Origin of the sequence: Pseudoclavibacter sp. RFBB5 (genome assembly GCF_002931555.1) — a bacterium.
Lineage (GTDB): Bacteria > Actinomycetota > Actinomycetes > Actinomycetales > Microbacteriaceae > Pseudoclavibacter.
Map to the genome: position 1 here is coordinate 55,399 of NZ_PSTZ01000003.1, position 115,343 is coordinate 170,741.

Consider the following 115,343-nt stretch of genomic DNA (forward strand, 5'->3'; position numbering starts at 1 on the left):
ACGCCGGGTTGTCCCTGCGACGCTCCTGGCGTCGCTGCTGGCGCTCGGGGTCGCCGGGGGCGCGTCAGCAGCACCCACGAGCCAGCCCGCAGCGGCCACGACGAGCGTCGCCACCGTCGGAAATGCGGTGGTCGGGACGGCCGCGGTCGAGCCGCGGGCGATCGCCGATGCCCCGGACGACCAGGTATCGATCTATGCCGCGCCCGCTGACGGCGGACTCGTGCAGCCGGGCGGACCGCTGGTCGTCGAGCTGGTCGTCGTCAACAAGACCGACGCGGAGCTCGCACCGGCCCAGCTCGAGCTGTCCGTCGGCTCCTCCACGATCGACACGAGGTTCGCCCTGGATGCGTGGAACGAGTCGAGCAGTGAGGCTGAGCTCGACCGTCTTGACCTCGTCGCAAGCCTCGGCTCCGGTCCGATCGCCGCAGGTGAGACCACCACCGTGAGCGTCTCGGTTCCCGCTGATGGGCTCCCCTTCGAGGCAGCTGACGACTTCGGCCCGCGACCCATGGCGGCGACGCTCGCGAGCGGCGACTCGAAGCTCGCGCAGGCTCGTTCGACGATCGTGCTCAACGGGACTGCGGCCGTGGAACCGACCCTCGTCTCAACCGTTGTCCCCATCACCTCCGGGCTGCTCGCCGACGCCGACGAACCGCTGCTCGGCGTCGACACCCTCCTCGAGCAGACGGCGCCAGGGGGGCGCCTCGACGAGATCCTGAGCGCCGTCGAGGCCAGCCCGAACGCGACCGTCGCCATCGATCCGCGCCTCCTCGCATCCATCCGCGTCCTCGGCTCGGCCGCGCCAGAGTCGGCGATCAGCTGGCTGGACCGCCTGACCGCGCTGAAGAATCAGACGTTCGAGCTGCCGTTCGCTGACGCGAGCCTCACGCTCCAGTCGCAGTGGGGAGCCCAGCAGCCGCTCGAGGTCACGAACTTCGACTTCGCCATCGACCCCGCGAACTTCGCCGACCCGGCAGACACCGCGACGCCGACGCCGACCCCCACGGCGACGGAGACGACCGACACGGGCACCACCACCCCCTCGGAGGACAGCGACGCCGACACGTCGAACGGCGTCGATGCATCCGCCACCCCGGAGGCCACGGACGCGGAGTCGCCCACCGCATCCCCCACTGAGGAACCCGAGCCCCTCGCGCCTCCGCTCCCCACCGCCGAGAGCCTCGTGAGCTTCCCCTACTCCATGAGCGGAGTCGTCTGGCCGCAGGCGGGTACGGTCCAGTCGACCGACCTCGACAAGTTCCGCGGCTGGGGTGGCGAGTCGATCATCCTGGACGACACCAACGCGGGGGTGAGCGCCGACGCGGACTTCACGGAGAGTGCCCAGGCCACCGTCGCGGGGTGGAACGCGGTCGTCGCCGAGAAGATCCTCGACGACGCGTTCGACGACGCAGTGCACGCGACGACCGACGAGGAGTGGAACGAGGCGGCGACCCGCATCGCGACGCTGCTCGCCGTCGTCACGCGCGAGCTGCCCTACGAGCCTCGGACATTGGTCGGCACGGTCACGCGCGACGAGTTCGACGGCGAGCGCCTCGCGCAGACGCTGCAGTTCGTGGATGGACTCAGCTGGGCCGCCACGACACCCCTGACGTTCCCCGGAGACGACGACACCGATCGCCGCGAGGCCTCGCTCATCGACGGAAGCGTGGGCGAGACCGCGTTCAACCGGATGACCGGCGTCATGCAGACCATCGAGCGCGCCCAGGTCATCTCGACGATCTTCGACGACCCGCTCGACTACAGCGACCCGGTCCGGACGGCGGGTGTCGGTGCCCTGTCCACAGGGTGGGCGAATGACCCGCCCGGGGCCCAGACGGCAGTGAGCGGCCTCCGCGACCACGTGACCTACACGGAGTCGAACGTGCAGCTCGGCGACACGACCGAGGCGCTCATCGTCGGCCGCGACACCGAGCTGCCGCTCTTCGTCTCCAATGCGGTCAAGGACCGGAAGGTCACCGTGCTCGTCGAACTCAGGCCAACCACAGGTGCGGTCGAGACCGGTGACGCCGTGGCCCTGTCCATCGAGCCGAACTCCATGTCCCGCGTCGGCATCCCGATCACCGCCATCGCCAACGGCACCACCTACGTCACCGTCAACGTCATGACGCCCGAGGGCGAGCCACTCGCCTCGACGAAGCAGATCCGACTGGATGTGCGAGCCGAGTGGGAGAGCATCGCCATCCTCATCGCGAGCATCGGCCTCGCCGTCCTCTTCATCGCCGGCCTCGTGCGCACCATCCGACGGCGGCGCGCGGCGGTGGCCGGGGACTCCTCGGACGACGACACCGGGGCAGGACCGGACGCTGGCGTCGAAACGGATACCGTCGACGCGACCGAGAGCACCAAGGAGTAAGCATGGCTCAGGGCATCGCTCGGGCGAGCGCGCTCCTGGCATCCGGCACCATGGTGTCGCGCGTGCTGGGCTTCGTGAAGGCCATCGTCATCGCGCAGACCATCGGCGTCATCGGCGTCTCCGCCGACGCGTTCGCCGGTGCGAACCAGCTGCCGAGCAACATCTACTCGATCATCTCGGTCGGCCTTCTCAACGCCGTCATCGTGCCGCAGGTCGTGAAGGCGGCCAGGCACGAGGATGGCGGCCAGCTGTACGTCAATCGACTCGTCACGCTGGCCATGGTGCTGCTCGGCGGGCTGACCATCCTCGCGACCGTGGGCGCCCCCATCATCGGCGCGCTCTACGGCGCGAGCCTCAGCTCGGAGCAGCTCGGCCTCCTCGTGGCCTTCGCCTACTGGTGCATGCCGCAGATCTTCTTCTACGGCATGTACGCGGTGCTCGGCGAGATCCTCAACGCCCGCGGCCTCTTCGGGCCGTTCGCGTGGGCACCCGTCATCAACAACGTGGTCGGCATCGCGGGCCTGCTGCTCTTCAGCTCCATCTTCGGCGCAGACCCGACCGGTACCGGGCGCAACATCGACTCGTGGGATCCGACGATGATCGCCATGCTCGGCGGCACCGCGACGCTCGGCGTCGCCATGCAGACCATCGTGCTCCTGTTCTTCTGGCGTCGCGCGGGGCTCCGATTCGGCCTCGACTTCCAGTTCCGGGGCACGGGGCTCGGCCAGGTCGGCAAGCTCGCCGGGTGGACCCTCGGGATGCTGCTGGTCATGCAGCTCGCGGGGCTCGTCGAGACGATCGTCGCGTACCTCGCATCCGGTGAGAACGCGTCGATCGCAGCCATGCAGAACGCGTTCCTCATCTTCGCGCTCCCACACGCCGTCGTCGCCGTCTCGATCGCCACGGCCTTCTTCACCCGCATGAGCGCTGCGATCAGCGACGGACGACCGAAGGACTTCATCCGCGACCTCTCTGAAGGTTCGCGCCTCATCGGCATGTTCCTGCTGTTCTCCGGGTTCGGCCTCGCCCTCGTCGCCGTGCCCTTCGCGCGGATCTTCGCGACGACGGATGCCGGCATCAACTCGATCGCGGCGATCCTCATCGCCTTCCTGGTCGGCCTCATCCCGTTCAGCGGGCTGTTCATCGTGCAGCGTGCGTTCTACGCGCTCGAGGACACCAAGACGGTGTTCTTCGTGTTCCTGTTCACGGTTCCGCTGCACATCTTCGGCATGGCGCTCGCCGCCATCGGCCCTGTCGAGTTCATCGTCGTCGGGCTCGCCCTCATGCAGTCGATCATGTCGACGCTGCGACTCGCGATCCTCCTCGTCATCCTCAGGAAGCGGATGGGGCAGCTCGACTTCGCGAACATCACCCGCTCCTACGTGCGCTTCACGGTCGCGGCCATCGCCGCCTCCATCCCGGCGCTGATCGTCATGGTCCTGCTCGGCACGTTCCAGGAGGACGGCTTCCCTCGCTCCGGAATCTTCCAGGCCCTGATCTCCTGCGCCATCGGCGCCGGCACCATGGCCCTCTTCTACTTCCCGCTGCTCTGGGTCCTCAAGTCGCCGGAGTTCCGCGGCTTCGCCGGACCACTGCTGGCCCGCTTCGGCGTCAAGACCGGTGGCCCCTCGAGTGCCGCACGCCGCGACGACGAGGACGGCGAGCTCGACGCGGACATCCTCGCAACGTTCCCCGACACGGTGGCCGTCTCAGGCAACGACGCTGCACCGACGCCGTGGAACCTCGCGTCTGAAGACGTGGAACCGGACATCGCCGAGGAGCGCCGTCAGGCCGAGGAGCAGGAAGAGCGCGAAGAGCGCGTCAACGCCGCCTCGTGGGCGTTCGGCGGCGCGACCGAGGACCTCTCGACCGCGGGCATCATCCTGCCCATGCACTCGCGCACGACCGAGATCCCGAAGGTCGGTCGCACGGAGCCGCCGCGCACGCGTCGCGAACGCCGTGAGGAGGAGCGCCGCGCGGTGATCGAGCTGGCAGCCCGCCGTGAAGAGGAAGCCCGGCTCGCCCGCGAAGCGCGGAACAGCGCCGATGACGACGATGGGCGCGGTTCACCACCTCGTCCGAAGGAATAGTCGCTAGTCTCAACGCGTTTGCCTGTATGTCGAGCCGCGATTCCCGCGGTTCGAAGAAGCGTGGAGGACTCATGCGGAACGTCATCATCATCGGCTCCGGCCCCGCGGGCTACACCGCCGCCATCTACGCGGCGCGCGCAGGCCTGAAGCCGGTTGTCATCACCTCGAGCGTCGAGGTCGGCGGCGAGCTCATGAACACGACCGACGTCGAGAACTTCCCCGGCTTCCCCGAGGGCATCATGGGGCCCGAGCTCATGGAGCGCATGCAGGCGCAGGCCGAGCGCTTCGGCGCCGAGCTCGTCTACGACGACGTCACGTCCGTCGAGCTCGACGGCGACGTCAAGCGTGTCTCCACGTCGTACAGCGGGGACTTCGAAGCGCGCACCATCATCATCTCCACTGGATCCGCGTACCGGAAGCTCGGCCTCGATGCCGAAGCTCGCCTCTCCGGCCGCGGCGTCTCCTGGTGCGCGACCTGCGATGGCGCGTTCTTCAAGGACCAGCACATCGCCGTCGTCGGCGGCGGTGACTCGGCCATGGAGGAGGCGACGTTCCTGACGCGCTTCGCGAGCAAGGTCACGATCATCCACCGCTCCGAGAACCTGCGCGCGTCGGTCATCATGCGCGAGCGCGCGGAGCACAACCCGAAGATCGACTGGATGCTCAACTCCCGCATCGAAGACATCGCCGGTGAGGCCAGCGTCGAGGGTGCGAGCGTGCTCAACACCGCGACCAACGAACGCACCGAGCTGCCGGTGACCGGCGTGTTCGTCGCCATCGGCAACGACCCGCGCATCGACCTGTTCAGGAACATCCTCGACATCACCGACGAGGGCACCATCTGGGTCGACGGCCGCTCCTCGCGCACCAGCATCCCCGGCGTCTTCGCGGCCGGCGACGTCATCGACCCGCACTACCGCCAGGCCATCACTGCCGCGGGGTCCGGCACGGTCGCAGCGTTGGACGCCGAGGCGTACCTCGCGGCGCAGCCCGAGCCCATCGCGGAAGAGTCCGAGGAGCAGGCTGCAGCAGCGGTCACCGAGAACGAGACCGTCATCGTCTGACCCGCCTGGTGCCGCATCCGCTCAATCCGAGCAGGCACTCCGCGCCGAACAGCATCCACCACGAAGCACGACAACTCCCACGGAGGTACCAATGTCAGAACCGATCGTCGCCACCACGGCGAACTTCGACCAGATCGTGGCAGACGCCCCAGGTCCCGTCATCGTCGACTTCTGGGCGCCCTGGTGCGGCCCGTGCCGTCAGGTCGCGCCGGTGCTCGACCAGATGAGCGAAGCCCACGAGAACCTCTCCATCGTCAAGGTGAACGTCGATGACGAGCCCGACCTGGCCATGAAGTTCCGCATCACGAGCATCCCCGCCCTCAAGCTGTTCTCGAACGGCGAGGTCGTCAAGGAGGTCGTCGGCGCGTACCCGCGCGCGGCCCTCGAGAAGCAGTTCGCCGACTACCTGGGCTAAGCCTCAGAGCTAGGTCACGCAGACATGGCGCGAGCGCCCATCACCCCCGCGACGAAGGCGCTCGACGCAGCCGGGGTCGAGCACGTGGTTCACAGCTACGTGCACGACCCCGGCGTCTCTGCGTTCGGGGCGGAGGCCGCCGAGAAGCTCGGCGTCGACGAGTCACGCGTCTTCAAGACACTCGTCGTGCAGCTGGATGACAAGCAGCTCGCGGTTGCCGTCGTCCCCGTCAGCGGCTCCCTCGACGTGCGCGCTCTGGCGCAGGCGGCCGGATGCAAGCGCGCGGCCCTCGCCGACACGGCGCTCGCCGAGAAGCGCACCGGGTACGTGCGGGGCGGTATCAGCCCGTTCGGGCAACGGATGCGCCTGGCCACCTACCTCGACGACTCCGCCTTGGCGTACCCGACGATCTTCGTGTCCGGCGGTCGACGCGGCCTCGACATCGAGGTCGCCCCCAGCGCCCTCCTGCACGTGTTGGACGGGCAGCGCGCGCCGATCGCTCGCGACTGACCCCGGACACGGGAGGGCCGTGCAGTCCACTTCCTGCATGCGGTTCGCGAAGGAACTCTCCACTCGGGCGTATCCTGGGATTTCGACTCTCGCGAAGGAACCCCGTGACGCATCCAGGAGACGTCGGCCCGCAGACAGGCCGCAACCTTGACCCGTGGTACACCAGCTACGCCGACCGCACCGCCGGTCTGGCCGCCAGCGAGGTCCGAGCCCTCTTCGCCGTCGCCTCCCGCCCCGAGGTCGTCTCTCTCGCAGGCGGCATGCCGTTCGTGCAGGCGCTCCCCGAGGAGCTCATCCACTCCGCCTTCACCACGATGATGCGGGAGCACGGCTCCGAGGCCCTGCAGTACGGCGGCGGACAGGGCATCCCCGAGGTGCGAGAGCAGATCCTGCAGGTCATGAGCCTCGAGGGCATCAACGACGCTTCCGCGGATGACGTCGTCACGACGACCGGCTCGCAGCACGCACTCGACCTCGTGTCGAAGCTCTTCCTCAACCCGGGCGACGTCGTCCTCACGGAGGCGCCCAGCTACGTCGGCGCGCTCGGAACGTTCAAGTCGTATCAGGCAGACGTGGCGCAGGTCACGATCGACGAAGACGGGCTCATCCCCGAGGCCCTCGAGGAGAACATCGCGCGTCTTCGAGCCGACGGCAGAACCATCAAGTTCCTCTACACCGTCGCGAACTACAACAACCCGGCCGGCGTGACCATGAGCCTCGAGCGGCGTATCCGCGTGCTCGAGATCTGCAAGCGCGAGCACATCCTGATCCTCGAGGACAACCCGTACGGGCTCCTGTACTTCGACAAGCCCGGCCTTCCCGCGCTGCGCTCGATGGACGCCGAGAACGTCATCTACCTCGGCTCGTTCTCGAAGATCCTCTCGCCCGGCCTGCGCGTCGGCTGGGCCCTCGCGCCACACGCCATCCGCGAGAAGCTGATCCTGGCGGTCGAGGCTTCGATCCTCTCCCCGTCGACCTTCAACCAGTGGGTCGTCACGGAGTACCTGCGGCAGAGCGACTGGCAACAGCAGATCGAGGGCTACCGCGCTGTCTACCGCGAACGCCGCGACGTGATGGACCGGGCTCTGCACGAGCACCTGCCCCAGCTCAGCTGGACGAAGCCGGACGGTGGCTTCTTCGTCTGGGTGCGCCTTCCCGAGCAGCTCGACTCGAAGCAGATGCTGCCCCGCGCCGTCAAAGAGCTCGTCGCCTACACGCCCGGAACCGCGTCCTACGCCGACGGCCGCGGCCGCCACGAGATGCGCCTCTCGTTCTGCTACCCCACGCCCGAACGCATCAAGGTAGGCGTGCGGCGTCTCGCCAACGTGATCAACGGCGAGCTCGACCTCGTCGAGACGTTCGGCACGTCGGCGCGACGCGGGCCGGACGAGGACCGCGTCAACATGCCCCCGCCGAACATCTCCTGACCGCGGCACCTGACTCTCCTACGAAGGGAACCCCATTGAGCATCGAGGGCCTGCACGTCGTCATCCTCTCCGGCGGCATCTCGCACGAGCGAGACGTGTCGCTGCGCTCCGGCAGGCGAGTCGCGGATGCGCTCAGTCGAGCGGGTGCGGACGTCACCATCCGCGAGCCCGACGCGTCGCTGCTGGGTTTTCTCGAGGAGACGAAGCCTGATGTCGTGTGGCCGCTGCTGCACGGCTCCAGCGGTGAGAACGGCGCGCTCTACTCCCTGCTCCGCGCTGGCCGCTTCCCGTACGTCGGGTCGCGTCCGACGTCCGCGCGTCTCGCCTGGAACAAGGCGACCGCGAAGGCGATCGCGAAGCGCGCTGGCCTGGCCACGCCGCCTTCGATCGTGCTCGAGAACAGCACGTTCCGGGAACTCGGTGCCGAGGCCGTGATGCGCCTCATCGCCCGCGGTATCGAGCTGCCGGCAGTCGTGAAGCCCGTCGAGGGCGGCTCCGCACAGGGGGTCACCTCGGTGGCCTCGTTCGAGGAGCTCCCGCAGGCGCTCGTCACCGCGTTCACCTACGACGACACCGTCATCATCGAGAAGCGCATCGAGGGCCGTGAGGTGATGGTCGGCGTGCTCGACCTGGATGGCGAGCCGCTCGCACTCCCCGCGGTCGAGGTCGTCGCCAACAACGGCGTGTACGACTACGAGGCGCGCTACAACGCCGGCGAGACGACCTACTACGCGCCGGCCAGGCTCTCCGACGACGAGGCCGCGCGCGTCAGTGACGCCGCGCTCCTCGCGATCGCGAGCATCGGGCTGTCGGACATCGCCCGTGCAGACTTCATCGTCGACGAAGCCGGTGTTGTGTGGTTCCTCGAGGCCGACCCCATTCCTGGCCTCACTGAGACCTCGATCGTGCCGCTCGGCATCGAAGCGGACGACTCGGAGTTGAGCGCCATCTACGCCCAGCTGGCTGCCGCAGCTGCCGGGCGCGGGCCGCTCGAGTAGCTCCACACCAAGCCTCGGATGACGAAGCGGGTGGATGCGCCTTCCGGCCCATCCACCCGCTTCGTCGCGCGGTGCGGAGTTCTCAGCGCTTCATGCGGCTCGGCTACTTTCCGGGTGCCGATTCGCCGAGTTCTTCGAGGATGCGGTTGAGATCGGCGATCGAGGCGAAGTCGACGACGATCTGACCCTTGGTGCGGCGGAGCGTGACCTTGACGCGGGTGTTGAGCCGGTCGCCGAGCTGCTCGCCGATCTCGTCGAGGTACCCCGTGAGACCGCTGCGTGGCTCCTTGTGGATGGGTGCCTGCGTGTCGGCCTTGGCGCTGCTGGACTTCGCTGCGGCTGCCTCGGCGGATCGAACGCTGAGGTCTTCGTTGACGATCTTGTCGGCGAGCTGCTGCATCGCCGCGGGTTCCCCGGCGCTGAGGATCGCGCGTGCGTGACCGGCAGAGAGGACTCCGGCCGCGACACGACGCTGCACTTCCAGCGGGAGGCGCAGGAGGCGCAGCGTGTTGCTGATCTGTGGACGCGAACGGCCGATGCGTTCGGCGAGCACCTCTTGGGTGATCCCGAAGTCGTTGAGGAGCTGCTGGTACGCGGATGCTTCTTCGAGCGGGTTGAGCTGACTGCGGTGCAGGTTCTCGAGAAGCGCGTCACGCAGCATGACGTCGTCTTCAGTGTTCCGGATGACGGCGGGGATGCTCTCCAGGCCTGCCGCCTTCGTCGCGCGCAGGCGACGCTCGCCCATGATGAGCTCGTAATCGGCCTCATCGCGCAGCGGATGGTCGGCAGGGATGGGACGCACGACGATCGGCTGGAGCACACCGAACTCCCGAACCGACGTGATGAGCTCCTGGAGGGCATCTTCGTCGAACTCCGTGCGGGGCTGGTGCGCGTTCGGAACGATGCGGTTCGGATCCAGAGCGCGCAGGGTGGCGCCCGGGATCTCAACCAGACCGTCGGAGTCCTCGTCTCCGGTTGAGTCTTCCGAGCCCTGGCTCTCGCCACTCGCAGCTGTCGCCGCTGTAGCGGCGGTTTCGGTTGTTCCGGCCTCAAGCCCGGCTGAATCGTTGTTCGTCGATTCAGTGGTCTCCGCTCGTGTGGTTGTCTCGTTCGTTTCTGCAGCTACGGCCGCCTCGTTGGCATCTGGCTTCGCGGTGGTGCGTGCTTTCGACGATGCTGCTGTCGTCCTTCTTGCCGGCGCCTTATCTGCCGATGCCTTCTTCGCGGTGCCACTCTTCACCGTCGCGGCGTCCACTGCGGGCACCTTTGCTCGGCTCGCGCGTGCAGGTGCCGCCCGCTTGGGTGAGTTGGCCGTGGACTTCTCCGACGCGGGGGCCGCCTTCGAGGTGTCTTCCGAGGCTCCGTCTGCCTTCGGTGAAGACTCTGCTGGATTGGTGCGTGACGATGCAGTCGTCGGGTACGCCGGTGTCTCGCTGTCGAAGAACACGTCTGAAGGGCGCGAGGCGCCTCTATCGGAGGTCGGGATGAGAGCGCCGATGCCTCGTCCCAGTCCGGTGCGTTTCTTGGTTGCCATGGTGGTTATGCTCCTCGCTGGGCGATTTCGACGGCCGCTTCGAGATACGCGATCGCGCCGGTCGAGGTTGGTTCGTGGGAAATGATGGTCTTGCCGAAGCTCGGGGCCTCGGAGATTCGCACAGTGCGCGGGATCGCGACCTTGAGCGTTTCTTGTGGGAAGTGCTCGCGAACGTCGGCGGCGACCTCCTGGGAGAGGTTGGTTCGCCCGTCGTACATCGTCAGCAGGATCGTCGTGAGCCGCAGCTGCGGGTTGAGGTCCTGCGAGAGGAGGTTGAGGTTCGAGATCAGCTGCCCGAGCCCCTCGAGGGCGTAGTACTCGCACTGGATGGGGATGAGTACCTCCCGAGCGGCGACGAATGCGTTGATCGTCAGCAACCCGAGGGAGGGAGGGCAGTCGATGAAGATGTAGTGGAACTCTTCCTCGGTACCGGTGGTCTCGTCGAGGAGGGCGGCGATGGCCTGTCGGAGGCGGTAGTCGCGCTTGTCGAGGTTGACGAGCTCGATCTCTGCGCCCGCGAGATCGAGTGTGGCCGGGACGCACCACAGCGTGTCGATGTCAGGGCACTGCTGCATCAGCTCACGCAGTGGCTCACCGTCGAGGAGCGCTTCGTACGTGCCAGCGGTCTCTCCACGATGTTCGATGCCAAGGGCGGTGGAAGCGTTGCCCTGGGGGTCCAGGTCGATCACCAAGACCCGGGCACCGAGGGTAGCGAGAGCTGCGGCCAGATTGACGGCGGTCGTCGTCTTGCCCACGCCGCCTTTCTGGTTGGAGATTGTGAAGATCCGCGTGTGGTTGGGGAGGGGAACTTCCTTCTTGACCAGGCTTTTCCTCCGCTGGTTCAGCTCAGACAATGCTGTCGCGAGCGGCGAATCGTCGAGCCCCGACGCTGATGGCGTCACAGCGTCGCCGGCAGATGAAGCTTTCAAGAATGCTCTCCCTCAAGTAGACGTCTCAATTGTGCCTCACATCCGCAATGGAAACGCGGCGACGCTCAGAGTTGTGGAATCGCCGAGGCTGGTGGCGCGGCGCAAGTTTCACGTGAAACACGGCCCATACTTCAACTTCAGCCACAGGGTTGACTTGTTGGGCTGTCCGTCCTGGGCAGCAGGGTGGCGTTCCCGCGCAGAGACATGAAGATTGGGGCCGGACCCGCCGAACCGAGCTGACTACTCACTGGAGGTCGTTGATCTGCAGAGACAGTCTTTCCCGTGGGCCTTCGACGCACTTGATCCCTGCCGCGTGCACATGCATCGCCGGTCTTGCAGGATTCCACGCAAGGCGCACGACTCTCATTGGACCAAGGACTGCAGCCGACGGCAGCAAGAATTGAAGCGCTGGGCCCGTGATCTCGTGCTCGTTTCACGTGAAACGTGGGGTATCCCGTGCGAGTGGCTGAAGCACACTTCTCCGCTTGTAGCGACGCGAAGTCCTATGGGGAGATTGTTTTGCGGGTACGAGTGCGTCTGCACCCATTGATCGATCCAACGAGGTCTCACGACTGTCACGAAAGACAACCTCCGAGCTGAACTGAACAGGTCGGGTACTCTCTCTTTCCGCGAGAGGGACGCCTCACTCGACGCAGGCCAATGAGGACTCGGACTGTGGAGCCGGGGCGGGGTTGCGGCTCTCCGGACCGCCATCCCCAGCCTGGGCAGGTGGGGCGCCTCGGATCACGGTGTACCTCGGCGCCCTGGCGCACGCTCCGGAGTTTCACGTGAAACACGCGTGCGACTGCGTGCTGACTGAGGGGGTCTAATCCCTACGACTCAATCCGCCGGGGTTGCGTGATCGGGGGCAGGGCCCTGCGCTCTCCATACGCAAACCCTCTGCCCTATCCGCGCTTCGCCTCTATTCAAGTCGGAGGCAGAAACCTCGGTACGCCACGGCTCCACCGTTGTCCCGCCTGTGCTGAATGATCCGTACAGTCCAGCGTTCCACGTGAAACCTCTGGTTGTAGGTCCCCGCGGTTCGCGGTTCGCCGACTCTCTACGAATGGCCACACGTGCAATACAGGCCGGCTCAAACATGATCCCGACCAAATCGATGACACGGCGAGAGACGACAACAGCCGACCCGACGACAGGCTGTGACTGTGCCCCGGCACCTTGACGGACCCGGTGAGCTGACCGAGGCCCCGGGCCCCGGCCTGCCCGACCCAGGGCATGCCCTGATCAACCAAAACGCTTCCTGAGCTAGATTCACGTTTGGTCCTCCCACATGTGGCGACCGTCAGACGACGAGTCGTGCGCCGGTTGTTGCACCACGGCCGCGCCAACTCAAGCCCTCTGTGCTTGTTGAGGAGAATCGACGACCCTACTGGCCGCAGCACTCTGAGCACAGAATACGTCCCGGGTCTCTCTGCTGTTCCGCTGCCGGACGTTGGCGTGAGCCACCTGGTGAGCCACCTAGAGCTCATTCAGGACTGGGGTGGAATGGGTCGCAGGTTCTAAGCTGGCCCGCCAAGCTCGTACCCAGATGAGAACGACGAAGCCTAGGTGTGAGTGTGACTACTCAAAGAGCACTGTCTCGCTTCGCCAACAAAGGGACCAGCGCGACTCAGTTCCACGTGAAACATGTCGAGCTTCCCCCTATGGAGTCCTGCGTTGGATGATGCTCGTGGTCAGTCGCCGACGAGGCCCGGTCCATGTCTCCGAATAGCGCGCGTAGATATTTCGCGTGCCCGGCCGCTAGCTCCCGGGTCTGCGTACCGCAAAGCCGAACCTCCGCGCTGTGGCACGAACAAAGCTGTCGACCGCAATCACGCGCAGCCTTCCGGGCTCATCCCATCAGTGCTCTTGTAGGACTGCGGTGCTTTTGCGGGTCCCTTTCGTGTTCCAGTTTCACTCTCTCACTGACGCATACGTAACGTCGTCGTCTTCTCAGTGAGCGAGCCGCATGCGCACGATATCCGTCCGCAAGATCTGACCGGCGGCGGGTATGGTCATTCGGCGATTGGAGCCTCGAGGGCAACAGTCGATCAAGTCGGCATTCCCCCTTCCCACCCCCTCCTAGATGTAGGCCCGTAGCGTAGCCCGTGGACACGATCTCGGCCTCGTCGGGCCCTTGAATGAGCCGGGAACCAGGAGACACGGCGCGAGCTTGCGGTGCTGCCCGGTTGCCGTGCTGCCCGGTTGCCGCGAGCCGAGCCATGCCGCTAGTTCCGAGGCCTGAACCAAGCGCCGGGAGCGGCGCACGACGCCAGTCTCCTGGCGCGCCAGGGTCGCCACAGGGAGCCACGTGGGGGCCGTCTGTCTGTTGCTGCGTGATACCTGACGGGTGAGGCGTCGCGGCGAGTGGAGGGTGCCGTGAGGCAGGAAGAACGAGGCGAGGTGGGGGCGGACCGGCCTTTCAGAGCCACAGGGTGAGGGGTGAGCCCTCTTCCCACGAACTGCCCACCGCTGCGGGCTGCCTCGGTTCGGGAGGAAGTCCCGTACCAATCACCCATCTCGCCACTGTCACCAGTGTCCCGGGATATGCAGGCCCCGCAGGCCAGCAGGGTAGGCAGACCAAGCACAGGAGGCCCGACAAGGTGGTTAGACACCGACAGGCCTGTCGGTGTTCGATCTCGGCCCGCGTCGATACTGGATCTGTTTCACGTGGAACCCGGTGCTTGTTCCCACACTTCGGGACTGCACGCCAAGGCAGTGCCCCGTCCATAACTAGAGCCTCGGGTGCAGCATGCTGAGCCCGAGTCTTGTTCTACGCAATACGTGATCCGACCGACCGACACGAGGCTGGTCTGGGCTGCCGTTTCACGTGAAACGAACACATGGGACGCGGGCCCCGGACATGGCCATGCGTGTGAGCCCCGCTGCTTCAGACTAAACGGGACCAGAATGTCCATCCTCGCCGTGGCTGTAACTGGTCGTTCCACGTGAAACAGAATCGCACATCGTTTCCGCGATGAGCGTGCGAGATCTTTGTTCCTAGAGAGGCGAGACCACCTCATCTCCTCCGCACGCAAGCAACCTCGTCGTTCCACGTGAAACGAACAGTGTTTTTGCTGTTTGGCAGGTTCCCAAGCTAGTCGTTCCACGTGAAACGGAACCATGCATTGTCTCTGTAGTGAGTGTAGGAGCTCGTCGTTCCACGTGAAACCGGAACTGGCCTACTGATTGGCAGGGGCCGGAGCTGATCGCCCTACCTGAAACGGAAGCGCGGCACAGGCCTCGGACGTGACAGCCTTTCGCGCGAAGCGAGTCGTTCCACGTGAAACTAGGCATGCCTGTTCTCTCGGTATCCACTCGAGCTGGTCGTTCCGCGTGAACAGAACTGAAGCGATCCTCGGCGTTGAACTCGTCATCCCGCACGAAGCGAGTCGTTCCACGTGAAACGAAAGTTGCTGGCTGGCGAGGAATTGGGCCGCGGAGACTGGCTCGGTGTCTGTCTTCGATCAGCCCGACTGCGCCGCGCTACAGCGCCGTAGATGAGATGCTCGTCATCGCTCACGAGCCTTCGCGAGCAGATTCGGTTGGATGAGGGCACCGTGCTCATCTGTTTACGGGCCGCGACGCGCAGGACGTATATCGCCCGTGGAGATCGCTCCCCTGGGAATGCGGTGGTGATGGAGACCTGTCCAACGAGCAGTCGGCTCGGGCCCAACGCCACACACTTCGGACCGCACGGCGCGCAGCTCGCACCAAATGCCTCACAGCGCACAGCAGCGCTACAACGCCACAGTCTTACCGCTCACCGGCGACCAGTTTCGTCTCGCAGCTCTCGGCCTGGCGCCTCGAGACACTCGGCATAGGGGCACGGGCACGGGCTGTGGAGATGAGGTCAGGGATGGCGGTGGGGCAGTGACCGCAGTGTTGCTCGCCGCACACACTACGCCGGCCAGGACGGTTAGAACACGGAGGGAGCCGGAGTGGGCGCCTGGAGGATCTTGCAGCGCTCTGTCCGCTGTTTGACCCTGGGACTGCACGTTGTGCCTTCCGTCAAGCCGTCGCAACATTGCAGATCGCCCAGATCACTCTGCTCGAGACACGCGATTTGGCAATCCACTGTCTGGCCAGCACCAAGGACGGACGCCGGCGCTCATCCCAGCGGCACCGAGCACCGAGGCTCACGTGGTTCCACCACTCCAACACAGGAAGCAGGCCAGACCGAGATTCAGTAGCCTCATAAGGCGACCATGCCTTCGTAGTCATGCCGTGTCTCGATCTGTCTAACCCGGCCGGTGCGTAGTCCAGCCCTGGCCAGGGCAGGCCCAGCGCCGGATCCGTCTAGCCTTTGAGACCCAAGGGGTGCCGCTGGGATGAGACCTAACCCCTAGCGCTCGATGACCTGTAGGTTCCAGGCGAGAGTTGCACTCACCCCGTCACTGCCCCCTCGATCGAATGTTCGTCGACTCCGTACTCCGTTCCCATCCTCCGGCCGTTAGGTCAGTTCGGGAATCCACGAACAGCTCGCGCAATTTGAGTCCCCACTCGCGGGCTCCGTTTCGTCAGCGGACTACATCGACGGTGGCATTCAACCGGTAGAGACGGTTTCGACATCCCTGTAATCGGTCTCACCGCTTGAACTGTGTAGTCGGACGGGCGGGCTGCACGAGCACCAGCCCCTAACGACGGTGTTGTCTTCCGGGACCAGACAGGTTTCCCAGTGTGAACCAGGTCACTGAACTGGATCGGCCTGGGAGCCCGTTGCGAGATCCAGAGGTGGGCACCTCGTTTCACGTGAAACAGTTTGGCTCGGCAGCGCACGCCGTTGGTGGTTTGCGTTGTAAATCGCACAGCGGCCCAGATGCGCCGCGCGGGAGTCCGTCCGATCAACCCCTGGAGAGCCTGTAGATCGGGGCGGGAAGCTAGCAATGACCAAGCCGCCGGACTCTCGGTGAGACGAGTGCGGCTGACCTCATCCACGACCGATCCATACGATCGACTTCGCACTTCGCACTTCGCACTTCGCACGGGAGAGTAGACCCTGGTGGGGGTGCGCCCAATCCACTCTCTTTATTATGAGTGCGAACACTCCCCAAGGGAGCATGTTTCACGTGGAACAACGCACGTGGCACAGCACAGCTCACGTACGAGATTCAGCCCAGTACTCCGCTAGTCGCCGGGATTGCCTGTTCATACCCCGTTCCACGTGAAACCCTTCGAGTCCAGCCAGTCTTCGACACGATCGACTCACACATACGCGAGCTGTTGCATATCCCGGGCACGACAAGAGGCTTGCATAGGCCATTTCCTGCACGGCTCGTGCAGGACCCGGCTCGCGCATGACCGGGCCTTGTTAGCTACACGACCGTGCGGCCAATAGGCACACGGTTCCACGTGAAACAACCTCGTGCGGAGAACCGGGCCCAGCGCGAACGCGACGGCCAAAAAGAGACCCTCGGGCCTCGGGCCTTTGCACGCAGCAAAACACCCGCGCTCATGATGGCCCGAGCCGCCGGCTCGATAGGGTGTCTGCTTATGCACCACGTGCCGCCTCTGTCGGCCATCCATCCATCCCACCGCGAACGAGCACGTCCCTGACCCTCACGAGAGGCGTCGTGGATTAGTACCTCTCGAAGGTAACTACCTCCCGAAAGTCCCGCGCAGACGGCCGTCCCGCACCTAGGTAGACAGACGGACGTTCACGTGCACGCCCGCGAGAGGCTGGCTGGAGTCAAAACCAAGAGCGGGCTCGTTTCAGATCCCTACTGACGTCACGCCTTGTGAGTTTGGACATGAGATGGGCCCCTCTGCGCGACTGGGGAACGCTCAGTGTCCGACGCTGTTGCGCAGCGAGAACCTAGTGCGAGTATCGGCAAGCCAAGCCTGCTGCGTTCTCCACCCGACCTCGGGTTTTCTGGACCGAAACGTCGAGACCATCGATCGACACAGCCGAAGGCCACCGACGCGTGAGAGCGAGGTTCTCTTCTGCCCTTTCCTGAGGCAAGCTGCCGAGAAATCGAGGCGCAAGGCCCACTCTGGCGGTACGCACTTCGGAAACGAATCAAACCAGCCTGTTTCACGTGAAACGAGTGCAGAAGCCACCGAGCTCGTCTCAAACCGGCGTCAGGAAACGAAGGAAGCATGTCTTGCTGGCGAAAACGCGGTCGTTGTCTGCGTTCGAGCACGACTCTCTTCAGAACGCCCGCCGATCATCCACATATCAGTAGATCTGGGTGCATTCAAACTCCTGAGCTGCATCGAAGGAGTGGCGCGAACCCACGAGGCAGCATCCTTGAATCGAGAATAATCGATACAGGCTCTGATTTCAGACGAACGCGTAGCGATAGTCCTAGTCGACCGTTGCGCGGATGACCCGTGTGGCCTCAGTGTCGAGGTTCTCGCCGAGCTCTTCAACGCGAACATCTGTCAGACCGAACTTTCGGATGGCCTTGCTGGCCTTCTCGATCTCAGCTTCAGCCGATCGCCCCTTGAGGAACACGAGCTCCCCGCCGGAGCGAACAAGAGGCACCGTGATCGGGATGAGTTTGCTCAGCGCAGATACGGCCCGCGCGGTCAGCTGATCGAAGGTGAACTCATCGTGCACTTCCTCAGCTCGCGCTCGACGCACCTGGACGTTCGTGAGAGTGAGGGCATCCACCTCACGCTGCAACCACTCCGTGCGCCGCTCCATGGGTTCGATCAACACGAAATTGACGTCAGGACGCGCGATGGCCAGCACGAGACCAGGGAGGCCGGCACCTGAACCGATGTCGCCGACGAGCCCGGGACGCAGCAAGGGAGCCATGAGAACCGAATTGATGATGTGCCGAGTCCAGAGGCGGGGGTACTCGAGCGGACCGACGAGGCCGAGCTGCTCCCCGTATTTCGCGAGGTCAGACGTGAACGCGCGAGCGAGTTCGATCCGGTCCTCAAACAGCACCTTCGCGATAGCCGGCTCGACCTCGAGTTCATTCGGGTGGTCAGTCATGGCGCGTGCCCCTCTCGCAACGTGGATGTCTCAAAGCACCGTAGATCGCGGCGCGCTCAGCTCGTGCCAGTTTGACACGATCCGATTCTTCACAGACCAACCGAAACGCAACCCGCGGCTTGCCTGTGGATAACTCTGTGCATAACATCGCATCCACAGCGCTCGAACCGAAAATCCGTAGGAAAGAGTAGCTGACCTGGCCTTTTACCCCGAGAGGCAATTCCAGTCCAATTCCCCAGACAATGGCCTGTGGAAACTACTGTGGATAACTCCGCGCGTCAGACCGAAGGTGCCGGGCGGATGACCGTGTGACGCTCGCGCGCTTCGCCTTCAGACTCAGACACATAGCCGCGCTCGGAGACGATGTCGTGAACGATCTTTCGTTCGTACGAGGACATCGGGGGCAGGGCCGCGGACGAGGCGCCCTCCTCGATGCGGGTGATCGCGCGGTCGACGAGCCCGGCCAGCTCGCCCCGTCGCGCATCGCGGGAACCGCCGATGTCGAGGATGAGTCTCGAGAATTCACCCGTCTCCGCCTGCACGGCGAGGCGAGTCAGGTGCTGCAGCGCATCCACCGTCTCCCCATCAGCCAGCTTCGACAGGTTCGACTCCCCGTCGGAGTTCACCGAGATGTAGGTGCGCGACTCACGAACCTCGATGTCGAGGTCACCATCTACATCACTGATGTCGAGCAGCTCTTCGAGGTAGTCGGCGGCGATGTCACCGTCGTCACGGGCATCCGACGTCTCTGCGTCAGCGGGGATGGCCTCGGAGGTTGCTTCAGTCATTCGGGTTCCTTAACACAGAGGGGACGAGGCGAGGCGAGGGGAGGGGAAGCTACTTCTTCGCGGGTGGGCTGCTCTTGCCAGAGGCTCCACCTGCGCCGGGCTTCCCGCCCGTTGCTTTCTTCTTGGCACGGTTCTTTGACACGGGCTGAGCGCGCTGTGCCGGCTGCTGCACGGGGGCTTCCACGATGACGTTGCCCTTGGAGTCCTTGCGCTCGGGCTCAACCCACTTGCCGCGAGCCTTCAGGCGCTCCTCACGAGCCTTCGCTGCCTCGGATCCGGGAGTAGGCATGTTGCGGATGATGATGTACTGCTGGCCCATGGTCCAGAAGTTCGAGATGAGCCAGTAGGTCATGACACCCAGCGGGAACATGACTCCGGACACGAGGAACGTGAGGGGCAGGATGTAGAGCAGCATCTGCTGCTGGCGGTACATCGGCGACTCCTTGGTCGCCTGCGACACGTTCTTCGAAGTGATCTGCTTCTGCGTGATGAACTGCGAGACCGTCATGACGACGACCATGACACCGGCGAGGATCTGGACGCCGACGTTGCCGTCGTTGTTGAGGAACGTCGCGCTCAGTGGAGCGCCCCAGATGTCCGCCTGCGAGAAGGACGTCGCGAGCTCCTGGTTCAGCGCACCGACACCCACCGTGTTGTGCTGCGCGCCGTTGAGCACCGAGAAGAGACCGAAGAAGATCGGCATCTGCACGAGCAGTGGCCAGCATCCCGCCATCGGGTTCGAGCCGGTTCGCTGGTAGACAGCCATGGTCTCGCGACGCATGGCCTCCATGGAGAACTGGTCACGCTTGCCCTTGTACTTGTCCTGGATCTTCTTGATCTCAGGAGCGACATCCATCATCGCGCGCTGGGACTTCACCTGCTTCACCATGAGCGGGATCATGGCGGAGCGGACGACGAGCACCAGGCCGAGGATGGCGAGGATCCACGTCCAACCATCAGTGCCGTTGAGACCGAGCGTCGTCCACAGCGTGTGGAAACCGACCAAGATGAGCTCGATGACCCATTTGATCGGCCACAAGATGGTTCCGAGGATATCCATGAGTGCGGTGACGTCTTTCTCTTAAGTCCCGCTAGTGCCCTGGACGACAAATCCGCGAGCAGTAGTGGTGGTGGTTCGGTGTTCTGGCTCGGGCACGTCGTCAATGCCTCCAGCAGCCCAGGGGTGGCAGCGAACGAGTCGTCGCCCGGTGAGGAAGCCGCCCCGGAGGACGCCATGAACCTGCACAGCCCTTAAAGAGTACGCGGAGCAGCTGGGGTGATACCGGCAGACGTCACCGTAGAGCGGTGAGATCACCAAGCGGTACGCGTTCAACAGTGCGATGACCACGTTCCTGGGAACGAGCGCGGCTCGTCGAAGGGCGCGCACGGTCACCTCCCGGACTTGGACGCACGAGCATCCGCGTCGCTGGGTGCAGCGATACGACGCACGCCTCGCAACGACCCGAATCTCGCGCGCTCGCGCAGATCATCGAACCCGAGTTCGGCCGCTTCCGGATGAACCCGATACACGATGTCGAAGCCAGAACCGACCTCAGGGAGCAGCTCTCTGGAGACCGCCTTGAGGCGCCGACGAATGCGATTGCGCACGACAGCCACACCTACCCGCTTCGAGACAATGAAGCCGAAGCGGGTAGGTGTGTCATCGTGTTCGCGCTCGCGCACGCTGACCGTGATTCCTCGAGCACCCACGCGAACGCCGCGTCGAACGATGGCTTGATAGTCATCGCCCTTCGTGACGCGGTTCGCGTAGGGAAGCAAGAAGCTACGCGGAAAGCTCGGTGCGACCCTTGCGGCGACGAGCCGAGAGGATGGCGCGACCCGCACGGGTGCGCATACGCAGGCGGAAGCCGTGGGTCTTCGCGCGACGGCGGTTGTTTGGCTGGAAAGTACGCTTCGACATGAGAACTCCGGAAGATACGACCCGATCGGCGGACGCCGTACGGATTTTTCACAAGTGCCCTACCGAAGGGCACAACTGCCTTAACCTACGTGACCCGCGCCCGGCAGTCAACTGACGCCAGAGGGCCAGCATTATGCTCACACCGGTGCCCGGCAAGTGCGCGACATGCCGAATCCTCGCAAAGCGATTGGCGCGCGTGGCGATCCAGCGTAGGCTGGCCCCCTACCTCCGCGAGTTATGCACAGGCTCCCGCCTGTTTGTCCACAGAAGTTGTGGATATCTCGCCGGGTAGATCACAATGACTTGCGCACCAGTGCCACACAGCCGGTGCGTTGACCATGCTGCGAGCGCGCAGCCAAGAAGACGCGGTCCGCAGAGATGCGGTCTCGTGAAGTACAGAGGGACGGGGGGAGTGCTTCGGTGACCGACCCCGTTTCAGAGACGTGGCACACGCTGCTCTCCACACTTCGCGAAGATGATCGAGTCCCTGCTTCCCTGCTCGGGTTCCTCGGACTGGTCGAAGCCAAGGGCGTCATGAGCGGCGCGCTGCTGCTCGAGGTCCCCAACGACATGACCCGCACGATGATCGAGACTCGTGCGCGCGTGCCCATGCTCGCTGCGATCGCGGAACTCGGCGAGCCGGAGATCAAGACCTTCGCGGTTCTCGTCAACCCGGATGCGGCTCCGCGAGCTTCGGTCAGTGACCCGCTCGCCTCGCACGATTACATCGAGGTCGCTCCGCCGCGGGCCGCGCCCACCCCGACCAGCTCGGTGAACGTCGTCGAAGCAGAATCCGTCGGTCATCATTCGTCCTCAGATCAAGGCGCGCGCACGCAGCCGGACCCTGAATCGCGGCTCAACCCGCGGTACACGTTCGACAACTACATCATCGGTGGGTCGAACCGATTCGCGCACGCGGCTGCCGTCGCCGTCGCTGAAGCGCCGGCACGTTCGTACAACCCGCTGTTCGTGTACGGCGGCTCTGGGCTCGGCAAGACGCACATGCTCCACGCCATCGGCAACTACGCCGAATCGATCTACCCGGGCATCCAGGTCAGGTACGTCTCGAGCGAAGAGTTCACCAACGACTTCATCAACTCGATCGCGAACAACCGGACGCAGTCGTTCCAGGCGCGCTACCGCGACAACGACATCCTGCTGATCGACGACATCCAGTTCCTCCAGGGCAAGGATTCGACGCAGGAAGCGTTCTTCCACACGTTCAACACCCTGCACGAGCACAACAAGCAGGTCGTCATCACGAGCGACCTCCCACCGAAGCAGCTGACAGGGTTCGAAGACCGGATGCGCTCCCGATTCGAGTGGGGCCTCATCACCGATGTGCAGTCGCCCGACCTCGAGACGCGCATCGCGATCCTCCGGAAGAAGTCGCAGGTCGACAACCTGCTGATCCCGGACGATGCGCTCGAGTTCATCGCGGCACGGGTCTCCTCGAGCATCCGTGAGTTGGAGGGCACGCTCATCAGAGTCACCGCCTACGCCAACCTCAATGGCGAGAAGGTCGACCTGGCGCTGGTCTCCACAGTGCTGAAGGACCTGGTGTCCGATCAGGACACGGGCATCGTTTCTCCCGTGGACATCATCAATCGGACGGCTGCGTACTTCCAGCTGACGGTGGACGACCTCTACGGATCCTCCCGATCGCAGGCGATCGCCACGAGCCGGCAGATCGCCATGTACATCTGCAGGGAGATGACGAACCTGTCTCTCCCCAAGATCGGGCAGCTGTTCGGGGGGCGCGACCACACGACGGTGATGTACGCGCACCGCAAGATCACGAAGCTCATGACCGAGCGCCGCGACGTCTACAACCAGGTCACGGAGCTCACCGCGCGCATCCGCCAGAACGGAAACGGACGCTCCTGAGCGCCCTCCAGCTCCGCATCACGGGCCCTCGGGCACGGATGCGGAGTTTTTCTTGCCCTCAGGGCCTGTGGATAACTTGTGGACTGTGGAATCGACACGCGAGCACGAACTGTGGAAAACACGCTCGGCGCTGTGGAGTCCGAGAAGTTGTGCACCCCAGTGCTCGTCAGCGTGCACAGGGCGTCCACCGCTCCGCCACAACTTACATTTTTGTAGTTCCCAGGCAGCCGCTGGGGAGTACGGAGTTATCCACAGTGTGCACAGCTGTTAATACGATGATGACAAGAAATCTATTGATATTGGGCGAGTCGATGACATTGGTGAACGGTGGTCGGCCGGCCCTCGCGGGACTGGTATTTTCGCGTGCGCGACGACGGGCTCGTGCCGTGGCAGGCAGCACAGGATGCTCTGACGCTCGGGCACAACACACCGAATCTGGGCGGCTACCATTGGGGCATTCCAACGAGAGGAACGCCTAGTGAAGTTTGTGGTCAACCGTGACGTCTTCAGCGATGCGGTGTCGTTTGTCGTCAAGCTTCTGCCTCAGCGCCCGACCCTCCCCATCCTCAGCGGTGTCGTCGTCGAGGTCGGCGAAGCAGGGGTCACGCTCTCGTCATTCGACTACGAGGTCTCCAGCCGCACCAGCATCGACGCTGATGTGCAGGAACCGGGAGCCGTCCTCGTGCAGGGACGCCTCCTCGCTGACATCGCGAATCGACTTCCTCAGGCTCCCGTCGAGCTGAGCCGCGACGACTCCGGAGTCGTCATCCGCTGCGGCAGCGCGTCGTTCCATCTGCCGACGATGCCGATCGAGGAGTTCCCGAGCCTGCCCGTCGTCGAAGGCGCGAGCGGTTCCATCGCCGGCGACGTGTTCTCGGAAGCCATCTCCCAGGTCGCGGTCGCAGCCTCTCGCGAAGACGTCGCCCCCGTGATCACGGGTGTGAACCTCTCGCTGCAGGCCGATTCGATGAGCCTCGTCGCCACCGACCGCTACCGCGTCGCAGTGCGGACCATCGAGTGGCAGAGCTCCCTCACCGAGATCGAGACAGCTCTCGTGCCGGCCAAGACACTCGCCGAGGTCGGCAAGTCGCTCGGCAGCTCCGGTGAGATCACGATCACGCTCGTCAAGGACGACATCCGTGAGCTCATCGCCTTCTCCGCTGGCAACAAGACCGTCACCTCGCTCCTCATCAAGGGCAACTTCCCCGCAGTGGAGCGGCTCTTCCCCGCTGAGACGCCGCACTACGCAGTGCTGACGGTCAGCGACATCGTCGACGCGGTTCGTCGCGTGCAGCTCGTGCTCGAGCGCGAGGCAGCCCTGCGCTTCACGTTCACGACCGAGGGCCTCCACCTCGAAGCGCTCGGCAGCGAGCAGGCGCAGGCCAGCGAGAACCTCGACGCAGTCCTGCACGGCAACGACATGGTCGTCTCGCTCAAGCCGCAGTTCCTGCTGGATGGCGTCGGCGCCATCCACTCGCCGTTCGTGCGCATCGCGTTCACGAACTCCGAGAACCCCAACAAGCCGGGCCCCGTGCTGCTCACGAGCCAGACCTCGCGCGACGAGGGCGAGTCGACGAACTACCGCTACCTGCTGCAGCCGAATCTGCTCATGCGGTAACCAGTGCACGTCACCCGTCTGCAGCTGCACGACTTCAGGAACTACGAGTCCGCCGACCTGTCGCTGGGGCCCGGCGCCCACCTGTTCGTCGGCTCCAACGGCCAGGGCAAGACCAACCTCGTCGAGGCGATCGGCTACCTGGCCACGCTCGGCTCGCACCGAGTCTCCAGTGACCAGGCGCTTGTGCGCTTCGGCCAGGAGTTCGCCGTGGTCAAGATGGAACTGGCTCACGAGACTCGCTCGCTGCACCTGGATGTGCAGATTGCGAGTTCCGGTGCGAACAAGGCGAGGGTCGGCGGCCAGAATGTCAGGTCCCGCGACCTGGCTCGGTACTTCGCAAGCGTGCTGTTCGCTCCGGAGGATCTCACGCTCGTGCGTGGTGAGCCTGGCGCTCGGCGACGGTTCCTCGATTCCCTGCTCGTGACCCATTCGCCGAAGCTCGGCGGCGTGATCGCCGACTACGAGCGGGTCTTGCGACAGCGGAACTCGTTGCTCCGATCGATGCGGGGCCCGCGATCGTCGGAAGCGATGATCGCGACACTGGATGTGTGGGACGAGCGGATGCTGGAGCTCGGCTCCCAGATCATCGCCGAGCGGCTGCTGCTCTGCGATCGGCTGCTTCCGCACCTCGCCGGTTCGTACCAGCGTCTGGTCGGCGCGGACCATCGGCCGACGCTGTCGATGCGCGTCTCCGCCTTCGGCCACGCTGCCTCTGTCATGGGTGACGCCGATGGCGAGGGCGCGGAAGTCGAAGGCGGCGAGGTCACGACCGCGGAGATCCGTGACCGATTCACCGCGCAGCTCGCCGAGATGCGTCCTCGCGAGCTCGAACGAGGCGTGAGCCTCGTCGGCCCCCACCGCGATGACGCCGTGTTCTGGCTCAACGGTCTGCCGGCGCGAGTCACGGCGAGTCACGGTGAATCCTGGTCGTTTGCGCTTGCCCTCAAGCTCGCGGCCGCCGAATTGGTGCGCAGCGAGTCACGCGCGGGCGATCCGGTGCTCATCCTCGACGACGTGTTCGCGGAGCTGGACGCCTCGCGCCGGTCCCGCCTCGCGGAGGCGATCGGTGATTTCGAGCAGGTCCTCATCACGGCCGCGGTCCTCGAGGACGTTCCTGAGGGGCTGCGCTCGCAGATCATCCGGATCAGTGCCGGCACGATCCAGACGGGGGCCGCCGATGAGTGAGGGTGCAGAGGTCTACGCGCGGTTCAAGGAGGTCTTCGGCGGGAAGACGACGTCGCTTCGCCGACGCCTTGCGGCGAAGGCCAAGGATGCGGAGGGCACCGAGCTGTCCGAGCCGTTCGGCTTCGGACGTGATCCTGTCGCCGCTGGATCGGCCCTTGCGGCCCTGACCAGGCAATTCGGTTGGAACGGACCGCTCAAGCAGGCCGAGCTGATGGACGCGTGGCCCGAGATCGTGGGCAAGGAGACGGCGGCGCATTCCACTCCGCTGCACATCGAGGACGGCGTGCTGCTGGTGCAGTGCGATTCGACTGCGTGGGCGACGCAGCTCCGAGGGATGCAGACGATGCTGCTCACGAACCTCACCGAGAGGTACGCGGAAGCGAAGGTCGAGCGCATCCGCTTTCTGAACCCGGGTGCCCCCTCGTGGAAACGCGGTCCCAGATCGGTTCCAGGGCGTGGTCCACGCGATACCTACGGTTGACAAGGCAAATACGGTACGTCCCCTTGTTTTCGTCGCTTCACGCTCCATTTTCGGGCCTCGAGTCGTGTTCCTTGGTAGACTGAACAGTCGCTAGATCCGCGTCGCGCGAGTTTGCTCGCAACGCGGATCTTGCATGTCGCCACACAGCAAGGAGACGCCCGAGTTATGGCATCAGAAACTTCCGACCCCGAGAACACGACTGAGACGCCAGACGACGCTCTGCAGTCGGACGGTCCAGGAACGTCGGAAGGCCAGGAGGGGGCTCCCGCCGAGGTGGTCGAGGCCCGCTCGCAGAACGATCGGGTTGAGAACGACTACGGCGCAGGCCAGATTCAGGTGCTCGAGGGGCTCGAAGCCGTTCGCAAGCGCCCTGGCATGTACATCGGATCCACCGGTCCCGAGGGGCTCCACCACCTCGTGTACGAGATTGTGGATAACTCTGTGGATGAATCGCTCGCGGGGTACTGCGACGACATCCAGGTGACGCTGCAGGACGATGGAGCCGTGCGCGTTCGGGACAACGGTCGAGGCATCCCGGTCGAGCTGCACCCCGTCGAGGGCATCTCCACCCTCGAGGTTGTCCTCACCAAGCTGCACGCCGGCGGAAAATTCGGCGGCGGCGGATACGCGGTCTCTGGTGGTCTCCACGGCGTTGGCTCCTCCGTCGTGAACGCCCTGTCGTACCGCCTCATCGCGCAGGTCAAGCGCGACGGCTTCGAGTGGGAGATGGACTTCGAGAACGGCGTGCCGACCGGGAACATCCGGAAGGGCGAGCCGACCGAAGACACGGGAACGACCATCACGTTCTACGCGAACTCCGAGATCTTCGAGACCGTCGAGTACGACTTCGAGGTGCTCCGCGCCCGCTTCCAGCAGATGGCGTTCCTCAACAAGGGCCTGCGCATCTCGCTCGCAGACGACCGCGACCAGTCGACCCTCACGGGCGATGGACTCGCCGCGCAGATCACTGAGCTGCAGGACGAGACCGCCGCTGACATCGACGACGCCGAGCGCACGGAGACCGGCGAGCCGAAGGCCGTCACCGAATCCATCGAGATCCCGCAGAAGCGCGCGCAGACGTACCTGTTCGAGCGCGGACTCGTCGACTACGTGCAGCACCTCGTCAGCCGTCGCAAGAAGCAGCCGGTGCACGAGGAGATCATCGAGGTCAACGCCGAGGACACCGAGCGCAAGATCTCGCTCGAGCTGGCGATGCAGTGGATCGACTCCTACTCGGAGTCCATCCACTCGTTCGCGAACACGATCAACACGAAAGAAGGCGGCACGCACCTCGAGGGGTTCCGCGCCGCCCTCACGACGGTCGTCAACCGGTACGCGCGCGAGAAGAACCTCATCAAGGAGAAGGACGAGAACTTCTCGGGTGAGGACGTCCGCGAAGGGCTCGCCGCCGTCATCTCCATCAAGCTCGGCGAACCTCAGTTCGAAGGTCAGACGAAGACGAAGCTCGGCAACACCGAGGCGAAGTCGTATGTGCAGCGCATCGTCGGCCAGGCGCTCCAGGACTGGTTCGACCGCAACCCCTCGCAGGCCAGGGACATCATCCGCAAGGCCGGCCAGGCATCCGCTGCCCGCCTCGCCGCCCGTCGTGCACGCGAGCAGACCCGACGCAAGGGCCTCCTCGAGACCGGCGGCATGCCGGGCAAGCTCAAGGACTGCCAGTCGAAGGACCCGACACGCTCCGAGGTCTTCATCGTCGAGGGTGACTCGGCCGGTGGCTCGGCAGTTCAGGGGCGCGACCCTGAGACGCAGGCGATCCTCCCGCTGCGCGGGAAGATCCTGAACGTCGAGAAGGCCCGCCTCGACCGCGCCCTGCAGAACAACGAAGTGCAGTCGATGATCACAGCGTTCGGCGCCGGGCTCGGCGACGACTTCGACCCTGACAAGGTCAGGTACCACAAGATCATCCTCATGGCAGACGCCGATGTCGACGGCCAGCACATCACGACGCTGCTGCTCACGCTGCTCTTCCGCTACATGCGTCCGCTCGTGGAGCTCGGCTACGTGTTCCTCGCGCAGCCCCCGCTCTACCGCATCAAGTGGTCCAACGCGGCGCACGACTTCGCCTACTCCGACCGTGAGCGCGACGCGATGCTCGCAGACGGCAAGGCGGCCGGTCGCCGCATTCCCAAGGACAACGCCATCCAGCGCTACAAGGGACTCGGCGAGATGAGCTACCAGGAGCTCTGGGAGACGACGATGGACCCCGCCGTGCGCACGCTCCTGCAGGTCAAGGTGAGCGACGCGGAAGCGGCTGACGCCGTGTTCAGCACGCTCATGGGCGAGGACGTCGAATCGCGCCGGACCTTCATTCAGCAGAACGCGCACGACGTGCGCTTCCTCGATATCTAAGGCACACAGGCACATCTATGGCTGAAGAACGCGTCACAACCACCAACGCCGACGGCGAAGACCGCATCGGGCAGGTCGACCTGCAGCTCGAGATGCAGCGCTCGTACCTCGACTACGCGATGAGCGTCATCGTCGGTCGAGCGCTCCCCGAGGTGCGCGACGGGCTCAAGCCCGTGCACCGCCGTGTCATCTACGCGATGTACGACGGCGGCTACCGCCCAGACAAGGCGTTCTCGAAGTGCGCCCGCGTCGTCGGAGACGTCATGGGGCAGTTCCACCCGCACGGCGACTCGGCGATCTACGACGCCCTCGTCCGCCTCGTCCAGCCGTGGTCGCTGCGGTACCCGCTTGCCCTCGGCCAGGGGAACTTCGGCTCCGCCGGCAACGACGGCGCCGCCGCCCCGCGATACACCGAGACCAAGATGGCGCCACTCGCGCTTGAGATGGTCAGGGACATCGACGAGGACACCGTCGACTTCCAGGACAACTACGACGGCCGCACGCGCGAGCCCGCCGTGCTGCCCGCCCGCTTCCCGAACCTCCTGGTCAACGGCTCCGTGGGCATCGCCGTCGGTATGGCCACGAACATCCCGCCGCACAACCTCCGTGAGGTCGCGGCTGGTGCGCTGTGGCACCTCGAGCACCCGGATGCGACCCGCGAGGAGCTCATGGACGCGCTCATGGAGCGCATCCACGGCCCTGACTTCCCGACCGGTGCCCAGATCCTCGGCATCAAGGGGATCCAGGAGGCGTACCGCACCGGTCGCGGCTCCATCACGATGCGCGCTGTCGTCGCGATCGAGGAGATCCACGGGCGCACGTGCCTGGTCATCACGGAGCTGCCGTACCAGGTCAACCCAGACAATCTCGCACTGAAGGTCGCCGAGCTCGTCAAGGACCAGCGCCTCACCGGCATCGCCGACATCCGCGACGAGTCCTCCGGTCGAACCGGTCAGCGCCTCGTCATCGTGCTCAAGCGCGACGCCGTCGCCAAGGTCGTGCTCAACAACCTCTACAAGCACACGCAGCTGCAGGAGAACTTCGGCGCGAACATGCTCGCGATCGTCGACGGCGTGCCCCGCACGCTCGCGATCGACGGCTTCATCACGGCGTGGGTGCAGCACCAGGTAGAGGTCATCGTGCGCCGCACCAAGTTCCGCCTCAAGAAGGCGGAAGACGAGGTTCACATCCTCCGCGGCTACCTCAAAGCGCTCGACATGCTCGATGAGGTCATCGCGCTCATCCGCCGGTCGCCGACCGTCGAAGAGGCCCGCACGGGACTCATGGAGCTACTCGACGTCGACGAGCTGCAGGCCAGCGCCATCCTGAACCTCCAGCTGCGCCGCCTCGCCGCGCTCGAGCGCCAGAAGATCATGGAAGACGCAGCGCGTCTCGAAGCGATGATCGCCGAGTACAAGGAGATCCTCGCCGACCCGGTGCGTCAGCGCACCATCATCGCGGATGAGCTGCAGGAAGTCGTCGACAAGTTCGGCGACGATCGACGCACCGAGATCCTGCGAGGCTCCGGCGGCGACATGACCGACGAGGACCTCATCCCGGAAGAGGAGATGGTCGTCACCGTCACGCGCGGCGGCTACATCAAGCGCACGCGCAGCGACAACTACCGTTCACAGCACAGGGGCGGCAAGGGCATCAAGGGCGCCCAGCTCCGCGCGGACGATGTGGTCGAGCAGTTCTTCGTGACGACGACGCACCACTGGCTGCTCTTCTTCACGAACCTCGGCCGGGTGTACCGGGCCAAGGCGTATGAGCTCATCGAGGCCGGCCGGGATGCGAAGGGGCAGCACATCGCGAACCTGCTGCCGCTGCAGCCCGACGAGAAGGTCGCGCAGATCCTCGACATCAGCGACTACCGCCAGGCGCAGTACCTCGTGCTCGCCACCCGCGAGGGGCTCGTCAAGAAGACGGCGCTCACCGAGTACGACACGAACCGCCAGGCCGGCATCATCGCCGTCAACCTGCGCGAGGGCGACGAGCTCGTCTCGGCGATGCTCGCCGACGAGTCCGACCACGTGTTCTGCGTCTCCCACCTCGGAATGTCGCTTCGCTTCGAGGCGAACGACGAGGCGCTCCGGCCCATGGGCCGCTCCACGTCCGGCGTCAAGGGCATGTCGTTCCGCGACGGCGACTACCTGCTCACTGCAGCGGTCACCTCGAGTGATGACGCCTACGTGTTCATCGTCACGGAGGGCGGATACGCGAAGCGGACGTCGGTGTCGCAGTACCGCATCCAGAAGCGCGGCGGCCTCGGCATCAAGGTCGCGAAGCTGAACGAGGAACGCGGCGGGCTCGCCGGCGCGCTGCTCGTCCACGACGCCGAAGAGGTGCTGGTCATCCTCGCCTCCGGCAAGGTCGTGCGCTCCAACGTCGCCGAGGTCTCCGTGACCGGACGCGACTCCATGGGCGTGACATTCGCGAGGCTCGACAACAGCGACTACGTGATCGCGATCGCGCAGAACGCCGACCGTGAGCTCGAGAAGGAAGACGAGGCGGGCGAGGACGGCGAATCCGCCGGCGCCACCGCCTCGGACGACACCGAGTCGGAGACCGAGGCGACCCCTGATGCCTCCAGCGATGGGGAGAGCACGACTGCCGAGAGTGACGAGAGTGAGACTGTGGCAGACTCGGTCACGTCGTTCGAGCAGGACGAGACCGAAGACTGAGGTACTGATCTATGACGAGCGTTGCTGACAAGCTGGCCCAGAAGTCCAGCAAGAAGACTGCGAGCAAGCAGGTGCGCCTCCGTTTGGTGCACATCGACTTCTGGTCTGTCGTGAAGTTCTCCTTCCTGCTGTCGATCTGCTTTGGCATCATCACCATCGTTGCGACGTTCCTCATGTGGACGGTCATCGAGAACACGGGTGTGCTGGGGAGCGTCAACAACCTCCTCAACGACGTCTCCGGTTCGGCAGGCGTTGGAGTCGATGACTTCGTCACGCTGCCGCAGCTCATGCTCTTCTCGCTGGTCGTGGCGCTCCTCAACCTCGTCGCGGGCACTGCCCTCGGCGCGGTCGCGGCGTTCCTCTACAACCTCGCGGTGAAGGTCACGGGAGGCCTCGTGTTCGGTTTCACGAACAGCTAGCGGCTCGATTTCCCCTGCGGTGCACTTTTCGTGTATGTTGGGGCAGTCGCTTCGGGGGCTATAGCTCAGGCGGTTAGAGCGCTTCGCTGATAACGAAGAGGTCCCAGGTTCAAGTCCTGGTAGCCCCACGGTTCGACACTGAAGGTTGGTGTCGTTTCCACCCCGAACGGGGCCTTAGCTCAGTTGGTAGAGCGCCTGCTTTGCAAGCAGGATGTCAGGAGTTCGAATCTCCTAGGCTCCACGGTGACACAGAACCCCGGTCAGAGAAATCTGACCGGGGTTCTTCTGTGTGAGTCGGCCCATCCGGGGCGGACTTGCGGCCGCTTCAGGCGAGTCTGGACGACCACAACCCCGCCCTCGGCATCCGGCCTTCCCGTACGGGTGCTCGTACAGGGCGAGCGGTTCGTCCGGGAGATCGCCGAGCGCTGTCGTCATGCGCCCAGGAGGCGTTGCCAGTCCGAGGGAACACGTTCCTTCGGCCCCGGAACCGTCTGCGACCGTGGGTGGCTGTGCGGCGCGTGCAGCGTCGGCCCGTCGAACATCGTCTCCGTCGCGTAGTCCCAGAACCACACCTCGTCAGGCTCGTAGCTGCAGATGACCTGATGACCCGTTGCGTGAACGTGCTTCGTCGCATGCGTGTTCAGGGAGTCGTCGCAGCAGCCGATGTGGCCGCAGAACGTGCAGCGACGCAGGTGCAGCCACCAGTTGCCCGACTCCTCGCACTCCACACAACCCGGACCGGACGGTGGGACGTCCGGTTTGATGTACTGATCAACACCCGTCATCGCCGCGCTCCCTCGTTGGACTGCCGAACGGAGGGTCGGCCGGGGATGTGCCCGAACCGCCCATCTGGGACTCACACTAGGCCGTTGGTCTCGAGACACCCTCCGACGTCCGTCGCGCACCCGTTCGACGCCCGTCGAAGGTCGACCGGTCGGCAGCGGTGCTCCCGGACGGCACGCCAGCGCACGTCGCTCATGCGGTCAGTCGACGAAGGCATCGGGAAACAGCTCGGCGGCATCCACACCGGGTGAGTAGGCGGCCAGATCGCTCACGCCCGCATCCGCGAGCACGTCTTCGCACAGCAGCGTCTCGCCCTGGTACCGGCCGCGCTGCGCCGTGAGGACGACGTGCGCGGCATCCGCGTACAGCTCTGGAGTCCGACTGCGCCGCATGAGCTCCTCGCCGCCGATGATGTTGGCGACGGCGGCGGTCTGGATGGTCGTGCGCGGCCAGAGGGTGTTCGCCTCGACTCCCTTCTCGGCGAGCTCGGCACCGATGCCGAGCGTCGCGAGCGTCATGCCGTACTTCGCGGTCATATACGCAGGGTAGGCGCCGAGCCACCTCGCCGACAGGTTCAGGGGAGGTGAGAGCGACAGGATGCGAGCATCCGCCGACCCCAGCAGGTGCGGCAGCGCGGCACGCGACAGCATGAACGTGCCCCGCTGGTTGATCTGATGCATCAGGTCGTAGCGCTTCTCGTCGATGTCGAGCGTCGACCGCAGGTCGATGGCGCTCGCGTTGTTGACGACGATGTCGATGCCGCCGAACTCGACGACCGCCGTATCGACCGCCCGCTGCAGGTCGGAGTCGTCACGGACGTCGCCCACGACCGGCAGAGCGCGCCCACCGGCCTCGCGTACCTCCTCAGCGGCCGTGTAGACCGTGCCGGGCAGCTTCGGGTGGGACTCACCGGTCTTCGCCAGGAGCACGACGTTCGCTCCATCGCGTGCCGCGCGCTTCGCGATCGCGAGTCCGATGCCGCGGCTCCCGCCGGACATGATGATGGTCTTCCCAGCGAGGGAACCTGTCTGCGCTGACTGGGTCAAATCCGCACCTCCGTGTGCATCGTGGACACGCTTACGCTACCCACGCGCATCCCGAACCTCATGTGCGTTGTGGCACCGAGACAACGAGAGCGCCGAAATGGTCGCCCCGACCGGGTCGGAGCGACCATTTCTACGAACTCGAGCAGTCCGTGGCGTGCTCAGACGAGGGAGTGCCTAGTGCTCGACGGCCTCCTCGGCCCCGTACCCCGTGAGCGAGCGCACATCCATCTCGGCGGCGACGCGCGGATCCTCCTTCTTCTGCGGCACGACGGACCCGAGCCAGCCCAGCAGGAAGCCGACGGGGATCGAGACGATGCCCGGGTTGTTGAGCGGGAACCAGGCGAAGTCGATCTCCGCGCCGAGCATCGCCGTCTCGGCACCCGAGACGACCTTCGAGAAGAGAATCAGGACGATGGCCGTCGTGAGACCCCCGTACATGCTCCACAGCGCGCCGCGAGTGGTGAACTTGCGCCAGTACAGCGAGTAGAGGATCGTCGGCAGGTTCGCGCTGGCGGCAACCGCGAAGGCGAGCGCCACCAGGAACGCGATGTTCTGGCCCTGCACGCCGATGCCACCGACGATGGCGACGACGCCGAGCACGACAACCGTGTACTTGCCGACCTTCACCTCCTGCTCGGGGGTTGCCGTGCCTCGCTTCACGACGCTGTTGTAGATGTCGTGGGCGAAGGATGCGGCAGCCGTGATGGCGAGGCCGGCGACCACGGCGAGGATGGTCGCGAACGCCACGGCGGAGATGAAGCCCATCAGGATGGGCCCGCCGAGCTCGAGGGCCAGCAGCGGGGCCGCCGAGTTCACGCCTCCCGGCGCATCCTTGATGGCGGGAGCTCCGACCAGCGCCGCCGCCCCGTAGCCGAGGACCAGCGTGAACACGTAGAAGCCGCCGATGAGCCAGATGGCCCAGACCACGGACTTTCGGGCCTCCTTGGCGGTGGGCACCGTGTAGAAGCGCATCAGGACGTGCGGGAGGCCCGCCGTACCCAGGACGAGGGCGAGGCCGAGCGACACGAAGTCGATGGGGTTCTTGCCGTATTGGAGCCCCGGAGCGAGGATCGCGGCCGGGTCTTCAGCACCGTCGAGCGCCGCCTTGTCGACGGCCGCCTGCAGGAGCGCGGACAGGTCGAAGCCGTTGATGACCAGCACCCAGATCGTCATCGCCCCGGCGCCGCCGATGAGCAGGAAGGCCTTGATGATCTGCACCCAGGTCGTGCCCTTCATCCCGCCGATGAGGACGTAGATGATCATGAGCACGCCGACGACGGCGACGACGATCGCGACGCCGATGTCGTCCGTGATGCCGAGCAGGAGCGCGACGAGACCGCCGGCCCCGGCCATCTGGGCGAGGAGGTAGAAGAAGCAGACCGCGAGCGTCGTGAGGGCCGCCGCGACGCGCACGGGCCGTTGCTTGAGGCGGAACGACAGCACGTCGGCCATCGTGAACTTGCCCGTGTTGCGCATGAGCTCGGCGACCAGCAGCAGCGCCACCAGCCAGGCGACGAGGAACCCGATCGAATAGAGGAAGCCGTCATAGCCATTGACGGCGATGGCACCGACGATGCCTAGGAAGGACGCTGCGGAGAGATAGTCGCCGGAGATGGCGAATCCATTCTGCGTCCCCGAGAAAGAGCGACCGCCCGCATAGTAATCGGCGGCGGTCTTGCTGTTTCGGCTCGCCCTGATGACGATGAAGAGCGTCACCGCGACGAACGCCGCGAAGATCGCGATATTCAGGACGGGGTCGTTGTCTGCCACCGCGCTCGCCCGCGGGGCGATGAGCTGAACGCTCATGCCTGGTCCTCCTTCGTGAGCTGGACGCGCAGATCATTCGCGAGCGGGTCGAGTCTCCGGTTGGCGTAGGAGACGTACCACATGGTGATCGCGAAGGTCGTGACGAACTGGCCGATGCCCAGCAGCAGACCCACGTTGATGTTCCCGAAGACGGGCGTGGCCATGAAGTCGTGCGCGTATGCGGCGACGATGATGTAGGCGCCGTACCAGACGAGGAAGAAGATGGAGAGTGGGAAGACGAAGGAGCGCTGGCGTTTCTTCAGTTCCTTGAAATCGGCCGATTCCTCGAATTCGACATAGTCGATTCCGCCGGTCGGCGGTGGTGACGTTTCATTCTGCATGGGGCCTCCTTGCCTCAGTGCATTGCTGCGTTCGTCAGGGATGGACGTGTATTCCGGAGCGGCTGACAGCGGCATTTCTTCGCATCATTGCGAACACGAAAGCCTCATCGCCTGCGTGATAGCATCCACGCTACGCATACGACGAAGTATCGAACTACCCCCGGAAGTTGGTAGTGACGCACATGATGTTTCCAGAGGCAGCAACCGAAGCTGACGTCTTCGCTCAGGCTGTAGCGCGCCTGCGGGACTCCACGGGGTGCCCTCTCTCGTTCGGCGGTCCGACGTACCGCGACACGACGGACGTGCATACGATCTGCGGCAACCAGGGTCGCGGCCTCGTGGGGCTCAGGGTGCAGCTGGGGCGCGGTCTCGGAGGTCGGGCAATGCTCGAGCGTCGCGCCAAGGTCACCACGAACTACCGCGGCAGCAGTCGCATCACGCACGACTACGACGTGCAGGTGCTGTCCGAGCACGTCCAGAGCCTGATGGCTGTGCCGGTCATCGTCGACAAGCACGTGCGGGGTGTCCTCTATGGCGGGTTCCGGGCGGCCCCTGACTCTCAGTCGATGTCGCTCGGTCAGGCGGTCGCGCTCGGGAAGAACGTTGAAGACGAGCTGCGGCTGCGGGATGAGCTCAGGCGTCGGATGCGGGTGGGGTCCGCGAGCGTCTCGGAGCTGGGAGGCGGTGGCCTCACCGCGACGCAGCTCGAGGAGCTGAGGGGCACGTTCTCCGAGCTGCGCGAGGTGGCATCCCTCCTCGGGGATGCTGAGGTGCGGGCCCGGTTACGGGGCATCGAGGAACGCCTCGTGAGGTTCGCCGGCGACCACGGGGATCCGCGCAGCAGAGAGGCTGCCGCCACCGCAGATCTCCCTGAGGCTCCGGTCAGGCTCTCGCCGCGGGAGCTGGATGTGCTCGGTCAGATCGCGCTCGGGCTGACGAACAAGGACATCGCCAGGAAGCTGATTCTGACCGAGAGCACGGTCAAGAGCTACCTCGGGACCGCAATGACGAAGCTGGATGCGGGCTCTCGCTACCAGGCTCTTGCGAAGGCCAGGCACTTGGGCCTTCTGCCCTGAGTTGCTTGGCGATTCCTGCGCAACATTGTTGCGTCGGTGACGCCGTCAGTGGACTGTTACGCAACGTGTCAGGATGTATCGGCGCGGCGACGCGCTGTTCTCTTATTCTTGCGAGGCCCTCTAGACCCTTAGAGGATTGCCGGCGTTCGCGCGCCGCATTGAAAGGACCCTCCTCCATGTCACGTTTCACCAAGATCGCCGCAGCAGTCGGCGCGATCGCCCTCGTTGGAGGCCTCTCCGCGTGCTCCACCGGCGCCTCCGATGAGAACACCATCAGGCTCGGTGTCGTCGGCGCATCCGACCCGTACTGGGACGTCCTCGTCGAGGAAGCGGCAGCTGAGGACCTCACGGTCGAGCTCGTCGACTTCTCCGACTACAACCAGCCCAACCCCGCCACGAGCGAGGGTGAGCTCGACGTCAACGCGTTCCAGCACATCATCTACCTCGCGCAGCACAACGCCGCGAGTGGCGACGACCTCGTGCCGATCGGCTCGACGGCCATCTACCCCCTCGGCTTCTACTCGTCGCAGTACGACTCGGTCGACGCGATTCCGGACGGCGCAGAGGTCGCAGTCCCGAACGACGCTTCCAACCGCGCCCGCGGCCTCCTCGTGCTCCAGGAAGCTGGCCTCATCGAGCTCAAGGACGGCGGCTCGCCGTTCTCCACCCTCGACGATGTGCTCCCCGAGTCGCGTGTCACGGTGACCGAGCTCGAGGCATCGCTCACGGCGACCTCGCTGCCCGACCTCGCTGGCGCGGTCATCAACAACGACTTCGTCGAGAACGCTGGCCTCACCACGGAAGACGCACTCACTCGGGATGACCCGCAGAACGAGTCCGCGTTCCCGTACATCAACATCTTCGTGACGACTGCCGAGAACGCTGACAACGAGAACTACCTCAAGCTCGTCGAGATCTACCAGAACTCTGAGGGCGTCGCGGCAGCGGTCAAGGAGACGTTCGGCGAGACCGCCGTGCTCACCAAGACGCCCGTCGACGAACTGCAGACCACGCTCGACGAGCTCGTCGCAGAGATCGAAGCCCAGGGCTAGGACTCACCCCTAGCGCGCTCGCCGCCCGAGACCCGATGATGATCATCAGGCCTCGGGCGGCGATCTCGCTTGCATCAACGAATGGCGTCACGGCGCCGCTCACCAGCACCACCACACGGTTCCACCGTGAAGAAGGCGAGAGCGAACACATGGCCCTCATCACACTCACCGACGTCGTCAAGGAGTATCCGTCGCCGAAGCGGCGCGCCCCCGCCATCAGAGCGGTCGACGGCGTCTCCCTCAGCATCGAAAAGGGTGACATCTACGGGGTCATCGGCTACTCGGGTGCAGGGAAATCGACCATGGTTCGTCTCATCAACGCGCTCGAGCCGACCACGTCCGGCAGCATCCACGTGGATGGGGTCGACATCACGAAGCTGCCCGAGACGAAGCTGCGCTCTGTGCGCGCGGGAATCGGGATGATCTTCCAGCAGTTCAACCTCTTCAACTCACGCAACGTCGCCGGAAACGTGGCGTATCCGCTGCGCGTCGCCAAGACGCCGAAGGCAGAGCGCGAGAAGCGCATCGCCGAGCTGCTCGAGTTCGTCGGCCTCTCCGAGAAGGCCCGCGCCTTCCCCGACCAGCTCTCCGGCGGGCAGAAGCAGCGCGTCGGCATCGCGCGCGCCCTCGCGACGAACCCCAGCATCCTCCTCGCCGACGAATCGACGAGCGCGCTCGACCCGCAGACGACGGCAGATGTGCTGCAGCTGCTGAAGAAAGCCAACGAGGAGCTCGGGGTCACGATCATCGTCATCACACACGAGATGGACGTCGTGAAGGAGATCGCGAGCCACGTCGCCGTCATGGAGCACGGCAAGGTCGTCGAACAGGGCGAGGTGTTCGACATCTTCGCGAACCCGGAGGCACCTGCGACGCAGCGCTTCGTCTCGACGGTCGTGCAGGGCATCCCGGATGCCGAGCTGCGGGCAGACTTGAGCGCGCGCCACCCTGGCACGCTCGTGACGCTGAGCTTCCGCGACGGGCGGACCAACCAGGGTCAGGCGCTGCGCATCCTGCACGAAGCAGGCATCACCGTCGAGCTCGTGTACGGCGGAATGAACGAGATCCGCGGGAAGTCGTTCGGCGACCTGACCTTCGCACTGCAGGGTGACGCGGATGCACGACGCCGGGCCCTCGACGAGATCGGTGGCCTCGCGGTCGTCACGGAATTCGACACGATCACGCCGGGAGGTGCCGCATGAATGAGGTCATCGAACTCATCCCGAAGCTGATCGAGGCGACGGGCGACACGCTCTACATGGTGTCGCTCAGCCTCATCATCGGTGGTATCGGCGGTCTCCTCGTCGGCCTGGTGCTCTACCTGACCCGCAAGGGCAACTTGTACGAGCAGCCAGTCGTGAGCGCCGTGGTCAACGTCATCGTCAACTTCTTCCGGCCCATTCCGTTCATCATCTTCATCGCGGCCGTGCAGCCCTTCTCCCGCTTCGTCGTGGGTGTGGGCATCGGGCCAGAAGCCGCGATCGTCGCACTGTCGCTCGCAGCGACGTTCGGGATCTCGCGTCTCGTGGAGCAGAACCTGCTGACCGTCTCACCCGGTGTCGTCGAGGCGGCCCGCTCCGCGGGTGCGGGCCGTTTCCAGATCGTCTGGTCGGTCATCGTTCCGGAGGCTCTCGGACCGCTGATCCTCGGCTACACGTTCGCAGTGGTGTCGCTCGTCGACATGTCGGCGGTCGCCGGTGCCATCGGCGCGGGTGGTCTCGGTGACTTCGCGATCCAGTACGGCTACCGGCAGTTCAACCCGGCGGTCACGTGGGCAGCTGTCATCGTGATCGTCGTCATCGTGCAGGGGCTCCAGTTCCTCGGCAACTGGGCCGCGCGCAAGACGCTGCGTCGCTGATCCCGCTCGCTACGCACCATCCGGCGCGCGTCGGGGCCTCCCTGTGCGGGAGCGCGGCGCGCGTCGGCGTACGATAGCGTGCGCCCGTGGTTCGGGTCGGCCAGGCACCGGGCCGCTGACCTCGAGACCCCGGCAGAGATCTTTGGGGGTTCCGTGCATCGACGACTCGCTTCCTACGGTGTCATCGTGCGCGACGGGCAGATCCTCCTCGCGCACTGGCATGACCGTGGTCGCTCAGGCTGGACCCTGCCCGGCGGCGGAACGGACCCAGGCGAGGACCCCATCGACGGCGTCGTCCGCGAGATCTGGGAAGAGACCGGCTACCACGCCTCCATCGACCACCTCCTCGGCATCGACTCGCACATCATCGCGGGCCGTGACCGGCTCGAGCCGGGCAAGACGCCGATGCAGTCGGTCCGGATCGTCTACGAGGCGAGCATCGTGAGCGGCGAGCTGCGCAACGAACGCGGCGGCTCAACGGATGAGGCTCGCTGGTTCGACCTCGCGGAGGTGGCCGCGCTTCGCACCGTGTCGCTCGTGGATGTGGGGCTCAGGCTCCACGCGGAACGCCCCGCCAACGGGCACCTGCGTTCTCTCCGCGCCGCTCACTGAGCTCCTCCGGCGTCTCTCCGCGTCTCCTCGGTGCTACGGCCCCCGCGGAGGCCGCGTGACACGGCGACAGCGTTGACGCCGACGATCATGGCCATGCCGACCCACTCGTGCGTGACGGGCACCTGTCCGAGCACGACAACTCCGGCGAGCGCCGCGAACATAGGGTTGATGCTCATGAACACCCCGAAGAACCTCGTGGTCACCCAGCGGAGCGCGATGATGTCGATCGAGTAGGGGATGACGGAGCACAGCAGGCCGGAGAGCGCCGCGAGCAGCAGGGGCCAGCCCAGGAACTTCCCGTCGGCGATCAGCTGCACGGTGATGGGCAGCGTCAGCAGGCTCGAGACCAGCGTGGCCGTGGCAGGCGCCTGGAGGCCGGTCAGGCGGCCTCCGAGCATCCGATTGAGCAGGATGTAGCTGGCCCAGCAGCAGGCAGCGAGCAGGCCGAACGCGTAGCCGAGGAGATCGCTGGACCCGTCGGGCAGCAGCAGCACGTACACGCCGACGGCGGCGCCCGCCGCGAGCAGCAGATCCGCCCGCGTGCGCGACGAGGACAGCGCGACGGCAAGTGGGCCGAGGAACTCGAGGGTGACGGCCAGTCCCAGCCCGATGCGATCGACCGCCGCGTAGAGGGAAAGGTTCATGGTCGCCAGGACGAGTCCGAGCAGCAGCGCGGGCCACCACTGCGTCCAGGTGAAGCTCCGCAGCCGTGGCCGGGCGACCGGGAGCAGGATGGCGGCCGACACGAGTTGGCGGACGGCGATGACTCCCGCGGTGCCAAGGGAATCGAAGGCAAGTGCTCCGATTGCGGCACCGAGCTGATTGGAGAGCCCGCTGCCGGTGAGCATCGCAGACCCGGCGAGGACGCCGCGCGGCGCGGCAGCGTTCGGCATCGTCGTGTCCACGGTCCCAGTCATGCGCCAATCGTGTCCCTGGTGGGTCGCGCGCAGAAATGCATGACACGCGGGAGTTATACGCTGGGCGCATGAGTCTTGAGCTCCGCCACCTCCGCGCCCTCGCCGCGGTCGTCGACGCGGGCACCTTCACCGATGCGGCCATCGAGCTGCATTGCTCGCAGGCGGCCGTGTCGCGAGCCATCCTCGCGCTCGAGACCCAGCTCGGTGCGCAGCTCCTCTCCCGCTCCACACGCCACGTGGCACTCACACCCCTCGGTGAGCGGATCCTCGCCCGCGCACGCCGCGTCCTGCTCGAAGTGACCCTCATCGGCGACGAAGCGAATGCGGCGACCCGGGAACTCCGGGTCGGCTACGCCTGGTCGACGCTCGGCGCGCACACGAGCACCGTGCAACGCCGCTGGCGAGCCGAGCATCCTGAATCACATCTTGTCTTCCGGCAAAGCAACACGGCGACGGCCGGACTCCTGGATGGTGAAGCCGAGCTCGCCGTCCTCCGCACGGCACCCCGCGATCCCCGCATCGAGACCGTTCTCGTCGGCGAAGAGCGACGGGTCGCAGTCCTGTCGAAGGAAGACCCGCTCGCGCGCAGGCGAACCCTGGTCCTCGGCGACTTCGCCGGCAAGACCCTCGCGGTGGATGCGCGGACCGGCACCACGGTCGGCTCACTCTGGCAGGCTGACCGATCGCCCATCTTCATCCCGACCACCTCCCTCGACGAGTGGCTGACCCTGATCGCGGATGGCGATGTCTTCGGCGTGACCAGCGAGGCCACGGCCGCCCAGCACCCCCGGCCGGGGGTCGTCTACCGGCCCCTGCGCGACGCTCCGGCCATCGAAGTGCGGCTCGCCTGGTGGCGGGGCGCGAAGCCCGTGATGGCGGACGCGCTGGCACAGCTCATCACCGGCACCTACGACGAAGCCCCGCAACTCACGAGGTGAGCGCGGGGCCAGTCAGATGCAGGAGCGCGCGAACTACTTCGCGGCCGATGCGGGCGAGACCGTGGTGACGGGAGCGTCGAGCTCCTCGTCAGCGATCCACAGGTCGTCATCTGCGCGGAAGGTCTGCCAGAGGGCGTAGCCGACAGCTGCGACAGCCGCGACGCCAGCACCGATGAGCAGCCAGCCGCCGACGCCGACGCCGGAGCTGTTGTACTTCTTGTCGTACGCTTTCGACGCCTTCTTGGCGCGCGAGTTCAGCTCTTTCGAGACCTTCTTCGCGGAGCCGGCGACATCCTTGAGGTCGTGGTTCTTCGAAGCGAGGTTGCTGACCGTGCCAGCCACCGAGCCCGAGAGGCCGGCGACGACGGGGAGGACCTTGCCGTTGAAGCGGACGCTCGCGTCTTCGTACTTCTCGCGGGCCACGCTGTAGCCGCGGTCGAAGCTCGGGCGAACGTTGTTGTCGTAGCTCTTCTGCAGAGCGGGGACGAGCTCGGACTCAGCCAAGCCCTTCGCGCTCACTCCAGCGGACTGCAGGATGCCACGAGCGTGCTCGATGACAGACTGCTGCTCGCTCCACAGGTTTGTTGCGTCCTTGCGGAGACGCTTGAGTTCACGCGACTGCTTCCGTGAAAGGGCCATTGGTACCTCCGGACGTTGACAAGTAGGTAGTGCATATCTTGGCACGCTTCTGCCACACGCAACCTGAATCACCGCACGCTGTCGGCGGACAGGCAGGAGAGAAGTCGGACGGCTATGGAAAGATGACGAGCATGTCAATCGCCACTGCACTTGCAACGATCAACACGAACCACGGCCCCATCAAGGTGGAGCTGTTCGGCAACCACGCGCCGAACACGGTCAAGACCATCGTGGGTCTCGCCACGGGCGAGCTGGAATGGACCGACCCTCGTGACGGCCAGACCAAGAGCACGCCCCTCTACGACGGCGTGATCTTCCACCGCATCATCCCCAACTTCATGATCCAGGGCGGCGACCCCACGGGCACCGGAACCGGCGGCCCCGGCTTCGCGTTCGACGACGAGATCCACCCCGAGCTCAACTTCAACGAGCCCTACATCTTCGCCATGGCGAATGCCGGGAAGCAGCTCGGCCGCGGAACGAACGGATCGCAGTTCTTCATCACGACGGACCCGACGCCGTGGCTGCAGGGCAAGCACACCATCTTCGGCCGTGTCGCCGATGACGAGTCGCGCACGGTCGTGGACGCGATCGCCAAGGTCCCCACCGATGGCCGTGACAAGCCGCTCAAGGACGTCGTCATCGAGAGCGTCACCGTCGAGCAGCTCTAGGCTCCAGGTTCCTCTTCACGAATGACATCACCCGAGCTGTCGCAGCAGCGTGAAAACTTCTGCTATCGACACCCAGACCGACAGAGCTTCGTGCTCTGTCAGCGGTGCGGCCGCACCGTCTGCCCCGAGTGCCAGACGCTCGCGCCTGTCGGCGTGATCTGTCCTGAGTGCATCCGGGAGTCGAATGCGAAAGCCAAGGCCGCTCAGCGCCCTTCAGCGCGAACGCGGCTGCGACGGCTCGGGCAAGACCAGCGACCGCTCGTCACGTACGCGATCATCGGCATCTCGACCGTCCTCTGGCTCCTCCAGCAGGTGACCGGCGATCTGGTCACTGGCCTCCTCGTCTATCACGGCATCTACTCCCACGTCGGGAGTGGTGCGTTCGAACCGTGGCGCATGCTGACGTCGGCCTTCGCGCACTCGACCGTCTTCCACCTCGCGTTCAACATGCTGACGCTGTGGATCTTCGGGCGCGTCCTCGAGCAGGTGTACGGGCATCTGAGGTTCGCGGCGCTCTATATCGTCAGCGCGCTCGGGGGCTCGCTCGCGATCGCACTCGTCGCACCGAACACGACCGTCCTGGGCGCATCCGGTGCCGTCTTCGGCCTCTTCGGCGCCTACTTCGTCGTCATGCGGCAAGCGCGTATGAACACGATGTCGCTCATCGTGCTTGTGGGCATCAACGTCGTCATGGGGTTCGTCATCCCGGGCATCGCCTGGCAGGCCCACCTCGGTGGCCTTGTCACCGGCGCGCTCTGCTCGTGGCTGTTCCTGTGGGAGTCGAAGTCGGCGAAGCCGTCGCGGAAGGGGCTCTGGATAGTGGCGGCGCTCGGTGTGCTCATCGTGGTCGGCGCCACCGCGAGCGTCTCGCAGCTGCCGCTGGGTATCGCCGGGTAGTCACTCGGAACGCAAGAAGCCGCGCATCCATCGGGATGCGCGGCTTCTTGCTGTGTGGCTTCTCCGCCACAGAGAGCTGTGCACAGGAGTTATCCACAGGGTTATGCACACCTGGGGATGAATTACACAGCTGTAATTCGAGCTCCTGTGGAGAAGGAAGCGGCTAGCGCCAGTTCGTCGTCATGATGAAGCCGATGAACGCGATGCCGAACCCGACGAGGATGTTCCACGACCCGAGCTCGGCGATAGGAAACGCGCCGCTCGTCAGGTAGAAGACGATGATCCAGAGGAACCCGACGATCAGGAAGCCGAACATGAGCGGCTTGAACCAGACCGGGTTCGGGTTGCGCTCATCGCTGTCGGCGACACCAGCTGCGCGCTTCTGCCTGCGCTGCTTCTCGGTCGCCGCGAGAGCGGCCGCTGCGGCGGACGCTTCGGACGAACGGTGCTTCTTCGTACCGGCCGGAGTCTTCTTCTCCGGCTCGTCGGACTTGGAGCCGCTGGACTTCTCACGAGACATGCGGGCCATCCTATCTATGATTGCTCCTATGCCATCTGCTGAACGGCCTGGACGAGACGACGGGACCACCTCGATCGAGTCGCTCCTCGCCGACGACGACGGCTACCAGACTCGGGCCCAGCGACGTGCCCTCGAAAATGAGGCCCGCCAGCGTCAGAGCTCGAGCAGAGGTCAGCGTCCCTCATCCGGCTCCAGGCCGCGCCGCAAGCTCAGCGTCGTGGGTGTCTCCGGAGAAGTCCTCATGACGCTCGGAGTCGTCATGCTCCTCTTCGTAGGCTGGAAGTACTGGCTCAACGACCTCATCGTCGGCGAGGAGCAGAACCAAGCCGGGCAGGAGCTCAGCCAGGTGCTCGCCGAGGGTGGCGAGGAAGCCACGACCGTGACCACGACCGACCCCGCGATCGGCATCCCCATCTCCTCGGCACCGACCGTCACCAACGAGCGGTTCGCGATCCTCTACGTGCCCACCTGGGGCGCCGACTACGCCCGTCCCATCGCGCAGGGCATCGAGCAGCATGAGGTGCTCGACCACAACATCGGGCACTACCCGGATTCGCAGATGCCCGGCGAGGTCGGCAATTTCGCGATCGCGGGCCATCGCCTCGCCTACGGGGCGTCCATGCAGAAGATCCACGAACTGCAGCTCGGTGATGAGCTCGTCGTCGAGACGGCCGACGGCTGGTACACCTACTCCTACAGATCAGGTGAATACGTCGCACCGACCCAGGTGGACGTGCTGGGTTCGGTGCCCCGGTACCCCGAGCAGACGGGCACCGACCGGCTCATGATGATCATGAGCTGCAACCCGTTCTGGTCGACCGCAGAGCGCATCATCGGCTACGCGGTCTTCGACACCTTCACTCCGAGAGCCGACGGTCCGCCAGCATCGATAGCGGCCTCGGTCGCGAGCCAGGGAGGTCTCTGATGTACGGCGCCCTCTGGCGAGTGCTCCCCGGCCCCTGGCCCGTGAAGCTGCTCATCGCCCTGGTCCTCATCGCCGCGGCACTCTACGGCCTGGTCTTCTTCGCGTTCCCTTGGGTGGATGCCCTTCTCACACCCCAGAACGACGTCACCGTCGGTCTCGGCGTGCTGTCCCAGGCTCCGGCTCAGAACTGATCGAGGGCCCCTCCCGCGAAGCGGAAGGGGCCCTCGACTCTGATCAACTGTGTGCGGGGAGGTGGATCAATCCTCCGGAGGCGTCGAGGGCGCACCGCTCGGCGTGGCGTCGGGAGTCGTCGTCGTCGGTGTCGGCGCGGGCTCCGACGTGCAGTAGGTGACCTCGACCTGCGAGTGCTGGGCGACGGGTCCCGGAGGCACCGACATGTTCACGATCGGGTTGCCCTCGACCGCGAGGCAGCCCGGGTCCTGCTTCACGACCGCGAGGAGTCCCAGCTCTCGCAAGGTCGCCGTCGCCGACTCGAGCGGCTGTCCCAGGAGGTCAGGCAGCGCCACGTTGCCCGTGGAGGTCACGAGGTTGACGCTGGAGGCCGCCGCGACGCTCGAACCGCCCGCGGGGTCACTGCGCACGATCGTGCCCGCTGCGACGGTCGGGGAGTCCTCTGACGTGATCTGGCCGACGCTCAGTCCGGCACCCTGCAGGGCAACCGTCGCCTGCTCGACGGTCATGCCGTTGATGTCTGGCATGGTCACCGCCGACGGTCCCGTCGAGACCACGACCGTGATCTCCTGACCGAGTGAGACGCTGAGTCCGGACCCTGGAGTCGTGCTGATGACCTGGTTCTCGGGAACATCTTCGCTCGTCTGCGCTTCGCGTACCGGAGTCAGACCGATCTCCTCGAGCGTCGTGCGCGCTGCGTCCCACTGCTCGCCGACGACATCCGGCACATCGACACTCGTATCGGGGAGCTGACCTGCCTGCGGCAGCTGGGAGACCCAGATGCTGACGGCGACGATGACGACGACGAGGAGCGCGGCGGCGCCCCAGATCCACATCGCCGGAGGGCGACGCTGCACCTGCGGTGCGCGGTCATCGGTCTCGGAGAGCGAGTTGAACGCCGACTCTGTTGCACTCACACCGGAAGGCGCTGGGCCGAACAGCTGCGTGCGGTCGTCGTCCTCCACCTTCGTCGCGAAGGCCGGCATGATGCCCTGGGCGGCGAGGTCGAGGTCACGGCGGAACTCAGAGGCCGACTGGTAGCGGTCCTCTCGGCTCTTCGCGAGCGACCGCTTCACGACCGCGTTCATGGCCTTCGAGACCTTCGGGTTGATCTCGTTCGCGTCGATCGGGCGCTCGGTGACGTGCTGGTACGCAACGGCGACCGCTGAGTCGCCCTGGAAGGGGACCTTGCCCGTGAGCATCTCGTAGAGCACGATGCCAGCCGAGTAGAGGTCGCTTCGTCCGTCGACGTTCTCGCCCTTCGCCTGCTCTGGCGAGAAGTACGAGGCGGTGCCGAGGATGGCGGTGGTCTGTGCGATCGTGCCAGCGGTGTCGGAGATGGCACGGGCGATGCCGAAGTCCATGACCTTGACCGTGTCTTCCGGCGTGATCATGATGTTTCCCGGCTTGATGTCGCGGTGCACGACACCTGCACGGTGCGAGTACTCGAGCGCCGTGAGGATGCCCGTCATGTACTCGTGGATCTGCGTGTCCGCGAGGGGAGCGCCGGCCATGACATCGCGGAGCTGCTGCCCCTCGATGTACTCCATGACGATGTAGGGGACGACGAGCTCGTGCCCGTCGGCGCGCACGAACGTGTCCTCGCCTGCGTCGAAGACGCGCACGATCGTCGGATGCGTCATTCGCGCGGCCGCCTGCGCCTCCTGGCGGAAGCGCGAGCGGAAGTCGGGCTCACCCGAGAGCTGCGTGTTGAGGAGCTTGACGGCGACGCGTCGGCCGAGGCGCTCATCGGTCCCGAGGTAGACCTCAGCCATACCTCCACGACCAATTCGCCGGCCGATGTCGTATCGGCCCGCGAGCGTTCGTTCGCCCTGCATCACGGAAGCAAGCTCCTCTCCCCTTGGCGGTGTCCACCAAGCTCAAGCCTCGTTAGTCTGCCGATCTTATCTCGCCCGGAATGGGTGAACGGTGCCATCGGTGCTGTGAACCGCACGTTTCATGTGCATGCATGGAGTTGAGCGAATTCGTTGCCTCGCGCCACCGAGCGCGAGCGACCTTCGTCTCTTACTCTCCGGTAGGAGTGGGCTCCGTTGTGGCCGGCGTCGAAGGCTGCGGGACCGTCGCGGAACCGGTGGGTGAATCGGCACTGGTGTTCCCCGAGCCGCATGTGGCGCTGTACGAGGCCTCGACGATCGAGGATCCCTCGCTCACCGTGGCCGTGGCCGTGGTCGCGGTTCCAGGGTCGGACTGCAACTCGGCACCCGACACGTTGACGTTGTAGCTCGAGAGGCTCTGACCAGGAGGGCACTGGAACGAGGGCCAGCTGATGCTGGCCTGCGTTCCGGCCGCGTTGACGGTGACCGTGGGGGCGGTCGTCGGCGTGTTCGGCGTCGCCATGCTGTCGTAGACCGTGAGGGTCACGGTCGAACCGAGGTCGACGGTGCCGGTCGGGCTGACCGCGGTCACCGTGTTGACGTCATCCGGGTTCGTCGCCACAGGTCCGACGGCACGAGCCGGGGTCAGTCCCAGCTCGGAGATGCGAGTAGCGGCGGTGTCGTAGTCGAGGCCGATGAAGTCACCCTGCGCGATGGAGACTGTGGTCGGGGTGCTGACCGTCGGGGTCGGCTCTTCCGGTGGGGTCTCCACGGCCGTCGTCTCTGCAGTGGTCGGCGGAGGCGTCGTCGCGGCGGGCGCGTTGCTGTTCAGCAGTGCGACGGCGAACCAGGCGAGCGCAGCGGCGAAGAGCACGATGGCGCCGATGAGCACCCAGACCCACGCCGCGGGCTTCTTCCGCTCGTCGGTGGCAGGAGAGACGAGTGCATCCGGCTGTTCCTCGCCCTCGACGGGCGTGCCGCCGATGAGCGTGTCGAAGTCGTCCTTCATGACCTCGGTGGTGCCCGCGGCGGTGCCGAGCACCGTGGTGCGCGCACCCTCATCCATGACCGCCGTGCGGTCGAGCGGGGCGGTGGCGTCGCCGACCTCGTCAGCAGCGGTGAGCCCGAGGACCGCTGGCACGGCCTGCGCCGCGCGGGTCACGTTGCCGTCGCGGAGCGCACGAGCAGCCCTGGCGAACACCTCGGCGGATGCCGGGCGGTCGTCTGGCTTCTTGGCGATCGCGGCGAGGACCAGGTTGCGGACGGGCTCTGGCACCGTGACGGGCAGCGCAGGCGGCTCGTCGTTGATGTGGGCCATCGCGATCGCGACCTGCGACTCGCCGGTGAACGGACGCCGCCCGGCGAGTGCCTCATAGGCGACGATGCCGAGCGAGTAGATGTCGGTTGCGGGGTTCGCCGCGTGACCCGAAGCCTGCTCGGGCGAGAGGTACTGCACGGTGCCCATGACCTGACCGGTCGCCGTCAGGGGCACCTGGTCGGCGATGCGGGCGATGCCGAAGTCGGTGATCTTCACCCGGCGGTCGGGGGTGATGAGCAGGTTTCCGGGCTTGATGTCACGGTGCACGAGGCCGGCCTTGTGGGCGGCGTGCAGGGCGAGCGCCGTCTGCGACACGATGTCCATGACCTGGTCCGGAGGGAGCACACGCTCGCGCTCCAGCACGGTCGACAGCGCCTCCCCGGGCACGAGCTCCATGACGAGGTAGGCGGAGCCGTTCTCCTCGCCGTAGTCGTACACGTTGGCGATGCCCTCGTGGTTCACCAGAGCGGCGTGCCTCGCCTCGGCACGGAAGCGCTCGAGGAAGCCGGGGTCGCCCATGTACTCGTCTTTGAGGATCTTGATCGCCACGGTGCGACCGATCACCTGATCGGTCGCCTCCCAGACCTCGCCCATACCGCCGATGGCGATGCGCGAGCTCAGCTTGTACCGGTCTCCGAACGAAACACCTGCAGCTGGTCTCATCTGCTCAGCACCGCCTTCATCACTTGCTGCCCAATCGTCGCCGCCAGGCCGTTGCCCGTCCCAGACTGTCCCATTCCGCCACCGTCTTCGAGCACTACCGCGACCGCGATCTGCGTATCGCCTGATTCGGCGAATCCTGTGAACCACAGCGAGTACGGCTCGCCTTCGCCGTTCTCCGCGGTCCCTGTCTTCCCAGCCACGTTGATCCCGTCAATTCTTGCATTACTGGCGACGCCCGAGTTCACGCTTCCCTCCATCATCGACTGGAGTGATGCCGCAGTCTCCTCGCTGATGGCTCGCCCGAAGCTCGAGATCTCGGGCCCCTGGATCTCCTGGAACGTCGGCGTCTGGATGCTCTCCACAAGCGAAGGGTTCATGACCTCGCCGCCGTTGGCGATTGCCGCAGAGATCATTGCGAACTGGAGTGGAGTCGCCCGCACGTCGAACTGGCCGAAGCCGGTGAGCGCGAGCTGCGCGTCGTCTTCGAGTGCGGTCGGATACGTGCTGGCGCTCGCCGTCATCGGCACCTCGAACTCGTGGTTGAAGCCGAAGGCCTCAGCCATCTCGCGCACGCGCTCGGCCCCGAGGTCCATGGCGAGCTGGGCGAAGGGGACGTTGCAGGACTGCTCGAGCGCGATGCGGAGGTTGGTCGTGTCACCGCTGCCGCACTTCGCGCCGGCTGAGGGGTTGTTCACGGAGACGTTGGTGCCGGGGAGCGTGAGGGTCGCCGGGTTGGGCAGCGGCGACTCGGCGGTCGCGAGGCCGTCCTCGAGCGCCGCCGCGGCGACCACGAGCTTGAACACGGAGCCGGGCGGGTTCATGTCCCCGCCGATGGCCCGGTTCTGCAGTGGGTCGTTCGGGTCGGCGAGGAGCGCGTTGTAGGCCTCGAGCACGCTTGTCGCGTCATGGCCCGCAAGAGCCGCCGGGTCGTAGGTCGGGGTGGAGTACATCGCGAGGATCGCGCCCGTCGCCGGATTGGTCGCCACGACCGCGCCCTTGAGCTCGCCAAGTGCATCCGCTGCCGTCTGCTGCGCGACGGGGTCGATGGTGGTCTCGACGGCTGCGCCAGCAGGGTCCTGGCCGGTGAAAAGACGTTCGAGGCCCTGGAAGAACTGTGTGTCGCTGTTGCCGGAGAGTTCTGGGTTGAGTGCGCCCTCGAGCCCGGTCGAGGCACCGTCGACGGAGAAATGGCCCGTCACGGACGCGTAGAGCGGCCCGTTCTCGTAGAGACGCTGGTACTTGTACTCCGAGTCGACGGGGGTCGAGGACGCGATCGGCGTGCCGTTGACGAGGATCGGACCACGCTGGATCTCGAAGCTCTCCTCGCGGGTGCGGGTGTTGCGCGGGTCGTCCCGCAGCGTCTCGGCCTGGAAGACCTGGATGCTGGTCGACGCCACGAACAGCGACATGAACATGATCATGACGAGGACGCCGACCAGGCGGATGTTCTTGCTCATTCGTCGATCGCCTCCGTCGGCACGTTACGCACGGTGTCGCTCAGTCTCAGCAGGATGGCGACGATGATCCAGTTGGCGAGGAGGCTCGAGCCGCCGGCCGCCATGAACGGCATCGTGAGGCCCGTCAGCGGGATGACGCGCATCACGCCACCCGCGACGACGAACACCTGCAGGGCGATCGTGAACGCGAGGCCGGTCGCGAGCAGGCGGCCGAAGTCGTCGACGCCCTGCTGGCCGATGCGGAACCCGCGAGCCACGAAGATCACGAAGAGCAGCAGCACGACGAAGATGCCGGCCATGCCGAGCTCCTCGCCGATGGCCGCGATGATGAAGTCGCTGGAGGCGAGGGGGGTCGTGCCCGGGCTGCCGGAGCCGAGGCCCTTGCCGATGAGGCCGCCGGCCCCGAGACCGAAGAGGCCCGTCACGAGCTGGAAGCTGCCGCCGTCGGCGTCGTACATCTCCTGGTCGAACGGGTCGAGCCAGGCGTGCACTCGGAACTCGACGTAGCCGAGCGTGTTGGCCGCGATGAGCGCGCCGCCGATGAAGAGGCCGAGGCCGATGAGCACCCACGACAGACGCCCGGTCGAGACGAAGACCATGACGAGGAACAGGCCGAAGTAGAGCAGCGAGGTGCCGAGGTCACGCTGGAAGACGAGCACGCCCATGCAGACGGCCCAGACGACGAGGATCGGGCCGAGGTCCCGGATGCGGGGGAAGCGCATCCACAGGAACTTCTTGCCGACGACGGAGAGCGAGTCGCGGGCCGTCACGAGGTAGCCGGCGAAGAAGATCGCCAGGGCGATCTTCGCGATCTCGCCGGGCTGGAACGAGAAGCCGGCGATGCTGATCCACACGCGCGCCGCCACGTCGGTGCGCCCGAGGCCGGGGATGAGCGGCAGCAGGAGCAGCACGATGGCCACGGCCATGAACACGTACGTGTAGCGCTGCAGGACCCGGTGGTTCTTCAGGGCGATGAGCACGGCGATGGCGACGCCGACGGCCAGCATCGTCAGCACGATCTGCTGCGTCGACGGAGTCCAGAAGACGCCATCGAGGTTGGGGTTGCTGAGATCGATCCGGTAGATCATCGCGATGCCGAGGCCGTTGAGCACCGCCGCGATGGGCAGGATGAAGGGGTCGGCGCCAGGCGCACGGAAGCGCAGCACGATGTTCACGCCGAGAGTGAGCGCCCCGATGATGGCTGAGAGCGTCACGACGTTGAAGTCGAAGGTGCCGCGGACGCCCAGCTGCACGAGCAGCAGCGCGGAGAAGTTGATGATGAAGGCGAAGACCAGCAGGCCGAGCTCCATGTTGCGGAGCCCCTGGCCGGTCTTGCGGGGCGCGCCAGGCACGACGGGCGCCTGCTCGCGGGCCCCGCTCCGGAACGGGCTACTCAGGGACGGCATCTCGAAGCCGTTCCACGATCTCGTTGGCCGCCTCGCGGTCACCGGCGCTGATCGTTCTGTCGACCTGCGACTGCTGGTACTCGGGCAGTGAGGAGATCTTGATGTCGGTCGTCTCGGTCAGCTCGTGCAGCGTGATCGGCCCGATGCCCTGCTGCACGCCCTGGTAGATGGCCACATAGCCGACGTTCTCGCCGACGTAGTACTGCTGCTGCGTCCAGTTGTAGGCGAAGAGGCCCGCGCCGGCGACTGCTGCGATGAAGACGATGGACGCGGCAAGCCACGAGAACTGCCGGACGCGCTTGCGCCGCTTGTCCTCGGCGATCAGCTCCTGGAGTGCCTCGTCGCTGAAGGGCACGAACTCCTCGTCCTGCGGGCGAGGCGCGGGACGCCGCAGCGGGTGCAGGATCGACGGGATGATCTGGTTGCTGCGCTTCTGCAGGTTCGCGGAGTAGCGCAGCGGGTTCGCGGCCGAGCCGACGACACGCGTCTTCATCGGCTCGAGCGGCGCCGTGCCGATCTCCAGCAGCACGACCGTCACGTTGTCCGGCGCCCCGTTGTCGAGCGCCAGCTGCACGAGGTCATCGCTGATCTCGCGGCTCGACTCGTCCATGCGAGCCAGCGTCCGCTCGATCTGCGACTCATCGACGTAGCTGGAGAGGCCGTCGGAGCAGAGCAGCCAGCGGTCGCCCTCCTGGATGTCGAACACCTCGGTGTCGACATCGGGTCGCGTCTCGACGTCACCGAGCACACGCATGAGCACCGAGCGTCTCGGATGCGTGAGCGCCTCTTCCGGCGTGATGCGGCCAGCATCCACGAGTCGCTGCACGAACGTGTGGTCGACCGTCATCTGCACGAGGGAACCGTCGCGGAAGCGGTACACCCGCGAGTCGCCGATGTGGGCGAGCACCAGGGACTCGCCGACGAGGCTCAGGGCGCTCACCGTCGTGCCCATGCCGCGAAGCTCGCTGTGCTCCTCGACCGCCCCCGCGATGAGCGAGTTCGCATCGAGCAGCATCTCCGTCATGGCCTGCTGCGCGTCGTCGGTGCCGGCGTACTGCTCGTCGTTCTCGGCGAAGTGCTTGACGGCGATCGCGCTCGCGACGTCGCCGCCCGCATGTCCGCCCATGCCGTCAGCCACGACGAACAGGTGGGTTCCGACGAACCCGGAGTCCTGGTTGTTGCTCCTGACCTTGCCGACGTGTGACACGGCGCCGGCGCGCGCGATGACCAGCATGCCTATCGCAGCTCGAACGTCGTCGTCCCGATGCGGACAGGGGTGCCGATGGGAACGTGGGTCGGCTGCGAGACTCGCTTGCCGTTCACGTACGTGCCGTTCGTGGAGTCGAGGTCCTGCACCATCCATGCGTCGTTCCAGAGCAGGAGGCGCGCGTGGTGCGTCGAGCTGTAGTCGTCCTGGATGACGAGGTCGGAGTCGCCTGAGCGGCCGATCGAGAGCGGCTCGCTGCGGAGGGTGAGCTCGGTGCCTCGCTTCGGGCCAGAGGTGATGACGAGCTTGCTCGGCCGCTCAGAGCGTGCGGATGCGCTCGGCACCGGAGTCGACGGGCGCTGGACTGCCTCGGTCGGGTCGCTGGGCGCCTGTGATCGGACGGGAGCCGGTGCCGCCGGGGCAGGCGCGCTGTCGCTGTCTGCCGAAGCGAAGACCTGTTGGCGCGACTTCTCCATGGCCTGCTTGTACGCGGAGGAGCGCGTACCGAAGAGGTCGCTGCGGAGCGAGTAGATGACGGAGAAGACGAAGATCCAGAGCGCCGCGAGGAAAGCGAGGCGGAGGACCAGGAGGGTCAGTTCACTGGTCATGTTCTGCCTCCCTGTCGAGGGAGGTACCCGGTGTCGTCACTCGGGTCGGCCTGGGGGATCACCCGGAACACAATACGGTGACGACCGATCTGGATCGTCGAATCAGGCTCGAGACCCGCCTGCGAGATCGATCGGCCGTTGACCTTCGTGCCATTCGTCGAGCCGAGATCGCGGATGCCCGCGCGCTTGCCGTCCCACACGACTTCCGCATGCTTGCGGGAGGCGCCCGTGTCGGCGATCGTGATGTCAGCCTCCGAGCCTCGACCGATGACGGTCGAGCCGATGCCCACGTGGATGCGCTCCCCATCGACGTCGAGGATCGGCGCCCAGGCGACCTGCCCCTGGACGCTGCGCGAATCGACTTCGATACGCCCCTCGGAGAGCGAGTCATTCTCGAGGAACTTGATGCTGAGCCCGCCGGAGAACTGGTAGCCCTGCTTCGCCGCATGCTGTTCGACGACGCGCATGAGCTCATCCTGGATGCCGGCGATCTGCGAGATGCGCGTGTAGTCGACCTGCGACATCTGCACGTTGAAGCGATTGGGGACGAGCACGCGGTCGCGCGTGACGACCGACGCCCTGGTGTCCATCTCGCGTTTCAGCGCAGCGCTGATCTCGACGGGCTGGAGCCCAGAGCGGAAGGTCTTCGCGAACGCACCGTTGAAGACACGCTCGAGCCCACGCTCAAATCTGTCGAGGATTCCCACTTGACTCCTGGTTCTCAAGGGCACGCCGCAGCCCGCACCGGGTGGCGCGAATCTGTTTCATGCTAACGGCACTGGGCTGGATGTCCGACTTCAGGTGCCTTCCTGTGGGTTGCCAATGGGCGTTCGGTGGCCGGGCCGTTCGGTCCGGGTCGCGATTTTCTGGGGGTCCTCGGGCGTGCATCCACGCGTCGGTTTCGCAGTCGGGGGAAGTGTCTGGTAATCTCTCGGAGGTTGGCGCGAGTGGCGGAATTGGCAGACGCGCACGGTTCAGGTCCGTGTGCCTTCGGGTGTGGGGGTTCAAGTCCCCCCTCGCGCACCAGAGTCCCAGAGCAGGTCACCTGCATCTGGAATACAGAACCCCCGGAACTTCGGTTCCGGGGGTTCTGTCGTTCTCATGGCGACGCGACGCGTCTGCGCTTATGTGCGCTCGCAGGACTTGCTACAGTTGCCGATCTGTCGAGCGTCGCCGCTCGGGTAGGTCGAGGCGGCGACGTCCTCGGTCCGAGGCTTGAAACCTCCAGCACTCGCTTTCTGAGAACCTGGAGGGTTTTCTTGTCTCTTGACGCGTCTTCCGTCACCCGCGCATCCGCGCCACGCACCATCTCCAAGTGGTGGGCACTCGCGGTGCTCGCCCTCACCCAGCTCGTCGTCGTCCTCGACGGCACGATCGTCACGATCGCGCTGCCGCAGGCGCAGCTCGATCTCGGCCTCACCGACGTGCAGCGCCAGTGGGTCGTCACGGCCTACGCGCTCGTCTTCGGGGCGCTCCTCCTCCTTGGCGGCCGCATCGCCGACTACTGGGGGCGCAAGCGCGCCTTCCTCGTCGGCATGATCGGCTTCGGCGCCGCCTCCGTCTACGGCGGCTTCGCGCAGAACGCCTTCGACCTCATCCTGGCTCGCGGCCTGCAGGGGCTGTTCGCCGCACTCCTCGCTCCAGCCGCGCTCGCCCTGCTCACGGTCAGCTTCCCGTCAGGCAAAGACCGAACCACCGCATTTGCGGTCTTCGGCGCCATCGGCGGAAGCGGCGCAGCGGTCGGACTCGTCCTCGGCGGGGCGCTCACCGAGTTCGCCAGCTGGCGCTGGTGCCTGCTGGTCAACGTCTTCTTCGTCATCGCCGGTGTCATCGGCGCGCTCATCGTGCTCAAGGAGAGCAAGGCAGAGGGCGACAACACCTACGACCTGTGGGGCACGCTCACCGTGTCACTCGGCCTCGGCTCGCTCGTCTACGGGTTCAGCCTCGCGGAAGAGGGCTGGGGTTCGCTCGGCACCATCGGCTTCCTCGCGCTCGGGGTCGTGCTGCTCGCCGCCTTCGTCTGGATCGAGACTCGGGTCGCCCAGCCGCTGCTCCCGCTCCGGGTCGTGCTCGACCGGGTGCGCGGCGGAGCGTTCCTGATCCAGGCTGTCATCGGCAGCGTGCTCATCGGGGCGACCATGTACCTCGCACTGCACCTGCAGATCGTCATGGGCATGGAGCCGCTCGTCGCCGGTCTCGCCAACGTCGCCATGACGGTGGTCATCCTCGCGTGCGTTCCCGTCTGCGCACGCCTGCTCCCGAAGTTCGGCCCGCGTCCGTTCATGATCGTCGGCCCGATCATCGTCGCCGGCGGACTCCTGCTGCTCTCCGGCGTGACCGTCGACGGCGGCTACGTCACGCACATCCTGCCCGGACTCGTGCTGCTCGGCATCGGCCTCGCCATGATCTTCGTTCCTCTGCAGAACCTCGCACTCACGGGTGTCGAGCCGCACGACGCCGGCGCAGCGGCGGCGACGGTCAACTCCACCATGCAGATCGGCGGGTCGATCGGCCTCTCGGTCTTCACCGTCTTCTACGCGAACGCGGTCGCCGCGGGTCTCGAAGCAGGCGAACCCCAGCTGCAGGCCTTCACGAACGGCTACTCGGCCGTCTTCCTGGCCGCGGCGGGCGCCATGCTCCTCGCAGCGCTCATCGCCGGCTTCATGATCAGGGGCACGAAGGACCGCCCGCTCGTGCACCAGGAGGCCTCGGAGCAGGACGCGCTCGTCTCGATGCACTGAGGCAGCCGAGGCAGCTGCACGGGGCGAGGCCCAGGGGTGTTGCGCTCGCGGCTGACCAACATCAGTGCAATATCCGGCGTTCTGGCGCAGAACACGCGCCCGAGGTAGGAAATTGCACTGAAGTTGGTCAGCCATTCGGCTGAACGCAGGCCTGAGCTGCGTAGCCGGCCGCGGTCACTCGCCGGCGTCGCTCCACCGCTCGAAGCCGTGGCCGCCGACCTCCCGGCCTCCCAGCTGCACAGCGTCGTCGCCGAGGTTCACCGCGAGCCTCGCGAGTTCACCGTCGTCGCCCTCGGCGACGAAGAGCGCCGCCGTGTTCGAGAGGTCCTCCGTGCGGATCCTCGCCGTCGCGAGCCACGGGTGCTGGCGCCGGAACGCGATCGCGTCGCGGTGAGCCTGGGAGTAGGGGTTCTCGGGCCACTGGCTGGGGTCGGCCGGGAACTCCGGACGGATGGCATCGTCCCCACCCGCGCGCTCCTCCTTGACCGCTTCGAGCCCGCGCTCGTCACCCGCGTACACGCTGGGGGTGCCGGGGAAGAAGAAGAGCATGGCGATGGCGGCGGCATGGTTGCGCTCGTCGTCGATGGCACTCGCGATGCGCGTCACATCGTGGTTGCCGAGGAAGGTCATCGGCAGGAAATGCGCCGTGAAGTCGTTATGGCGTTGCAGCGACCAGTCGAGCTCGAAGAGGTTCTGCTCCTGCACGGAAGAGCGCAGCGCCTTCCACAGCTCGTACTGCGTGACCGAGTCGAGCCCCGAGTCGGCGACGTACCCGTCGTAGTCGCCGTGGATGACCTCGCCCACGAACCATGCGTCGGGGAACCGCTCACGCAGCGGGTCGATGGTCGCGCGCCAGAAGAGCGGACTCACGGCGTAGGCGGCGTCGAGTCGCCACCCGTCGGCGCCTCGCTCCAGCCAGTGCGCCATGGCGCCCGAGACGTACTCGATGACCTCGGGATGCTGATGGTTCAGCACGACAAGCGCGTCGTGACCCTCGAACACGTCCACGGCGAGGCCGTCCACCTCGCGCGCATCCGACCCTCTCGCGAACCTGGCAGCCGCGGCGGAATCCGGCCCGGCCTCGACCGCCTCGCGCCACCAGGGGTGGTCGCGGCCCACGTGATTGAAGACGCCGTCGAGGAGCACGCGGATGCCGCGTTCGCGGCAGGCGGCGATGAGCGCGTCGAAGTCGGCGTCGTCGCCGAGCCGAGGGTCGATGCGCAGGTGGTCGACCGTGTCGTAGCCGTGGGTCTGCGATGCGAAGACGGGACCGAGGAGCAGGCCGTTGAGCCCGAGGCCGACAAGCTCGTCGAGCCAGGCGGTGATGCGGTCGAGGCGATGCTCAACGGATCCAGGCAGATCACCGCCGGTCGTGTCCGCGCCCACGAACCCGAGTGGGTACACATGCCACCAGAGAGCGGTCTGCGGCCAGGGCTGAGGAGCTGAGGTCATCTCCCCAGGCTAGTGACGCGGGCTGAGAGCGCCGGATCCGAGTCGGCGTGAAAGACTGCCATTCGTCCTTCCCCTGACAGCACCGAGGAGTCCCCACCGATGTCGATCACCCCGCGCTCAGGCTCCTCCTACTTCCTCTCCCACGGCGGATACGAGGCGTCGATCTCCAGCATCGGGGCGACACTGCGCGAGCTCACGCACCACGGCAGGCACCTCGTGCACGGCTTCGACATGGACGAAGTGCGGCCGGCGTACAAGGGGGCGACGCTCGCACCGTGGCCGAACCGCATCATCGACGGCCGCTACCGCATCGACGGCCAGGAGTTGCAGCTCCCGCTCTCCGAGCCGAAGCGCGGGCACGCGCTCCACGGGCTCGCCCTCTGGCTCGACTTCCAGCCGGAAGACGTCGGCACCGACTTCGTGCTCCTCGCCGCCACGATCGAGCCGCAGACCGGCTACCCGTTCCGCGTCGAGGTCCGCACGAGGTACCAGCTCGGCGAGGACGGCCTCACGACCACCATCGAGCTGCGCAACGTGGGCGCCGGAACCGCCCCGGCTGGCGCATCCACCCACTCCTACCTCGTCGCAGGCGAAGGGCAGATCGACGACTGGACTCTGCAGTCGCCGGCGCAGAAGCTCATGCACGCGCACGGCGCGCGCCTGCTCCCCGGCTCCGTCGTCTCCGTCGAGGAAGTCGCCGGGGCGTTCGACTACCGCGAGGCGCGACGCATCGGCGAGATGGAGATCGACCACGCCTTCACCGACGTCTTCGGCGACAGCACCACCGCCACGGTGACCCTCACCACCGCTGACGGCACGGGGGTCGGCATGACCTGGGGCACGGATGCGCCGTGGGTGCAGGTCTTCACGAGCGACCAGCCCGGCATCGACTGGGACCGCAAGGCCGTCGCGGTCGAGCCCATGACCTGTGCGCCAGACGCCTTCAACTCGGGCCTCGACCTCGCCTGGCTCGAACCAGGCGAGAAGCTCGAGACGTCGCAGCGGATCTTCGCGATCTAGAGAGCCCCGAGGAACGCCAGCGTCAGGACGCTAGAGCGTCACGACCCCGATCGACGCGATGAGAGCGTGGTCCTGCTCGAGGTGGGGGAGCATCGCCGCACCGTCGAGCGGGTGGCTCTCGCCCACCGCCACGCGAGCCTGAGGGACGCGCTCGAGCAGCGAGCTGCGGAACGCCGCCGCCACGTGCGGCGACGAGAACACGTTGCCGATCGCGCGGACCTGCACCTCGTCACGCGACCCCGGCAGGCCGACGCGCGCGAGCCCGGCAGCGACCGAGGCCGCGAGCTGCGAGCCAGCAGCCGCGAGGATCTCGGCGGCGACCGCATCCGTCTCCGCGAGGTCGCCCACCGACCTCGCGAACGAGGCGATGTGCCGCACCTTCCCCTCGTTGGTCTGCAGCGACACGTACATGCTGGGGAGATCAGGGTGGTGAGCCAGCACGACCTCGGTCAGTGCCGTCTCGGGGCCGCGACCGTCGAACGCGCGCATGACCGCATCCAGTGCCGCACGGCCGATCCAGTAGCCGGAGCCGGCATCACCGACGAGGTAGCCCCAGCCATCCACCTGCGCGAGCCGCTCTTCCCCAACGGCCAGCGTGACCACGCCGGTGCCAGCCGCCACGACCGCGCCCAGCTCAGAACCGAGCGCCCCAAGGAACGCCGAGATCGAGTCGTGCGCGATGAACACCCTCGCGACCCCGAACGGCTCCACCAGCAGGGCGAGCTCATCCGCGACGGTCTGCGCGTGCGTCACACCGGACACGCCGCCAGACACCGTCACGCCCGTCAGGCCGGACTCCCGCAGCGACTGCTCGACGACGCTGGCGAGCTGCGGCGCCAGCGGCAGGTCGGTGCGGATCGCGGCGAAGGAGCGCACCTCGCCCGCGTCGATCTGCGAGCGGATGCCGCTCTGACCGGCATCGATGGCAAGAACGGGCGCTGGGGAGAACGTCGTCGTCATGTACCGAATCGTATTGCAGTCAGGCGACAACGCCCTCCCACTCCGGGGAGAGGTGCCCGAGCCGGAAGCACGCCAAGAGTCTTAGGGTGATGGCATGACGACACCGAGCCAGTGGAACGGGCAGCAGCGACCGGACGGCCAGCCGAACTCGCCGCAGAACTTCGCGGCGAATGCCGGGCAGGGCACCCCCGACTATGGAACGCCGCCAAGCGGCCCACCTTCCGCCTACAACGGGTTCGGCCAGGCGGCTCAGGGGCAGCAGCAGGCGTACGGGCAGCAAGCCCAACAGCCCGCCGGCTACCAGCAGCCGGCAGGCGGGGAGTACCAGCAGCCGGGCGCCTACCAGGAGCCAGGGGCCTACTCGCAGCCCGGGGACTACTCGCAGCCCGGGAACACCCCACCGCGTCGGGTGCTCACCTTCTCGACGCTCCGCGAAGAGCTCTCATTCGCGACCAATCGCTTCGGCATGATCTCCCTCGCGAGTGCGCTCGGCGGGTGGCTCCTCACGACTCTGCTCTCCTTCATCATGAGCGCCGTCGCGCGGACCGGGAGCTTTGAGATCTACGCAGTCCTGAACCCGGTGCTGACCATCCTGCAGATCCTGAGCGCGGCCGCAGCCATCGTCTTCGGAGTGCTCGCGTTGCGTGCCAGCGGATGGCGCAACATGCCAGCTTCGGTGGGCTCCGTCCTGGGTGTCGTCATGATCGTCCCAGCGATCTTCTACTTCCTCTTCGGGCTGATTCCGTACTCCTACTGATCAGCATCCGGGCAAGTTCTTGTAGGGGTCCGCAGAAGGACAGCGCGTTTCGTCGTACTAAGCTCACACCTTGGCTGCGGAAAACGCGGCCGTGCGTGGTCGAGCCGGCCCGTGCATCCAGTCGATGAATGAGGCGAGAGTTCTGAACGTTCCAGCGAGCCCCCACCCCAAGTCAACAGCCGGTCACGTCGTGCCGCCGGCGGATGCCAGGTCCTGGCTGCTCGTCCCGGCATCCAGGCCGGAAGCGTTCGATGCCGCAGCGGAGTCCCGCGCCGACGTCGTCATCCTCGACATCGAAGATGCCGTCGACCCGAAGCACAAGGCCGCCGCACGCGCCGATGTCATCTCCTGGCTCAAGGCCGGCAACTCCGCCTGGGTTCGCATCAACGACACCCTCTCCGACTTCTGGGCCGACGACGTCGACGAGCTCGCGGGCGTCCCCGGACTCCTCGGGGTCGTGCTCGCCAAGACCGAGCAGGCCGAGCAGGTCGTCAACACGTACCAGCGCCTCGGCGCGCGCATTCCCGTCGTGCCGCTCATCGAATCGGCACTCGGACTCGAGGAAGCCACGAACATCGCCCGCGCCGACGGTGCCTTCCGCCTTGCCTTCGGCAGCGGTGACTTCCGTCGCGACACCGGCATGTGGGCGACCCGCGAGGCCATGGCCTACGCCCGCTCGCGCCTCACCGTCTCGTCCAAGGCGGCAGGCCTGCCCGGCCCCGTCGACGGACCGACCACCGATGAGAGCCTCCGCGTCCTGCGCAACGAGTCCGAGTGGACGCTCGAGCACGGCATGACCGGCAAGCTCTGCCTCCGCCTCGAGCAGACCGCCGTCGTCAACGAGGTCATCTGCCCGCAGACGAGCGACATCCTCTGGGCCCGCGAGTTCCTCGCGGACTTCGACGCTGCTGGCGGCGTCGTCCGTGACGGCAGCGACCTGCCCCGCCTCGGCCGCGCGCGCAAGATCCTGCGCCTCGCCGAGGCCTTCGGCATCACCGTCGAGGTCTAGTCGCACCCGACCGACAGCTCGACCGAAGGCCTGCGGGCCGCCTGCCCCTCGTTCGCCGGTGGGGTGGCGGCCCGTTCGCTGTTCCCAGGAGAGTGTGGATGCGCGCTCGCTAGAGTCGGCACGTCAGATTCCCGAGCGAGGAGCAATCTTGGTCACCACTCTCAGCGTCGGCGACAGCGCCCCCGACTTTGCGCTCACCGACCAGCACGGCGAGATCATCCGGCTCAGTGACCTCACCGGGTCGCCCGTCGTCGTCTACTTCTACCCGAAGGCGGGCACGACCAAGTGCACGCAGCAGGCGTGCGACTTCCGTGACAACTTCGACGCCCTGAGCGGCGCTGGCGTCACCGTGCTCGGCATCTCACTGGACCAGCCGCGAGAACTCGCGATCTTCGGCGAGGAGCAGCAGGTTCCGTACTCGCTGCTCAGCGATTCCGGGGCGACCGCGATGGAGTGGGGCGCGTGGGGCGAGCGTCCCGTCGCCGGCATCGCGGGCACCGGCGTGATCCGCTCGAGCTTCATCGTCGACGCAGCGGGCAAGCTGTCGTACGTGGCCTACGACGTCGACCCCGATGGGCACGTGCAGGCGCTTCGCTCGCAGCTCGGCGTCTGACGACGGAGGACGACACAGCGGGGCAACCAGCCGTAACGGTCGGTCACGCCGCGCGGGGGTGGCCCTCGCGTGCGTGACAATCGGAGACACATCCACCGTCTCGAGGACCACATGACCGACACCGCCATCGCCTCCACCTCTGTGCTCGACAACCCCGCCTGGCACTCGCTGACCGGCGCGCACGCGCACCTCGCGATCGGCGGCGACCTCGTCAAGCGATACCCGGCGGACGTGTCGCCGTTCCTCGGCGTGCGCTCCTGGGAGGAGCCGGGCGTGTGGGACGCGATCGCCGAGCTCCTGGGCTCGGGGGCCGAGCTCGCGATCTCGCACGCAGACCCCGAGGTTCCGGCCGGATGGGCGCAGACCTGGCGCGGTGAAGGCGTGCAGCTCGTGCAGACGCCGCGCCTGCAGACCAGTCCGGATGACGAGGTCGTGGAACTCGGCGCCGACGACGCCGACGACATGCTTGCGCTCGTCGAGCGGAATCAGCCAGGGCCGTTCCTCCCGCGCACGTACGTGATGGGGCGCTACATCGGCATCCGCCGCGACGGGAAGCTCGTCGCCATGGCGGGTGAGCGGCTCCACCCGGCTGGATGGACTGAGATCAGCGCCGTCGCCACGGACGCCGACTACCGACGCCAGGGCCTCGCCTCCCGCCTCGTGCTCGACGTGGCCTTCCACATCCAGGAACGCGGCGACCAGGCCCTCATGCACGCCGCGGCCAGCAACACGGGCGCCATCACCGCCTACGAGAAGCTCGGCTTCGAGCTGCGCCGCGCCACCCCGTTCACGGGCGTGCGCGTTCCCTGAGCGGCCCTGGGCTGAGCCCTTCGGCCTCGCTACTCGTCGTCGGCAGGCGGGGGTGGGAACGCGCGGCCCTGGGGGAGCGCGATCGCCTCGCTCACCACATGCTCGCGCAGGTATTCGCGCAGGTACGGCGTCGTGAACTGCACACGGCCGTAACCCGCCGGTTCGATGATGCCGGCGTTGATGAGACGCTGCCGGTACACGCCGACGTAGCCTGCCTTCGCGCGCATCCGCTGGCGGATCTCGCTCGAGAGCGATGGACCGTCGTCGCTCGCCATCGCGGCGAGGTAGGTGCGGTCGCCGACGGACAGGGCCGCGAGCGTCGGCTCGTAGATGTACTGGCCCATCGCCTGCCGCGCGAGGCGGACAGCGCGACGCGTGTGCTGAAGGTCGATGCGCTCGGCGCCGCCGGCCTCCTGCCACGACTTCGAGCCGATGAACTGCACGAGGAACGGGTACCCCTGCGTGCCCCGCACGGCGTAGTCGAGCGCCTCGTCGTCGATGCTGCGACCCCCGCCGACGATGGGTTCCGAGAGCGCTCGTGCTGAGGCCTCGTAGCTGAGCTGCCCGAGCTCCTGAACGTGCGCGCGGCGGAGGAACGTGAGCATCCGGTCGCTGCGAAGCTCGTTGATGTTCGGCTTGAGGCCAGCCCCGACGAAGGCCACGTCAAGGCCTTCGCGGAAGGCATGCTGCACCACCGTCGTGATCTCGCGGAGGTCGTCGATGGCACCTCGGTGGATCTCGTCGACCGTGATGAGGACGCCGGTGCCGTTCGGCGCGAGGAGGCCCGTGAGTGCCGTCAGCTGCGATCGCAGATTGGCGACTGGCCTGTGCCGGTCTTCGACGGTCGAGATGAACCCGCCGGAGCTCATCGGCAGCGTGACTCCTGTGATGCGCCGCTTGCTGGCCCGCGGGTCGTGCTCGGCGAGCAACTTCGGGAGGGCCTCGGTGGTGATGCGTTCCGCGAGTCCCTTGGTGGCCGTCTCGGAGATGACGAGCCAGCCGCGCGACACGGCGATGTCCTCGAGCGCGTTGAGCATGACGGTCTTGCCCACCCCGCGCAGACCGGTGACGAGGGTCGCCCGCCCCACCTCCCCGGGAGTGCCGTCGATCGCCGCCTCGAAGGAGGCCAGCATCGCAGACCGCCCGACGAGCAGCGGTGGCGTGACCCCGAAGGACGGCGTGAACGGGTTCGGGGGCGCGGATGCTCCTCCCGCTTGCTTCGGCACCGGACCGCGACTTCCGGTCAGGCCGAGGGCTCGGACGTGCCCGCCTCGACTTCGCCCGCGAACACCTCGCCGTCGATCTCGACCTCGTCGGTGTCGTCGAACCGGATCTCGAGCACGAGCGTGTGGTCGTCACCGCGGGCGATGATCTCGCCGGTGCCGCTCACACCCGCCAGCTCTCCGGTGCCCGAGTCGGGCACGATGTGGAGCAGCCCGCCGCCTGCGGCCGGACGGCCCCTCGCGACCGTGTTCGCGTGCCAGAAGGCGAGCGTGCCCGACTTGCCGGCGATCGTGCCCTCGAAGGCGTCGATCGCGACGTAGGTGCCGGACCCGTGCTTCTCGTTGAAGGCACCCGCGAAGAGCACTTCGCTGCGCCCCTCGATGTCACCCCCCGAGATGGCACGGACGATGAACGCACCCCCGAGCGGGGCTGCGGTCTCGATGCCGACGGCACGGCCGTTCGCATCCCAGGCTTCGATCGTGAAAGAGCTCTCTACGCGCATGCCATGAGGATACGACGCAGCACCGACAAAGCGGCGGGAGCCGCGGGGGTCAGTCGAGAGCGAGGAAGGTGCGAAGCCGCTCGGCCGAATCGGCGACCGCCACGGAGCCCGCTTCCTCACCCAGGCGTCCGTACCCCCAGGACACGTAGACGGCGGGCACGCCGTGCTCCGCTGACCCCTGGACGTCGTAGAAGCGGTCGCCGATCATGAGCACGTTGCTGAGGTCGACGCCCGCGACGTCGAGCCGCCTGAGCGCCTCTTCGATGACGTCGGCCTTCGCCGAGCGCACCTCGTCGTCCGAGGCTCCCGTGATCGTGAGGAACTGGTCGGCGACGCCGTAGCTTTCCAGGATGACCGCCGCGGAGCTCTCCGGCTTGCTCGTCGCCGTCGACTGCGGGATGCCCGCCGCGTGCACGTCGCGGATGACCTGCAGGACACCCGGGTACGGGTCGCCGATGAACGAATCCGACTCGCGGTAGATGGTGCGGTAGCGCTCTGTGGCCTCGATCGGGTCGAGCCCGTAGGCGGCGAACGTCTCGTGGATGGGCGGGCCGACGTGCTTCAGCAGCTCGGCGTCTCCGGGAATCGGGAGGCCGTAGCTGGAGAGCACGGCGCGCAGGCTGTTGAGGATGCCGGGTGCCGAGTCGCTGATGGTGCCGTCGAGGTCCCAGAGGACAGCCGTGTAGGGGGCGATGCCGGTTCCGCGCTCGAGGTCGACCCGTCGCGTTCCCGGCGTCTCTGCCGGCTGGACGACCTCGGTCGACTGGGGTGCGGTGGGGACCGGACCGGTCATTTCAGTGGAGCTTGTGTGCGTCATGTCCGAGCCAGTGTAGTGAGGAGCGCCCGAGCGCAAGGCGACAGACAGCTGAACGGTCGGGGTGGCCCGTCAGAACAGGCGCATGTGGCGTGGGTCGACGCCGCGCATCTCGTCGTAGTCGAGGATGACGCAGCGGAGGCCGCGGTCCTCAGCCAGCGTGCGGGCCTGCGGGGCGATCTCCTGCGCCGCGAACACACCGGAGACGGGGGCGAGCAGCGGGTCGCGATTCATGAGCTCGAGGTAGCGCGTGAGCTGCTCGACGCCGTCGATGCCACCGCGTCGCTTGATCTCCACGGCCACGGATGCGCCGGTCTCGTCACGCGCGAGGATGTCGACGGGACCGATGGCCGTCATGTACTCGCGGCGCACAAGCGCGTGCCCCTCACCGAGCAGTTCGATCTGGTCGGCGAGCAGCTTCTGCAGGTGCGCCTCGACGCCGTCCTTCTCGAGCCCCGGGTCCTTGCCGAGATCGTGCGAATGGTCGCTGAAGACCTCGCCGATCGTGACGAGCAGCTGGTCGCCGGTCTTCGTCTGCGTGACCCGCCAGAGCGCCGTGACGCCGGCGTCGGCCTGGGTCGCATCCGGTGCCTCTTCGACGATCGAACAGGGCGCGCTCATCCAGTTCAACGGCTTGTAGCTGCCCCCGTCGGAGTGCACGAGGAGGCTGCCGTCGGCTTTGCACATGAGCACGCGAGGGGCCATGGGCAGGTGGGCGGTGAGGCGGCCGATGTAATCGACGCTGCAGTTCGCAATGACAAGACGCACCCGTCGAGGGTAATCGTTCGAGACGCGACGGACGGCCGCGCGCGCCGGTGTCCGGCAGGGACCGGAGTGACGGCATCCAGGCGCCGACGGACCAAGAAGCCGGCCGACGCCGAGCCGCGATATCCGGCTTTCCGGCGCTGATACGGTGATGATCGGCAGGCAGCCCTCAGCCTGGGCGGGGAGGTTCATCGTGGCGGATGCAGATCGTGAGACCTGCGATGCGGTCGTCGCGGACCTCCGCCGACTGCGAGCCGAGTCGGGCAGCAGGCCCTTCGCGGAGATCGCCTCGCGCATCCAGGCCAACCGTCGCAGCGCTGGCTCCGATGCGTCGGGTCCAGCCCGGACCACGGTGTTCGAGGCCTTCCGACCCGGCAGATCTCGGCTCGACGCGCGACTCATCGGCGAGATCGTGGAAGTGCTGGGTGCCCCGCCAGCGACGATCCCCGAGTGGGTCGCCAGGGCTGGCAGCGCCATCCCGTCGGCACACGCCGAACTGGCGGTGCAGGGGACGAGAGCGGAGGGTTCGGATGCCGTCCCGGCCGAGGCCGAGGAGTCCCAGCCGGCAGGCGAGCAGCTGAGCGGACGGCCCCTGGCCGTGGGCACCGCACCTGGCACGCAGACCTCCAGCGACGCGCGCACGCGCCGACAGCTCGGGCCGCGGCAGATCATCCTCGTCATCTCGGCGAGCATCCTGCTGAACCTCGCCGGCCATCTCATCGTCAACTTCCTGCGCCTGCCCCTGTTCTTCGACATGATCGGGACAGCGGTCACGGCCATCGTCGTCGGCCCGTGGGCTGGCGTGGTCGTCGCGATCGTCACCAACACCGGCGGTGTGTGGCTCAGCGGACCCCACTCGATCTGGTTCTCGCTCGTGAACCTCGTCGGCGCTCTCGTCTGGGGTTACGGGGCGCGCCGCTTCGGCATGGCGTCGACGCTCCCTCGCTACTTCATCCTGACGATCCTCGTCGCACTGTCGTGCTCTGCGGTCGCGGTTCCGATCCTGCTCAGCCTCTTCCACGGCGGAGTGGGCCATGCCGGGGAGAGCATCGTCTGGACGCTGCAGATGCTGGGGCAGCCCCAGGGCCTCGCCGTGCTGGGGTCGAACCTCGTCAACTCGCTGGCCGACAAGCTCATCACGGGATTCGTCGCACTCGTCGCCGTCTCGTCGATCGCTGCACGGTGGGTGATCCCCGGGATCGGCGACCGATTGCGCCGACCGCTCGCAGACGCGCCGGAGGGCGCGGCCTAGCTCTTCGCTCCCGACAGGGCGAGCACCCCGCCGAGCCCGATCATCATGGCCCCGCCCGTTGCGGACATGCCCGAGATGCGCTTCGGCGACTTCGCGAACCACGCGCGGGCCGTTCCGGCGGTGAGCGCCCACGTGCCGTCGAAGATGAGGGCGAGCAGCAGGAAGCAGAGGCCGAGCTCGAGGAGCTGCGTCCAGGCCGGACCGGCGCCCGGCGACACGAACTGCGGCAGCACCGCCACGAAGAACGCGATCGTCTTGGGGTTCGTGCTGCCGACGATGAAGCCCTGCCGGAGGAGCCTGACGGCGCTCGCGGGTCGGGGAGCCTCCGCGGTCAGATGCGCGTTGCGGTTCCGGATCGCCTGCACACCGAGCCACACGAGGTAGACGGCGCCGACGATCTTGATGATCGTGAACGCGAGCACCGACGACGCGACAAGCGCCCCCACGCCGAGGGCCACGGCAAGGACCGCCGGGATCATGCCGATCGCGTTGCCGACCACGCTCAGCACGCCCGCACGGCGACCGAGCGCGATCGACCTCCCGATGACGAAGAGCACGCTCGGTCCCGGGATCAGGATGAGCAGCACCGACGCGACAGCGAAGGCGAGCAGGCTTTCGAACGGGACCATGACGCGAACCTAGCGCCCGTCGCAGCGGCGCGCGAGCACTTCTCGCGCTGTGGGCAGGAGAAGTTACCTGGCCGCCCCTGGCACCAGCCACTTCGTTCCGCGCTCGCGGGCGCCCAGCACAAGGGCGCGTGCGCCCATCGTGCCGACGGCGTAGGACGCCCAGAGCAGTCCGAGCCCCGCGGCTCCCTGCATCCCGAGCGGCAGCACGATCGCGACCCCTGCGACGAGCACGAGCAGCGGAGGGATGCCGGCGAGGGCGAGATAGCGCACGTCGCCAGCCCCGATGAGGATGCCGTCGAGCACGTAGACGAATCCGGCGATCGGCGTGCCGGCGGCGAGGATGAGGAGCCCGATGGGCAGGAGCGCCAAGACCGCCGGGTCGCTCGTGAACACGTACCCGAGCACCCACGCGAGGGCCGCGAAGACGACCGCGAGGATCACGCCGAACCAGAAGCCCCACTGCTTGAGGCGGCGAGAGATCGCCGTCACCTTCTTGATCTCGCCCGCGCCCAGCGCGTGGCCGACCATGGCCTGGCCGGCGATCGCCAGCGCGTCGAGGGTGAACGCGATGAGGCTGTTGATCGAGAGCAGGATCTGCAGTGACGCGAGCTCCGCCACCCCCTGCTGGCCGGCTGCCCAGACCAGCACCACGAGCGACGCGCGCAGCGTGAGGGTGCGGAGCACCATGAACGCGTTGGCCGAGAACACGATGCGCGGGTCGCCGATGCCGGGCCGCAGAGAGACGCCGAGCTCCCGGCCCGCCCGGATCGCGATGACGATGTAGACGATGGCCATGCCCCACTGCGCGATGACCGTGCCGATCGCCGAGCCTGCGATGCCCCAGCCGAAGCCGTAGATGAAGACCGCGTTGAGCGCCGCGTTGACGGCGAAGCCTGCGATGGCGACGACGAGCGGCACCTTCGTGTTCTGCAGCCCGCGCAGAAGGCCCATGGCGGCGATCACGAGCAGCATCGCCGGGAGGCCCCACAGGCTGAGCGACAGGTAGGTGTTCGCCGCCTCGATGACGCCGGGGTCGCTCGTGAAGACGCCGACGAGGGGCGCGCTCAGCGGCAGGCCGACCACCAGGAGCACGAGGCCGCAGAAGGCTGCGAGCCACATCCCCTCGATGCCGGCGCGGATCGCCCCCGGCCGGTCGCCTGAGCCGAGCAGACGAGCCACGACGGGAGTCGTCGTATAGGCGAGGAAGACCATGATGCCGACGACCGTGTGCAGGATCGTCGCGGCGACGCCGAGGCCGGCGAGGGCGGTGTCACCCAGGTGGCCGACGAGGGCCGTATCGGTGAGGAGGAAGAGCGGCTCCGCGACGAGTGCTCCGAACGCGGGCACTGCGAGCGTCAGGATGCTCCGGTCGAGGGTGCGAGCGTCGGTGCGGTCACGCGGGGAGGGGCCGTCGGATGCGCGCACCAGGTCATTGTCGCAGAGCGTCGGCAAGCCGACCGCGCTACCTGTTCGCCCTGAGATGATCCCAGCGTCAGTGTCGGTGGTGTGTCCTAGCCTGAGAGGCATGTCACAGACGGACGACCTCGCCTCCACCGCTCCCGCATCCGAGCAGCTCCCCTCGGGCATCGACCTGGAGGCGCTCGACGCCTCGGTCCGCCCCGCCGACGACCTGTTCCGGCACACCAACGGCAAGTGGATCGCCGCCACGGAAGTGCCCGCGTACCTGCCGGCCTACGGCAGCTTCATCCAGCTGCGCGAAGACGCCGAGAAGGCGGTCCTCGACATCCTCGAGAGCGGCAAGGACGCCGAGCCGGGTTCAGAGCTCCGCAAGGCCGCCGACGCCTACGCGGCGTTCATGGATGAGGAGAAGCTCGAGGCCCTCGGCTTCGACCCGGTCCGCCCCGACATCGACCGCGCCCTCGCCGCCTCCTCGATCAACGAGTTCCTCGCCGTGCTCGGCGACCTCGAGCGCACGGGCCTCGGCTCCTTCGTGTCGGCGTACGTCTACCCCGACCTCAAGTCGCCCGCCGAGTACGCCCTCTACTTCGAGCAGTCCGGCCTCGGCCTGCCGGATGAGAGCTACTACCGCGAGGAGCAGTACGCGGAGATCCGCGAGCAGTACCGGGCGCACATCGCCCGCATGCTCGGCCTCGCCGGTCTCCCCGACGCGGAGGAGCGCGCCGCGCGGGTCTTCGCTCTCGAGACCGAGATCGCGGGGCTCCACTGGGACGTCGTGAAGTCGCGCGAAGCGGAACTCGCCTACAACCCGCGCACCTTCGACGAGCTCAGCGCCGCCTACTCCAACGTCGACTTCGCCGACTGGACGGGCCGCTGGGGTGCACCCGCCGGGGCCCTCGACCGCGTCATCGTGCGTCAGCCCGACTTCTTCGAGGGCGTTGCCGGCCTCCTCACCGAAGATCGCCTCGAGGCCTGGCGCGACTGGCTCGTCTGGGGCATCGCATCCCAGTACTCGGGCATCCTCGCCCCCTCGACCTCCGCAGCCAACTTCGAGTTCTACGGCAAGACCCTCCAGGGCACGCCGGAGCAGCGGGAGCGCTGGAAGCGCGGCACGGGCCACGCCGAAGGCAAGCTGCCGGAGGCCATCGGCAAGGCATATGTCGAGCGGCACTTCTCGCCGACCGCCAAGGCCAAGATGCTCGAACTCGTCGGGTACCTCACCGGCGCGTACCGCGCATCCATCACCGAACTCGAGTGGATGAGCCCGGAGACCCGTCAGCGCGCCCTCGAAAAGCTCGAGAAGTTCGTCACGAAGATCGGCTACCCCGACCGGTGGCGCGACTACTCCGACCTCGAGATCAAGGACGACGACGTCGTCGGCAACTCGCGCCGCGCATCCGTCTACGAGGCCGCCTACGAGTTCGCGAAGCTCGGCACCCCCGTTCGCCGCGATGAGTGGATGATGCCACCGCAGACCGTCAACGCCTACTACTCGCCGGGCGAGAACGAGATCGTCTTCCCAGCCGCCATCCTGCAGCTGCCGTTCTTCGACGAGCACCGTGACCCCGCCGCGAACTTCGGCGCGATCGGTGCCGTCATCGGCCACGAGATCGGGCACGGCTTCGACGACCAGGGCTCGAAGTACGACGGAGACGGCCGCCTCGAGGACTGGTGGACCGCCGACGACCGCGTCGCGTTCGAGCAGCGCACGCGCGCCCTCATCGACCAGTACAACGAGCTCTCCCCGGAGGGCACCGAAGGGCAGAAGGTCAACGGCGAGCTCACGATCGGTGAGAACATCGGCGACCTCGGCGGACTCGGCATCGCCTGGAAGGCGTACCGCGCCTACCGCGCCCACGCTGGCTTCAGCCCAGACGACGAAGACACCATCGACGGCCTCACCGCCGCGCAGCGGTTCTTCCTCAGCTGGGCGCAAGCCTGGCAGCAGAAGGCTCGCCCCGAATACGCCAAGCTGCTGCTCGCCGTCGACCCGCACTCGCCGGCCGAATTCCGCTGCAACCAGATCGTGCGCAACGTGGATGCCTTCTACGACGCGTTCGACGTCACCGAGAACGACGCCCTCTGGCTCGCCCCGGAGGCACGCGTCACCATCTGGTAGCAGGCCCAGGCGGCCCACGCCTCGACAAGGACACCCCTCGTGACGGAGCCGACTCCATCGCGAGGGGTGTCCTCGTCCCAGCGCGTACCTCGCCGACGAGGAGTTACTCGACGCCGTTCGGCGTCCAGATGTCACCGACCTTCGACAGCATGACCAGCGCCCCGGAGCCCAGGTAGGTGGATGCGACAGCATCACCCGCGCACAGGTCCACCGAGTCCGCCGCGTACACCGCCGACGAGGTGATGCGGTCTTCTGCATCACCGAAGAGCAGCGCGAACGAGCCGTCGGCGACGGGAAGCGTGCCATCGGCCAGCTCGAAGTTGCCCGCGTCGATGCCGGTGCTCTCGGCGAGCGTGTCGACCGTGTCAGCAGGGCAGGCGATGACGGCGCCAGTCGCACCGCCTGGCAGGAGCGCCCCGAAATCGAGCGTCCCACCCATCTCGTTCTCCGTCAGCGCGTCCGCAATCGCCGTGCCCGGCGCCTGCATCCCCTCATCAGGCGCGACGTCGCCATCCTGCCCGCCGCCCGCGCATCCGCTGAGCGCCAGCAGCGCAGTCAGGGCAGCGGCGGCAGTGAGCAGTTTCGAACGGTGATCGCGGAGCATTCGCAAGGGTTCCCATCGACGGAGCGTGCACCTGGCGGTCGGCTCGGAACGCTCGCCGCGGGTTCCGACGAGGCGCGGCGCCCGAGCTTGCCAGCGCCCGACGATTGTCCCTCGCGAGTTCGAGGATGAGCGTCAGCCGGTCCGCGTGCCCGTGCATTCGGCGGTCGAGCCGCTGCACCCGTCATCTCGGTCGCCGGCCGCGCTTTCGGGCTGGCAGAGTCACCTCGTTGAGGGAAACTTCCCACAAGACAGAGAGTTCTCCATCCCGAGTCGCGGCCGAGGCCGGTATAGGCATGGCACCGGAATGAAGACCGACGCGAGGACCGGGGCCTCGAGTCCGGGGAGGCCGAAGGGTCGCGGAACGGGTCACCCGAGCCAGGGCGCGGGCAGAGGCTTCGGTGCTAGGACGTGTGGACGGGGCACTCGAGGGCCCCATCGTCTTCCGCGTCGACGACGCGGGGAAGCGGCGTCGGGAGAGCTGGTGCTGCGGGCGTCTTCGGGGCTGCGCGCTCGACGGTTATGCCGAACAGCAGCTCGATGGCGTCGAGGTACTCGTCGCCGCGGCCGGCACGGGCGAGCTCCTTGGCGCGCACTGACGGGCTGTGCAGGAGCGTGTTCGCGAGGCGACGCAGGGCGGCTTCGGCGACCCCGGCATCGTCCTTGCTGGCAACGCGCTCGGTCTCTGCGCGTGCGATGTCGGTGATGTGCGAGCGGAGCGCGGCGATGCCCTCGGCAACGCTCGTCTCGGCCTGCTGCTCGACGAACTCGCTGGCGGCGCGCGAGACGATGCAGCGGGCTTCATCTGCTGCGCCGAGCTCCTCGAGGGGAGCGTGGATGCGGATGGTCTCGAGGTCGAGCACCGAGACGCCGTCGAGGCGCCCGACGGCCGGGTCGACGTTTCGGGGCATGCCGAGGTCGATGATGAGCGTCGACTCGGCGCAGCCGGGCGCGAGGCGGGCTCCGAGCATGAGGTCGTAGTCGATGACCACCGTGTCGGCAGTTGAGCAGGTGACGACGAGGTCGGCGTTCGACAGGTACTCGGGGAGGTTCTCGCGGTCGATGACGAAGACCCCGTCTCGCTCCGCGAACTTGTGGGCGCGGTTCGAGGGGGAGTAGACACCGACGCGCGTGACGCCGCGGTCCTGGAGCGCCTTCAAGGAGGCGGCGGCGTACGAGCCGGTGCCGACCAGCACAACCTGCGCTGTGCTCCAGTCAGCGATCTGAGACGCCGCGAGCTCGAGGGAGAGGCGAACCAGCGAACGGCCGGCGCTCTGCAGCTTCGTGCCCGACTTGATGCCGCGTGACGTGGTGGACGCCGACTGGAAGAGGCGCTCGAGCTGGGAGGTCGACATTCCGGCGGCGCGCGACTCCTCGAGCGCTCGGCGAACCTGGCCGGAGATCTCGCCCTCGCCGACGACGACGGATTCGAGGCCGCTCGAGACTGCGAAGAGGTACTCGGGCACCTGGGTGTCGTGGATGACGGCCATGTTGGCGCGGAGCGTCTCGACCGAGACGTCGAGTGCCGATGCGATGGTCGGCATGAGCTCCGGGGCGACGGGCTTGGCCGTGTCGATGTCGAGGTAGATCTCGAAGCGGTTGCAGGTGGCCAGCACGATGGCTCCGTCGACACCGGGGGCGCCGCGGAGCGCGGACTCTAGTTCGCCGTCCTCGCGGGCCGCGAGCTTTTCAAGAACTGGGAAGCTCGCGGTGCGGTGATTGGCACTCAGACACAGCAACACGATTACTTATTGTAGAAGTTCTTGGCGCATCCGCTTCTGAGCCATACCTTCCCTTAATCTGCTTGCGGTCCGGGAATAGGTCGAGATGCGCGCGGTGGCAGGCTGTGCTCCCCGCTCGAGTGCCGGGTAGAGAATGGTGTGGTGACCGAGACAGCTCCCGCACCCCTGCCACTCAGCGATTCGCACCCCCTCTCTTCCGGCCTCACGGCCGACGCGCCGCTCATCCGGGCTGCACGCGGCGAGCGCCCCGAGACGCTGCCGGTGTGGTTCATGCGGCAGGCGGGGCGTTCGCTGCCGGAGTACCGCGAGCTGCGCACGGGGATCGAGATGCTCGATTCCTGCCTCCGCCCGGAGCTCGCCGCGGAGATCACGCTGCAGCCCGTGCGCAGGCACGGTGTCGACGCGGCGGTCTTCTTCAGCGACATCGTGGTGCCGCTCAAGCTCATCGGCGAGGCCGTCGACATCGTGCCGGGCACGGGCCCGGTCTTCGAGAACCCGGTGCGGACCTCGAAGGAGGCGCACGAGTTCGCGGCCCGCGTTCGGGAGCGCATCAGTCCCGAGCTGTTCGCTCCCATCTCGGAGGCGGTGTCCCTGACGGTCGCGGAACTCGGCGCGACCCCGCTCATCGGCTTCGCGGGCGCCCCGTTCACGGTCGCCGCGTACGTGGTCGAGGGCGGCCCGTCGAAGGACCATCTCCGCACGCGCACCCTCATGCAGGCGGACCCCGAGGCGTGGGCTGACCTCTCCGGCGCGATCGCCGAGCTCTCCGCCGCCTTCCTGGAGGCGCAGGTACGGGCTGGCGCGAGCATAGTGCAGCTGTTCGACTCCTGGGCGGGATCGCTGAGCCGCGACCGGTACCAGAGGTCGATCGCCGCCTCGAGCGGGCTCGCGCTCGAGCGCGTGAGAGCCTTGCGCACGCCCGCCGGTGAGCGTGTTCGCACCATCCACTTCGGCGTCGGCACGGCCGAGCTCCTGCCGGACATGCACGCGATCGGCGCCGACGTCATGGGTGTCGACGACCGCATCACTCTGGATGAGGCGTCGCGTCGCCTGGGCGGCAACGTGCCGCTGCAGGGCAATGTCGACCCAGCCGTGCTCGGCGCGGGTGACGCGGTGCTGCAGGCGCATGTGCGCGACGTGGTCCGACGCGGCAACTCCGCGCCAGCCCACATCCTCAACCTCGGCCACGGGGTCCCGCCTTCGGCCGACCCTGCCGTCCTGACCGGACTCGTGGAGTTCGCGCACTCGCTGCCGAATGGCGGTCGGGTCGAGTGAACCCGCGACACTCGGAGCAGCCCGAACTCCTCGTCGTCGGAGGGGGCATCGCCGGGATGCTCGCCGCGAGGCGAGCCGCGAGCCGCGGCGTCCGGGTGCTTCTGGTCGAGGCCGGAGACCAGCTCGGCGGAATGATCCGCCGTGCCCACCTCGGCGACCTGCCGATCGATATCGGCGCTGAGGCGTTCGCGACGAAGGGTGGCGCCTTCGCGGCGCTCCTCCAGGAGCTCGGGATGCTCGACGACGTCGCCGAGCCGCGCGCGCTCGGATCCTGGGTGGTGACAGACGGCACGGCCGCGCCCATGCCGGCGGGGGGACTTCTCGGGATTCCCGGCGAGGCGTCGCTGCTCGACGCCGAGGCTCGGGCGGCCGTGCACGCGGCGGTCGGAGACGCAGGCATCGCCGAGCTCGAGCGCGATCGGCGGCTCGATCCGGAGATCGGTGCCGACGCGCGCAACCTCGAGGCGCTGGTCCTCGCCCGTATGGGGCCGATCGTGCTGGGACGGCTCGTGGCGCCGGTCACTCGCGGCGTCTACTCGCTCGACCCTTCGGACCTCGACCACCGAGTGCTCGTCCCCGGCCTCGCCGATCGCCTCCTCGAGCACGGCTCGCTCGCAGGCGCCGTCGCCGCGCTGCGCAAGAGCGCGCCCCCGGGTGCTGCCGTGCGCACCGTCACAGGCGGGATGCACCGGGTCGTGGCGCTGCTCGAGCGCGAGCTCGCCGAGCTCGGCGTGGAGGTGCGCCTCGGCACGCGCGTCGTGGCCGTGCGGAAGCACGCGGGGCTGTCTTCCGGCGACGAGTCCTGGAGCGTGGAGCTCGAAGACGGGGCGAGCGTGCTGGTGCAGCGCATTCTGTCGACGGTCGCCGTCCCGACATCGGAGCCGGCGTCACCGGGCGAACGCCCCGTGCCGGCCGAGGTCGTCGCCCTGCTCGTCCGCGCCCCGCAGCTCGATGCCCGACCGCGTGGAACCGGAGTGCTCGTCGGCGACCCGAGCACGAGCATCCGCGCGAAGGCGCTCACCCACGTCACCGCGAAGTGGGCCTGGCAGGAGGCGGCGGCAGGCGCGGGGATGCACGTGCTCCGCCTCTCGTACGGCCCCGAGGTGAGCGGGGGAGCCGAGCCGCTCACCGGTGGACTCGACGACGATCAGCTTCTCGCCCTCGCCTGCGCCGACGCCGGTCGCTTGCTCGGAACCGCCATCGCCGCCGACGATGTCGTGGCCATGGCGAGGCAGGTGTGGCATCTTCCACCTCCTGCGGCACGGCTCGGCCGCGCTGAGACGCTGCGCGGCGCACGCTCGGCGGCGGAGGCGTCGGTCGGTCTCGCGCTCGCGGGCACCTGGATCGACGGCACGGGGCTCGCGAGCGTCGTGCCCGGTGTGCTCCGTGCGGTCGACGGGCTGTTCCCCGCGGACGCACAGGCTTAGCGCGAGTTGAGATGCCGAGCGGGGCTAGGCTTGATTCGTGGCTTCACAGCGCCCGATCGACCGGTCGCGGGCGCACCGGCGAACGATAGGAGTTTTCATGAAGAAGTTCGTGTTTGTGCTTGGCCTCGGTGCCGGGTACGTCCTCGGGGCTCGCGCGGGACGCAAGCGCTATGAGCAGATCTCCTCGGTCGCGCACACGGTCTGGGACACCAAGCTCGTCCGCGCCAAGCGCGCAGAGGTCGACGAGATCTCCCGCAAGCTCGCTCCGAAGGTCGCAGACGCGGCCGTCAGCGGCGCGAAGCTCGTGACCGCGCAGGTCACGAAGGCGGTCAAGGACAACGGCAAGAAGGGCTCCTCCTCGAAGTCGAAGCCGCCGGCCCCCACCGGCACGGTCGGCAACCCGAGCAGCGACGCATCCTAACCAGCACTCCCAGCAGAGAGCGACACACTCATGTCTGAGTCGTCAGAAAAGACGCCGATCCGCGGGCCCTTCCCCGGCATCGGCCGCACGAGGGCCAACCCGAAGTCGAGGGCGAGCCTCGGCACGCTCGTGACCGACGTCCCGAAGCTCCTCACGAAGCTCGTGCGCGACGAGGTCGAGCAGGGCAAGCGGGAGCTCATCTCGACGGGCACGAAGTACGGCATCGCGGTCGGCCTGTTCGCCGCCGCGGCATTCTTCGCGCTCACCCTGTGGGCAGTGCTCGTGACCGCTGCCGTCCTCGGGCTCAACACGGTCTTCGCGCCGTGGCTCTCCGCGCTCATCGTGGCAGGCGCGTTCCTGCTGCTCGTCATCGTGCTCGGCCTCGCCGGCTACGTCGCGCTCAAGCGCGCGGGCAAGCTCGCGCCGGAGCGAACGATCGCCAGCGTCAAGCAGGATGTCAACGCAGTGAAGGGGCTCGGACAGTATGAGTGAGCAGAACGGCGAGGCGACCCTCGCGAAGAAGGAAGACAAGCGCAACGACGGCCAGCTGAAGGCCGATATCGAGAAGACCCGGCGCGAGCTGGCGGCGACGCTCGACGCGATCGAGGTGAAGGTCGACCCGCGCATCCGCGGTCGCGAGCTCCTCAACTCCACGCGGCACAGCATCCAGCGCCTGAAGGAAGACAATCCGCTGCTGCTCGCGGGTCTCGCGACCGGTGCAGCGGTTGTCGTGGCCGGCGGCATCACGGCCGCCGTCACGCTGTACCGCCGCTCGCGCTGAGCTGTCCGGCGCTCGTCACGCGCACCCCGAATCATTCCTCGACATTTCGTAGAATAGGACCATGACCCACTCGAACGAGGTCCCGGCTTACGCGGCCGAGCCCAATGCAACGTCAGCAGTCCCCGCAGAGCAGGCAGACCAGGCCGCTCCAGAAGCGCAAGCGGGCAATGAAGAGCAGGGTGGGGGCACGACGCTCACGGAGTACACGATGATCTCCGTGTTCCGTCGCGAGACCCTCAACGAGCTCGTGCTCTCAGGGCGAGACGCCATCAAGGCCGTCGACGAGCTCGATGGCATCGTGGCCGAGCTCGCAGAGAACGGCGTCAAGGTTCGCGGCTTCTACGACGTCTCCGGGTTCCGACACGACGGCGAGCTCATGGTGTGGCTGCACGGCGAGGCGCCGGAGAGCCTGCAGTGGGGTCTTCGACAGATCCGCCGCAGCGAGCTCATCGCACCGCTCACCCCGTCGTGGCAGATCGTGGGCGTGCACCGCGCGGCGGAGTTCAGCGCACGCCACATGCCCGCGTACATGCTCGGCAAGGAGCCGCGCCAGTGGGTCACCGTGTACCCGTTCGTGCGCTCCTACGAGTGGTACCTGCTTCCAGAGGATGAGCGTCGCCAGATGCTCGCCGAGCACGGGCGCGCAGGTTCGTCCTACACGTCGACGCTCACCAACACGGTCGCGGCCTTCGGCATCAGCGACTACGAGTGGCTGCTCGCCCTCGAGGACGACAACCTGCTCAACCTCGTCGACATGATGCGCGATCTGCGCCAGACGGACGCTCGGAGGCACGTGCGCGAAGAGGTGCCGTTCTACACGGGTCGCTTCGTGCAGACCTCCGAGATCGTCGAGGTGCTGCAGTGACCGACGTCGCCCCGCGGCAGACCGGCGAGCGCACTCCCGGACGCAAGCCCAACCCCGCGACGTTCACGCGCGTCGAGGTCAACGCGGCCGTCAGCGCAGCATCCGACGCCGCCAGGTTCGGGCCGGAGCACACGACCGAGCCCGTCGCATACGACGGCATCCTGCTCGCCTCCTTCGGCGGACCTGAGGGGCAGGACGAGGTCATCCCGTTCCTGCGCAACGTCACGGCCGGTCGCGGCATCCCGGACGAGCGCCTCGAGGAGGTCGCCCACCACTACCGCCACTACGGCGGCGTGAGCCCCATCAACGAGCAGAACCGCCAGCTGAAGGCGTCCATCGAGCGCGAGCTCGAGCGCCGCGGCATCGACCTGCCCGTCTTCTGGGGCAATCGCAACTCCGAACCGTACTTCAACGACGTGCTCCTCGATGCCCGCGAGGCGGGCTGCTCGGCGCTCATCGCGATCGCCACGAGCGCCTACTCGTCGTTCTCGAGCTGCCGCCAGTACCGCGAGGACTTCGCGGATGCGCTCGAGGACTCGGGCCTCGGCGGTCAGCTGACCATCGACAAGGTGCGCGCCTTCTTCGACCACCCCGGATTCGTGGCGCCCTTCATCGAGGGTGTCCGCGACGCGGTGCTCAGCCTCGCGCAGGAGCACAGTGAACTCGACCTCGCCACCGAGGTCGAGGTGCTCTTCACGACGCACTCGGTGCCCCTGGCAGACGCCGAGAACTCGGGCCCTCCCGGCGCCGGCTTCGGCGAGAGCGGCGCGTACGCAGCTCAGCACCTCGCTGTCGCCGAGGTCGTCGCCCTTGCGGCGCAGCATGAGCTCATCGAGGACACCACGCTCGCCGGCCGGGTGCCGGAGCAGCTCTCCTGGCAGCTCGTCTACCAGTCGCGCTCCGGACCGCCCTCGCAGCCCTGGCTCGAACCCGACATCAACGACGTCATCGAGGAGCTGCCCTCGAAGGGCGTCAAGGCGGTTGTCGTCGTGCCGATCGGCTTCGTCTCCGACCACATGGAGGTGCTCTGGGATCTCGACAACGAGGCGAAGGACTCCGCGGCGGATGCGGGACTCGCGTTCCGCAGGACCCCCACGCCCGGCATCCACGCCAAGTACGTCGAGGGCCTCGTCGACCTCGTCCTCGAACGTCGCGACGCGATCCCCGTCGGAGAGCGACCGGCGATGACCACCATCGGCCCCTGGTTCGACGTGTGCCGCCCCGGCTGCTGCGCGAACAAGCGCCTCGGCTTCAAGCCGGCGGTGTCCGGACTCCTGCCGTGACGCTCCGGATCGGCACGAGGGGCAGCGCCCTGGCGGTCGCGCAGACCTCGACCATGGCGCGGGAGCTCGAACGCATCACGGGCGAGCCGACCGAGCTCGTGCGCGTGACGACACACGGCGACGTGACCCGCGCGGCGCTCTCGTCGCTCGGCGGCACGGGAGTGTTCGCGAGTGAACTCCGCGACGCACTCCTCGCAGGTGAATGCGACCTCGTCGTCCACTCCCTGAAGGACCTCCCGACGGCCAAGGCCCCCGGCCTCACCGTCGCCGCCTACCCGGTGCGGGAAGACCAGCGCGACGCGCTCTGCTCGCTCGGCGGCGCATCCGGTCTGACCCTCGAGCAGCTGCCGCACGGCGCGAAGGTCGGCACCGGCTCGCCACGTCGCGTGGCGCAGCTGCTGACACTGCGGCCAGACCTCGAGATCCGCGACATCAGAGGCAACGTCGAGCGGCGACTCCGCTTCGTGACCGATGGTGAGCTCGACGCCGTGGTGCTCGCAGCGGCGGGCCTGGAGCGCCTCGGGTTCGCAGCGGCGATCACCGAGCGCTTCGACCTCGAGACCTTCCCGAACGCCCCAGGCCAGGGATGCCTCGGCATCGAAGTTCGCGACGGCGAAACTCCTGCCGGCGTCTCCCAGCTCGACGACCCGACAGCGCGCGCCGCGGTCCTCGTCGAACGCGGCATTCTCGCGACACTCGAGGCCGGTTGCGCCGCCCCCGTCGGCGCCTCCGCGCGATACGCCGACGGAAAGCTCGAGGCGTGGGCTACCGTGTATGCAGTAGACGGATCTTCGCGGGTGTCCAGCAGACGTGCCGTGGAGGTCTCCGACCCCCGCGCATTCGATGCCGCCCAGGCAGAACTGGTCACGCTCATCTCGACGGACCTCTTCGATCAGGGTGCGCTCGCGCTGATGGCCTGAACGGAGGAGCCACGATGGATGCACCGCTGAAGGGCTGGAAGATCCTCGTTCCCCGTGGAGGCGTCTGGGGCGGTGACGTGGCCGAAGCTGTTCGGGCTCGCTCCGCCTTCCCGATCACTGCCCCCCTCATCAACTTCGCGAGCCCCAACGAGAGCGACTCGAGGGTGCTGGCCGAGAAGATCCGACTGCTCGAGAGCGGTCACTACAACTGGGTGGCGGTCACGAGCGCCACCGCAGCGGACGTCATGCACTCGCTCGGCGTGAAGGTGCCGGATCACACGCTCATCGCAGCGGTGGGGGAGACGACGGCCGCGTCGCTCACGACGGCTGGCTACCGAGTCGACTTCGTCCCCACGCACGACAACTCCGCGAAGGGCCTGCTGCTCGAGTGGGCCGAGGCGGCGCGCCACCAGCCTCCCATCTCGGTGCTCTGGCTGCGTTCGGAGGTCGCACGTCCCACGCTGGCTGAGGGGCTCGCGAGGCGCGGGCACCTCGTCGACTCGGTCGTCGCGTACCGCACGGTGGGCGTGCCCGCCGCGGAGAGCATCCAGTACGACATCCGCAACAGCCGGATCCGAGCGATCCTGGTGACGAGCGGATCCGTGGCCGAGCAGGTCGACAAGCAGTTCTCGCCCATCCCCGACGAGATCTACATCGCCGCGATCGGCCCGCGCACCGCGAAGGACGCCAGGCAGCTCGGCCTCCGCGTCGACGTCGTGGCGAAGCAGCGCTCGGTCGCGTCGCTGCTCGACGGCCTCGAGTGGCTCGCGAGCGGCAGCGACATGCCAGTGACCGAGGCGATCGATCTCAAGGCGGTCCGGGCGTTCGAGGCCGAGCTGCAGGCAGAGCACGACAACCAGCCCGTGCCGAAGGAAGACATCCCCGCGCTCGACGAGGGTCGCGGTCAGACTCCCGGCGACCGCTGAGCTGCTCGATCGCAGCACGGCGCCGGAATCGGAATGAAGGCAGGGTCGGATCGCGGTCGCGAAGCCGACGCTGAACGTTGAGGAAGGACACGATCGCATGATCTCCCCGAGCCGCAGGCCCCGCCGTCTGCGCCAGAGCGACGCCGTGCGCCGCCAGGTCCGCGAGGTGCGAGTGCACCCGAACGACCTCATCCTGCCCCTGTTCGTGCGCGAGGGGGTCAGCGAGCCCATCGACATCTCGTCGATGCCCGGCGTGCAGCAGCATTCGCTCGACTCGCTCCGTCGCGTCGTCGATGAGGCGGCGGGGCTCGGTGTGGGCGGGGTCATGCTCTTCGGCGTGCCGGAGACACGTGACGCGGTCGGTTCGGGCGCCACCGACCCGAACGGCATCCTCAACGTCGCGGCGCATGTGCTCGCGGAGGAGTTCGGGGATGCCATCGTCGTGCAGACGGACCTCTGCCTCGACGAGTTCACCGACCACGGGCATTGCGGGGTGCTGGATGCCGCCGGCCGAGTCGACAACGACGCGACGCTCGAACGCTACGACGCGATGGCGATCGCTCAGGCAGACGCGGGCGCCGCGATGCTCGGCATGTCCGGGATGATGGACGGCCAGGTCGCCAGCGCGCGCGCGGCCCTCGACGCGGCCGGGCACACCGACGTCGCGATCGTCGCCTACTCGGCGAAGTACGCGTCCGCCTTCTACGGCCCATTCCGCGAAGCCGTCGACTCGCAGCTCCAGGGCGACCGCCGCACCTACCAGCTCGACCCGGCGAACCGTCGCGAGGGCATGCGCGAGGCGCTCATCGACATCGACGAGGGCGCGGATGTGGTCATGGTGAAGCCTGCGGGCTCGTACCTCGACGTGCTCGCCGACGTCGCCGCGGAGTCGATCGTTCCCGTCTGGGCGTATCAGGTCAGCGGCGAGTACGCCATGATCGAGGCGGCCGCCGCGAACGGCTGGATCGACCGCGACCGCGCGATCGCCGAATCCATCACCTCCATCCGCCGCGCTGGGGCCGACGCCGTGCTCACCTACTACGCGAGCGAGCTCGCCCGCACCCTGAACCTGCAGGCGGGCACCGGAGTGTCGGCGGCCCATGGCAGAGTGGACGCACGATGAACCACGCAGCCTCAGCAGCCCTGTTCGCCCGCTCCCTCGACGTCACTCCGGGAGGTGTGAACTCCCCGGTCCGCGCCTACGGCTCGGTCGGCGGCACCCCTCCCTTCGCAGCTTCGGCCACGGGCCCGTACCTGACCGACGTCGACGGCAACGAGTACGTCGACCTCGTCAGCGGATGGGGCCCCATGCTGCTCGGGCACGCGCACCCGGCGGTCGTCGCCGCCGTGCAGGACGCCGCGGCCCGCGGGCTCTCGTTCGGCGCGCCGACTCCGGCTGAGACCCAGCTCGCAGAGCTGGTCGTCGAGCGCATCGCCCCGATCGAGCAGGTGCGTCTCGTCTCGACGGGCACGGAAGCGACCATGACGGCGCTTCGCCTCGCTCGCGGGTACACGGGCCGCGATCTCATCGTGAAGTTCGCCGGCTGCTATCACGGGCACTCCGACGGTCTCCTCGCGGCGGCCGGTTCTGGGCTTGCGACGCTCGCGCTGCCCGGTTCTGCCGGGGTGCCAGAGGCCATCACGTCGCAGACCATCGTCGTGCCGTTCAACGACCTCGACGCCGTGCGTGCCGCGTTCGCCGAGCATCCGGGCGAGATCGCCGCCGTCATCACGGAGGCGTCGCCCGCCAACATGGGCGTCGTGCCGCCTGAGCCCGGCTTCAACCGCGCGCTCGCAGAGCTCTGCTCGGCCGAGGGTGCACTGCTCGTCTGCGACGAGGTGCTCACGGGCTTCCGCACGGGCCCTGCCGGCTGGTGGGGTGAGGAGCAGAAGAGCGAGGCCTCGGGTGGGTGGCAGGCCGACCTCTACACGTACGGCAAGGTCATCGGCGGCGGCATGCCCGTCGCGGCGCTCGGCGGCTCACGCGAGATCATGAGCCACCTCGCCCCTCAGGGCCCCGTCTACCAGGCGGGCACCCTCTCGGGGAACCCGGTTGCGGTTGCGGCCGGCATCGCGACGCTCGCGCTTGCCGACGCCGACGTGTACGCACGGGTCGATGCGGCCGCGGAACGCATCCGCGCCGCCACCTCCGAGGCGCTCAGCGCCGCTGGCGTCGCCCATTCGGTGCAGAACGTCGGCAACCTCTTCAGCTTCACCTTCGGCGACGGCGCGGCGCTCGGCTGGACCGGCACCGGAGGAGGCCCGCGCAACGAAGACGAGGTCAAGCGCCAGGAAGCCTGGCGCTACCCGCCGTTCTTCGCCGCCATGCTCGACGCGGGGGTCAACCTGCCGCCGAGCGTGTTCGAGGCGTGGTTCGTGTCGGCGGCCCACGATGACGCGGCCATCGAGCGAGTCCTCGCGGCGCTGCCCGCCGCAGCGAAGGCCGCGGCAGACGCCGTGGCGCCAGAGTAGGGGCGCGTGGAAGAGCTCTCGGAGTGGGTGCTCGGCCTCCGCGGCTCCGGGTGGAGCTTCGCGGTGGCCGCGCTCGTGCTGCTCATCGGCGGCGTCGTCACGTTCCTGCCCAGCCAGTCGCTGGTCGTCGCGCTCTCCGCGCTGACGGCCGGGGATCAGGGCTGGACGGCGCTCATCAACCTGTTCGGCCTCTTCGTCTTCTGCGTCGCCGGCATGGTGCTGGGCGACATCGGCACGTACTGGCTCGCGCGAGGCATCGGCTTCGGCAAATGGAGTTGGATGAACGGGCGACGGCTCACCGCCGTGCGCACACGGGTCGGCGACCAGCTCAAGACCCGGCCGAAGTGGGTCATGGTGACGGTCAGGCTCCTGCCGATGGGCCGCATCGCGACCGTGCTCGCCGCATCCGACGCCCGCATGCCCATGCCGCGGTTCCTGCCGCTCTCCGTGCTGGCCAGCGCCGTGTGGGTCGGCTACGCGGTGCTCATCGGCGCGGCGTTCGGTTCGTGGAGTCAGAGCAACCCGCTCCTCATGATGGCGCTTGCCGTGGTCACCGCCATCGCCCTCGGCGTGCTCGCGCAGCTCGTCAACGGCTGGTTCGAGAAGCTCGCGGAGCGCCGGAAAGCGCACCACGTCGCCAGCTGAGCCCGCCCCTGAAACTGAGCCCGCCCCCGAAGCGCGTTTCGGGATGGGTTGCTCGCTTCGGGATGGGGTGCACTCCATCCCGAAACGCGAAACCCATCCCGAAAGAGGCCACTCGGTGAGCGAGGCCCGGGGTCTGCCTGGCCGGGGGCCTGGCAGGGCGGATGCGCTGCTTAGGCCGCGTCCGCCTTGCCACGAAGCTCGGCGAGCTCACGCCCGGACTGGGTTGCCTTCGTCTCGGCGTCCGACTTGAGGTCGGCGGCGAGGTCAGCGAACTGGTCGAGTGCCGGGTTCACGCCGACGAGCGTGAAGGGGCGCTGGACGACGCGGAGGTCAAGACCCCAGACGTCCTCGAGCAGACGCGTGAGGTACGGCGTGGAGTGGTCCCAGCCGGCCTTCGGGGTGCCTTCGTCGTAGTTGCCACCGAGGACGGTCGCGAGCGTCGCCGGCTTGCCGTTGAGGGTCGTGCTGCCCGGGTTGATGCGCGGGTCTGTGTAGGCGAGGTCGAACCAGAGCTTGAAGTGCTGGGAGACGCCGTAGTTGTAGAGGGGGACGGTGAAGAGCAGGGCGTCGGCGTCGATGAGCTCGTCGGCCAGCTGCGTGGCGAGGGCGACAGCGGCGCGCTGCTCCTCGGTGCGGTCCTCTTCCGGGGTGAAGCCTGCGTAGACGGCGTTCTGCCAGGCGTCGGCGGGGATGGGGGAGTCGACGAGGTTGCGGCGGGTCACGACGGAATCGGGGTGGGCTGCAACCCATTCGGCCTCGACGAGGTCGCCGAGCGCACGGCTCGCGGAGGTGGCGGGCATGAGGCTCGCGTCGATACGCAGCAGGGACATGGTGCTCCAATCTGATTCACAGAGTCACTCTGAAAACCAGAGCGACTCTGTGGAGGTTAGCACGGGTACACTGACGGCATGGCAGAGAACGTGCAGGTGCACAGCGCGGCAGCGTGCGACGGCGCCATCTCGCTTGCCTTCACCCTGCTCGGCAAGCGCTGGAACGGCATGATCATCGACGTGCTCGGCTCGCAGCCGCTAACCTTCGTCGCGCTGCGCCGCGCTGTGACCGGCATCAGCGACGCCGTTCTCTCCGATCGTCTCAGCGAGCTCGCGGCCGCGGGCCTCGTGGAACGAACCGTCAGCAACGGGCCGCCTGTCTCGGTCAGCTACGAGCTCACGACGGCAGGCCAGCGCCTCATCCCGGTGCTCAAGCAGCTCGGCACGTGGGCGTCAGAGAACCTCGAACCGGCACGCTCGAGCTGATCCTCGCCCAGGGTCTATGGCCCCGAAGTGGGCCGAACGGGTCACAGGTCGCCGCGGACGCGCACAACCGTCCTGCCACGCACCTTGCCGTCCAGGATGGGCTGCGCGTGGTCGAGCGCCTCTTCCAGGGCGATGACCTCCGTCATCGACTCCAGCAGCTCGCTGTCGAGCTCGAGGAGCCGGTTCCACGCCTCCGCCCGCACCTCGACGCTCTGCACCACCGAGTTGATTCCTCGCAACGTCACGCCCCTGAGGATGAACGGCATCACCGTCGTCGGCAGGTCGGTGCCCTGTGCGAGGCCGCATGAGGTGACGATCCCCTCGCGTCTCGTCTGGGCGAGCACGTTGGCGAGTGTCGTGGAGCCGACCGCGTCGACGGCGCCCGCCCAGCGTTCGGTCTGCAACGGCTTGCCCACCGCATCCGACAGCTCGCGCCGGTCGATGATCTCGGCCGCGCCGAGCCTCCGCAGGTAGTCACCCTCCTCGTCCCCGCGGCCCGTGGAGGCCACCACCCGGTAGCCGAGGCCCGCCAGCAACGCGATCGCGACGCTGCCCACCCCGCCGGCCGCGCCGGTCACGAGCACGTCGCCATCACCAGGCTCGACCTGCTTCTCCAGTGCGAGCACCGAGAGCATCGCTGTGTAACCGGCCGTGCCGATCGCAGCACCGTCGATCAGCGACATCGCCTCCGGCAGGTGGATGAGGGACTCGTCGTCCACGAGGCACACTTCGGCGAGGCCACCGTGCCGGGTCTCGCCGAGGCCAGCGCCGTTCAGCACCACTCGATCGCCGGGCACGAAGTTCTGGGTGCGGGACTCGCGCACGACCCCGACGACGTCGATGCCGGGGACAAGCACATCCGCCCGGCTCACGCCGGGCTTCCCCGCGAGCAGCAACGCGTCCTTGTAGTTGAGGCTCGTATAGGCGACGTCGACCAGCACCTGGTCTCGCCGCAGGTGACCGCCGCCGAAGAGCTCATCGTCGAGCTCGTCGAACGCGACATCGATGCGAGGCTTGCCCGCCGCGTCAGTGGACTTCGTCGTCAGGTATCCGCGAACCATGGCGCCATCGTAGGTGGCCAGTCTCCGAACTCCACCTCTGCGACACTGGCTGACATGATCACGGTTCGCACCTTCCCCGAACTCAGCGCGGCCGAGCTGTGGGGCATCCTGCACCTGCGCTCGAGCATCTTCGTCGTCGAGCAGGACTGCGTCTACCTCGACCCGGACACCGCCGACTTCGCAGAGGGCACCCAGCACGCGTTCGTCGGCGACGACCCCCTCTACCCCCACAGCTACGCGCGCCTGCTGCCGCTCGGCTGGCCGGACGAGCACCTCCCGACCGACGCGCGCGCGATCGGCAGAGTCGTCACCGCCGAGAACTCAAGGGGCCTCGGATACTCGGCCCAGATCATCCGTCACCTCATCGAGATCGCCGACAGCGAGGGGGTCGCAACGGCCCTCAACGGGCAGGCGCACCTCGAAGCCTGGTACGCGCGATTCGGCTTCGAACGGTGCGGCGACACCTTCATCGAGGACGACATTCCCCATGTCCCGATGGTGAAATACACATCGAGCCCCCACTCATGATTTACTCGCTCGTAACAAGCATGAATCAGTTCGTCGCAGTGCCGCGGCTAACTTGAGATCCGGGCGCCGCTGCGCGGCGCTCGCTCTCTGCTTACGTATAAAGGAGCACCATGAGTAACCTTGCCAAGTCGTCTCCCTCCAGGAAGCTTCGCATCACCACAGGAATCGCCGCCATGAGCGTCGGCGTGTTCATGCTGGCCGCGTGCTCTTCGACGACAGATGGTGGCGAACCAGCCGCGGACGGCGACGCCGCTGCCGCAGTCTGTGGCCCGGACACGGCTGAGACCGTAACCGAGGTCTCGCCCGTCGAAGCCCCGACCGCTCAGGAGCGCTCCGAAGCGCTCAAGATCGGCTCGCTGCTTCCGCAGACCGGAACCCTCGCCTTCCTCGGCCCGCCCGAGATCGCGGGCGTCGACCTCGCCGTCGCCGAGATCAACGCATCGCCGTCCGGCGTGCTCGGCGGCAACATCAGCGTCGTCCACCGCGACTCTGGTGACACGTCGACCGACATCGCCACGCAGTCGGTCACCGACCTCCTCAGCCAGAACGTGTCCGCCATCGTCGGCGCCGCATCGTCCGGCGTCTCGATGACGGTCATCGACCAGATCACCGGCGCGGGCGTCGTGCAGATCTCCCCGGCCAACACGTCGGCCGAGTTCTCCACGTACGCAGACAACGGCTTCTACTTCCGCACCGCCCCCTCGGACATCCTCCAGGGCCGCGTCAACGGAAACACGATCGTCAACGACGGCAACGCATCCGTCGGCATCATCTACCTGAACGACGCGTACGGCTCGGGCCTGTCCGAGAGCATCACCACGGCCGTCGAGGCCGCCGGCGGCGAGGTCGTCGCCTCTGAGGCCTTCAACGAGGGCGACAGCCAGTTCTCGGCACAGATCGACGCCGTCACGGCAGCCGACCCCGACGCGATCGCGCTCGTCGCGTTCGACCAGACGGCGACCATCGTCCCGCAGCTCATCGGCACCAAGGGCTTCCCCGCCGACAAGCTGTACATGGTCGACGGCAACATGGCCGACTACTCCGCTGACTTCGAAGAGGGCACGCTGAACTGCGCCAAGGGCACCATCCCCGGCGTCGTCGCCTCCGACGACTTCCGCGCGAAGCTCCTCGGCATCGACCCCGACCTGAAGGACTACACGTACGGCGCTGAGTCGTACGACGCCGTCATCCTCGCTGCCCTCGCGGCGCAGGCCGGTGGGGCAGCTGACCCGACCACCATCAAGGACAACATGCAGAAGGTCTCCGTCGATGGTGAGAAGTGCACCACCTACGCCGACTGCGTCACGCTCCTCGAAGCTGGCACCGACATCGACTACGACGGCGTCTCCGGCCCGATCTCGTTCGACGAGAACGGCGACCCGTCAGAGGCCACGATCGGCATCTACCAGTACGGCAGCGGCAACACCTACTCCAACATCGGAGAAGAGGCCGGCCAGCTCTAAGCTGACTCGCTGAACGAGGGCCCGGGATGCACGCATCCCGGGCCCTTCCGTGTGCCCAGGAGGTGCATCCGCTCACCCGCCCGTCCGGCCCGCATAGCCTCGGGGGCCCGCTGGTGCAGCGCGATTCTTGCGGTCGCTGCCAGTCAAGTGGCCCCTCTGGGGTGCTGGAATGGGCGCTTTGGCTGGCAGCGATGGGGTGTGGATGCGCGGCAGGTGCGGTTTCGGGTTCCGCTCGCCCGTCCGGCCCGCATGGCCTCGGGGGCCCGCTGGTGCAGCGCGATTCTTGCGGTCGCTGCCAGTCAAGTGGCCCCTCTGGGGTGCTGGATTGGGCGCTTTGGCTGGCAGCGATCAAAAAGCAGCGCGGGGAGGGGCACTTCGACTGGCAGCGGTGGGGTTCGGTGGGGTGCGCAGGGGCTCGCGGCGCGCACGCAGAAGGGCGGGGAGGTCCCAGCGCGTCTGCTGGAGGCTTCCCCGCCCGTCTGCCGTGGATGCTGGCGGCTAGTGGGCCGCGTCGCCGTCCTTCGCCTGCTCGTCCGCGGCGAGGGTGCCGAGGTAGAGGGCGATGACCTTCGGGTCGTTGAGCAGCTCGCGGCCGGTTCCCGTGTACGCGTCCTTGCCCTGGTCGAGCACGTAGGCGCGGTCGCAGATCTGCAGGCAGCGGCGCGCGTTCTGCTCGACCATGATGACCGAGACGCCAGCGCGGTTGATCTGGCGCACGCGCAGGAACGTCTCGTCCTGGCGCACTGGTGAGAGGCCCGCGGAGGGCTCGTCGAGCAGCAGCACCGACGGGTCCATCATGAGGGCGCGGGCCATGGCCACCATCTGGCGCTCACCGCCCGAGAGCGAGCTCGCGCGCTGCTTGCGACGCTTCCCCAGCTCGGGGAAGAGGTCGGCGACGAACTCGAAGCGCTCGTTGAAGACCTTGGGCCGCAGGAAGAGCCCCATCTCGAGGTTCTCCTCGATGGTGAGCGACGGGAAGACGTTGTTGTTCTGCGGCACGAGGCCGACGCCCTTGGCGACGAGCTTGTCGGCGCGCAGGCCGGTGATGTCCTCGCCCTTCAGCATGACGCTGCCGCCGCGGATCTTGATCTGCCCGAAGATGGCCTTGAGCACCGTCGACTTGCCGGCTCCGTTGGGGCCGATGATGCCGATGAGCTCACCGGGGTAGGCGTCGATCGAGCATCCGTTGAGGATGTTCACGCCGGGCAGGTAACCGCCGACGAGGTCGATGGTGGACAGCACTGCGTCGCCTCGCGGCGCGGTCGATGCCGGTGCAGCGGATGCGGTGGGCTGCGTCTCGCTCATTTGCTGTCACTCTCCTTGGTCTCGGCCTTGGTCTCGGCGATCTCCTCGGCGATCGAGGTCGTCCCGAGCACCTCGGCCTCGTACTCGGCGGCCGCCTCGACGCCTTGTTCCTCGGCGATGCGCTCGACTTCCAGTTCCTTGATGTCGAGGTCGCCGAGGTCCTGGTCGTGGTGCGCGCCGAGGTACGCGTCGATGACGGCCTGGTCCTTCATGACCGTCTCGGGTGGGCCCTCTGCGACGATCTGGCCCTCGGCCATGACGACGACCCAGTCGGAGATGTTGGTGACCATGTGCATGTCGTGCTCGACGAACAGCACCGTGGTGCCGTCGTTCTTGAGCTCCTTGACGTGGCCGAGCAGCGACTGCACGAGCGCCGGGTTGACGCCGGCCATGGGCTCGTCGAGCATGATGAGCTTGGGGCTGCTCATGAGCGCGCGGGCCATCTCGAGCAGCTTGCGCTGTCCGCCCGAGAGGGACGCCGCGTAGTCTTCGCGCTTCGCGTCGAGCTTGAAGCGAGCAAGGAGCTCGTCTGCCTTCGCCGTGATCTCGGTCTCGCGCTCGCGCCACAGCGGCTTGAAGAGCGCGCGCAGCATGCCCTCGCCGCCCTGCTGGTCGGCGCCGAGCAGCATGTTGTCGAGCACCGTCATGCGGCCGAGCGACTTCGTGAGCTGGAAGGTGCGGACCATGCCGGAGCGCGCCACCTTGAAGGCTGGCACGTTCGCGAGCGAGGTGCCGTCGAACGACCAGGTGCCTGTGTTCGGCTTGTCGAAGCCCGTCAGCAGGTTGAACATGGTCGTCTTGCCGGCGCCGTTCGGACCGATGAGCGCGGTGATCTTGCCGCGCGGGATCTCTAGGTGCTGCACATCCACTGCCGTGTTGCCGCCGAACTGGCGGGTGACGCCGTCGGCGATGACGATCGGGTCGACCTTCTTGCAGCCGGGTCCGACCTTGCCGTCGACGAACTCGTGGGTGGGGAGGATGCCCGCTGGTGGGCTCGTCTGCTCAGGCACTGAAGCTCAGCTCCTTCTTGTTTCCGAAGATGCCCTGGGGTCTGAAGACCACCAGCAGCATGAGCGCGATTCCGACGATGATGAAGCGGAGCTGGGCGCCCTGCGTCATGGAGAGGAAGGTGATCGCCCCGGATTCGATGAGTCCGTTGATCACGCCCTGCGTGAGGGAGAGGACCACCCAGAAGATCATGGCGCCCACGATGGGGCCGAAGATCGTCGCGGCTCCACCGAGGAGCATGATCGTCCAGATGAAGAACGTGAGGCCCGTCGTGTAGTTGGCGGGCTGCACGGCTCTCGGCAGGATGAAGATGATGCCGGCCAGCGAGCCGAGGAGACCTCCCGTGATGAGGGCCTGCATCTTGTAGGCGAAGACGTTCTTGCCGAGGCTGCGCACGGCGTCCTCGTCCTCGCGGATGCCGCGGACCACGCGACCCCACGGGCTGCGCATGAGGGCCCAGACGAGGAGCGTCGCGAGGAGGACGATGCCCCAGCCGACGATGCGAGTCCACCAGTCGTACGCGTTGTACGTGAAGGGACCGAAGCCGTAGGTGCCGTCCGGGATCGGGTTGATCGCCGCGAAGGTGCCCTTGAAGCCGTTGAGGCCGTTGGCGGCACCCGTGACCGAGGTGAGGCCCGTCGTCGTCACGATGTACCGGAGGATCTCGGCGGAGGCGATCGTCACGATGGCCAGGTAGTCAGCTCGCAGCCGCAGTGTCGGGACACCCAGGATGAACGAGAAGATCACCGAGACCACGATGACGCACAGCACGGCGGCCCAGAGCGGCCAGCCGAGGCTGATCGTCGGGATCGCGAACGCGTACGCGCCGATCAGCATGTACGCGGCCTGACCGAAGTTGAGGAGGCCGGTGTAGCCGAAGTGGATTCCGAGGCCGATCGCGGCGAGCGCGTAGGCAGCGGTGGTGGGGCTGAGGAGCTCGCCGACGGCGTTGCTCAGGATGTTTGACCAGTCCATGTTCGTCTCCTAGCCGACTCGCTCGCGGCGGCCGAGAATGCCCTGGGGCCTGACGAGCAGGACCAGGATGAGGATGAGGAGCGCCGCCGCGTACTTGAGGTCGGCGGGGATGAAGAGGGTCGAGAGCTCGACGAAGATGCCGACGACGAGCGATCCGACGAGCGCGCCGTACGCGGAGCCGAGGCCACCGAGGGTGACGGCGGCGAACATCAGCAGCAGCACCTGGAAGCCCATGTCCCACGACGACTGGCGGTACAGGGCGAGCATGACGCCGGCGAGGGCGGCGAGGCCACCTGCCGTGGTCCAGACGATGCGGATGATGCGGTCGACGTTGATACCGGATGCGCTCGCGAGCGACGGGTTGTCGGAGACGGCTCTGGTTGCCTTGCCGACCCTGGTGCGGGTCAGGAACAGGGCGACGAGCAGGAGGGTGACGATCGAGATGCCCATGCTCAGCAGCGAGCCTGTCGTGATGCGCACGGGGCCGAACTCGACGGCCCCGCTGAGACCCACGGAGCTCATCGGGAGGATCGCTCCGCCGAAGAACAGCTGGTAGATGTAGCGCAGCGCGAGGCCGAGGCCGATGCTCACGATCATGGCGGGCACGAGGCGCACGCCGCGCTTGCGCAGTGGCTTCCAGAGCGTCGCATCCTGAACCCAGCCGAAGGCCGCGCCGAGGAGGACGACGATGATCATCGCCACGAAGATGTTGAGCCCCATGGAGACGGAGAAGAGCCAGGCCATGAGGCCACCGAACGTGACCAGCTCGCCGTGCGAGAAGTTGTTCAGCCCGGTCGTGCCGAAGATCAGCGTGATGCCGATCGCGCCGAGCGCGATGAGCAGGCCGAAGTTGAGCCCCGCGACGAGGCGCTCGATGAGCTGCGAGCCGAAGTTGCTGCTCTGCCTCGTGTCCTCGCCGAGCGCGAAGAGGCGACCGACGTTGGTCGTCGACCACTCGTCCTCCGTGACCTCGGCCGTCGCCCCGTCTTCGTTGCGGAGGTCCACGCCGTCCGGCAGCGTCTCCGTGTCGAGCGTCACCGTGTAGTTGCCGGGGCCGGGGACGGGGACGCGCCAGCGTCCGTCCTCACCCGACTCCACCGTCTCGGTGTAGCCGTCGCCTTCGACGGTGAGCGAGACGCCCTCGACGGGTTCGCTCTCGAAGTTGAGGATGCCGCTGATCGAGTACGCCGACTCCTCCGGGGGCTCGGACTCCGCGTTTGCGGGTCCGGCCATCGAGAAGACGCCGAGGAACGCGAAGAGCGACATCGCGAGGGCCGCGAGCATTCGGTGCGTTTGGGTGAGCCGGGAACGCCCGGCGGTCGCTGAGCGCGATCCGGCTGGCGGAAGCGGACTGAGGAGAAGGGGCACGGAGTACCTCCAGTGCGAGTCGGGCTGGGCACGACGACTGAACGAGATTCTGGAACTGCTATTGCTGCAAGCGAGGATTCGCCACTCTGCGAATCTACGGATGATTTGTATCGGCAATGTTTCTTTGCCGCTACACACGATAGCGGTGCGGGAGTGCCGCTGTGCGCCGTGAGGCGCCCGAACGCGCAATTTTGTTCTACGTCACCACAAATGTGGTGGCTCAGCGGTTCACAGACTGCGGATGGTGCCAAGATCCTCGGTTCGGGAAGAACGTGGTCGCCTTCGGCGTGTCACCGACCGGATGGTGCCCCGCTGCCGGTGGTCGCGTGCGCGAGAGCATGCCGAGCGCAGAAGATCGGCAGCTCGCCGCAGCGCTCGCAGGCGACGAAGCGCTCGCGGCACGAGGCGTCGCTGCAGTTCTGCGTGCGGTGCGTGGGCGCCGCGCACTCTCGGCAGCGCCCGAGCATCTCGGTGTTCGGCCCGAACTCGAGGTGCTCGCGCGCGTCGAAGACGGCGAGCGATCCCTTCCAGAGGCCTTCGTCGCGGAACTGCTCGGCGTAGCGGACGATGCCGCCGTCGAGCTGGTACACCTCGCTGAAGCCGCGCTTCACCATGAGCGCGGAGAGCACCTCGCAGCGCACGCCTCCCGTGCAGTAGGTGACGACGGGCTTCGACTTCAGCTCGTCGTACTTGCCGGACTCGAGCTCGGCGATGAAGTCACGGGTTGTGCCCGTCTCTGGCACGACGGCGCCCTCGAAGCGGCCGATCTGGGCCTCGATGGCGTTGCGTCCGTCGAAGAAGACGACGTCGTCGCGCGACTCGACCAGTGCGTGGAGCTCGTCCGGGGCAAGGTGGGTGCCGCCGCCGACCACGCCGTGCTCGTCGACCTCCAGTTCCCCGGGCGCCCCGAAGCTCACGATCTCGTCCCGCACCTTGACGCTGAGGCGCGGGAAGTCGAGGCTCTGTCCGTTCTCATCGAGGCTGGTGCCCTCCGACCACTTGTAGTCGGCGTCCTTGAACGCCGCGTACTCGCGGGTGGTGCGAACGTACCGCTTGAGCGCGTTGAGCTCCCCGCCGAGGGTGCCGTTGATGCCGTCCTTCGAGATCAGGATGCGCCCGCGCAGCCCCAGCGACGCCGCGAGGTCTCGCTGCCAGAGGCGGATCGCCTCTGGATCGGCGAGGGGCGCGAAGGCGTAGTAGAGCACGATCTTGGGGACAGCCATGCGGTCGATTTTAGGTGAGCGGCGGGGCTTCGAGCGTCGAGGGGGCGCGGATGTCGGTGGGTCTGCGTACCCTTGCCGCATGCCAGATCGGGTCATGACGCTCTATCGGCCGGCGCTGCCGGTCGATGTCGTGCAGACCCTGTCGCCGCTCATGCGGGGCAGGCGCGACCCGACCTGCTGGATGCACCCGGTCTCGAGGGACGTGTGGCGCACGTCGCACGCGCTCGCGGGCGGGGCGACGACTGTCTTCCGGCAGGCGCGGGACGGGGTCCGCATCGTGTCGTGGGGCGAGGCCGCCGAGATCGCGGTCGACGAAGCCCCGGTCCTCCTTGGTCGCGATGACGACTGGAGCGAGCTGCGCCTCGAGGCGCTCCCCGAGCTGGCGGATGTGCGGCGTCGCAACGAGGGGCTCCGGCTCCCGAAGTCGGGGGCGGTGTTCGAGGCGCTCAGCGCCGCCATCATCGAGCAGAAGATCACGGGCCTCGAGGCGCATCGAGCGTGGGACATCCTGCACCGCGACTACGCGGGTGCCGCGCCCGGCCCGGCCGGCCTCGTGCCGCGCCACCTGCGGCTTCCGCTCACACCGGAGCAGTGGCGGCGCATCCCGAGCTGGGACTGGCATCGGGCGGGCGTCGATCACTCCCGGACGGGTACGGTCATCCGCTCCGCGACGGTCGCGTCGGCGCTGGAGCGCACGGCGAGCCTGCCAACAGGGTCGGAGGAGCCACTGCGCCGCCTCCGCTCGATCGTCGGCGTCGGCGTGTGGACGGCAAACGAGACCGTGCAGCGCTCGCACGGTGACCCGGACGCGCCGAGCTTCAGCGACTACCACATCCCCAACATGGTGGGGTGGGCGCTCGCGGGCTGCGACGTCGACGACGACGGCATGCGGGAGCTGCTCGAGCCGTGGCGGGGGCATCGCGAGCGCGTCGTGCGCCTTATCAAGCTGGCTGGCAACCCGCGCCCGAAGCACGGCGCGCGCATGACCGTGCAGGACCACCGCTTCCACTGACGGGGGTCGTTCGCCCACGGCTGACGCGGTTTTCAGCAAACTTTCTGGCACTCGGCCTGGTCGAGTGCTAATTTTCTGAGCAAGGAAGTTGACACCAGTCGACTCAAGTTCACCGCAGTCGCTCACGATCGTGAGGGTGCGTACAAGAAAGGGAAAACGACATGGCACGCGTCTTCGATCCGTTCCAGGAGATGGAACGACTTTTCCAGGGAGCACCGAACAGTCCGCGTTCGATGCCCATCGACCTCTACCGTGAGGCCGACCACTACATCCTCACCGCTGACCTGCCCGGCATCGACCCCAGCTCGATCGACGTCGACCTCGACGGCCAGCAGCTCACGATCCGCGCCGAGCGCAGCACCGTGAACGCCGAGGGTGCCAAGTGGCTCGTGCGTGAGCGCAACGGCGGCAGCTACCTGCGCCAGTTCACGCTCGGCCAGGGCCTCGACACCGAGCGCATCGCCGCGAGCTACGAGCACGGCGTGCTGACCGTGACGGTTCCCGTCAGCGAGCGCGCGAAGCCGCGCAAGATCGAGATCGAGACCGGCACGAAGGTCGAGACCATCCAGGCGTAGCCGACAGGCGACGCAGCAGAAGGGGGGCAGTGCGATCTCGCACTGCCCCCCTTCGCGATGTCTCAGACGGAACGCAGGCCCTTGCCTGACTTCTCGGAGTCCCGCGCGAGCTCCGCGGCCGCCGCGAACCGGGCTCGAAGCGCCGCATCAGGCGCCGGCTCCAGGTGGGCGATGGTCTCGACGGGCCAGTCGGGGCGGCTGCCGGTCGCGATCCAGGCGGCCTGGCGGGCTGCGCCGTCGGCGACGTACTCGCCGGGCGCGGGGATCTCGACGGGAACCTCGAAGAGGGTCGGGGCGACGGCGCGCACGCCCTCGCTCAGAGCGGCGCCGCCGATGAGCATGACGCGCTTTGCGTCGACGCCGAGCGCGCGGTGCGCATCGAGGGCCTGTGCGAGGCTGCCGAGCATGCCCTCGACCGCGGCGCGGGCGAGGTTCTCGCGTGTGAAGGATCCACGCGTCATGCCGAGCAGGGATGCTGTCGCGTCCGGCAGGTCAGGAGTGCGTTCGCCGTCGAGGTACGGCACGAACGCGAGCCCGCCGGAGCCCACGGGGGCGGACGCGGCCAGCCGACCGAACTCCGCGTGGTCCACGCCGAGCACGGTTGCGGTCGTGTCGATGACGCGCGCCGCGTTCAGCGTGGCGGACAGGGGAAGGAACTCGCCCGTCGCGTCGGCGAATCCCGCAAGACCGCCGTTCGGGTCGACAACCGGCCGCTCGGCGACCGAGAACACGGTGCCGGAGGTGCCGATGGAGACGACCACGTCGCCGGCGCGGGCGTTGAGACCGAGCGCGGCACCCGCGTTGTCACCGGCTCCCGCGGCGACGAGCACGCCAGCCGGGGTCTTGCCGGCGACCTCGGACGGGCCGAGCACGCGCGGGAGGATGACGTCGTGGCCGAGCGCCGCGACGAGCAGCTCGCGGTCGTAGTCGCCGGTGAACGGTGACCAGTAGCCGGTTCCGGAAGCGTCGGAGCGGTCGGTCGTGAGCTTCGTCAGGTCGGGGCCGAGGGGGCTCTCGTCGGCGGGGCCGTAGCCGAGGAGCCGCCACGTGAGCCAGTCGTGGGGGAGTGCGACGGCGGCGACACGCACGGCGTTCTGTGGCTCGGCATCCCGAAGCCAGCGGAGCTTCGTGATGGTGAAGGAGGCGACCGGCACGAGGCCTGTGCGCTCGACGAGCGTCTCCTGCCCGAACTCCGCGATGAGGTCACGGGCGGCAGCCGCGCTGCGCGTGTCGTTCCAGAGCAGCGCGTCGCGCACGACGTGGCCATCGGCGTCGAGCGCGACCATGCCGTGCTGCTGGCCGGCGACGGACAGCGCTGCGACGTCCTCGAGCCCGCCAGCCGCCGCGGTCGCGTCCTGGACGGCGGCCCACCAGTTCTCCGGGTCCACCTCCGTGCCGGGGGCGTGCGACGCGCGACCCTGGCGGATGAGCTCGCCCGTCACGGCGTCCCGGATGACGAGCTTGCAGCTCTGCGTACTCGAGTCGAAGCCGGCGACGAGCATGGTGGTCTGCTTTCTGTAGTGCTGGGGTGGGGTGCACGACAGAGCTGGGGCGGATGCATGCGCGTCGTTGGACGTGCGTGCATCCGCCACAGCTCTGTCAGGGGGACGGGGGAGTCCGTGGGGCGAGGGGCGGGACTAGCCGCGGGCGCCCATGAGGTGCTCGAGCGCGAGCTGCTGCAGGCGCACGAAGCCGAAGCCCTTGCCGTTGAAGTACGCGTTCGCGTCGAAGTCCTCGTATGCGGAGCGGTCGGCGAGGAAGTCGTCGTACGTCTCGCCCTCGCCGAGCGTGTTGGTGGAGAGCTCGTCGACGCGGGACGCCGCGAGAGCCTCCTGCACCTCGGGGTCGGCGCGGAATGCCGCCGCGCGCTCCTTGAGGAGCAGGTAGGTGCGCATGTTCGCCGCCGCCGACTCCCACACGCCCGTCTCGTCCTCGGTGCGCGAGGGCTTGTAGTCGAAGTGGCGCGGGCCCGTGTAGGTCTGGCCGCCGTTGGGGCCGCCGTTCTCGAGCAGGTCGACGAGCGCGAACGCGTTCTGCAGGTCGCCGTGACCGAACACGAGGTCCTGGTCGTACTTGATGCCGCGCTGGCCGTTGAGGTCGATGTGGAACAGCTTGCCCTGGTAGAGGGCCTGCGCGATGCCGGCGGCGAAGTTGAGGCCAGCCATCTGCTCGTGTCCGACTTCAGGGTTCACGCCGACGAGCTCTGGACGCTCGAGCGTCTCGATGAAGGCGAGGGCGTGGCCGACCGTGGGGAGGAGGATGTCGCCGCGGGGCTCGTTCGGCTTCGGCTCGATGGCGAAGCGGATGTTGTAGCCCTTGTCGGTGACGTAGTCGCCGAGCAGGTTGACGGCCTCGCGGTAGCGCTCGAGGGCCTGGCGGATGTCCTTCGCGGAGTCGTACTCGGCGCCCTCACGGCCGCCCCACATGACGAACGTCTCGGCGCCGAGCGAGGCGGCGAGGTCGAGGTTGCGGAGCACCTTGCGCAGCGCGAAGCGGCGCACATCGCGGTCGTTCGACGTGAAGCCGCCGTCCTTGAAGACGGGGGCGGAGAAGAGGTTCGTGGTGACCATGGGAACGACGAGGCCCGTCGCATCCAGGGCGCCGCGCAGGCGGGAGATCTGGGAGTCGCGCACCTCGTCGGTGGATCCGAACGGGAAGAGGTCGTCGTCGTGGAACGTGAGTCCGTAGGCGCCGGCCTCGGCGAGCTTCTCGACGACGTGCACGACGTCGAGGTCGGCGCGCGTCGGGCCGCCGAACGGGTCGGTGCCGTTGTAGCCGACGGTCCACAGACCGAACGAGAACTTGTCTGCGGGGGTGGGGGCTGGCGTGGACATGGTCCTCCTGGTTCGACGTTGAACAAAATTGTTGCCGTCGCCAACATATACGTTCGCGGCCGAGATCGCCACCCTCGGAGCGTCCCGAGGGTGTCTCGAGTGCGAGCCGGGCTCGGCGCGGGGCTAAGCTCGCGCAATGAACGACGCGCTACCCGCCTCATTCGAATCGTGGCCCGAGCTCGGTGAGACGCAGGGGGTCATCCTGCTCGAGCTCCTCCTCGGCGGTCCAAGGTCGCGTGCCCGGCTTGCCGAGGCGGCGGGCCTCTCGCGCACGAGCCTGACCCGCATCGCCAGGGACCTGATCGAGACGGGCCTGCTCGGCGAGGGGGAGCTGCAGCCCTCCGGCCACCGCGGGCGCCCCTCCGAGAGCCTGTTCCTGCGTCCGGAGCGTGCCCACTTCGTTGGCGTGAAGCTCACGGGTGAGGCCGCGTACGTCGTGATCACCGACCTCACGGCGCAGGTCGTCGCGAAGGTGTCTGCTCCGCTTCCGAATCGGTCGGTGGATGCGGTGGTCGCGCTCGTCGCCGGGCTGGTCGCGGACGTGTCCGTCGGCTTCCCGCTCGTCGCGGCGATCGGCATCGGCGTCGCGGGCGATGTCTCGAACGTGGGCGGCGTCGAGGTGCTGCACCGCTCGAACTTCCTCGGCTGGGACGGGATCGCGCTGTCTCGCCTGGTCGCGGAGGCCACGGGCCTGCCGACGTCCATGTCGAACGACGTGCACGCGCTCGCGGCCTCCCTCCACTGGTTCGGCGGCCTCGGAGCGCATCGATCGCTCGTCGTCTACGGCCTCGGCGCAGGCATCGGAAGCGGGCTCGTCGTCGCGAACGACGCGGCGCCTGGTGCCCACGGCCGTGCCGGTCGCATCGGCCACAGTCGGATGCCGGGCAGCGGTGTGACGTGTGCCAAGGGGCACCAGAACTGCATCCACAGCTTCGTGACCATGCCTGCTATCGAGGCCAACGCCGGCGTCGATCCTGGGCAGTACGAGCTTGCCCTGCAGCGCGCTCGGGCGGGTGACGAGCGGGCGCTCTCGGCCTTCCGCAGCGCGTCGTTCGCGCTCGGTGTCGCCGTCGCCGAATCCGTGAACACCGTCGATCCGGAGATCGTCGCGATCATGGGCGAGGGGCGCCACATGCTCGACCTCGCGCCGGATGATTTCGTCTCGGCCGCGACGGAGTACCTGGAGCAGGTCGACTTCTCGCAGGTCAGGATCGAGCGCCCTGACTTCCACTTCGACAGCTACGCGCAGGGTGCCGCCGTCGTGGCCATCCGGAGGCTGCTCACCTCGCGAACCTAATTTGTTTCACTGCTTGACAAAAACATTGCGGTGACTTCAAACTGGTGCCCGTCGGACCCAAAGGAAGTGTCCGTCACGTCAGTTCGAGGCACTCGGTTCGGAGGGCTGGCGTCAAATCGTCGGCCCCCGCCGACGCGTCTGCAGGAAGAACAAAGGAGTTCACTCATGCGAAAGAAATGGGCAGCCGCGGCCGTGATCGCGGTCAGCAGCCTGGCACTGGCTGGCTGCAGTCCAAGCGCTCCTGAAGGCGACGGAGTCCTGACGCTCTGGCACTTCGAGGCGGAGAACAGTGCGATGGGCATCGCCTGGGACGAGGCGATCAAGGTCTTCGAAGAGGAGACGGGTGCGACCGTCGAGTTCGAGGAGAAGAGCTTCGAGCAGATCCGCCAGACCGCAAGCCAGGTCCTCAACTCGGACCAGGCGCCGGACATTCTCGAGTACACGAAGGGCAATGCCACGGCCGGCCTCCTCGCCAGCCAGGGCCTGCTCACCCCCATCACCGAATCCGTCGAGGAATACGGCTGGGCAGACAAGCTCGCGCCCGCACTGCAGACCACTGCGCGCTACAGCGAAGACGGGGTCATGGGATCCGGCGAGTGGTACGGCGTGCCGAACTACGGCGAGTTCGTCACCGTCTACTACAACAAGGCGGCGTTCGCCGAGCAGGGCATCGAGGTGCCCACGACGATGGCCGAGTTCGAAGGCGCACTCAAGACCTTCGCGGATGCGGGCATCACGCCGCTCGCGCAGGCAGGCCTCGAGTACCCCCTCGGTCAGCTCTGGTACCAGTTCCTCCTGCAGGAATCCGACCGCGACTTCGTCAACGACTACCAGCTCTACGAAGGCGAAGTCGACTGGCAGAGCGACGCGATGAAGAACGCGACCGACAAGGTCGTCGAGTACGTCGATGCCGGCTACATCTCCCCGAACGCCTCCGGGCTCAAGGCCGAGGACGCGGGAGTCTCGTTCATCAACGGCGACGCACCCATCTTCGTGTCCGGCAGCTGGTGGTACGGGCGGTTCGCCGACGAGATCTCGGGCTTCGACTGGGGCATCGTACCGTTCCCCGAGACCGAGCTGAGCCTCGGCTCGGCCGGCAACATGTGGGTCGTGCCAGCGGCTGCCGGGGACCCCGACCTCGCCACGCAGTTCATCGAGATCACCATGCGCCCCGAGATCCAGGCGCTCATCGGCAACAACGGCGGCCTCCCCGTCGCCGCCAACGTCGACGACATCACCGACCCGAAGAGCCAGGAGCTCATCTCGGCCTTCAACGACATCAACGAGAAGGACGGGCTGGCGTTCTACCCGGACTGGCCGACCCCGACCTTCTACGACGAACTCGTCGCGCAGCTCCAGGAGCTCGTGAACAAGACGAAGACCTCGGATGAGGTCCTCGACAGCCTCGGCCAGTCGTACGACTCGTACGCGGTCGACTTCCGCGAGTAATCAGACGCGGGGCCGGACGCCATTCGTCGGCCGGCCCCGCCCACTCTGAAAGAGACCAACCATGGCTCAGCTGCCGCTTGCGAAAAAACCAGGGCGTCGCCCGCTCCCCGCCGATGTCAGCTCCTTCCCGGAGCGAGGCGCCTCCCGCTGGGGGTGGTGGCTCTACCTCGTCCCCGGGGCGCTCCTGCTCATCGTCGTCATCGTCGTTCCCCTCTTCTGGAACGTCTACCTCAGCTTCACGGAGTACCGGGGCATCCGGCCGCCCGAGTTCATCGGGCTCGAGAACTGGGTGAAGCTCTTCGGGGACTCCGCCTTCTGGGCGTCATTCCGGAACACCATCGCGATGATCATCGCCATGGTCGTGGTCCCAACTGCACTCGGCCTGCTGGTCGCCGTCGTGCTCTTCGACGTCATCGGCAAGAAGTTCGGTGGCCGCATCGCCAGTTTCCTGCGCGCCACCTACTACCTCCCGCAGATCCTGCCCATGGCCATCGCGGGCATCGTGATCGGGTGGATCCTGCGCCCGGAGAACGGCGCGCTCAACGTGATGCTCGAAGCGGTCGGCCTCGGTGGGCTCGCCAGCAACTGGCTCGGGAGTCCGGACACGGCGCTCCTGAGCATCATGCTCGTGCTCGTGTGGGTGCAGCTCGGCTACCCGATCGTCATCTTCATGGCCGCCCTGCAGCGCGTCGACCCCGAGCTGTACGAGGCGGCGGAACTCGATGGCGCGGGATGGTGGGACCGGTTCACGGCGATCACGCTCGGGCAGATCCGGCCCGAGGTGTTCGTCGTCACCCTCACCTGCACCATCGCGGCGCTGAAGGTCTTCGGCCCCATCTACGTGCTCACGCGCGGCGGCCCGGGCACCAGCACGCTCGTCCCCAGCTACTACGCGTACAGCGAGTTCTTCCAATCCCAGCAGGTCGGCTACGGGGCGACCATCGCCACAGCCCTCACCATCGTCATCGCGATCGTCGCGATCTTCTTCATCCGAGCGCAGACCTCGGTGGAGCGGAAGGAGCGTGCGGGACTATGACCGCAGACGCAGTGTCGAAGCAGCGCGCACCCAAGCGGCCGCGCTCCAAGTACCTCGCCCCGAACGGCAAGGACTGGATCGCGATCACCCTCACGGTGATCGGCGGGCTCATCATCCTCTTCCCGTTCATCCTCATCCTCCTGAACTCGTTCAAGTCCCCGAGCGACTACAGCGAGGGCGGCCCGCTCGCGTTCCCGTCGTCGCTGTACTTCGACGGCATCGTCGCGTTCTGGGAACGCACGAACTTCCCGCAGAAGCTGTGGAACTCGATCTGGATCTCCGGCACGGTCGCCGTCGCCGCCGTCCTCATCTCGTTCCTCAACGCCTACGCCATCGGGGTGGGCCGCGTGAGGGGGCGGATGTGGATCATCGTCGCGTTCCTCTTCGCGAACCTCCTGCCGCAGGAAGCGCTGCTCTACCCGCTCTACAACATGTTCAAGATGGTCGGCCTCTACGACAACCCGTGGAGCGTCGTGATCATCTTCACGGTCATCCAGAGCGCATTCGGCACCTACCTGCTCGCGTCGGTGCTCGGCACGTTCCCCAAGGAGATCCTCGAGGCCGCCGCGCTCGACGGCGCGAGTCGCTGGACGGTGCTGTGGCGCGTCGTGTTCCCGATCAGCATGCCGACCCTCAGCGTGCTCATCATCTTCTTCTTCATCTGGACCTGGAACGAGTTCCTGATCCCCCTCACCTTCCTGGTCAGCAACGCCTCCCAGACGGTCCCCGTCGCGGTCAGCGTGCTCCAGGGCGACCGAATGATGGACGTCACGACGACCAGTGCTTCCGCCCTGCTCGGCGTCATCCCGACGCTCATCTTCTTCCTCATCTTCCAGCGCACGTTGACGCGCGGCATCACCGCCGGCGCGGTCAAGTAAGGCGAAAGGCAACCATGAAATTCACCGACGGGTTCTGGCAGATCCGACCAGGCGTCGAGGTCCTCTACGCACAGGAGGTCTACGACCTCGAGCAGTCGTCCGACGGGCAGGGCCTGCAGATCACGGCCCCCACGAAGGTCATCGGCTCGCGCGGCGACACCCTCAACAGGCCGATCCTCACCGTCTCCATCCACTCGCCGCTCCCCGACGTGATCGGCGTCACCATCGAGCACCACCAGGGCGGCAAGCCCCCGCTGGGCTTCTCGCTGCCGGGTGCGACGAGCGGTCACGCGGAAGTCAGCGTGGGCGAGACGGAGGGCACGCTCACGAGCGGCAGCCTGACGCTGCGGGCTGCTCGCGGTGAGCCGTGGTCGCTCTCGTTCGAATCGGATGGGCGTGTGCTCACGAGCAGCGGGCACCGCTCAGTCGGGTACGCGGGCCTGCAGGCGGATGCGCAGGTCGACGCAGGAGTCGTCGGGTCGCCGCGGTCCGGCATGGCGCTGCCGCTCGCTGAGCACTATGTGCACGAGCAGCTGTCGCTCGAGGTGGGCGAGCTCATCTACGGGCTCGGCGAGCGCTTCGGGCCACTCGTCAAGAACGGCCAGAACGTCGAGGTCTGGAACGCCGACGGGGGCACGTCGAGCGAGCAGGCCTACAAGAACGTCCCCTTCTACCTCAGCGACCGGGGTTACGGGGTGCTCGTCGACAACGCGGGCCACGTCAGCTTCGAGGTGGGGTCCGAGGCGGTCGAGCGGGTGCAGTTCTCGGTGCCGGGCGAGCGCCTCACGTACTACGTCATCGGCGGGGGCTCGCCAGAGGCGGTGCTCGATCGCTACACGCAGCTGACGGGACGCCCCGCGAAGGTGCCAGCGTGGTCCTACGGGCTCTGGCTGTCGACGAGCTTCACGACCGACTACGAGGAGACGACGGTCACCGAGTTCATCGACGCGATGGCGGAGCGGGAGCTGCCGCTGAGCGTGTTCCACTTCGACTGCTTCTGGATGCGCGAGTTCAACTGGTCCGACTTCACGTGGGATGCGCGCACGTTCCCGGAGCCAGAGCGGATGCTCGCGAGGCTCCACGCGAAGGACCTGCGCGTGAGCGTGTGGATCAACCCGTACATCGGACAGCGCTCGCACCTGTTCGCGGAGGCGAAAGAGCTCGGCTACCTGGTGCGCAAACCCAACGGCGACGTCTGGCAATGGGACAAGTGGCAGGCAGGAATGGCACTGGTGGACTTCACGAACGCGGAGGCCACCGCCTGGTACCAGGGCAAGCTCCGCGCGCTCATCGACCAGGGCGTCGACTGCTTCAAGACCGACTTCGGCGAGCGCATCCCCGTCGACGTCGTCTACGCGGATGGCTCCGACCCCGTCGGCATGCACAACTTCTACACGCAGCGGTACAACGAGGCGGTGTTCGAAGTGCTCGAGGGTGCCAAGGGGGAGGGCGACGCGGTGCTGTTCGCGCGCTCGGCGACGGTGGGCGGTCAGCGCCTCCCGGTGCACTGGGGTGGGGACTCCACGTCGAGCTACGTGTCGATGGCGGAGACGCTGCGCGGCGGCCTCTCGCTCGCGCTCAGTGGATTCGGCTTCTGGAGCCACGACATCGGCGGCTTCGAGGGCACGCCTGACGCCGGCGTCTTCAAGCGCTGGGTCGCGTTCGGCCTGCTGTCGAGCCACTCGCGGCTCCACGGTTCGAGCTCGTACCGCGTGCCGTGGGTGTTCGACGAGGCCGAGGGGCTCGACGAGTCCGATCCGCAGAGCGCCGTCTCGGTGCTGCGGAAGTTCAGCCGGCTGAAGCTGCAGCTCATGCCCTACCTCTACGCGGCGGGCCTGGAGGCGCACGAGCGCGGCATCCCGATGCTCCGGCCCATGGTGCTCGCGTTCCCCGACGACCCGAGCTGCCGGTACCTCGACCGGCAGTACCTGCTCGGCGAGCACCTCCTCGTCGCCCCGGTCTTCTCGGCCGATGAGGACGTCGAGTTCTACCTTCCCGCCGGCCGCTGGACGTCCCTGCTCGACGGCACGACCGTGCAGGGAGGCACGTGGCGGCGCGAACGGCACGGCTTCGACAGCCTCCCGCTGTACGTGCGCGAGGGTGCGGTGATCGCGCGGCATGAGCGTTTCGACCGCCCAGACCACGACTACCTCGACGGCGTCGTCATCTCCGCGTACCCGGGGGCGGGCGCTGGATCCGCGGTGACGACCGTGACGACACCGGATGGGGCGAGCGCTGAGTTCGTCGTGAGCTGGGACGACGACTCGGTCAGTGCGACCGGACCGACCACGAGCACCTGGTCGCTGCAGCTCGGGGACACCCGGGTGGATGCCGACGGCGCAGCGGCTCGGATCGAACGATGAGCCGCGCTGGTGCGGACTTCCCTCCCGGGTTCCTCATCGGGGCGGCCACCGCGGCATTCCAGATCGAGGGCGCTGCTCGTGAGGATGGGCGTGGCCCGTCGATCTGGGACACCTTCAGCCACACGCCTGGCAAGACCTGGAACGGCGACACGGGCGACGTCGCGGCCGACCACTACCACCGCGTCGAGGCCGACCTGGAACTCATGGCGGAGCTGGGTCTCGAGGCCTACCGCTTCTCGATCTCCTGGCCGCGCGTGCAGCCGGGCGGATCAGGGCGGGTCGAGCCGCGAGGCCTCGCGTTCTACGACCGCCTCGTCGATGGGCTCCTCGAGCGGGGCATCAGACCCATCGCGACGCTGTACCACTGGGATCTGCCCCAGGAGCTCGAGGACGCCGGCGGCTGGGCGAACCGGGAGACGGCGTTCCGCTTCGAGGAGTACGCCCACGTGGCCGCGGCGCACCTCGGCGACCGGGTGCACACGTGGACGACCCTCAACGAACCCTGGTGCTCCGCCTACCTCGGCTACGGATCTGGCGCTCACGCGCCTGGCCGGACCGACGGCGCTGACGCGCTCGCGGCGGTCCACCATCTCAACCTGGCCCACGGGCTCGCGGTGTCGGCCATCCGTGGCGCAGCCAGCAACGCCCCCGACGTCTCGGCGACCCTGAACTTCCACGTGACGCGAGGGGATGACCCCGACGCGAAGCGACGCGTGGATGCGCTCGCCAACCGCGCGTTCACGTCTCCCATGCTCCTAGGGAGATACGACGAGGACTTCCTGCGGGACACGGCCTCGGTCTCGGACTGGTCGTTCGTCGAGCCGGGGGACCTCGAGCGCATCCACCAGCCGCTCGACTTCCTCGGCGTGAACTACTACTCCACCGTCACCGTGCGCACCTGGGACGGCGTGAGCGAGCGGGTCAAGAACGACGGCCACAAGGATATGGGCGGATCCCCGTGGCCAGGAAGCCCGGACATCGACTTCCTGCCGCAGGCCGGCCCGTACACGGACATGGGCTGGAACATCGCGCCGGACGGGCTCGAGGAGCTGCTCGTCTCGCTCTCCGAGCAGTTCCCGGACCTGACCCTCATGATCACGGAGAACGGCGCAGCCTTCGCCGACGTCGTGACGGTCGACGGAGATCGGCAGGTCGTCGACGACCCGGAGCGCATCGACTACCTGCGGCGTCACTTCGCCGCCGCGCGTCGCGCCATGGATCGCGGCGTCGACCTCCGCGGGTACCTCGTCTGGTCGCTCATGGACAACTTCGAGTGGGGGTACGGGTACTCGAAGCGATTCGGCGTGGTCCACATCGACTACGAGACGCAGCGGCGCACCGTGAAGAACAGCGGCCTGTGGCTGTCTGATCTCATCCGCAACCGGCAAATTTCGGGGGTAGGCCGCGAATAAGTTGGAGGAGACAACCAAGGCGTTTGACAGGCAGCATCCGCAGGACGGCAGGCTAGGCCCCGAATACAAGGTGGCCGTACGTCGCAGTTCGGTCACGAATCTCTCCGAAGAGGTCGCGCGCAAGCCCAAGTAGGTATATGTTTGGCGCGACAACTTAGGGCAAGACATTTCAGAGAGGAAATGACCTTCATGTCAGCAACGAAGAAGTTGCTCGGTCTCGCAGTCGTTGGAGGCCTCGCACTCGGCCTCACCGCCTGCGACGCGCCAGCAGACCCAGCAGCAACCGGCGAAGCAGGAGCAGCAGTCGAGGTCGAGAGCGTCGGCATCTCGATGCCGACCCGCGAGCTCGAGCGTTGGATCAACGACGGCGCGCAGCTCCAGAGCAAGCTCGACGAGGCCGGCTTCACCACCGACCTCCAGTACGCCGAGAACGACCCGGACACGCAGATCTCGCAGATCCAGAACCAGATCGCGTCCGGAGTCAACGTGCTCGTCGTCGCCGCCATCGACGGCTCGGTGCTCGCACCGGTGCTGCAGGACGCGGCTGACGAAGGCGTCACGATCATCGCCTACGACCGCCTCATCAACGACACCGAGAACGTCGACTACTACGCGACGTTCGACAACTACGCGGTCGGCAAGCTGCAGGGCGAGTACATCGTCGACACGCTCGACCTCGAGAACCAGCCGGGCCCGTTCTACCTCGAGCCCTTCGCCGGCAGCCCCGACGACAACAACGCCAAGTTCTTCTTCTCCGGCGCATGGGATGTCCTCAAGCCGTACATCGACGAGGGCAAGCTCGAGGTCGCCTCGGGCAAGGCACCCGCATCGAACGACGACTGGGCCTCCGTCGGCATCCAGGGCTGGGAGAGCGCTGGCGCTCAGGACGAGATGGAGAACCGTCTCGCCTCGAACTACAGCGACAAGAAGGTCGACGTCGTCCTCTCGCCGAACGACAGCCTCGCCCAGGGCATCTCGGAGGCGCTCGTCTCCGCCGGCTACACGCCGGGCTCCGAGTGGCCGATCCTCACGGGCCAGGACGCTGACAAGGCGTCCGTCGTGAACATCCTCGCCGACAAGCAGTCCATGACGGTCTGGAAGGACACCCGCCTCCTCGGCGACCAGGTCTTCGCCATGATCGAGTCCCTCAAGGCCGGCACCGAGGTCGACGTCAACGACACCGAGAGCTACGACAACGGCGTCAAGGTCGTCCCCTCGTACCTCCTCGACCCCGAGGTCGTCACGAAGGACAGCGTGCAGGAGAAGCTCATCGACAGCGGCTTCCTCAAGGCATCGGACGTCGGACTCTAACGAGTCACCGACACACACACGGAACGCGCTCGGGCTGGCTGTGCCCCCACACCAGCCCGAGCGCGCTTCCGTGACAGCTCGCGCCTGAACGCGCAGAGCAACACCGAGCGTTGCAGCTCGGAAAGCGAGACGGAGCAATGGTGCAAGACGACAAGATCCTGAAGATGTCGAACATCGTGAAGGAATTCAGCGGTGTGCGGGCCCTCTCGGGCGTCAACATCGAAGTCCAGCGCGGCGAGGTGCACGGCATCTGCGGCGAGAACGGCGCTGGCAAGTCGACGCTCATGAAGGTCCTGAGCGGCGTCTACCCCCACGGCACCTTCGAGGGGACCATCGAGTTCGATGGCCGCGAGGTGCGGTACAAGAACATCAACGACAGCGAGCACGACGGCATCGTCATCATCCACCAGGAGCTCGCCCTCAGCCCCTACCTGTCGATCGCGGAGAACATCTTCCTCGGCAACGAGGTGCAGCGCTTCGGCATCATCGACTGGGACGAGACCAACCGCCGCGCGGCAGAGCTGCTGAAGCGGGTCGGCCTCAACGAGAACCCCGCCACCGTGATCCGCGAGATCGGCGTCGGCAAGCAGCAGCTCGTGGAGATCGCCAAGGCGCTCTCCAAGGACGTGAAGCTCCTCATCCTCGACGAGCCAACCGCCGCCCTCAACGACGAAGACTCCGCCCACCTGCTCGGCCTCATCGAGCAGCTGCGCGAGCAGGGCATCACCTCGATCATCATCTCCCACAAGCTCAAGGAGATCCGACGCATCGCAGACCGCGTCACGATCATCCGCGACGGAGCCACCATCGACTCCATCGACATGAGCGAAGAGGACGCGACCGAGGGGCGGATCATCCGCGCCATGGTCGGCCGAGAGCTCAGCTCCATGTTCCCGCCCCGCGACGCGGTCATCGGGGAGGAGAAGCTGCGCGTCGAGAACTGGACCGTGCACCACCCCGCCGACCCGAGCCGCAAGGTGGTCGACGACATCTCCTTCCACGTGCGCGCCGGCGAGATCATCGGCTTCGCGGGCCTCATGGGTGCGGGCCGCACGGAGCTCGCGATGAGCATCTTCGGCCGCAGCTACGGCACCAACATCTCCGGTGAGGTGTACAAGTCGGGCCAGCTGATCTCGACGAAGACGATCGACGAGTCCATCAAGAACGGCCTCGCCTACACCACGGAGGACCGCAAGCACCTCGGCCTCAACCTCATCGGCGACATCCAGGCGAACATCTCCGCCGCCGCCGCCAAGAAGGTCGCCCGCTGGGGCGTCGTCGACGGCATCAAGGAGAACGGCGTCGCCGAGGGCTACCGCAAGTCCATGAACATCAAGACGGCAAGCGTCGCGACGCTCACGGGCAAGCTCTCCGGAGGAAACCAGCAGAAGGTCGTGCTCAGCAAATGGCTGCAGACCGACCCGGACGTGCTGTTCCTCGACGAACCCACGCGCGGCATCGACGTCGGCGCCAAGTACGAGATCTACGGACTCATCAACAAGCTCGTCGAACAGGGCAGAGCCGTCGTCGTCATCTCCTCCGAGCTCCCCGAGCTGCTCGGTCTCGCCGACCGCATCTACACGATCTCCGAAGGCCGCCTCACCGGCGAAGTCACCAAGGAGAACGCAACCCAGGAACTCCTCATGCAGTACATGACCGCTGGAAAGGACGAGTCGTGACCACCACGAACACCGAGGCCGCGAGCGAAGCAGGCACCCGCAAAGTCAGGATGTCCGTCGACGTCCGCCAATACGGGATCCTCGGCGCACTCGCCGTCATCATCATCCTGTTCCAGATCCTCACCGGCGGAAAGCTGCTGCTCCCCGCCAACATCAACAACCTCATCCAGCAGAACGCGTACGTGCTGATCCTCGCGGTCGGCATGATCATCGTCATCATCGCCGGCCACATCGACCTGTCAGTGGGATCGGTGGTCGCCGTCGTCGGCGCCATCACGGCCATCGCCATCACCCAATGGGGCCTGCCGTGGTTCGCGGCCGTGCTCATCGGCCTCGCAGCCGGGGCGGTGATCGGCGTCTGGCAGGGATTCTGGATCGCCTACGTGGGCATACCCGCGTTCATCGTGACGCTCGCCGGCATGCTCCTCTTCCGAGGCCTCACGCTCGTGCTCCTCACCGGCGGCACCATCAACGCCCTCCCCGACGAGTTCGTCGCCATCGGCAAGGGCTCGCTGCCCCAGTCCATGGGCACCATGCTCGGCGGACACGACGTCGTCACCATGCTCATCGCGCTCGTCGTCGTCGCAGCCGTCATCGGAAGCCAGCTGCGCACCCGCGCCCGCCGCAAGAAGCTCGACCTCCCCGTCGAGCCGGGGGCCGCCCTCATCGCGAAGCTCGCGATCGTCGCGGTCGCCGTCCTCGCCTTCGCGTGGCTCCTCTCCGCACACAAGGGCCTGCCGATCATCCTGATCATCCTGGCCGTGCTGATCATGCTCTACACGTTCATCCTCCAGCGCACCGTCTTCGGCCGGAACGTCTACGCCATGGGTGGCAACCTCTTCGCGGCCAAGATGAGCGGTGTGCGCACCGAGCGCGTCAACTTCCTCATCTTCGTCAACATGGGTGTGCTCGCTGCCCTCGCCGGCATCGTCACGACCGCCCGCGCAGGAGGCGCCGTCGCCTCCGCCGGAAACACGTACGAGCTCGACGCCATCGCCGCTGCCTTCATCGGCGGCGCGGCCGTGACCGGTGGAGTTGGTACGGTTATCGGCGCAGTCATCGGCGCGATGATCATGGGTGTCCTCAACATGGGACTCTCGATCCTCTCCGTCGACTCGGCGTGGCAGTCGGTCATCAAGGGCCTCGTGCTGCTGCTCGCAGTCGCCATCGACGTCCTCGGCAAGCGCCGGGGCGGACGCAGCTGATCAGTGCTCCGCCGCCCGCGCCCACCCGGCGCTGGCGGCGGAGCGGCTCGGCCGAGCGCCGACGTGCACGAACCAGGACAGCAGAAGACCAGCATCACCACGACGACGAGCGAGAGAAGAGGACGCGCATGCCCACCGATCGCGTCGCGTCGTCGAACCTCTCCCTCATCCTCGAGCGCCTCCACCGCGGCGGCCAGGCCTCCCGAGCCGAGCTGACCCGCGAGACAGGCCTCAACCGCTCCACCATCGCCGCGCTCGTCGCAGAGCTCGCGGATCGGCGCATCGTCGAGGAGCAGGAACCGGTCGCCACGAACCTCGTCGGACGGCCCAGCCCCATCGTCAACCTGTGCGACAAGATCGTCGCCGTCGCCGTCGTCCCAGAAGTGGATGCGCTCAACGTCGGCGTCGTGAGCTTCCGCGGCGAGCTGCTGAAGCGCATCCGCTTCGAGACCGAGAAGCCGCCGACCGCCAAAGAGGCCGTCGCCATCGTCAAGGCGCTTGTCGAGGGCCTCAGCGAGAGCCTCGACACCCTCTACGAATGCGTCGGCATCGGCGTCGCCGTGCCCGGCCTCGTCCGCGCATCTGACGGCTTCGTGCGCTGGGTGCCGCACTTCGAGTGGCGCGACGTGCCACTCGCCGAGCAGATGCAGCAAGCCACGGGCCTCCCCGTCCTCGCCGCGAACGACGCCAACCTCGGCGCCGTCGCCGAGCACATCTTCGGCGCGGGCCGCGGCATCAGCAACATGCTCTACATGAACGGCGGCGCGAGCGGCATCGGCGGCGGCATCATCGCCGACGACCGACTCCTGCACGGTGTCGCCGGGTACGCGGGCGAGTTCGGCCACAACCTCGTCGCGACCCCCGCGGCGCTCGGCAACTCAGGCGATGACGAACTCGAACGCGTCGTCAGCAGGCGCCGACTCCTGGCCGCGCTCGGCACGAAGAGCGCGAGCGACGACGAGCTCGAGCGCATGCTCCAGCAGAGCATCGACCCCGCCGTGAAGCTCGAGACGCACCGGCAGCTCGGCGTCCTCAGCGTCGGCGTGCGCAACATGATCAACATCCTCAACCCCGAACGCGTCGTCCTCGGCGGGTTCCTCGGCGTGCTCCTCGACCTCGAACGCGACTACTTCCTCGAGATCCTCGCCGAGCACACCCTCGCCCCGAACTACGGCGAAGTCGAAGTGGTGCGCGCCGGGCTCGGCAGCGACCTGCTCTTCATCGGCGCCGCGGAACTGCAGTTCCAGGCGCTCATCGAACGCGCCCACCTGCACCGCTGACGCGGCGCGGCTCTGCGCCGCGCGCTTGGCCACGGCGCCTCGCCCGCTTCTCGGGATGGGTTTCTCGCTCTATTGCGGGAAATTTCCCCCAACGAAGTGAGATTCCCTTCCCGAGATTGCGTGATCGGGCTCTCGGGGCAGGTCCCGTCATCGTGCCCTGCGACTCGGGATGGCATGCACGCATGCGGATGGCGTGCACGCCATCCGGAAGCGCGCAACCCATCCGCAGACGGCATTGGCGGCGTCCGCCCCGGTGCGGCTGTGCGCTTGGCCACGGCGCCTCGCCCGCTTCTCGGGATGGGTTTCTCGCTTTATTGCGGGAAACTTCCCCCAACGAAGTGAGGTTCCCATCCCGAGGGCGGCGGACCGCCGGGACTGGATGCCGAAAACCCGGCCGACACTCCCGACTAGGCGGGGTTGCGGACCTCGGGGAACGCGATGACCTGGCCGGAGTAGCAGAAGCCGCCGCCGAATCCGAGGAGCAGGGCCGGCCCACCTGGCTCGGCGACGCCCGCTTCGACCTGCTTGGCGAGGGCGATGGGGATGGATGCGGCTGAGGTGTTGCCCGAGTAGACGACGTCGCGCGCGACGACCTCGTCGGCGAGGCCGAGCTGCTTGCCGAGCGCGTCGATGATGCGCAGGTTCGCCTGGTGCGGGACGAACGCGACGAGCTCGTCCGCTCGCACGCCGCCTTTCGCGAGGGCGTCGATCGCGACGTGCTGCGCCTGCGTGATGGCCCAGCGGAAGACGCTGCGGCCTTCCTGCTCGAAGCGGCCGGAGGGCTGCTGGATGCGCACCAGGTTGCCCAGCTCGGGCTGCGAACCCCAGGCGACGGGTGCGATGCCGGGCGTCTCGCTGCGCTCGAGGACGACGGCGCCTGCGCCGTCGGCCATGAGGATGGCGGTGGTGCGGTCGGTCCAGTCCATGAAGTCGCTCATGCGCTCTGCACCGATGATGAGGGCACGGCTCGCGGA

Annotated in this window: 100 protein-coding genes, 3 tRNA genes and 2 pseudogenes (2 of these 105 only partly in view); 62 read left to right on the forward strand and 43 right to left on the reverse strand. The window is 67.1% G+C overall.

Features of this window, described 5'->3' with window-relative positions:
• From C5B97_RS03530 to C5B97_RS03560, 7 genes are all read left to right on the forward strand, one after another.
• Window positions 1–2,374 carry the 3' portion of a DUF6049 family protein gene (locus C5B97_RS03530; RefSeq protein WP_104310778.1) on the forward strand. Its footprint begins 50 nt before the window's first position, so only the last 2,374 of its 2,424 coding nucleotides appear in the window; the start codon falls outside the window, past its left edge; the stop codon is at window positions 2,372–2,374.
• A 2-nt stretch (window positions 2,375–2,376) separates the two neighbouring features.
• Entirely contained in the window at window positions 2,377–4,464 is a 2,088-nt protein-coding gene (gene murJ / locus C5B97_RS03535; RefSeq protein WP_104310779.1) for a murein biosynthesis integral membrane protein MurJ, read from the forward strand.
• Between the two features lie 71 nt (window positions 4,465–4,535).
• The gene (gene trxB / locus C5B97_RS03540; protein ID WP_104310956.1) at window positions 4,536–5,528 is read left to right on the forward strand and encodes a thioredoxin-disulfide reductase; all 993 of its coding nucleotides are present in this window, start codon (window positions 4,536–4,538) and stop codon (window positions 5,526–5,528) included.
• Between the two features lie 91 nt (window positions 5,529–5,619).
• The gene (gene trxA / locus C5B97_RS03545; protein ID WP_104244011.1) at window positions 5,620–5,943 is read left to right on the forward strand and encodes a thioredoxin; all 324 of its coding nucleotides are present in this window, start codon (window positions 5,620–5,622) and stop codon (window positions 5,941–5,943) included.
• 24 nt (window positions 5,944–5,967) lie between these two features.
• On the forward strand, window positions 5,968–6,453 hold the full coding sequence (ybaK, locus tag C5B97_RS03550) for a Cys-tRNA(Pro) deacylase (protein ID WP_104310780.1): 486 nt from the start codon (window positions 5,968–5,970) through the stop codon (window positions 6,451–6,453).
• A 104-nt stretch (window positions 6,454–6,557) separates the two neighbouring features.
• Window positions 6,558–7,880 carry a PLP-dependent aminotransferase family protein gene (locus tag C5B97_RS03555; protein ID WP_104310781.1) on the forward strand — a complete coding sequence of 441 codons (1,323 nt, stop codon included), beginning with the start codon at window positions 6,558–6,560 and terminating at the stop codon, window positions 7,878–7,880.
• A 35-nt stretch (window positions 7,881–7,915) separates the two neighbouring features.
• The gene (locus tag C5B97_RS03560; RefSeq protein WP_104310782.1) at window positions 7,916–8,878 is read left to right on the forward strand and encodes a D-alanine--D-alanine ligase; all 963 of its coding nucleotides are present in this window, start codon (window positions 7,916–7,918) and stop codon (window positions 8,876–8,878) included.
• A 103-nt stretch (window positions 8,879–8,981) separates the two neighbouring features.
• Here C5B97_RS03560 and C5B97_RS03565 read toward each other — a convergent pair.
• The 9 genes and pseudogenes from C5B97_RS03565 to rpmH all read right to left on the reverse strand — a co-directional run.
• Window positions 8,982–9,836 (reverse strand): annotated as a pseudogene (locus C5B97_RS03565) (ParB/RepB/Spo0J family partition protein); the annotation flags it as partial.
• Between the two features lie 480 nt (window positions 9,837–10,316).
• A pseudogene (locus tag C5B97_RS03570) lies at window positions 10,317–10,412 on the reverse strand (chromosome partitioning protein ParB); the annotation flags it as partial.
• A gap of 5 nt (window positions 10,413–10,417) precedes the next feature.
• The gene (locus C5B97_RS03575; protein ID WP_104310783.1) at window positions 10,418–11,314 is read right to left on the reverse strand and encodes a ParA family protein; all 897 of its coding nucleotides are present in this window, start codon (window positions 11,312–11,314) and stop codon (window positions 10,418–10,420) included.
• Window positions 11,315–17,648: 6,334 nt separating this feature from the next.
• Window positions 17,649–18,287, reverse strand: a complete 639-nt coding sequence (gene rsmG, locus C5B97_RS03580) for a 16S rRNA (guanine(527)-N(7))-methyltransferase RsmG (RefSeq protein WP_104310784.1) — start codon at window positions 18,285–18,287, stop codon at window positions 17,649–17,651.
• A 278-nt stretch (window positions 18,288–18,565) separates the two neighbouring features.
• Entirely contained in the window at window positions 18,566–19,075 is a 510-nt protein-coding gene (locus C5B97_RS03585) for a R3H domain-containing nucleic acid-binding protein (protein WP_104310785.1), read from the reverse strand.
• 49 nt (window positions 19,076–19,124) lie between these two features.
• On the reverse strand, window positions 19,125–20,135 hold the full coding sequence (gene yidC / locus C5B97_RS03590) for a membrane protein insertase YidC (RefSeq protein WP_104310786.1): 1,011 nt from the start codon (window positions 20,133–20,135) through the stop codon (window positions 19,125–19,127).
• A 21-nt stretch (window positions 20,136–20,156) separates the two neighbouring features.
• On the reverse strand, window positions 20,157–20,462 hold the full coding sequence (gene yidD / locus C5B97_RS03595; protein WP_104310787.1) for a membrane protein insertion efficiency factor YidD: 306 nt from the start codon (window positions 20,460–20,462) through the stop codon (window positions 20,157–20,159).
• 2 nt (window positions 20,463–20,464) lie between these two features.
• A complete protein-coding gene (gene rnpA, locus C5B97_RS03600) occupies window positions 20,465–20,854 on the reverse strand; it encodes a ribonuclease P protein component (protein WP_104310788.1) in 390 nt (129 codons plus the stop codon).
• A 4-nt stretch (window positions 20,855–20,858) separates the two neighbouring features.
• Window positions 20,859–20,996, reverse strand: coding sequence for a 50S ribosomal protein L34 (rpmH, locus tag C5B97_RS03605; protein WP_068484134.1), 138 nt, complete (start codon window positions 20,994–20,996; stop codon window positions 20,859–20,861).
• A gap of 420 nt (window positions 20,997–21,416) precedes the next feature.
• On the opposite strand from rpmH, the gene dnaA reads away from it, so the two are divergent.
• The 9 genes from dnaA (at window position 21,417) to C5B97_RS03650 (ending at window position 31,881) form a co-directional block, all read left to right on the forward strand.
• Window positions 21,417–22,883 (forward strand): chromosomal replication initiator protein DnaA, encoded by a 1,467-nt coding sequence (gene dnaA, locus C5B97_RS03610; RefSeq protein ID WP_258067911.1) that lies wholly within the window; start codon window positions 21,417–21,419, stop codon window positions 22,881–22,883.
• 478 nt (window positions 22,884–23,361) lie between these two features.
• Window positions 23,362–24,501: a DNA polymerase III subunit beta gene (gene dnaN, locus C5B97_RS03615; RefSeq protein WP_104310790.1), complete on the forward strand. Its 1,140-nt coding sequence runs from the start codon at window positions 23,362–23,364 to the stop codon at window positions 24,499–24,501.
• 3 nt (window positions 24,502–24,504) lie between these two features.
• A complete protein-coding gene (gene recF / locus C5B97_RS03620) occupies window positions 24,505–25,686 on the forward strand; it encodes a DNA replication/repair protein RecF (protein ID WP_104310791.1) in 1,182 nt (393 codons plus the stop codon).
• Complete coding sequence (locus C5B97_RS03625; protein ID WP_104254431.1) at window positions 25,679–26,167, forward strand: DUF721 domain-containing protein; 489 nt, start codon at window positions 25,679–25,681, stop codon at window positions 26,165–26,167. Before recF ends, C5B97_RS03625 begins: the two co-directional genes overlap by 8 nt.
• Window positions 26,168–26,332: 165 nt before the next feature.
• The gene (gene gyrB / locus C5B97_RS03630) at window positions 26,333–28,537 is read left to right on the forward strand and encodes a DNA topoisomerase (ATP-hydrolyzing) subunit B (protein ID WP_104310792.1); all 2,205 of its coding nucleotides are present in this window, start codon (window positions 26,333–26,335) and stop codon (window positions 28,535–28,537) included.
• A 17-nt stretch (window positions 28,538–28,554) separates the two neighbouring features.
• A complete protein-coding gene (gene gyrA, locus C5B97_RS03635) occupies window positions 28,555–31,221 on the forward strand; it encodes a DNA gyrase subunit A (RefSeq protein ID WP_104310793.1) in 2,667 nt (888 codons plus the stop codon).
• An 11-nt stretch (window positions 31,222–31,232) separates the two neighbouring features.
• Complete coding sequence (locus tag C5B97_RS03640) at window positions 31,233–31,640, forward strand: DUF3566 domain-containing protein (RefSeq protein WP_104254434.1); 408 nt, start codon at window positions 31,233–31,235, stop codon at window positions 31,638–31,640.
• Between the two features lie 54 nt (window positions 31,641–31,694).
• Window positions 31,695–31,768: transfer RNA gene (locus C5B97_RS03645), tRNA-Ile, on the forward strand.
• Window positions 31,769–31,808: 40 nt separating this feature from the next.
• Window positions 31,809–31,881: transfer RNA gene (locus C5B97_RS03650), tRNA-Ala, on the forward strand.
• Between the two features lie 190 nt (window positions 31,882–32,071).
• On the opposite strand, the gene C5B97_RS03655 is transcribed toward C5B97_RS03650, so the two are convergent.
• The 4 genes from C5B97_RS03655 to C5B97_RS03670 all read right to left on the reverse strand — a co-directional run bounded on the left by C5B97_RS03655 (window position 32,072) and on the right by C5B97_RS03670 (window position 35,616).
• Complete coding sequence (locus C5B97_RS03655) at window positions 32,072–32,425, reverse strand: UBP-type zinc finger domain-containing protein (protein WP_104310794.1); 354 nt, start codon at window positions 32,423–32,425, stop codon at window positions 32,072–32,074.
• Between the two features lie 198 nt (window positions 32,426–32,623).
• Window positions 32,624–33,469, reverse strand: coding sequence for an NAD(P)-dependent oxidoreductase (locus C5B97_RS03660; protein ID WP_258067913.1), 846 nt, complete (start codon window positions 33,467–33,469; stop codon window positions 32,624–32,626).
• Window positions 33,470–33,643: 174 nt separating this feature from the next.
• Window positions 33,644–35,275: a cation acetate symporter gene (locus C5B97_RS03665; RefSeq protein ID WP_104310795.1), complete on the reverse strand. Its 1,632-nt coding sequence runs from the start codon at window positions 35,273–35,275 to the stop codon at window positions 33,644–33,646.
• Window positions 35,272–35,616, reverse strand: coding sequence for a DUF485 domain-containing protein (locus tag C5B97_RS03670; protein ID WP_104310796.1), 345 nt, complete (start codon window positions 35,614–35,616; stop codon window positions 35,272–35,274). The genes C5B97_RS03665 and C5B97_RS03670 overlap by 4 nt, the downstream gene beginning before the upstream one ends.
• Before the next feature lie 182 nt (window positions 35,617–35,798).
• On the opposite strand from C5B97_RS03670, the gene C5B97_RS03675 reads away from it, so the two are divergent.
• The 5 genes from C5B97_RS03675 to C5B97_RS03695 all read left to right on the forward strand — a co-directional run bounded on the left by C5B97_RS03675 (window position 35,799) and on the right by C5B97_RS03695 (window position 40,214).
• Window positions 35,799–36,692, forward strand: coding sequence for a LuxR C-terminal-related transcriptional regulator (locus C5B97_RS03675; RefSeq protein WP_146080709.1), 894 nt, complete (start codon window positions 35,799–35,801; stop codon window positions 36,690–36,692).
• Between the two features lie 176 nt (window positions 36,693–36,868).
• Complete coding sequence (locus tag C5B97_RS03680) at window positions 36,869–37,744, forward strand: MetQ/NlpA family ABC transporter substrate-binding protein (protein ID WP_104310798.1); 876 nt, start codon at window positions 36,869–36,871, stop codon at window positions 37,742–37,744.
• Between the two features lie 149 nt (window positions 37,745–37,893).
• Complete coding sequence (locus tag C5B97_RS03685; protein ID WP_104310959.1) at window positions 37,894–38,946, forward strand: methionine ABC transporter ATP-binding protein; 1,053 nt, start codon at window positions 37,894–37,896, stop codon at window positions 38,944–38,946.
• Entirely contained in the window at window positions 38,943–39,602 is a 660-nt protein-coding gene (locus tag C5B97_RS03690) for a methionine ABC transporter permease (RefSeq protein ID WP_104310799.1), read from the forward strand. The genes C5B97_RS03685 and C5B97_RS03690 overlap by 4 nt, the downstream gene beginning before the upstream one ends.
• Window positions 39,603–39,755: 153 nt before the next feature.
• A complete protein-coding gene (locus C5B97_RS03695; protein ID WP_104310960.1) occupies window positions 39,756–40,214 on the forward strand; it encodes an NUDIX hydrolase in 459 nt (152 codons plus the stop codon).
• On the opposite strand, the gene C5B97_RS03700 is transcribed toward C5B97_RS03695, so the two are convergent.
• Window positions 40,208–41,131 (reverse strand): DMT family transporter, encoded by a 924-nt coding sequence (locus tag C5B97_RS03700; protein ID WP_104310800.1) that lies wholly within the window; start codon window positions 41,129–41,131, stop codon window positions 40,208–40,210. The genes C5B97_RS03695 and C5B97_RS03700 overlap by 7 nt on opposite strands.
• Before the next feature lie 68 nt (window positions 41,132–41,199).
• Here C5B97_RS03700 and C5B97_RS03705 point away from each other — a divergent pair, with 68 nt between their 5' ends.
• Window positions 41,200–42,069: a LysR family transcriptional regulator gene (locus C5B97_RS03705; RefSeq protein ID WP_104310801.1), complete on the forward strand. Its 870-nt coding sequence runs from the start codon at window positions 41,200–41,202 to the stop codon at window positions 42,067–42,069.
• Between the two features lie 33 nt (window positions 42,070–42,102).
• Here the strand turns inward: C5B97_RS03705 and C5B97_RS03710 are convergent, their stop codons facing one another.
• Window positions 42,103–42,708 (reverse strand): hypothetical protein, encoded by a 606-nt coding sequence (locus C5B97_RS03710; RefSeq protein WP_104254443.1) that lies wholly within the window; start codon window positions 42,706–42,708, stop codon window positions 42,103–42,105.
• A gap of 131 nt (window positions 42,709–42,839) precedes the next feature.
• Here C5B97_RS03710 and C5B97_RS03715 point away from each other — a divergent pair, with 131 nt between their 5' ends.
• Together C5B97_RS03715 and C5B97_RS03720 are read left to right on the forward strand one after the other, a co-directional pair.
• Window positions 42,840–43,379: a peptidylprolyl isomerase gene (locus tag C5B97_RS03715; RefSeq protein WP_104310961.1), complete on the forward strand. Its 540-nt coding sequence runs from the start codon at window positions 42,840–42,842 to the stop codon at window positions 43,377–43,379.
• 153 nt (window positions 43,380–43,532) lie between these two features.
• Window positions 43,533–44,276, forward strand: coding sequence for a rhomboid family intramembrane serine protease (locus C5B97_RS03720; protein ID WP_258067918.1), 744 nt, complete (start codon window positions 43,533–43,535; stop codon window positions 44,274–44,276).
• 163 nt (window positions 44,277–44,439) lie between these two features.
• Here C5B97_RS03720 and C5B97_RS03725 read toward each other — a convergent pair whose 3' ends face one another.
• Complete coding sequence (locus C5B97_RS03725) at window positions 44,440–44,805, reverse strand: cell division protein CrgA (protein ID WP_308471447.1); 366 nt, start codon at window positions 44,803–44,805, stop codon at window positions 44,440–44,442.
• Between the two features lie 19 nt (window positions 44,806–44,824).
• Here C5B97_RS03725 and C5B97_RS03730 point away from each other — a divergent pair, with 19 nt between their 5' ends.
• Together C5B97_RS03730 and C5B97_RS03735 are read left to right on the forward strand one after the other, a co-directional pair.
• Complete coding sequence (locus tag C5B97_RS03730; protein ID WP_181026894.1) at window positions 44,825–45,721, forward strand: class E sortase; 897 nt, start codon at window positions 44,825–44,827, stop codon at window positions 45,719–45,721.
• Complete coding sequence (locus C5B97_RS03735; protein WP_104310805.1) at window positions 45,721–45,912, forward strand: hypothetical protein; 192 nt, start codon at window positions 45,721–45,723, stop codon at window positions 45,910–45,912. Before C5B97_RS03730 ends, C5B97_RS03735 begins: the two co-directional genes overlap by 1 nt.
• A 66-nt stretch (window positions 45,913–45,978) precedes the next feature.
• Here C5B97_RS03735 and pknB read toward each other — a convergent pair whose 3' ends face one another.
• From pknB to C5B97_RS03770, 7 genes are all read right to left on the reverse strand, one after another.
• Window positions 45,979–47,751, reverse strand: coding sequence for a Stk1 family PASTA domain-containing Ser/Thr kinase (pknB, locus tag C5B97_RS03740; RefSeq protein ID WP_104310806.1), 1,773 nt, complete (start codon window positions 47,749–47,751; stop codon window positions 45,979–45,981).
• Between the two features lie 187 nt (window positions 47,752–47,938).
• Window positions 47,939–49,729 carry a protein kinase gene (locus C5B97_RS03745; protein WP_104310807.1) on the reverse strand — a complete coding sequence of 597 codons (1,791 nt, stop codon included), beginning with the start codon at window positions 49,727–49,729 and terminating at the stop codon, window positions 47,939–47,941.
• Complete coding sequence (locus tag C5B97_RS03750; RefSeq protein WP_104310808.1) at window positions 49,726–51,186, reverse strand: penicillin-binding protein 2; 1,461 nt, start codon at window positions 51,184–51,186, stop codon at window positions 49,726–49,728. The genes C5B97_RS03745 and C5B97_RS03750 overlap by 4 nt, the downstream gene beginning before the upstream one ends.
• On the reverse strand, window positions 51,183–52,592 hold the full coding sequence (locus tag C5B97_RS03755) for an FtsW/RodA/SpoVE family cell cycle protein (RefSeq protein WP_104310809.1): 1,410 nt from the start codon (window positions 52,590–52,592) through the stop codon (window positions 51,183–51,185). The genes C5B97_RS03750 and C5B97_RS03755 overlap by 4 nt, the downstream gene beginning before the upstream one ends.
• Window positions 52,576–53,826 (reverse strand): Stp1/IreP family PP2C-type Ser/Thr phosphatase, encoded by a 1,251-nt coding sequence (locus C5B97_RS03760; RefSeq protein WP_181026895.1) that lies wholly within the window; start codon window positions 53,824–53,826, stop codon window positions 52,576–52,578. The genes C5B97_RS03755 and C5B97_RS03760 overlap by 17 nt, the downstream gene beginning before the upstream one ends.
• Window positions 53,827–53,828: 2 nt before the next feature.
• On the reverse strand, window positions 53,829–54,407 hold the full coding sequence (locus tag C5B97_RS03765) for an FHA domain-containing protein (RefSeq protein WP_104310810.1): 579 nt from the start codon (window positions 54,405–54,407) through the stop codon (window positions 53,829–53,831).
• Entirely contained in the window at window positions 54,404–55,114 is a 711-nt protein-coding gene (locus C5B97_RS03770) for a DUF3662 and FHA domain-containing protein (RefSeq protein ID WP_104254452.1), read from the reverse strand. Before C5B97_RS03770 ends, C5B97_RS03765 begins: the two co-directional genes overlap by 4 nt.
• A gap of 234 nt (window positions 55,115–55,348) precedes the next feature.
• Between C5B97_RS03770 and C5B97_RS03775 the strand changes: the two genes are divergently transcribed.
• Window positions 55,349–55,433: transfer RNA gene (locus tag C5B97_RS03775), tRNA-Leu, on the forward strand.
• A 233-nt stretch (window positions 55,434–55,666) separates the two neighbouring features.
• Entirely contained in the window at window positions 55,667–57,148 is a 1,482-nt protein-coding gene (locus tag C5B97_RS03780; RefSeq protein WP_258067920.1) for an MFS transporter, read from the forward strand.
• A gap of 174 nt (window positions 57,149–57,322) precedes the next feature.
• Here C5B97_RS03780 and C5B97_RS03785 read toward each other — a convergent pair whose 3' ends face one another.
• Entirely contained in the window at window positions 57,323–58,600 is a 1,278-nt protein-coding gene (locus C5B97_RS03785) for an alpha-amylase family glycosyl hydrolase (RefSeq protein WP_104310811.1), read from the reverse strand.
• A 99-nt stretch (window positions 58,601–58,699) separates the two neighbouring features.
• Here C5B97_RS03785 and C5B97_RS03790 point away from each other — a divergent pair, with 99 nt between their 5' ends.
• On the forward strand, window positions 58,700–59,620 hold the full coding sequence (locus C5B97_RS03790) for an aldose 1-epimerase family protein (protein ID WP_104310812.1): 921 nt from the start codon (window positions 58,700–58,702) through the stop codon (window positions 59,618–59,620).
• 30 nt (window positions 59,621–59,650) lie between these two features.
• Here the strand turns inward: C5B97_RS03790 and C5B97_RS03795 are convergent, their stop codons facing one another.
• A complete protein-coding gene (locus C5B97_RS03795; RefSeq protein WP_104310813.1) occupies window positions 59,651–60,580 on the reverse strand; it encodes an N-acetylglucosamine kinase in 930 nt (309 codons plus the stop codon).
• Window positions 60,581–60,674: 94 nt separating this feature from the next.
• On the opposite strand from C5B97_RS03795, the gene C5B97_RS03800 reads away from it, so the two are divergent.
• The 4 genes from C5B97_RS03800 (at window position 60,675) to C5B97_RS03815 (ending at window position 63,769) form a co-directional block, all read left to right on the forward strand.
• Window positions 60,675–61,337, forward strand: coding sequence for a hypothetical protein (locus tag C5B97_RS03800; protein WP_104310814.1), 663 nt, complete (start codon window positions 60,675–60,677; stop codon window positions 61,335–61,337).
• A gap of 70 nt (window positions 61,338–61,407) precedes the next feature.
• Entirely contained in the window at window positions 61,408–62,346 is a 939-nt protein-coding gene (locus C5B97_RS03805) for a CoA ester lyase (protein WP_244296191.1), read from the forward strand.
• A 148-nt stretch (window positions 62,347–62,494) separates the two neighbouring features.
• Entirely contained in the window at window positions 62,495–62,959 is a 465-nt protein-coding gene (locus C5B97_RS03810; protein WP_104310815.1) for a peroxiredoxin, read from the forward strand.
• A 111-nt stretch (window positions 62,960–63,070) separates the two neighbouring features.
• Complete coding sequence (locus C5B97_RS03815) at window positions 63,071–63,769, forward strand: GNAT family N-acetyltransferase (protein WP_104310816.1); 699 nt, start codon at window positions 63,071–63,073, stop codon at window positions 63,767–63,769.
• Window positions 63,770–63,798: 29 nt separating this feature from the next.
• Here C5B97_RS03815 and C5B97_RS03820 read toward each other — a convergent pair whose 3' ends face one another.
• From C5B97_RS03820 to nucS, 4 genes are all read right to left on the reverse strand, one after another.
• Window positions 63,799–64,995, reverse strand: coding sequence for an ATP-binding protein (locus C5B97_RS03820; protein ID WP_211891225.1), 1,197 nt, complete (start codon window positions 64,993–64,995; stop codon window positions 63,799–63,801).
• Window positions 64,996–65,012: 17 nt separating this feature from the next.
• Window positions 65,013–65,495, reverse strand: a complete 483-nt coding sequence (locus tag C5B97_RS03825; RefSeq protein WP_104310817.1) for a DUF3224 domain-containing protein — start codon at window positions 65,493–65,495, stop codon at window positions 65,013–65,015.
• A gap of 49 nt (window positions 65,496–65,544) precedes the next feature.
• Window positions 65,545–66,312: an HAD hydrolase-like protein gene (locus tag C5B97_RS03830; protein WP_258067925.1), complete on the reverse strand. Its 768-nt coding sequence runs from the start codon at window positions 66,310–66,312 to the stop codon at window positions 65,545–65,547.
• Between the two features lie 69 nt (window positions 66,313–66,381).
• A complete protein-coding gene (nucS, locus tag C5B97_RS03835) occupies window positions 66,382–67,077 on the reverse strand; it encodes an endonuclease NucS (protein WP_104310819.1) in 696 nt (231 codons plus the stop codon).
• Window positions 67,078–67,267: 190 nt separating this feature from the next.
• Here nucS and C5B97_RS03840 point away from each other — a divergent pair, with 190 nt between their 5' ends.
• Window positions 67,268–68,326, forward strand: a complete 1,059-nt coding sequence (locus tag C5B97_RS03840; RefSeq protein WP_146080710.1) for an ECF transporter S component — start codon at window positions 67,268–67,270, stop codon at window positions 68,324–68,326.
• On the opposite strand, the gene C5B97_RS03845 is transcribed toward C5B97_RS03840, so the two are convergent.
• Together C5B97_RS03845 and C5B97_RS03850 are read right to left on the reverse strand one after the other, a co-directional pair.
• A complete protein-coding gene (locus C5B97_RS03845) occupies window positions 68,323–68,955 on the reverse strand; it encodes a LysE family translocator (RefSeq protein WP_104310821.1) in 633 nt (210 codons plus the stop codon). The genes C5B97_RS03840 and C5B97_RS03845 overlap by 4 nt on opposite strands.
• Window positions 68,956–69,018: 63 nt before the next feature.
• Window positions 69,019–70,380: an MATE family efflux transporter gene (locus C5B97_RS03850; protein WP_258067927.1), complete on the reverse strand. Its 1,362-nt coding sequence runs from the start codon at window positions 70,378–70,380 to the stop codon at window positions 69,019–69,021.
• 100 nt (window positions 70,381–70,480) lie between these two features.
• Here C5B97_RS03850 and C5B97_RS03855 point away from each other — a divergent pair, with 100 nt between their 5' ends.
• Window positions 70,481–72,493: a M13 family metallopeptidase gene (locus tag C5B97_RS03855; protein WP_104310823.1), complete on the forward strand. Its 2,013-nt coding sequence runs from the start codon at window positions 70,481–70,483 to the stop codon at window positions 72,491–72,493.
• Between the two features lie 103 nt (window positions 72,494–72,596).
• On the opposite strand, the gene C5B97_RS03860 is transcribed toward C5B97_RS03855, so the two are convergent.
• The gene (locus C5B97_RS03860; RefSeq protein ID WP_104310824.1) at window positions 72,597–73,097 is read right to left on the reverse strand and encodes a hypothetical protein; all 501 of its coding nucleotides are present in this window, start codon (window positions 73,095–73,097) and stop codon (window positions 72,597–72,599) included.
• A gap of 401 nt (window positions 73,098–73,498) precedes the next feature.
• Entirely contained in the window at window positions 73,499–74,836 is a 1,338-nt protein-coding gene (locus C5B97_RS03865) for a glutamyl-tRNA reductase (protein WP_104310825.1), read from the reverse strand.
• A 141-nt stretch (window positions 74,837–74,977) separates the two neighbouring features.
• On the opposite strand from C5B97_RS03865, the gene hemE reads away from it, so the two are divergent.
• The 12 genes from hemE to C5B97_RS03925 all read left to right on the forward strand — a co-directional run bounded on the left by hemE (window position 74,978) and on the right by C5B97_RS03925 (window position 85,851).
• Window positions 74,978–76,111 (forward strand): uroporphyrinogen decarboxylase, encoded by a 1,134-nt coding sequence (gene hemE, locus C5B97_RS03870; RefSeq protein WP_179555448.1) that lies wholly within the window; start codon window positions 74,978–74,980, stop codon window positions 76,109–76,111.
• Window positions 76,108–77,538 (forward strand): NAD(P)/FAD-dependent oxidoreductase, encoded by a 1,431-nt coding sequence (locus tag C5B97_RS03875; RefSeq protein WP_104310826.1) that lies wholly within the window; start codon window positions 76,108–76,110, stop codon window positions 77,536–77,538. Before hemE ends, C5B97_RS03875 begins: the two co-directional genes overlap by 4 nt.
• Before the next feature lie 97 nt (window positions 77,539–77,635).
• Window positions 77,636–77,959 (forward strand): hypothetical protein, encoded by a 324-nt coding sequence (locus C5B97_RS03880; protein ID WP_104310827.1) that lies wholly within the window; start codon window positions 77,636–77,638, stop codon window positions 77,957–77,959.
• A gap of 30 nt (window positions 77,960–77,989) precedes the next feature.
• The gene (locus C5B97_RS03885) at window positions 77,990–78,451 is read left to right on the forward strand and encodes a phage holin family protein (protein WP_104310828.1); all 462 of its coding nucleotides are present in this window, start codon (window positions 77,990–77,992) and stop codon (window positions 78,449–78,451) included.
• Window positions 78,444–78,740: a DUF3618 domain-containing protein gene (locus C5B97_RS03890; RefSeq protein WP_104254473.1), complete on the forward strand. Its 297-nt coding sequence runs from the start codon at window positions 78,444–78,446 to the stop codon at window positions 78,738–78,740. The genes C5B97_RS03885 and C5B97_RS03890 overlap by 8 nt, the downstream gene beginning before the upstream one ends.
• Window positions 78,741–78,801: 61 nt before the next feature.
• Window positions 78,802–79,605, forward strand: coding sequence for a hydrogen peroxide-dependent heme synthase (gene hemQ / locus C5B97_RS03895; protein WP_104310829.1), 804 nt, complete (start codon window positions 78,802–78,804; stop codon window positions 79,603–79,605).
• Window positions 79,606–79,763: 158 nt separating this feature from the next.
• Window positions 79,764–80,888 (forward strand): ferrochelatase, encoded by a 1,125-nt coding sequence (locus C5B97_RS03900; RefSeq protein WP_258067953.1) that lies wholly within the window; start codon window positions 79,764–79,766, stop codon window positions 80,886–80,888.
• A complete protein-coding gene (hemC, locus tag C5B97_RS03905) occupies window positions 80,885–81,808 on the forward strand; it encodes a hydroxymethylbilane synthase (RefSeq protein WP_181026896.1) in 924 nt (307 codons plus the stop codon). Before C5B97_RS03900 ends, hemC begins: the two co-directional genes overlap by 4 nt.
• 14 nt (window positions 81,809–81,822) lie before the next feature.
• A complete protein-coding gene (locus tag C5B97_RS03910) occupies window positions 81,823–82,734 on the forward strand; it encodes a uroporphyrinogen-III synthase (RefSeq protein WP_104310831.1) in 912 nt (303 codons plus the stop codon).
• A 97-nt stretch (window positions 82,735–82,831) separates the two neighbouring features.
• Window positions 82,832–83,857, forward strand: a complete 1,026-nt coding sequence (gene hemB / locus C5B97_RS03915; RefSeq protein WP_104310832.1) for a porphobilinogen synthase — start codon at window positions 82,832–82,834, stop codon at window positions 83,855–83,857.
• Window positions 83,854–85,206 carry a glutamate-1-semialdehyde 2,1-aminomutase gene (hemL, locus tag C5B97_RS03920; protein ID WP_104310833.1) on the forward strand — a complete coding sequence of 451 codons (1,353 nt, stop codon included), beginning with the start codon at window positions 83,854–83,856 and terminating at the stop codon, window positions 85,204–85,206. The genes hemB and hemL overlap by 4 nt, the downstream gene beginning before the upstream one ends.
• A gap of 6 nt (window positions 85,207–85,212) precedes the next feature.
• Window positions 85,213–85,851 carry a DedA family protein gene (locus C5B97_RS03925; RefSeq protein WP_104254478.1) on the forward strand — a complete coding sequence of 213 codons (639 nt, stop codon included), beginning with the start codon at window positions 85,213–85,215 and terminating at the stop codon, window positions 85,849–85,851.
• 170 nt (window positions 85,852–86,021) lie between these two features.
• On the opposite strand, the gene C5B97_RS03930 is transcribed toward C5B97_RS03925, so the two are convergent.
• Window positions 86,022–86,681, reverse strand: a complete 660-nt coding sequence (locus C5B97_RS03930) for an FMN-dependent NADH-azoreductase (RefSeq protein ID WP_104310834.1) — start codon at window positions 86,679–86,681, stop codon at window positions 86,022–86,024.
• Between the two features lie 78 nt (window positions 86,682–86,759).
• Here C5B97_RS03930 and C5B97_RS03935 point away from each other — a divergent pair, with 78 nt between their 5' ends.
• Window positions 86,760–87,107 (forward strand): helix-turn-helix domain-containing protein, encoded by a 348-nt coding sequence (locus tag C5B97_RS03935; protein WP_104310835.1) that lies wholly within the window; start codon window positions 86,760–86,762, stop codon window positions 87,105–87,107.
• Window positions 87,108–87,148: 41 nt separating this feature from the next.
• On the opposite strand, the gene C5B97_RS03940 is transcribed toward C5B97_RS03935, so the two are convergent.
• Complete coding sequence (locus C5B97_RS03940) at window positions 87,149–88,168, reverse strand: MDR family oxidoreductase (protein ID WP_104310836.1); 1,020 nt, start codon at window positions 88,166–88,168, stop codon at window positions 87,149–87,151.
• 54 nt (window positions 88,169–88,222) lie between these two features.
• On the opposite strand from C5B97_RS03940, the gene C5B97_RS03945 reads away from it, so the two are divergent.
• On the forward strand, window positions 88,223–88,696 hold the full coding sequence (locus C5B97_RS03945; protein WP_104310837.1) for a GNAT family N-acetyltransferase: 474 nt from the start codon (window positions 88,223–88,225) through the stop codon (window positions 88,694–88,696).
• Window positions 88,697–88,806: 110 nt separating this feature from the next.
• Complete coding sequence (locus tag C5B97_RS03950; protein WP_104310838.1) at window positions 88,807–90,159, forward strand: ABC transporter substrate-binding protein; 1,353 nt, start codon at window positions 88,807–88,809, stop codon at window positions 90,157–90,159.
• A gap of 498 nt (window positions 90,160–90,657) precedes the next feature.
• Here C5B97_RS03950 and C5B97_RS03955 read toward each other — a convergent pair whose 3' ends face one another.
• The 5 genes from C5B97_RS03955 to C5B97_RS03975 all read right to left on the reverse strand — a co-directional run bounded on the left by C5B97_RS03955 (window position 90,658) and on the right by C5B97_RS03975 (window position 96,038).
• Entirely contained in the window at window positions 90,658–91,464 is an 807-nt protein-coding gene (locus tag C5B97_RS03955; protein WP_104310839.1) for an ABC transporter ATP-binding protein, read from the reverse strand.
• Window positions 91,461–92,444, reverse strand: coding sequence for an ABC transporter ATP-binding protein (locus tag C5B97_RS03960; RefSeq protein WP_104310967.1), 984 nt, complete (start codon window positions 92,442–92,444; stop codon window positions 91,461–91,463). Before C5B97_RS03960 ends, C5B97_RS03955 begins: the two co-directional genes overlap by 4 nt.
• A 22-nt stretch (window positions 92,445–92,466) precedes the next feature.
• On the reverse strand, window positions 92,467–93,447 hold the full coding sequence (locus C5B97_RS03965; protein WP_104254485.1) for a branched-chain amino acid ABC transporter permease: 981 nt from the start codon (window positions 93,445–93,447) through the stop codon (window positions 92,467–92,469).
• Window positions 93,448–93,456: 9 nt separating this feature from the next.
• Window positions 93,457–94,731 carry a branched-chain amino acid ABC transporter permease gene (locus C5B97_RS03970; protein ID WP_104310840.1) on the reverse strand — a complete coding sequence of 425 codons (1,275 nt, stop codon included), beginning with the start codon at window positions 94,729–94,731 and terminating at the stop codon, window positions 93,457–93,459.
• A 374-nt stretch (window positions 94,732–95,105) separates the two neighbouring features.
• Complete coding sequence (locus C5B97_RS03975; protein WP_104310841.1) at window positions 95,106–96,038, reverse strand: rhodanese-related sulfurtransferase; 933 nt, start codon at window positions 96,036–96,038, stop codon at window positions 95,106–95,108.
• A 79-nt stretch (window positions 96,039–96,117) separates the two neighbouring features.
• Here C5B97_RS03975 and C5B97_RS03980 point away from each other — a divergent pair, with 79 nt between their 5' ends.
• Complete coding sequence (locus C5B97_RS03980; RefSeq protein ID WP_104310842.1) at window positions 96,118–97,050, forward strand: DNA-3-methyladenine glycosylase; 933 nt, start codon at window positions 96,118–96,120, stop codon at window positions 97,048–97,050.
• Between the two features lie 161 nt (window positions 97,051–97,211).
• Complete coding sequence (locus tag C5B97_RS03985; RefSeq protein WP_104254489.1) at window positions 97,212–97,625, forward strand: Hsp20/alpha crystallin family protein; 414 nt, start codon at window positions 97,212–97,214, stop codon at window positions 97,623–97,625.
• Window positions 97,626–97,687: 62 nt separating this feature from the next.
• On the opposite strand, the gene C5B97_RS03990 is transcribed toward C5B97_RS03985, so the two are convergent.
• Window positions 97,688–99,127: a xylulokinase gene (locus C5B97_RS03990; RefSeq protein ID WP_104310843.1), complete on the reverse strand. Its 1,440-nt coding sequence runs from the start codon at window positions 99,125–99,127 to the stop codon at window positions 97,688–97,690.
• Window positions 99,128–99,262: 135 nt separating this feature from the next.
• On the reverse strand, window positions 99,263–100,459 hold the full coding sequence (xylA, locus tag C5B97_RS03995; protein ID WP_104310844.1) for a xylose isomerase: 1,197 nt from the start codon (window positions 100,457–100,459) through the stop codon (window positions 99,263–99,265).
• A gap of 136 nt (window positions 100,460–100,595) precedes the next feature.
• On the opposite strand from xylA, the gene C5B97_RS04000 reads away from it, so the two are divergent.
• The 10 genes from C5B97_RS04000 (at window position 100,596) to C5B97_RS04045 (ending at window position 114,369) form a co-directional block, all read left to right on the forward strand.
• Window positions 100,596–101,756 (forward strand): ROK family transcriptional regulator, encoded by a 1,161-nt coding sequence (locus tag C5B97_RS04000; RefSeq protein WP_104310845.1) that lies wholly within the window; start codon window positions 100,596–100,598, stop codon window positions 101,754–101,756.
• Window positions 101,757–101,921: 165 nt separating this feature from the next.
• Window positions 101,922–103,205 carry an ABC transporter substrate-binding protein gene (locus C5B97_RS04005; protein ID WP_104310846.1) on the forward strand — a complete coding sequence of 428 codons (1,284 nt, stop codon included), beginning with the start codon at window positions 101,922–101,924 and terminating at the stop codon, window positions 103,203–103,205.
• Between the two features lie 70 nt (window positions 103,206–103,275).
• A complete protein-coding gene (locus C5B97_RS04010; protein WP_258067954.1) occupies window positions 103,276–104,241 on the forward strand; it encodes a carbohydrate ABC transporter permease in 966 nt (321 codons plus the stop codon).
• Window positions 104,238–105,119, forward strand: a complete 882-nt coding sequence (locus C5B97_RS04015) for a carbohydrate ABC transporter permease (RefSeq protein WP_104254495.1) — start codon at window positions 104,238–104,240, stop codon at window positions 105,117–105,119. The genes C5B97_RS04010 and C5B97_RS04015 overlap by 4 nt, the downstream gene beginning before the upstream one ends.
• 14 nt (window positions 105,120–105,133) lie before the next feature.
• Window positions 105,134–107,482, forward strand: coding sequence for an alpha-xylosidase (yicI, locus tag C5B97_RS04020; RefSeq protein ID WP_104310848.1), 2,349 nt, complete (start codon window positions 105,134–105,136; stop codon window positions 107,480–107,482).
• A complete protein-coding gene (locus tag C5B97_RS04025) occupies window positions 107,479–108,894 on the forward strand; it encodes a GH1 family beta-glucosidase (RefSeq protein WP_104310849.1) in 1,416 nt (471 codons plus the stop codon). Before yicI ends, C5B97_RS04025 begins: the two co-directional genes overlap by 4 nt.
• 189 nt (window positions 108,895–109,083) lie before the next feature.
• Window positions 109,084–110,205, forward strand: a complete 1,122-nt coding sequence (chvE, locus tag C5B97_RS04030) for a multiple monosaccharide ABC transporter substrate-binding protein (protein ID WP_104310850.1) — start codon at window positions 109,084–109,086, stop codon at window positions 110,203–110,205.
• A gap of 137 nt (window positions 110,206–110,342) precedes the next feature.
• Window positions 110,343–111,884, forward strand: a complete 1,542-nt coding sequence (gene mmsA / locus C5B97_RS04035; RefSeq protein ID WP_104310851.1) for a multiple monosaccharide ABC transporter ATP-binding protein — start codon at window positions 110,343–110,345, stop codon at window positions 111,882–111,884.
• Between the two features lie 50 nt (window positions 111,885–111,934).
• Window positions 111,935–113,089, forward strand: a complete 1,155-nt coding sequence (gene mmsB, locus C5B97_RS04040; protein ID WP_104310968.1) for a multiple monosaccharide ABC transporter permease — start codon at window positions 111,935–111,937, stop codon at window positions 113,087–113,089.
• Between the two features lie 128 nt (window positions 113,090–113,217).
• Complete coding sequence (locus tag C5B97_RS04045) at window positions 113,218–114,369, forward strand: ROK family protein (RefSeq protein WP_104310852.1); 1,152 nt, start codon at window positions 113,218–113,220, stop codon at window positions 114,367–114,369.
• 407 nt (window positions 114,370–114,776) lie between these two features.
• Here the strand turns inward: C5B97_RS04045 and C5B97_RS04050 are convergent, their stop codons facing one another.
• A protein-coding gene (locus tag C5B97_RS04050; protein ID WP_104310969.1) for a beta-ketoacyl-ACP synthase III crosses the window boundary here: on the reverse strand, window positions 114,777–115,343 show its 3' portion. The gene runs 414 nt beyond the window's last position; only the last 567 of its 981 coding nucleotides appear in the window; the start codon falls outside the window, past its right edge; it ends in the stop codon at window positions 114,777–114,779.

Coding starts and splice junctions, on each gene's coding strand:
- murJ (WP_104310779.1), top strand. CDS start 2,377: ATGGCTCAGGGCATCGCTCGGGCGAGCGCGCTCCTGGCATCCGGCACC.
- trxB (WP_104310956.1), top strand. CDS start 4,536: ATGCGGAACGTCATCATCATCGGCTCCGGCCCCGCGGGCTACACCGCC.
- trxA (WP_104244011.1), top strand. CDS start 5,620: ATGTCAGAACCGATCGTCGCCACCACGGCGAACTTCGACCAGATCGTG.
- ybaK (WP_104310780.1), top strand. CDS start 5,968: ATGGCGCGAGCGCCCATCACCCCCGCGACGAAGGCGCTCGACGCAGCC.
- rsmG (WP_104310784.1), bottom strand. CDS start 18,287: ATGACTGACCACCCGAATGAACTCGAGGTCGAGCCGGCTATCGCGAAG.
- C5B97_RS03585 (WP_104310785.1), bottom strand. CDS start 19,075: ATGACTGAAGCAACCTCCGAGGCCATCCCCGCTGACGCAGAGACGTCG.
- yidC (WP_104310786.1), bottom strand. CDS start 20,135: ATGGATATCCTCGGAACCATCTTGTGGCCGATCAAATGGGTCATCGAG.
- rpmH (WP_068484134.1), bottom strand. CDS start 20,996: ATGTCGAAGCGTACTTTCCAGCCAAACAACCGCCGTCGCGCGAAGACC.
- C5B97_RS03625 (WP_104254431.1), top strand. CDS start 25,679: ATGAGTGAGGGTGCAGAGGTCTACGCGCGGTTCAAGGAGGTCTTCGGC.
- gyrB (WP_104310792.1), top strand. CDS start 26,333: ATGGCATCAGAAACTTCCGACCCCGAGAACACGACTGAGACGCCAGAC.
- gyrA (WP_104310793.1), top strand. CDS start 28,555: ATGGCTGAAGAACGCGTCACAACCACCAACGCCGACGGCGAAGACCGC.
- C5B97_RS03640 (WP_104254434.1), top strand. CDS start 31,233: ATGACGAGCGTTGCTGACAAGCTGGCCCAGAAGTCCAGCAAGAAGACT.
- C5B97_RS03655 (WP_104310794.1), bottom strand. CDS start 32,425: ATGACGGGTGTTGATCAGTACATCAAACCGGACGTCCCACCGTCCGGT.
- C5B97_RS03665 (WP_104310795.1), bottom strand. CDS start 35,275: ATGAGCGTTCAGCTCATCGCCCCGCGGGCGAGCGCGGTGGCAGACAAC.
- C5B97_RS03670 (WP_104310796.1), bottom strand. CDS start 35,616: ATGCAGAATGAAACGTCACCACCGCCGACCGGCGGAATCGACTATGTC.
- C5B97_RS03675 (WP_146080709.1), top strand. CDS start 35,799: ATGATGTTTCCAGAGGCAGCAACCGAAGCTGACGTCTTCGCTCAGGCT.
- C5B97_RS03680 (WP_104310798.1), top strand. CDS start 36,869: ATGTCACGTTTCACCAAGATCGCCGCAGCAGTCGGCGCGATCGCCCTC.
- C5B97_RS03685 (WP_104310959.1), top strand. CDS start 37,894: ATGGCCCTCATCACACTCACCGACGTCGTCAAGGAGTATCCGTCGCCG.
- C5B97_RS03690 (WP_104310799.1), top strand. CDS start 38,943: ATGAATGAGGTCATCGAACTCATCCCGAAGCTGATCGAGGCGACGGGC.
- C5B97_RS03700 (WP_104310800.1), bottom strand. CDS start 41,131: ATGACTGGGACCGTGGACACGACGATGCCGAACGCTGCCGCGCCGCGC.
- C5B97_RS03705 (WP_104310801.1), top strand. CDS start 41,200: ATGAGTCTTGAGCTCCGCCACCTCCGCGCCCTCGCCGCGGTCGTCGAC.
- C5B97_RS03710 (WP_104254443.1), bottom strand. CDS start 42,708: ATGGCCCTTTCACGGAAGCAGTCGCGTGAACTCAAGCGTCTCCGCAAG.
- C5B97_RS03715 (WP_104310961.1), top strand. CDS start 42,840: ATGTCAATCGCCACTGCACTTGCAACGATCAACACGAACCACGGCCCC.
- C5B97_RS03725 (WP_308471447.1), bottom strand. CDS start 44,805: ATGGCCCGCATGTCTCGTGAGAAGTCCAGCGGCTCCAAGTCCGACGAG.
- C5B97_RS03730 (WP_181026894.1), top strand. CDS start 44,825: ATGCCATCTGCTGAACGGCCTGGACGAGACGACGGGACCACCTCGATC.
- C5B97_RS03735 (WP_104310805.1), top strand. CDS start 45,721: ATGTACGGCGCCCTCTGGCGAGTGCTCCCCGGCCCCTGGCCCGTGAAG.
- pknB (WP_104310806.1), bottom strand. CDS start 47,751: ATGCAGGGCGAACGAACGCTCGCGGGCCGATACGACATCGGCCGGCGA.
- C5B97_RS03745 (WP_104310807.1), bottom strand. CDS start 49,729: ATGAGACCAGCTGCAGGTGTTTCGTTCGGAGACCGGTACAAGCTGAGC.
- C5B97_RS03750 (WP_104310808.1), bottom strand. CDS start 51,186: ATGAGCAAGAACATCCGCCTGGTCGGCGTCCTCGTCATGATCATGTTC.
- C5B97_RS03755 (WP_104310809.1), bottom strand. CDS start 52,592: ATGCCGTCCCTGAGTAGCCCGTTCCGGAGCGGGGCCCGCGAGCAGGCG.
- C5B97_RS03760 (WP_181026895.1), bottom strand. CDS start 53,826: ATGCTGGTCATCGCGCGCGCCGGCGCCGTGTCACACGTCGGCAAGGTC.
- C5B97_RS03765 (WP_104310810.1), bottom strand. CDS start 54,407: ATGACCAGTGAACTGACCCTCCTGGTCCTCCGCCTCGCTTTCCTCGCG.
- C5B97_RS03785 (WP_104310811.1), bottom strand. CDS start 58,600: ATGACCTCAGCTCCTCAGCCCTGGCCGCAGACCGCTCTCTGGTGGCAT.
- C5B97_RS03790 (WP_104310812.1), top strand. CDS start 58,700: ATGTCGATCACCCCGCGCTCAGGCTCCTCCTACTTCCTCTCCCACGGC.
- C5B97_RS03795 (WP_104310813.1), bottom strand. CDS start 60,580: ATGACGACGACGTTCTCCCCAGCGCCCGTTCTTGCCATCGATGCCGGT.
- C5B97_RS03800 (WP_104310814.1), top strand. CDS start 60,675: ATGACGACACCGAGCCAGTGGAACGGGCAGCAGCGACCGGACGGCCAG.
- C5B97_RS03815 (WP_104310816.1), top strand. CDS start 63,071: ATGACCGACACCGCCATCGCCTCCACCTCTGTGCTCGACAACCCCGCC.
- C5B97_RS03825 (WP_104310817.1), bottom strand. CDS start 65,495: ATGCGCGTAGAGAGCTCTTTCACGATCGAAGCCTGGGATGCGAACGGC.
- C5B97_RS03830 (WP_258067925.1), bottom strand. CDS start 66,312: ATGACGCACACAAGCTCCACTGAAATGACCGGTCCGGTCCCCACCGCA.
- C5B97_RS03845 (WP_104310821.1), bottom strand. CDS start 68,955: ATGGTCCCGTTCGAAAGCCTGCTCGCCTTCGCTGTCGCGTCGGTGCTG.
- C5B97_RS03855 (WP_104310823.1), top strand. CDS start 70,481: ATGTCACAGACGGACGACCTCGCCTCCACCGCTCCCGCATCCGAGCAG.
- C5B97_RS03860 (WP_104310824.1), bottom strand. CDS start 73,097: ATGCTCCGCGATCACCGTTCGAAACTGCTCACTGCCGCCGCTGCCCTG.
- C5B97_RS03880 (WP_104310827.1), top strand. CDS start 77,636: ATGAAGAAGTTCGTGTTTGTGCTTGGCCTCGGTGCCGGGTACGTCCTC.
- C5B97_RS03885 (WP_104310828.1), top strand. CDS start 77,990: ATGTCTGAGTCGTCAGAAAAGACGCCGATCCGCGGGCCCTTCCCCGGC.
- C5B97_RS03890 (WP_104254473.1), top strand. CDS start 78,444: ATGAGTGAGCAGAACGGCGAGGCGACCCTCGCGAAGAAGGAAGACAAG.
- hemQ (WP_104310829.1), top strand. CDS start 78,802: ATGACCCACTCGAACGAGGTCCCGGCTTACGCGGCCGAGCCCAATGCA.
- C5B97_RS03910 (WP_104310831.1), top strand. CDS start 81,823: ATGGATGCACCGCTGAAGGGCTGGAAGATCCTCGTTCCCCGTGGAGGC.
- hemB (WP_104310832.1), top strand. CDS start 82,832: ATGATCTCCCCGAGCCGCAGGCCCCGCCGTCTGCGCCAGAGCGACGCC.
- hemL (WP_104310833.1), top strand. CDS start 83,854: ATGAACCACGCAGCCTCAGCAGCCCTGTTCGCCCGCTCCCTCGACGTC.
- C5B97_RS03930 (WP_104310834.1), bottom strand. CDS start 86,681: ATGTCCCTGCTGCGTATCGACGCGAGCCTCATGCCCGCCACCTCCGCG.
- C5B97_RS03935 (WP_104310835.1), top strand. CDS start 86,760: ATGGCAGAGAACGTGCAGGTGCACAGCGCGGCAGCGTGCGACGGCGCC.
- C5B97_RS03940 (WP_104310836.1), bottom strand. CDS start 88,168: ATGGTTCGCGGATACCTGACGACGAAGTCCACTGACGCGGCGGGCAAG.
- C5B97_RS03945 (WP_104310837.1), top strand. CDS start 88,223: ATGATCACGGTTCGCACCTTCCCCGAACTCAGCGCGGCCGAGCTGTGG.
- C5B97_RS03950 (WP_104310838.1), top strand. CDS start 88,807: ATGAGTAACCTTGCCAAGTCGTCTCCCTCCAGGAAGCTTCGCATCACC.
- C5B97_RS03955 (WP_104310839.1), bottom strand. CDS start 91,464: ATGAGCGAGACGCAGCCCACCGCATCCGCTGCACCGGCATCGACCGCG.
- C5B97_RS03965 (WP_104254485.1), bottom strand. CDS start 93,447: ATGGACTGGTCAAACATCCTGAGCAACGCCGTCGGCGAGCTCCTCAGC.
- C5B97_RS03970 (WP_104310840.1), bottom strand. CDS start 94,731: ATGCTCGCGGCCCTCGCGATGTCGCTCTTCGCGTTCCTCGGCGTCTTC.
- C5B97_RS03975 (WP_104310841.1), bottom strand. CDS start 96,038: ATGGCTGTCCCCAAGATCGTGCTCTACTACGCCTTCGCGCCCCTCGCC.
- C5B97_RS03980 (WP_104310842.1), top strand. CDS start 96,118: ATGCCAGATCGGGTCATGACGCTCTATCGGCCGGCGCTGCCGGTCGAT.
- C5B97_RS03985 (WP_104254489.1), top strand. CDS start 97,212: ATGGCACGCGTCTTCGATCCGTTCCAGGAGATGGAACGACTTTTCCAG.
- C5B97_RS03990 (WP_104310843.1), bottom strand. CDS start 99,127: ATGCTCGTCGCCGGCTTCGACTCGAGTACGCAGAGCTGCAAGCTCGTC.
- xylA (WP_104310844.1), bottom strand. CDS start 100,459: ATGTCCACGCCAGCCCCCACCCCCGCAGACAAGTTCTCGTTCGGTCTG.
- C5B97_RS04000 (WP_104310845.1), top strand. CDS start 100,596: ATGAACGACGCGCTACCCGCCTCATTCGAATCGTGGCCCGAGCTCGGT.
- C5B97_RS04005 (WP_104310846.1), top strand. CDS start 101,922: ATGCGAAAGAAATGGGCAGCCGCGGCCGTGATCGCGGTCAGCAGCCTG.
- C5B97_RS04015 (WP_104254495.1), top strand. CDS start 104,238: ATGACCGCAGACGCAGTGTCGAAGCAGCGCGCACCCAAGCGGCCGCGC.
- yicI (WP_104310848.1), top strand. CDS start 105,134: ATGAAATTCACCGACGGGTTCTGGCAGATCCGACCAGGCGTCGAGGTC.
- C5B97_RS04025 (WP_104310849.1), top strand. CDS start 107,479: ATGAGCCGCGCTGGTGCGGACTTCCCTCCCGGGTTCCTCATCGGGGCG.
- chvE (WP_104310850.1), top strand. CDS start 109,084: ATGTCAGCAACGAAGAAGTTGCTCGGTCTCGCAGTCGTTGGAGGCCTC.
- mmsA (WP_104310851.1), top strand. CDS start 110,343: ATGGTGCAAGACGACAAGATCCTGAAGATGTCGAACATCGTGAAGGAA.
- mmsB (WP_104310968.1), top strand. CDS start 111,935: ATGTCCGTCGACGTCCGCCAATACGGGATCCTCGGCGCACTCGCCGTC.
- C5B97_RS04045 (WP_104310852.1), top strand. CDS start 113,218: ATGCCCACCGATCGCGTCGCGTCGTCGAACCTCTCCCTCATCCTCGAG.